The organism is Malonomonas rubra (assembly GCF_003247215.1).
In the GTDB taxonomy this organism is placed as follows: domain Bacteria; phylum Desulfobacterota; class Desulfuromonadia; order Desulfuromonadales; family Geopsychrobacteraceae; genus Malonomonas; species Malonomonas rubra_A.
In genome coordinates this window covers 1-111,033 of the sequence record NZ_QKAP01000073.1, presented here as the reverse complement: position 1 = coordinate 111,033, position 111,033 = coordinate 1, and the positions used below count along the sequence as shown (strand labels likewise).

Below are 111,033 nucleotides of genomic sequence, written 5' to 3'. Positions count from 1 at the left end.
ATCGACGCACGCCGGAAACCACAGCACGCACCACCACTGATCGATATACCGGAAATTGAAAAGCGGGTTGACCAATTGGGCGCCAAAGGCGGCCCGCTGCATGGCATCATTTAAGACAAGATGGAGAATGACCTGTGCTGAAGAAGAACGAAGAGACATTTCACGTCCCGTCGCTGGCCGAATCGGTCGGCAACACCCCGCTGGTTGACATTTCGGCGTTATGCGCCAAACAGGGCGTTCGTATCCTGGCGAAACTGGAAGGGAGCAATCCCGGCGGGTCGGTAAAGGATCGGCCGGCTCTGTATATGATAGAAAAAGCAGAACTGGGCGGCGAACTGACCCACGACAAGATCATTCTCGAGCCAACCTCGGGCAACACCGGGATAGCCATCGCCATGATCGGCGCCGCCAAAGGTTACCGGGTCAAATTGGTAATGCCAGCCTGCGTCAGCGCCGAACGGCGAGGAGTCCTCGAAGCGTATGGGGCGGAAGTGGTTCTCTCCCCCGGCTGCGAAGCGACCGACGGTGCGATCCGCCTGGCACATAAGATTCTCGCCGAAACCCCCGATATGTATTACATGCCGAACCAATATGCGAACCCGAACAACCCGTTAGCCCATTACGAGACCACCGGGCCGGAAATCCTCCAGCAATCAGGAGGCGAGATCGATTATTTAGTCGCCGGCATGGGAACCTCAGGCACTCTGATGGGGCTGAGCCGCTTTTTTGCCGATCACGTGCCACAGGTTAAAGTAGTTGGCATCGAACCAACTCTGGGGCACAAGGTTCAAGGGCTGAAAAACATGCAGGAAGCGATTGTCCCGGAAATTTACGATGAAACCAAGCTGCACCAGAAAATGGTCATCGAAGATGAAGAAGCATACGAAACCGCTCGGCAACTGGCGGTAAAGCTGGGAATCTTTGTCGGCATGTCGAGCGGGGCGGCAGCCGCTGGCGCCATTCGCGTCGCCAACCAAATCGCTTCTGGCACCATCGTCACCATCCTGCCTGATCGCGGCGACCGCTATTTGAGCACCAACCTGTTCCGTTCGCACTGCGGCAACTGCCCGCCCTGATGTCGCTGCCGGAACTGCTGCGCAAACGCGCCGAAAAATTGCTGTTCGATTTCTGCAATCAAGCCGCGGAAGACCCTTTTCGCCCGCGGCATTTGCGCTATCGGATCGAAGGCCAACAGATCAACCTGTTCGAAGTGCGGCGCTGTCAGAATAACCCCAAGGAACACCAGGCGCTACCGATGGCACAAATCCGCTATAATCCTGACCTGAATCAGTGGACCTTGCATCATCTGAACGATGAGCGTTGGCAGCTGTACCTGAATATCACGCCGAGCCTTGACCTCAGCAAGCTCCTGACAGCCATCAAACAGGACCCAATGGGCTACTTTTGGCCTGAATGAAAAAAGGCCTCTGTTTGAGGCCTTTTCCTTTTCTGCTATCTGAGAAATCAACGCCGACAGATCAAGGCGACCCCGGCTAACAGCAACACCACGCCCAGCAGGCGTTTGAAATCGACCGGGATGCCGCGCATTCCGAACAGGCCATAGTGATCCATCAACAAACCGGCAACCAACTGAGAAACGATGGTCAACGCCAAAACTGCCGTGGTTCCGATCCGCGGCACGCCGACAATGGTCATGGTGACGAAAAAGGCACCGAACAGGCCGCCAGTTAATTGCCACCAGTCTGCTTCGAAGGTTCTTTTAAAGCTCCCCTGCTGTACCGACAGGGAGATCAACAGCAGAATCATGGTTCCAACGGCAAAAGAGACCGTCGCCGCCTGCAGATAACCGATTTTTTCCGCCAGACGGGCATTGATCGATGGCTGCACCGCGACCGCTATACCTCCGGCAACCATCAGCAGGATCAAAACAAGATTCGACATCTAGCACTCTTCTTCTATCCGGCCCTGACACTCCAGGCAAAATGGGGTTTCCGGGCGGGCCTTCAGACGAGGGTAACCGATCGGTTCCTCACAACGCCGGCACTCACCATAACGCTCCTGTTTAACCGCAATTAGCGCCGATTCGATCAGCTTCAGGCGCCGCTCGATGCCGGCGCGGTTCGCCTTGGCCATCGCCTGCTGTTGCAGCGCGTCCATCCGCGACAAGCGGCCGATCGGTTGATCCAGCTCAACGGGTTTGCTGCTCTGTTGCGAATCGGTCAGCAACTGCCGAAGCTCCTGCCGCAAGGATAGCAGATCTTCCTGTAGCTCCTCTTGCTGATCTGCAGTCAGCTCATCCATCAAGCGGTCCGCCGACGAGCCAGCTTGGAGACCAGCTTGAAGTCATCGCCACCGGCAACCCCGACCAACTGGAACAGAGCCATCTCAGTGGTGGTCAACACCGCCCCCATCTGCAACGCCATGCTGATGGCGGTCTGGTAGTCCGACTTGAAGCGAGAGCAGATCGCGTCCCGCACCAGATGCACGGTATAGCCGCGGTCGAGCAGATCGATCATTGTCTGATAGACGCAAACATGCGCCTCCATGCCGACCAGCACCACCTGCTTGGCACCGGTCTTCTCCAAAGCAGAGACAAAGTTCGGCTCGCCAGCGCAACTGAAAGCGACCTTTTCGACACAGCTCTGCTCAGTCGCCGCCGACAGCTCACCGATGGTGTTGCCGAGTCCGCGTGGATACTGTTCAGTGGCAATGATCGGCAGATTCATCGCCTTAAACACCTCGACCAACATATTGATGTGGCCTACCAGCTGCCCACAGATCCGCTCATCCATCGCCGGCACCAGCTTCTCCTGTACATCAATCACCACCAATGCCGCCTTGCTTTTATCCAGCCAGAACTTATCCTTGATTTCAGCCATCGGTTTCTCCTTTTTCGGTTATTCAGACAGTATAGGGACTAGTCACCGATACTGCCAACGGAAATTCTGCAGAAAAAAACCGTCCCCCTATGGGAACGGTTTTTTTCTGCCACTCTATCGTTCATCGGATCAGTGCCCTTCATCCCGGCTTTCCATAAAGGCCGGGACGATCATATTGAGGAAATAGAAGATCACAAAGGGGGTTGCGGCGACCAGCAAGGCGCCTCCCAAGCCCTCTTTGAAGGTCTCCATATCGTAGGGGATAATAGGCAGATGATAGTGCATAAACCCTTTGAAGGTTAGCGAAAAAGCCTGCCCGCCGATGACGACATTCCAACGCATCATCAGCACGCCGAACAGGACCAGCACCGAGGCCAGCGCGGCGCGGCGCGCCGTAATCCGGGGGATCAGCAACAGCAGGAACGGCAGCGCATTGCCGATGCCATACTGCATGATAAAGATCTTGACGAAATCATGTTCGTAAATGACCTGCCGGAGCGCATCCCAAGACCTAACCGCTGTATAGCCGCGAAAGATCATGTCAAGCAACTCCAAAGTGATCGCCAGGAGCATGAAAATCAGCAGATACTTGGAGGTCATTTTGACTTCGTGGTTCTGGACACTGCGCAAATGCTCGTAGTCAACAGCGGCCCGCCCATGTACCACGGCATCGGGAAGGAAGAAGTTTTTGCCGCGCTTAGCGGCCCATTTGCGTAACTCCATAAAGACATAGTAGCTGACGAGACAGAGCGCGATCCCCGACACCACCGCCGAGCAGATAAAGATAACCGGCATCAGCGGGGTCATCCACAGGGCATTGGCCTTGACCGAGCCGAAAATAAAACCGGCATAGCCGTGCAAGAAGCAGGCGACCGGAATCCCCAGCCCGGCGAGGATTTTGACCGCCTTGTGGTCCGCTTCCAGCGCTTCGCCGCCAAGATCCCGTGCGCCGAGGGAGAGTAGCCGGTAAATCACCAGCAACAGTCCCTCTGCCGTCGAGCGATCGGGCTTGCCCTCCAGTCGCTGCAGCGACTCGACGAAGAACTTCCGGTAAACGAACCAGATTTCTGCCCCGACGATACAGGCATAGGTCATAAAGACGATACCGAAGGCCGAGATCGCCGAGGTGAAGTGCGGGGTCATCATTACGTTGATGCCGCGCAGCGGCTGCTGCAGGTGCAGCAGCAACGGCAGCATCGCCACCGGCAACAGAGCGAAAGAGAAAACCAGCGCAAAGCGCGCGATCTCCTTAAGCTTCTCCACGCCGAAAACATGATACAACGAGGAGAGCACGAAAGCCCCGGCCACCAGACCGGTCATATAGGGGTAGAGAACGATCTGGATCGACCAGTAGACATATTCGTTGGGCAACACGAAGAGGTCCTTGAGCGTCCAGGCCTCGCCATGAACCAGCATTTGGGCAACCTGTTCAATCATAGTTAGCGCACCTCCTTGCTCAGACCGATGTAATAGACATTCGGATTGGTCCCGAACTCCTCACGCAGAATACCGACCCGTTCAGTCAGAACCGCCTTGGTTACCGGGTCGTTCGGGTCCTTGAGGTTGCCGATCTGCCGGGCACCGAACGGGCAGGCTTGGGCGCAGGCGGTGTTGCCCCCGTTGGAGATACGGTGGTAGCAGAAGGTGCATTTGTCGGCGGTGTGCTCCACCGGGTGGAAAAAACGTACCCCGTAGGGGCAGCCCATGATGCAGTAACCGCAGCCGATACACCATTTGCGGTCGACCAACACCACCCCGTCGGCGGTAGAGTAGGTGGCGCCGACCGGGCAGACCTGCACACAGGCCGGATTCGAGCATTGGTTGCAGAGCTTGGGAACGAAGAAAGCCTCAGAGATATCTGCGTCGGCGATCTTCTTCATCCCCGATTCGTTCTGGTCGATCTGCTTGCTGGTGAATCCATTCAGCGCCCCCTTCGGGCAGTCACTGTAGGTTTCGCCTTGCTTGGTGATCACGTAACGCTCGACCCAGGTCCGGGTGACGTTGGCTTCGAGCGGGATATCGTTCTCAATTTTGCACGCCTTGACGCACATCCCGCAACCGACACAGTTGTAGGTATTGACCAGGAACCCCCAGCGCAGTTCAGGGTTCTGCGCCAGCACCTCGTGCGGGTCGAGCAGTTCAAGTGCCGAAAGGGACACTGCAGCCCCGGAGACGAAGACCGCGGCACTCTTTAAAAACTCACGTCTCTTCATCATCACATGTCCTCCAGGCTCGGGTTGTGTGGATTGTGACAGTCGGCACACTCGATCCCGGCGTTGTGACCGGTGGGATCAATACCGGGCAGATCATTCCGCTGACTGGACGGCATCAACAGCTGCGAATGGCAACGCAGGCAGAGGTCACGGCCCCGATCGATACTCAGCGTTTCCGGATCCTCTGGATGGTTGAATGCAGCACCATGGCAATCCTCGCAGGGAATGATGCCATGCCCCGATTCGGCAATGCTCGTCGCATTCTCGTCATGGCATTCCGCGCAGTAGGCCGAGCCCTTGAACTTGGCGGGATAGTCCTTCCACTCCTGTTCGTTCTGCAGGCGGTGGTAACCGAAGGTGTAGCCTCGCTCCTGCACACCGAAATCCGTTGGGACGTAGAAAAACCTAAAAACCAGGATAAACGCAACGAGCCCGATAACTACGTAGAGCGGTCGCCACACATGTCGCTTCACAGACACCTCCCCTAATTTTGCAAAACATTGTTTCCACAGTATTCTTTATCCCTACAATTATTGTCAATAATTTTTCAGATCGCAAACACCATTGTCACCATCAACAAGAAGTAATAAATGGAAAAAATTGAGTAAAAACAATTAAACTTTACTGTTGCACTAAACAATTTGTAGTTATAGAATAGTGTTTTATACCTTGTCTCCGGAGGCGTGGATATGACCAACATGCATTCCCCCCTTGAGCAACAGGTGCGCGAGTTAACCGCGCTTGTGAGGCAGCTTGACCAGCGGGTCAACGAGCTGGAGAAAACCGCCAGCCACAGCATAATCAGTAAACCTCCCTCACCAAAAGCACCAGAAGTCAAACCTCCAGACGAAGCACAACTGCTGAGCAGCAGCAGTTCAATGCTTCAGTTCCTCTCAATCCTCTGCTTTCTACTGGTAGCCGCCCTTGGGCTGCGGGCATTGACCGACAATGGATTGCTTAACCTACAGATCGGCACCCTCCTCGGCATCGGCTACGCCGCTGGACTTATTATCAGCAGCCATTTCTTTTACCGCCGCGACAGTGCTCTCGCCCCCCTGTTCAGCACTACGGGTGCACTGCTTATGTTCACCATCCTCGTCGAAACCTACACCCGATTTGAATCTATCCCAATGGTCGCGGTCTATACCATGTTGGCCGGAACCGGAATTGGCCTGGCATTAATCAGCTACGCCAACCGGGTTGCACTGCCGATCATTATTGGCACCCTCGGGATGTGTATCGCCGGTGTTTCTATTGATTATCCAAATCCTTTCTTCCCATTTCTCGGGCTACTTCTCTGGACAGCCAACATCCTCGGCTATTTCGCCACCCGCCTGAAGCGCTGTTCTTGGCTGCGCTGGTTTCTGCTCTTTACTACCCACTTCATGCTCCAGATCTGGGGCCTTAAGGTGAGTGGCAAGTTTTTCCAGCAGGCTGAGAATAAAGATTTTCTCGCTGCAGACTGGTTTATTCCCATCGTCACCCTGATCGGCCTTACCTTTATGATGATAGCGCTGTTTGGCATTATTCGCAGCGGTGAGGAGAAAATTTCTAAATTCGACTTTAGCCTGCCCGCCCTAAACGCCGGCTGGTGTTACGTTGCAGGAATTTACGCCATGAAAAATCCAGTCGCATTTGGAGCTCCGGCGGCGGCAGCGGCGATTGTCCACTTCGCCCTCGCCTACTGGCTTTCAACCAGACAAAAAAGGAACGCCCCCGGCACCAACACCTTTGTCGCCGGCGGAACAATCCTCGCGTGTCTGGCCTTACCAGCGCTCCTAGGTGGCATACTCGCACCGCTACCTCTTCTCGCCGGCTTGGCACTCCTAATCTGTACCTTATCGCGGCCTTGGATGAGCGGTGGCATGAGGGTCACCGCGACCCTGTTGCAAGTCTATACCGTCCTGATGCTCAGCATAGACGTGCTCAACAACGGCATCCCCGAGGCTCCTGCGACAACTATCCTGGCGGCTGGCCTCTGCAGCCTGTTTTCTCTAGCTCAATACCGCTTTTGCAGACAACACAAGCCCCCCCCCCAGTCTCACTTCTATTCACAGGTTGACAAGAATGATGTCACCAGCGTCTTTATTTTAATTAGCAGTCTGGGCATGGCCTACATAGTGGCCCTCTGTACTACATCTGTATTTGTGAGCCCGGAACAATCCCCCAGTGCCTTTATCGCTCTGCAGAGCTTAATTATAAACCTCACCGCAATCCTCATGATCCTGCACGCGGCACGCCATAACAATCAGGAATTGCGAAATATCACAATTCTCCTGCTATTTATTAGTTGCGGGAAAGTGATCCTGTTTGACCTGTTTCACAGCAAAGGAATCTGGCTGGTCGCCAGTATTTTCACTTTCGGCATTGCTGCGGCATTGGAATCATTCATCCTGTCTCGCTGGCAACCGGAAAAAAAACCTCCCAGAGTCCCACTATCGACGTAAATCCTTTTTGAAGAACATCAAATAAAAAAAGCCCCGTGCCAGATCGGCACGGGGCTCTGAATAAAAAACGATATGAAAGTGACTATTAGTGGCCGCCGAGTAGAGTTTCGAGGATTTCCGGATCATCCTCCTCTTCAGCGAGGATAGTATGACAGGTATCGCAATCCATCGAGATTACTTCACCATTTTCTGCCTCATGCTCTTCATTGTGGCAGCGGAAACAGCCCATTTCGTTTGCGTGTCCTAGATGGCTGATGTAGGTATTCCATTGAATACCCATTTCAGGGAAAACATTCTGCACATAGGCCTCCTGCACTCCGGCCACGGCACGATCAACTTTCTCCCGCTCACCCGCATAGATGTCGGGATAATTTTGCTTATAAAACTCGACCAGCCCACTCGCTATTGCGGTCCGTGCCTCATCTTGTGTCGCATATTCAGTCTCGGTAGCAACAGCCATCGCCTGCCGTTTGATATACGGCAGGTCCTTAGGGATCTCATTGATCAACAGCTTGGCATCAATCGCCTTGTCCGGCGGCAGATAAACATGACTCGGGCGGTTGTGACAGTCCATACAATCCATTTCCCGCACCTGCAGTTCTTCTGCCTCCGCCAACTGCTCATCTGCCTCTGCCGAGCGGTAAACCACTTCCTTGCCATCATCCACCGTCAAGGCCACTTCGGGGATTATGGTCCGCTCCCAATCTGCCGCCTTGTAGGTTATTCTGTTTTCCGGGGCGACATGCCAATGAATCCCGTGCGAGTTAGCCGCCCGATCACCGGCGCTACCTATTTTCATCAGCAGCACGGTTTTAACATGGGTACTGTTCTCATCATCCAGAAATTTGTCCTTGATCACCAGTTTGTCACCAAGGAACTTCTCGGGGCGGTGACACTCCTCACAGGTGTCCCGCGCCGGGCGCAGTCCACGAACCGGGGTTTCGATCGGCCGGGAGAAGGTATCTGCGAGCACCGCATAGAGCTGACGAGCACCCGAAATCTTCGACTTGACAAACCAGGAAGCACCGGAGCCAATGTGACACTCGACACAGTGCACACGTGAATGGGACGAGTTCTGATAAGCGGTAAACTCAGGGGTCATCGGCACATGGCAGACCTGGCCACAGAACGAATTGGACTCCATATAGTGATAGCCGCTGTAGGCCAGCACACCGACAACGAACAAGTTGATACAAGTCAGAAAGACACCAACAAAGACAAGCTTGCGGATCTTTTCATAACCGGTCTGATCGGCCAGTTTATCTCGGAAATAGGCCAAGGTAAAAAGCCGCACCTCCTCCTGCCCTTTGGCAAAAAACAAACCGACAAAGATCAACACCAACCCACCTATAAAACTGGGGCCAAGGATCATGTAGATAAACCCGGCAAAGTAGGGGTTGGGAATATGCAAAAACATGTCGTAAAGGATGGCGCCAATCAGGAACGGGAATGAAACAGTGACAACCATTGCCCCGAGCAGGGAAACTCTGCTGTGAGCAATGCCCTTGAGAAACGCCTTGGGGATATCGGACAGTGAAGTCGCCATGAATTTTTTACTCCTTGCTAGATTATTAATGTAACCACTGCGTCAAATAAAGCTAGAAATTGCCAATGAGGGTAATCAAAGTAAATTGGTCGGGAAAAACCGGAGGCGCAAACCTAGCACCACAGTAAATTACTGTCAACACTTAATCCTCCGCATAGTAAACCATTGTTCTATTTTTGGACAACAAAAAAAGAACACATCTGACACAAATAAAATAGCTTATATTACAAGAAGTTAAATAAAGGGTAAGGAAATTCTAAAGGGAGGATCGCAAGAAATCAAATTCTATTACGCAATATACGCATAATTAAAACACCGAGAATCGAAAAGATCAAGCCAACGCAGACAAGCAGATAACCGACGGTGTGCCCCTCTCCCAGCCCCCAAAGGTCCTGCCCCTTCATCAGCAGGATCAGGCCGATCCCCGCGAATGTGCCAATCCCGCCCAAGATGTAAACGACAATGGCAATAATCGATAACAGCAAGTCTTTGTCCTTCATGTCCAGATCCTAAAAAGAAAGGGGCTGCCGATCAAGCAGCCCCTTTCGGACAGTCAATCAAACGGAGACTAGTGGAATCCGCTGGTGACGAACGCATAGATCATCAGGAACAGCAGCGCACAACCGGTAAACACTGCCAGGAAGCCAAAGCCCTTGATAAAAAAGTCGTAAGGGATGCCGCTCGGCTTCTCTTTGACGTAGTCTTCAAGAACACCTGCTTCTTCGTAACGCTTCCACTGATCACCACGCTCCTCGATGAATTCCTCTTTCGGCAACTCACCGTTGAAGATGACAAAGTCCATCGGGAACTTCTCCGGCCGCCCGTGGGTGTTGAAGAAGTGGACGGTAAAGATGAAGCCGGTCGCCAGCAACGCCTCATCAGAGTGGATGATGGTCGCTACGTTGAAAACCCAGCCCGGCAGGAAGGAGCCGAAGAACTCCGGGAACCAGAGCATCAGGCCGGAACCACCGATGGCAAACATACCCCAGAAGACGGCGATAAAGTCGAATTTCTCCCAGTAGGTCCAGCGCTCGAAGGTCGGCTTCGGACCGAGGAACAGGAACCAACGAACCATGTTGGTGACGTCTTGAATGTCGCGCAGGTTCGGGCAGAGCGATTCCGGGCCGAACAGGCGCCGCACAAAATCAGCCGGTGACTGCAGGTCTTTGAACAGGAACTTGGCACTCATAAACAGCGCACAACCGAAGTAGACACCGGTGATCATTGCGCCGACGCGGTGCAATGCAGCAGCGACACTAGCGCCACCGTAGAAGTCCATCATCGCATGAGCCCATGGCTGCACAGCAAACTTGAGCGGGATACCGGTCAGCGACAGGAGCAGGAAGCTGGTGATCACCAGCAGATGCAGGAAGATATGCACCCTACTAAAGCGACGATAAATCTTGTGGGCATCCGGAATCACATGATGGTGACCAGCGATCAGCGCGCGCTTTTTCTCACGGTTTTCAACGAAACCACGGAACAGCCAGAGCAGCGTATGGATCCAGAACACGGCAAATGTGCCGAGCAGCAGACCAGTCATGGCAACGTAGGTGTAGTAGAGTATCGGGTATTTCTCATTATCGTGCATGTTGCCGTGAGAGTAAAACTTGACGAATTGGGCCGAGGAGTTTTCGTGACACTGTCCACAACGCGCAATCAGGTTCTCTGGATTCAGGCTCGATTTCGGATCATCATGCGGCAGAATCGAGTGTGAGGTATGACAGTCGGCACAACCGGCAACCAGTTCCGGATAGCCGAGTTCAAAGTTCTTGCCATGATAACTGTTGAGGTAAGTCTCAACAGCCATATGGGTAACGCCGCTCTTCTCCATCAACTCTTCGTCGGCATGACACTTCAGGCAGACGTCGGTATGGAAGGCACGGGTTTCACGATCATTGGGGTCACCGATTTCTTTAATGTCATGCAGATTATGGCAGTCAATGCAGGCGGCCGAGTCCATACTTCCAGCCTCGACTGCTTTACCGTGAACTGACCCTTGGTACTGCTCATAAGCATCATCATGACACTCGGAACATTTTGCGGATGCAATCCGCTTATCCCCTTTCCAAGGCTGCTGGCTGTGGATTTCAGAGTGACAGGAAGCACACTCGATTTCGTTCAGCTTGTGTACACTGGCATAATGTTCAGCGGTCTCTTTCTTATGGCAGCGAACACACTTGACCGGCGCAGGCATCAGTTCGCCTTCCATATGCAGGTCAAGAGCAGTCAGCTCGATGTGGCAGGCAACACAGCCGTTGGGACCATGAACGGATGCCGCAAACTCATCCGCAGAGATGACATCTTCATGGCACTCTAGACAAGTTTCTGGTGAAGCGATCAGGTTCTCAGCAAGCGCCTGAGAACCTAGCCCCAGAAACAACAGGGCTACAACAAATAGCAACCGGGTCGTTCTCATCAAAATTCTCCTTTTTAGAGTCCTTAAGAAAAACATTGCCCCCTAAACGGCATGGCAGGTAACCGTCGGCAAGGAGTGAGCAGCTCCTTACCAATGGGGCATATGTGCAATTATCTTCGCAATCGCAAAATAGGCGGAAATACCTTTCCGCCGCGAAACCAATATATTCTGAAATTTGGGATCTGAACCGGGAAAATCTTGCTAAGGTGGCGACAAATAGGGAACAGTAAAAGCCTTAACAAAAACCTCTTTCGTAACCCAGGTACCGATCACTACATTCCACGCCGACCGACGTCGACCGGCGACACAACATCTGTCCTTTTGTATATTGAATTATGTAAATTCAGCGCAAATTAGCGGACAAAACGTCGCCGCGAAGAATACACAGAATCGAGTTTTGTCGCAACAAAAAAAGACTGAATTCCTCTGTTTATTGGGGATTTAGGGCTAAGAGCCCGCTTCCTGTAGGGGGCAATTAACAAACATAAAAAAAGAGGCGAACCCGTCTAGGTTCGCCTCTTTCAAACAAACTGATGCGCCAAATTACTTAGCCAGCAGCTTGATAACTTCTTCGGTAAACGGGTTAGCGAAGAGGATAATCATGGCTACAACGAAAACGTAGATTGCCAGGGACTCGATCATCGCCAGGCCGATCATCATGGTGGTCAGGATTTTACCGGAAGCACCCGGGTTACGAGCAACGCCTTCACAAGCGGATTTGATAGCCAGACCCTGACCGATACCGGTACCGAAAGAACCGAGACCCATACCGAGACCAGCAGCCATCATACACCAAGCGAAAAATTCCATTTTCATTCTCCTTTTTTCTTTTGTTTGATTGTTCCTATTTTATATAGGACCTTATTTCGCACCTGCGAAAAATAATCTTAACAGCCTGTCAGCAGGCTGAATCTATTAGTGAGCTTCTTCCAGAGCCCCGGCGATGTAGATCATCGCTAGCAGGGTAAACACGAAGGTCTGGATGAAAGCGACCAGCACACCCATCAGCATCATCGGGATCGGCAGGAACAGCGGCACAAGCATCAGGAAGATCATCAGCACGATCTCATGCCCCCACATGTTACCGAAAAGACGCAGAGTGAGTGAAAGCGGGCGAGCCAAGTGACCAATGATCTCAATGACGAAGATCAGCGGCGCCAGCCACCAGATCGGTCCCATAAAATGCTTGAGATAGTGAGCACCATGCTTTTTAAAGCCAACCACGTGCGTCATCACAAAAACCGTCAGCGCCAGCGCGGCGTTGGTGTTCAGATTGGCAGTTGGCGGGTAGAAACCGGGGATCAGCGCAATCAGGTTGGAAACCAGAATAAACAGCGCGAAGGTGGCGATCAACGGGAAGTAATCCTTCCCCTCTTCACCCATGGTTTCTTCTAGCAGCCCCTCGATCCCGGTGACGACTGTCTCCATCAGGTTCTGCAGACCGGTCGGGACAATCGAAATCGCTCGAGTGGCCAGAAAGGCGACGACAATCAGAATAATCATCACCAGCCAAGAGTAGGTCACGTGCTCGCCGATGTGCAGATGCAGCTGCTGTTCGAGCCACTGCAGGAATAAAAACGGATGAGTCATGCTTTTGCTCTCCTATCTATTGTGAACTTAATAAAGCCGTTTAAGCGTTGTGATCATCAAGTTCAAAACCACCACCGACAGACCGACAATCAATGCCAGCGGATGCACGCCGCCTCTTACCAGCAGCAGATAAATGGCACATGCAATAAAGACCAAGCGGAAAAAATAGTTGCGCTTGAAGCCTTTTGCCGAATGCAGTTGCGGATCGTCGATCACCCTCAGCAGCGAGCGGCCGAGCCAGCGATAATTGATTATCACCAGCACACCGCCGGCCAGAACACCGTAGGTTATCGGGGGTGATTGCCAGAGCAGGCTGAGCAGAACCAAAACGATCAGTATTATCCAATTACGCCGGGCTATTACCGCCAGCAGCTGATCATCCTTCTGCGTCACGATCCTTTTCCAACTGCTGCTCTTCCCGTTTCTGGCGTCTCAACTCGCGGGCGGTCAGAATATAAACATTCCGAAACCCGGCAATGATGCCAAGAACAAGAAAAACCATCGTCAACCACGGCTTGGTATCGAGCCACCGGTCGAGATAATGCCCCATGCCGAAGCCGATAAAGGTGGCTGCGACCATGGAGATTCCGACGCCCGACAGAAAACCAATCGATTTAAATAATTCGCGTCTATTTTCTTTAGTTTCGGCCATCAGTCTTTTGTATACAGCATACAATGCTGCGGTGAAAAGCGGACCTTAAATACCACAGCAACCCCATGAAGTCAACCGCTTAATAACTGCATTTGATCGGGGTTACCCCCGTTTCACGCAAAAGAGTTTTACAGCGCAGCAAACGATTTTTCGGCAGCCGCAATGGTCTTGTCCAGGTCTTCTTTTGAGTGGGCAACACTCATAAACCCGGCCTCGAATTGCGAAGGAGCCAGATTGATACCGAAATCAAGCATGTTACGGAAAAACCTGCCAAAGGTTTCGGTATCGCTTTTGACCGCATCGGCGAAGGAATTAACCGGACCACCCTGGAAATAAGTGCAGAACATGCCTCCAACCCGCTGCCAGCAAGTAGCGATAGTGCTGTTACCGGTCACTTGCTGCAACCCTTTTTCCAGATAGGCGCTCTTCTCTTCGATCTGCTGATAGAAGCCCTCTTCCTTCAGAAGGCGCAACGTGGCAATCCCAGCACTCATCGCCAGAGGGTTTCCCGACAGGGTGCCAGCCTGGTAGACTCCACCTTCCGGCGACAGCGAATCCATGATCTCCTTTTTGCCGCCAAACGCGCCGACCGGCAAACCACCACCGATGATCTTACCGAGGCAAACCAGGTCGCCACGCACGTTGAAGCGCTCCTGTGCGCCACCGTAGGCAACACGAAAACCGGTCATGACTTCATCGATGATCAGCACGATCCCTTCGGCATCACAAAGTGCGCGCAGTCCTTCGAGGAAACCTGGTGCCGGCGGCACACAGCCCATGTTGCCGGCGATCGGCTCGAGGATGATACAGGCAATCTCTTTATTGTTGGCAGCCACCATCTGTTTCACTTCGTCCAGATCGTTGTAGGTCGCGGTCAGAGTGTACTTGGCAAAATCGGTCGGTACGCCCGGAGAGGTCGGCACTCCGAAGGTGGCCAAACCGCTGCCCGCCTTAACCAGCAGGGAGTCGGCATGGCCATGGTAGCAGCCGTCAAACTTGAGAATCTTGTCACGCCCGGTATACCCGCGCGCCAAGCGGATCGCGCTCATCGTCGCCTCGGTCCCGGAAGAGACCATACGAACCTTCTCGATATTCGGATAGGCTTCACAAACCATCTCCGCCAGCTGTGTCTCGCGAGCCGTCGGAGCACCAAAAGAGGCACCGCTAGCAGCGGTCTTCTGAATCGCCTCGACTACCTTCGGGTGACAGTGACCAAGAATCATCGGCCCCCAGGAACCGACATAATCGATATATTCGTTGCCATCTGCATCATAGATTTTGCTGCCGGCTGCCTTTTCAATAAAAATCGGGTTGCAACCGACCGATTTAAATGCCCGAACCGGGCTGTTGACACCACCGGGAATGAATGTTTTAGCGGCTGAGAACAAGGCTTCAGATTGCTGATGATTCATCATGTGACTCCCTAAAAAAGAGGAACGAATTTTTGTAAAGAAGATTGCGGGAAAAAGCTCTGTAAATAGACCGCTTTCGTTATCACAGGCACCCATTCCTGTCAAGCAAACAGCCGAAACGACGCTAGGAAAATACGCGCAAAATTTCATTTCGGGAGAAGAATAATACTGTTCTATTGCACCAAACAGCCCAATCCGCATATAGTGCTGCAAACCGTAAACCATACACTAAGATGGTCGTTTGGGCTGTTTTGTCATGAAAGGAGACCCTTATGTGGGAAAAAATTTCCACGATTCTCGCTGGCTTGACCCTGCTGCTGGCAGCCAGTTCAACCGTCTTCGCCTCGGGCTTTGCCCTGATTGAGCAATCGGTTTCCGGCCTTGGCAATGCCTTTGCCGGTGGTGCCGCAAACGCAGAAGATGCCTCAACGATCTTCTTCAACCCTGCTGGGATGATCCTGCTGGAAGGGAAGCAGGTCATCGCCGGTGCCCATGTCATAGTCCCCTCAACCAAGTTCACTGCGAAAATAGCAACCAACGTACTTGGTGGTTCTCTGGGGACAAACAACAGTGGCAACGCCGGTAAAGCCGGCGTCGTCCCCAACCTCTATTACAGTCAGAAAATGACTGAGAAGCTGGCTCTCGGCATCGGCATCAATGCTCCTTTCGGGTTATCGACTAAATACGATAAAGACTGGGTCGGTCGCTACCACGCGGTCGAATCGGATCTAAAGACCGTCAACATCAACCCGGCGTTCGCTTATCAGGCAACCGAAAAACTGACGGTAGGAGCAGGGATCAATATTCAATATATCGACGCTACCCTGTCGAGCATGGCCGATGGCGGGCTGGTCAACATGAACCTGCCTGCAGCACTGGGAGGTCCCGACGCCCTCGGCCTTGGCGCGGCCGGTATCAGTAACCCGGAATATGATGTTTTAGCGGAAAACTCTGCAGATGCCCTGAACTACGGCTACAATCTAGGCCTGCTCTACCAGTTTTCCGAAAGCACCCGGCTCGGACTGGCCTACCGCTCGCAGATCAAGCACAAGCTGGAAGGGGAAGTCAAGACAACAGTGCCAGCCGCACTGGCCCCTATAGGAGTCCTGTTCGCAGAGCAAAACATCAACGGCAGCATCACCCTCCCGGCCTCCGCCTCGCTCAGTCTGTTCCACCGGGTCAACGACAAACTGGCCCTAATGGGCGACATCTCCTGGACACAATGGAGCTCGTTCGACAAGCTGACTATCAACTTTGAAGGCTTTTTCGGCATCGCTGGGCAAAGCAACTCCACCACTACAGAGAACTGGGATGACACATGGCGTTACTCTGTCGGTGCCACCTACAAAATCAACGACAAACTTTTGCTGAGAACCGGCATTGCCTACGACGAAACCCCGATCTCCGATGGATATCGCACCCCGCGGATTCCTGGCAACGATCGCCTCTGGGTAGCGCTCGGCTGTGGCTACCAGGTTTTGGATAACCTGGGTCTGGATTTCGCCTATACTCATCTGTTCGTCGATGACGCCAAGATGGAAAAATCAGCCGTCCCCGGAACCGAGGACGAAAGCCGTGGCACAGTGGTCGGTGAATTTGAAAACTCGGTCGACATCGCCAGCATTCAGCTGACCTACAAGTTTTGAATTTTCGCTGGCTTGATTTCTCAGCCAAAAGGGGACAGAATCCTTTCTGTCCCCTTTTTACATAACGAGACAAATCATGCAGCCGCTACAGCACACCCTGCCAACACCATATCCGGTCGGTCCAGTCCACTGCTACAGCGCCGAAATCAACGGCGAATTGCTTCTTATCGACACCGGGCCGCCAATGGAGGAAGGGAAAAAATATCTGCAACAGCACTTCGACCTGCAACGCCTGCAGCATGTGCTGATTACGCATTGCCATATCGATCACTACGGCTTGGCCGCCTGGCTGGAACGGGAATACGACTGCACCATCTACCTGCCTTATCGTGACAGCCTGAAGATCGCCAATCACAGTAAACGGCTTGACGGCCTAACCGCAATCCGGCAAGAGATAGGCTTCAGCGCTGCATTTGCCGAAGCATTCCGCTGTGAGATGGACAGCGATTTGGTGTTCCCCGAGTTCCCACAGCAGTTCAAAATCGCCGAGCAGGAACTGCCCCCCGAACTCGGTATCGAAATACTTGCCTGCCCCGGCCACTCGCAGAGCGATCTGGTTTATGTCGGTTCCAACTGGGCGGCCACCGGCGACACCATGCTGCGGGAGATCTTCCAGTCGCCGATGCTCGACATCGATCTGAAAACCGGAAAGCGTTTCCATAACTACGCGGCCTATTGCGATACCATCTTAAAGCTGGCCACCCTGCGCGACAAACAGATCCTACCCGGGCATAACGGCTACATCATCGGCGTTGATTTCAACATCAGCTACTACACCGACAAACTGCTGAAACGTGCCAAGCAGAGCCGGAAATTCTCCGCCGAGCTAAATGCTCCGGAAGTGGTGGAGAAACTGTTCGGAGACAGCATCCAGGAACCGTTTCAAAATATTTGAAAGCCTCGGAAATCGTTTTTATCCGTGATTTTCTGGCCGAGCCGGAGAGACTGAAAACAGCGCTTGAGCAGATCGACCTCTACCCGCAGCTGGCAAAGCTTTTCGAGCAAGCGGTTGGAAGAGTCTAAAATCCTCTGGGAAAAGAAGAAAAACTACGACTTGTAATTGACCACTGAAAAAAGGAGAAAAAGATGCTCTACGTCATTCATTGTTTCGACAAGACCGATCACCTGCAGGTGCGAATGGACAACCGCCCGGCCCACGTTGACTACCTGAAGAGCTTCGGCGACAAGCTGTTCGCCGCCGGTCCGACCCTCGACTCCCAGGAAAACATGAACGGCTCGGTGGTAATCCTCGATTTGGAGACCCTCAGCGAAGCGGAAGCGTTCGCCGCTAATGACCCCTACGCCAAGGCGGGCCTGTTCGAGAAGGTCTCCATCCAACTGTGGAAGAAGGTTCTTCCCTGACCGGCAACCAGCAAATCGGAGAGGGCAGCCACATCAGCTGCCCTCTCCGTCAGCGTTTTTGCTTGCGACAATCACCTGTCATACTGGCATCCAGTTCCACCTCGCAGCGGCACTCATGATCAGCCGAGGGTGCATGCCCGCAACCGCTGCGCAAACCTTTCTTACGGACGATTAGACCGATCGCCAGACAGGCAAAAGCAAGCAGAAACAGAATCAGTACGAGCGCGAACAGTTTCATGGCCGTTCCTTGGCGAGAAAAGCATTAAGCGCCTGACTGCGGTATTCTTGCAGCGTATTCTGCTCGTGAATCAGAAAATAGGCGGCGATCCCTTCCTGCTCCACAAGCCGTCGCGCCCGCTCTTCTCCCAGCACCATCATCGCCGTGGCCAAGGCGTCTGCCCTCGCACAGTGGGGATCGAGCACGGTGGCCGAAGCCAGCTTGTGCCGGATCGGCTTGCCACTGATCGGGTCAATGGTGTGCACGTAGCGCTGACCATCTTCAACATAAAAGTTGCGGTAGTTGCCGGACGTGGCCAAGGCGGTGTTCGTCAACGGAAAAACCTGCTCGACCTCCCGCACCCCCTCTCGAGGTTTTTCGATGGCAATCCGCCAAGGGGTGCCGTCGTATCGCCTTCCGGCAACCTGCAGTTCACCACCAACCTCGACCAGAAAATTTTTCACCCCCCGCTGTTTTAACAGCTCGGCCAACAAGTCAACGGCAAACCCCTTGGCGACCGCCGACAGGTCGAGCTGCACCTGCGGGTGCTTTTTGCGGATAGCAGCAGGCTGGCGCCGTAATTCCAGTTTCCGATAACCGACGCCATCGAGAACTTTCAGAACCTGCTCATCTGTCGGCAACTGCTTGTCTCGCTCGCTGGCACCAAACCCCCAGAGTTCGACCAGCGGGCCGACGCTGATATCGAAGGCACCATCGGTCAACGCGCTGATCTCCAGCGATAGTGCGATCACCTCGGCGGTTTCCGTCGAGAGAGGGAACCAGTCGAGTGAAGTGGATCGGTTGAAGCGGGAGATTTCCGAAGCCGGGTCATAGGTCGACATCAGTTCGTTGACCCGGTCGAGGCGCTGCTGCACCTGCTGTTTCAATTCAGCAAACTTGATGCCATCCGGCAGGGAGTGCAGGCTGACCGACCAAGTGGTCCCCATGGTTGCACCGTGCAACTGGACGGTTTCCGGCTGCTGCGAACATGCGCACAGCAGCACAGCGGCAAACAACAAAAGTCTGAGCATATCTATAAATCAGCCAATCCTTGTGCATGGCGGATCATCCGCTTCATCGCCTTCTCCTCCTGCAGCTTGAGCTTGTCGAACAGATAGCTGGTCTGCTCGTCGCTGCAGTGCTCACAGGCGTGGGAAAAATACTCGATCAGGGGGCGCTTGAACCCGACCGCCGCCTTGATCAACAGATCGAGGTCGGTCGCCGCGCCCGCCTCAAGCAGTTCAGCCTGCACTACCGGAAAATTGGCCTCCAGTCCCTTGAGCCAGTGCTCAAGCACCTGATACGGGGTATCGTTACAGAACTCTCCAAGGGCCAAGGCGCGTTGCTGCTCATGATCGATCAGATAGTCGAGCATCAAGCGCACCCGCGGCGAAACCTCGCCGGCAGCAAGCTGCTGGTAATATTTACTGACCTGCCGATGATACTCGGGGGCCAGTCTCTGCAAAATGTTTCGCGTCTGTTCAAAGCGCATCGGTAACCCCTAGATCCCAAAATCATCGAACAGGATATTCTCCGGCTCAACCCCCAGGTTGTAGAGCATTTCGCCGGCCGCCTTGTTCATCATCGGCGGCCCGCACATGTAGAACTCGCAGTCTTCCGGGGCCGAGTGATCGGCCAAGTAGTTATCATGCAGGTATTGGTGAACGAAACCAATGGCGCCACTCCAGTTGTCTTCCGGCAGCGGCTCAGAGAGCACCAAGTGCCACTCAAAGTTGTCGTGCTTCTTGGCCAATTCGTCGAACTCCTCAACGTAGAATGCTTCTCGCAGACTGCGTGCGCCGTACCAGAAACTGATCTTCCGCTGCGAGTTCAGTCGTTTTAACTGATCGAAGATATGTGAGCGCATTGGCGCCATCCCGGCCCCACCTCCGATGAAGACCATCTCGGCATCGGTATCCTTGGCAAAAAACTCTCCATATGGGCCAGATACCTCGACTTCATCCCCCGGTTTCAGGTTGAATAGGAAGGAGGACATCTGCCCTGGCGGTGCGTCTGGCACCTGCGGCGGTGGCGGGCAGACCCGCACGTTGAGCATTACGATCCCCTTCTCTTCTGGGTAATTAGCCATCGAGTAAGCGCGCATGATCGGCTCCTTGACCTCGGAACAATATCGCCAGAGGTCGAACTTGTCCCAGTCATCACGGAACCGTTCGGCGATCTCCATAGTTTTGTACTCTGAGACATGCGGCGGCGCTTCGATCTGGATATAGCCGCCGGCGCGAAAATCGAGATCCGCCCCTTCTGGCAATTCCAGTACCAGCTCCTTGATAAAGGTGGCGCGGCTTTCATTGGAGCGGACCTTACAGGTCCACTTGCTGATCGAAAAGATCTCTGCCGGCAGTTCCAGTTCTAGATCATGCTTGACACTCACCTGGCAGGAAAGCCGGTAGCCTTCTTTCGCTTCCCGCTTGGTGATGTGCGCGGTTTCGGTCGGCAGGATATCCCCGCCGCCCGCCTTTACCTTGACCCGGCACTGGGCGCAGGTTCCTCCGCCACCGCAGGCCGAGGGAATAAAGATATTGTTACTGCCGAGCACACCGAGAAGCTTGTCCCCCGGCGGCACCTCCAGCCGTTTGTCCGGATCGTCGTTGATGCTGATGGTTACATTACCGGACGGGATCAACCGCGAACGAGCGACCAGAATCAACCCAACCAGCAACATCAGGACCAGAGTAAAGATCAAAACTCCAAGGGTGATTTCAGTCATCGGCCTCTCTCACAGCTGAATACCGGAAAAAGCCATGAACGCCATCGCCATCAGCCCTGCAATCATAAACGTCACCCCCAACCCACGCAGTCCGATCGGGACATTAGCATACTTCATCTTTTCGCGGATTCCGGCCAGCGCCATCAGCGCAAGCGCCCAGCCCGTCCCGCTGCCGAAGCCGAAAACGATGCTTTCCCCGAAAGCGTAATCCCGCTCGACCATGAACAACGAGCCACCAAGAATTGCGCAGTTGACCGTGATCAGCGGTAGAAAGATGCCAAGGGCATTGTACAGTTTCGGCACGTGCCGATCGAGGAACATTTCCAAAATCTGCACCATCGCGGCGATTACGCCGATGTAGCAGATCAGCCCGATGAAGGTCAGATCGACATTCCCCAATCCGACCCAAGCAAGCGCACCTTCCTTAAGCAGATGCTGATATATCAGGTTGTTGATCGGAACCGTAATTGTCTGCACCACGATCACGGCAACACCGAGACCAAGGGCGGTGTCGACCTTCTTCGACACCGCCAGAAAGGTGCACATGCCCAGGAAGAAGGCGAGCGCCATGTTCTCGATAAAGATCGCTTTAATCAGGAGACTCAAGTAATGTTCGAGCATCCGCTAGCTCTCCTTCTCGACCTGATCGGTCTTCCAAGTACGCAGCGCCCAGATCATCAGGCCAATGATGAAAAAAGCGCTCGGCGGCAGCAACATCAGGCCATTGGGTAAATACCATCCACCCTCGTTGAGGGTCGGCAAGATGCTGAAACCGAGTAACTTTCCGGAACCGAGCAACTCGCGGAAGAACGCCACGATAAACAGCACCACACTGTAACCAAGACCGTTGCCGATGCCGTCGAGAATGCTCATTCCCGGCGGATTCTTCATGGCAAACGCTTCAGCCCGGCCGAGCACAATACAGTTGGTGATAATCAGGCCGACGAACACCGACAGCTGTTTACTGATGCTGAATGCATAAGCCTTGAGAAACTGGTCAACGATAATCACCAGCGTGGCAATGATGGTGATCTGCACGATAATGCGGATACTGCTCGGAATCTGGCGGCGGATCAGGCTGACCGAAAAATTAGAGCCGGCGACAACAAACGTCACCGCCAGCGCCATGACCACAACCGTTTCCAGCTTGGATGTCACCGCCAACGCCGAGCAGATGCCTAGAATCTGCAGGCCGATCGGGTTCTTGTTGAAAATAGGATCGAGGAGAACATCTTTCGCATTGCTCACAGTTTTGCCTCTTCCCGTTTTAGGTTTTCGATAAACAGCCGGTAGCCATTTTCTCCCAGCCAGTAATGAAGCAGGTTCTCCACCCCACGCGAGGTCAGGGTGGCTCCTGCCAGCCCGTCCGCTTGATAGGCCGCATCGGGTGCTTTACGATCGACCGTCCCTTTGATGACCGCAATCAGCACCTTCCCCTGCTCATCGTAAATCTTCTTTCCCTGCCACTGCTTTTTCCAGTTCGGATTGTCGATCTCACCGCCTAGCCCAGGAGTTTCACCATGCTCGTAAAAGGCAAAACCTTGGACTGTGTTTAAGTCGGCCGCCAACGCAATAAAACCGTACATGGTTGACCAGAGCCCCTTGCCATAAACTGGCAAAATCAGCTGCTGCAACTTTCCATCCTGCAACACCAGATAAACATCCATATACTGCGAGCGGCGTTTAATCCCGGTCAGGTCCAAGGCCTCCGGAATCTGGTAACTGAACTGAGGGTCACGCGCAGCTATCCGGCTGTCAAAATTTGCCGGATCGAACCGATCGGTAAACCGGCCGCTCTGCAAATCAACAATGCGCGCTTCAATTTTGCTGAACTGCTCAGCGATCGGTTCCCCCTCCTGATAAATCCCTGCTGCCAAGAGGATATTCCGCTTCTTCTCTTCGGCCTTGTTCTTTTCCTGGCGGTCACTCAACCCGACAGCCGCCGCCGAAACCAGGATCGAGCAGACCAGGCAGAGCAGAAAAGCGACGCTGAGAACTTTTGTCGTACTATCCCTCGACATGCCTCAGCCTCCGCTTGATGTGGCGCTTGAGTACCAGCTGGTCGAGCAGCGGCGCAAAAACGTTGCCGAACAGGATGGCCAGCATCATCCCCTCCGGGAAGGCCGGATTGACCACCCGGATCAGGATGCACATCACGCCGATCAACAACCCGTAGAGCCATTGTCCCTCTTCGGTCATCGCCCCGGAGACCGGATCGGTGGCCATGAACACCAGACCAAAAGCGAAGCCGCCGAGCACCAAGTGCCAGTGCGGAGCGAGCCCGAACATCGGGTTAGTCTCGCTTCCGATCAGCATGAACAGGGTCGAGAGCACACCGGCGCCGAGCAGCACCGCCAGCATGATCCGCCAGGAACCGATGCCGGTAGCTATCAGAATCGCCGCCCCAATCAGGCAGCCCAAGGTCGAGGTCTCGCCCATCGAGCCAGGGATGCTGCCAAGGAAAGCATCAAACCAGCTGATCGTACTGGCGACCGACTGCATACCCCCCTCGTATGCGCGACTTAGGGCGGTGGCACCGCTGAACCCGTCAACGGCTGTCCAGACACTGTTGCCTGAGATCTGTGCCGGGTAGGCAAAGAACAGGAAGGCGCGCCCGGCCAGCGCCGGATTGAGAAAATTCTTTCCGGTGCCCCCGAAGATCTCCTTGCCGATCACCACGCCGAAGCTGATCCCCAGCGCCGCCTGCCAGAGCGGCAGGGTCGGTGGGCAGATCAGCGGAAACAGCGAACCAGTGACCAGGAAGCCTTCGTTAATTTCATGACCGCGAACGATACTAAACAACGCCTCCCACAAGCCACCGACGATGTTGGTGACCAGATAAATCGGCACGAACCAGACGGCTCCGTGCAGCAGGTTGTCGACAAAGTTGTTCGGATTCGCAGAGAATCCCAGCTGCTCCAGCAATAAACCCCGCCACCCCGCCACGCTACCACCAGTCGCCTGCAATACACTGTTTGCCTGATAGCCGGTGTTCCAGATGGCCATAAAAAAGCAGGGTAGCAACGCGATCACCACGGTTATCATGACCCGCTTCAGGTCGATGGCGTCACGAAGGTGCGGGGCCCCTTTGGTCACCTCACCAGGGGTATAGACAAAACTGTCCGCCGCCTCATAGAGGGGGTAAAAGAGTTCATACTTACCCCCCTTCTTGAAATGGGGATGAAGTTTATCGAGCAACTCGCGTAACGCTTTCATCAGCCCTCTTTCTCTATCCTCTGCAGGGTTTCACGCAAATGTTTACCATAATCGATTTTGCCCGGGCAGACGAAGCTGCACAGGGCCAAGTCCTCTTCATCTAGCTCCAGACAACCAAGCTTCTGTGCCAGATCGGTATCGAGCGTCAGCAGCGATCGCAGCAACCAAGTCGCCTTGACATTGAGCGGAAGAACCTTCTCATAAGCACCGATCGGCACCATCGCCCGTAAGCTACCGTTGATATTGGTGGTTAATGGCAAGGGCCGACGCGGCAAAATGGCGGAAGCAAAAACCCGCTTCAGCGAAAACTTGTCGCTGCCGGGCATGGCCCAGCCGAGCAGTTGGCGCTGCTTATCCTCGACCAACACGGAAATCTGGTTATGATAGCGACCGAGAAAATCCTCTGCCCCTGCGGCTTTGTAGCCGGCCAAAACCGACCCGGAGATCACCCGCACAGTTTTATCCTTCACTTCTCCGGCCGTCAGTTCCGAAAGGCAGGACCCCAGCCGTGTTCTGAGCAAACGCGGATTTTTCACCCCCGGCCCACATAGCGCTACAATCCTCTCGCTCAATAGGCGACCGGTCAAGAACAGATGGCCGATCGCGATCACATCCTGATAACCGATATGCCAGACACTACGTTGCTGATTGACCTTTTCCAGATAATGAATGTGGGTGCCGACCAAGCCCGCCGGATGGCGGCCGAAAAAATCCTGTACGCTGATTCCTGCAAGGCTTGGCAGTTTTGCCGTCGGCTCTTTACAGAGGTGTACTTTCCCGTCGGTTAGGTGGCGGATGACCTTGAGCCCGGTGGAAAATTCCTTAGCCCGTAAAGAAATCACAACCTGGGGATCGGCAGCCAATGGGTTGGTATCGATGGCGGTCACAAAGATTGCCGCTGGACGTGTCTCCGGAGCTGGGACTTTCGTGTACGGCCGTGTACGAAATGCGGGCCACAGGCCACTTTTCAATAGTAGCTCTTCGACCTGCTCGGACTTCAATTGTCCTAGATCGATAAACGGAAAGAACTCTTCGTCACTGCCGGAAAGCTCGATCACCAGCGATTCAAAGACACGCCGCTCACCTCGATTGATCGCCACTACCCGTCCAGCAGCGGGTGCAGTGTAAAGCACCCGGGGATTTTTTTTGTCCGAAAAAAGCGGCTTCCCCAAGGCAACCTGATCCCCCTCGGAAACCAGCAGGGTCGGCCTCATCTCGAGATAATCGCGCCCGAGCAGAGCCACATGGCGCACCAATGGTGCGTCTTCAACCTGCATCCGAGGAGAACCGCTTAAGGGAATGTCGAGACCGTTACGAATGTGAAGCATGGCTTGCCCTGTAAATTCGTGTGAAGAGCCATGTAATTACAAAACACTTTTAAAAATACTGTATGTTCGGGCTGAGAGCAAATGAGGAGGGGATAAAATGTTCGATTATGACTTACGATTGCATGCAGCTACAAAAAAAGGGCAGCCAACTAAGGGCCCTTTTTTACGAACAGGTTCGTTAGAAGCGATCAAAGTCCTTATCAGCGGTGAAAGGTCATCTAATCACCTCAGAAGCCTGACTTTAAAAATACACAATCAAAACCAGCCAATGTTTTTCTCATGTCAAATTTTTTTTGAATTTCCTTATAATGGCTGCCGAAAAACTCTGTTTGAGAGTCCGGCCACAACGTGTTGGGTTTGTTGTCTTACAGAAAGAAATTTTCAGATCCCAAAAAGTTTTTGCTCACCTTGCAATCTGGGGACGTATACTATTCCCCTTCTTTTTCCATATTTACCTCTATTTATGTTATGGTGCCGCTCTCTTCAACGTGGTCATCCCATATCTGGAGGCTCCATACCATTGAATGAGTCAGCTATCCCTCTGAAAAATAAAACATTTGACAAACTTGGCATCCTCCTCTAAAACAAGTGGTCTTACCATTTGTATACGTTCGAGGAGTACGTCTATTATGGTTGAACTGTTACTGATACTGGTCAGCGCGGTCTTTGTGAATAACTTTGTGCTGGCAAGGTTTCTCGGTATCTGTCCCTTCTTGGGGGTTTCAAAAAAAGTCGAAACGGCACTCGGCATGGGGATGGCGGTTATTTTCGTTATGACCGTCGCCTCGGTGGTAACCTGGTTCATTCAGTATCTGATATTGATTCCTTTCAGCATCGAGTACCTGCAGACCATCGCCTTTATCCTGGTGATCGCCTCACTGGTGCAGCTGGTCGAAATGGTGGTCCAAAAAACCAGCCCGGTACTATACCAGTCCCTAGGCATCTTTCTGCCGCTGATTACCACCAACTGTGCGGTGCTCGGTGTAGCGGTGCTCAACATCCAGAAGAACTACAGCTTTATCGAATCGGTGGTTTTTGCCCTCGGTGCCGGGCTCGGTTTCACCCTCGCAATGGTACTGTTCGCCGGCCTGCGCGAACGCATCGACCTCAGTCCAGTACCGAAAAGCTTCCGTGGCACCGCCATTGCGCTGGTAACGGCGGGTCTGCTTTCTTTGGCTTTTATGGGCTTTGCAGGCTTGGTAAAAGGATAAACGAAACATGTTTGCAGCAATATTAAGTCTCGGCGGCATAGGCCTGGTTGCCGCCACTGCCCTTGGTGTCGCAGCGAAAAAATTTGCTGTCGAAATCGATCCCCGGGAACTGGCCATTCTGGAGGTTTTACCCGGCGCCAACTGTGGTGCCTGCGGCTATCCCGGCTGCTCCGGCTACGCCAAAGGAGTCGCTGAAGGGAAAGCCTTACCGACCGCATGCTCTCCTGGCGGGGCCGAAGTCATCGAAGCCATCGCAAGCGTACTCGGCATCGAGGCGGTCACCTTCGAACCACAGGTCGCCGTGGTCGCCTGTCAGGGCGATAACCAAAAAGCCAAAGTGAAATACCGCTATCTCGGTCTGACCGACTGCAACGCGGCACAGAAACTCGCCGACGGTCCGAAGACCTGCCCATCAGGGTGCCTTGGCCTTGGCACCTGCGAACGGACCTGTCCGTTCGACGCCATCGAGATGACCAGCGAAAACCTGGCGGTGATTAACCGCGACAAGTGCACCGGCTGCGAAAAGTGCGTCGCTGTCTGCCCACGTCAAGTGATCAGGATGACCCCCCGCAAGGTAACCACCCACGTACTCTGCAACAGTCACGACAAAGGTGCGCTGATCCGCGGTTATTGCCAGATCGGCTGCATCGGCTGTCACATCTGCAACAAGACTGTTCCCGGCGCGTTCGTCATCGAAAATTTCCTCGCACACACCAACTACGAAAAGCTGGACGAACTGGAAGATATCGAGTTGGCTGTCACAAAATGTCCGACCAAATGTATCCGAGATTTCAGCAGCGGCTATCCGGCCGGGAGCAGTTTTGTCCCGACACGTAACGATGCCGCCTGAAAGGATTTGAGCAAGCATGAACCTGAAAACTTTTGCCGGCGGGCTACACCCGCCCGATAGCAAACATTATTCAGCTAACAAACCGATCGAACGATGTCCGCTGCCGGATGAACTGGTCATCCCACCCGCCCAGCATATTGGTGCCCCGGCCGAGATCTGCATCAACGTCGGCGATCAGGTGAAAAAAGGGCAGGTAATCGCCACCGCCAAGGGCTTCGTCTCGGTGCCGGTGCACGCCTCGACCTCCGGAATGGTGGTCGCTATCGAACCGCGTCTGCATCCGATGGGCAAGCCGCTGCCAGCCGTGGTGATCAAACCTGATGGTAAAGACCAGTGGGAAGATTCGCTTCAGCAGCACGACCCTGACCAGCTGAACGCCGATGAACTGAAAAAGCTGATCTGCGCCGCCGGGATCGTCGGCATGGGCGGAGCGACCTTCCCGGCCCACGTCAAGCTGTCTCCTCCGGAAGGGAAAAAGATCGACACCCTGATTCTCAACGGCGTCGAGTGCGAGCCATTTCTGACCGCTGACCACCGGATGATGCTCGAAGAATCGGAGCGGATTATCGACGGGATCAACATCCTGCGCAAGATTCTTGGCCTGGAAACGGCAATCATCGGCATCGAGGTCAACAAGCCGGACGCCATCGAAAAACTCACCCGGGACTGCGCACCACATGGCATTCAGGTGCAACCGCTGAAAGTCCAGTATCCGCAAGGGGCGGAAAAACAGCTGATCGACGCCTGCACAGGGCGACAGGTCCCGACCGGCGGACTGCCGATGGACTGCGGCGTCGTGGTGCAGAATGTTGGGACCTGCGCGGCGATTAGTGACACCATCCGTTTGGGCCGGCCGCTAGTCGAACGGGTCGCCACCGTCACCGGCCCTGGCATCCGGGAACCGAAAAATCTGCTAATTGCCATCGGCACCTCGCTGCAGCACATGCTCGACCAGTGCGGGGGTCTTGACGGCGAACCGGCCAAGATCATTATGGGTGGCCCGATGATGGGTCAGACCCAGTTGTCCCTGCAGGTTCCGGCGATCCGCGGCACTTCCGGGCTACTGATCTTCCGCGAACAGGATCTGCCGCGCAAAAACTTCGGCCCCTGTATCCGCTGCGGTCGCTGCGTCAGCGTATGCCCGATTCACCTGCAACCGACCACTATCGCAGCGTACGCACGGCTCGATATGATCGATGAAGCAGAAAATAACAACGCCCTCGACTGCATCGAGTGCGGCTGCTGTACCTATATCTGCCCGGCGACCCTGCCGCTGGTGCAGTCGATCCGCCACATCAAAGGCAGCATACTGGCCAAGAGAAGGAAAATCTGACGTGGACAATCAACTTTACCTGTCATCGTCTCCCCATATTCACAGCGGTGAAACCACCGAGCGGATCATGCGCCTAGTGATTTACGCACTGCTGCCGGCAGTTTTGGTTTCACTCTATTTTTTCGGTCTGCCGGCGCTTAAAGTGCTGCTCATCTGCACCCTCGGCTGCGTCGTCTGCGAGGCACTGGCCAACAAACTGCTGAAGCAGGAGTTGACCATCAAGGACGGCTCAGGCGCGTTGACCGGCATCCTGCTGGCACTCAACCTGCCAGCATCCAGCCCTTGGTGGCTGGCGCTGCTCGGCTCCGCTATCGCGATTTTCATCGGCAAGATGATCTATGGCGGCCTCGGCTACAACCCGTTCAACCCGGCTCTGGTCGCACGGGTAGTGCTTTTGATCTCTTTCCCGGTACAGATGACCAGGTGGACCGCTCCTGCACCACTGACCACTGGGATCGACGCAGTCACCGCTGCCACCCCGCTTGGTGAAATGAAGATGGCGGTTATGCTGACCGGCAAGCTGCCGGAAACAGCAAACAGCGGCCTACTCGACTACTTCACCGGCAACATGGGCGGCTGCCTCGGCGAAGTTTCCTCCATCGCTCTGCTGCTCGGCGGCCTGCTCTTGATCTACAAAAAAGTCATCACCTGGCACATTCCGGTCAGCTTCATCGGCACCACCCTGCTGGTCAGCACTATTTTCTGGCTAGCTGATCCGGGCAAATATGCCAATCCCCTGTTTCACCTGCTGACTGGCGGCCTGCTGCTCGGTGCCTTCTTCATGGCGACCGACATGGTCACTTCGCCGATAACCTACAAGGGGATGCTGATCTTCGGCTGCGGCTGCGGCCTGCTGACCATCCTGATTCGGCTGTTCGGCGGCTACCCAGAAGGCGTCTCCTTCGCCATCCTGCTGATGAACGCCGTTACCCCGCTGATCGACCGCAGCTGTCGCCCGAAGATTTACGGGCTGGCAGAGAAAGCTTAAGGCGGAGGATAATATGTTCAAAGATATGGCCCGCCTGCTGATAACCCTGACCATCATCGCTGCTAGCGCCGGCTTCCTGCTGTCGATGGTAGAGAGCGCCACCCGCGAACCGATCAAGGAGCAGCGCCGTCTGCAAATGATCAAGGCTTTGAGCGCGGTTCTGCCGGAATTTGATAATGCTCCCGATACAGACACCGTCTCCCTGCAGAACGGGGTGAACAAAAAAGGCGAACCGGTGCAGGTAACTGTTTACCGCGCCCGCAAAGGGGGAGAACTGGTCGGCACCGCCTTTAAGGTGATTGCCCCGGAGGGCTACAGCGGCAACATCGAGGTGATGGTTGGCCTGCGCACGGACGAACAGGTCAACGCCATCGAGATTCTGACCCACGCCGAGACACCGGGTCTCGGGAGTAAAATTGCCGAATCCTGGTTCAAAGATATGTTCAAGGGCAAAGGGCTGGATAACGCCGACTGGCGCGTAAAAAAGGACGGCGGAGAATTCGATCAGATCAGCGGTGCCACCATCTCACCACGGGCAGTGGTCGGAGCCGTGAAAAAAGGACTGGAGTTCTTCCGCAAACACAAAACGGAGATCCTCGCCGAGGGAGGGAAGTCATGAGCCTGGTAAAAATCTTCAGCAAGGGGCTCTGGAAAGAGAACGCGGTCTTCAAGCTGCTGCTCGGCATGTGCCCGACCCTGGCGGTCACCACCAGCGCCGAAAACGGCCTGGGAATGGGACTGGCGACCACCTTCGTGCTGCTCTGCTCAAATATAACCGTTGCCCTGCTGCGTAAGCTGATTCCGGCCAAAGTGCGAATTCCAGCATTTATCATCCTGATTGCCACCTTCGTTACCATCGTTCAGCTCTGTATGGAAGCCTGGGTCTACGGCCTCTACCAAGCGCTCGGGATCTTTATCCCGCTGATTGTCGTCAACTGTCTGATCCTCGGTCGGGCCGAGGCCTTCGCCTCAAAGCATCCGATAATCGATTCGGCGGTCGACGGTCTGGGGATGGGACTCGGCTTCACCCTCGCGCTGTTCATCCTCGGTGCAGTGAGGGAGATCTTAGGCGCCGGGCAACTGCTCGGGTTCAGCCTGTTCGGTACGGTATACCAGCCAATGCTATTGATGATCCTGCCGCCTGGGGCCTTCATCTCGCTGGGACTGTTACTGGCGATGATGAACAAATTCGAACATCGGTAAACAATCAATCCAATTACCAACAAGGCCGCCTGACAGGATACTTCAGGCGGCCTTTCTTTTTTCTGCCAAAGCCCAAAGACGAATCAGAATACCGGATGCAGGGTTTGCGCAGACGGGGATTGTGGTTCGCCCTCACTCCTTGGCGAATTTCTGCACCAACTCATTGTCGATCAGGTAAATACAGACCTCTTTCGCCCCAAGCTTCGAATACTCGAATTTTTCGCACAGGTTATCCATCAGGAAAGTCACATCGGTACGGATCCGGTTGTCGTAAGTCTTGAAATCTTCGCTGCCGAAGTCTTTGATCCCACGGCGGAAGTTTTCGTTCTTAAGGAAGGGTTCGAGAACCTTCTCCTTGAGATGATGGACATAGCGCTCGTGGAGATCCTGGTAAAGCTTGGTTTCGGTCATATCCTTACCCTCCAGGCGTAACTCCTGGGTCAGCGTTCGGCTGGCATATTCTTTCTGAATCCCCTTGCGGAAAATCATCAAACGCTCACGGTCGATATCGTTGTTGAATAACCGCGCTTCGATCGGGGCGTAGAAGTCCTCGCCAACTTTGATCCGATCACCAGTGTAGACACAGGTCACCTGGGTGTCCTTCTCGAAATTCACCGCAAAGATATAATTTTTCAGATCACGGGCAATTTGTTCTTCGTTGTAGTAGTAGAGCGACTCCTTGATCTCCTGCATGATGGTGTAATTGTACATGTGTAGCAGTGAATCGAGAAAGCCGTCCGGGATCAGCTTCATCCAGTCTTCATGCTTGCGAAAGAAACTGTAGAGGGTCGCCATGTCGATCATCGACCCTTCTTTCGCGTAGGTCGAATAAAGATCGCTGAAAATGCGGATCGAGTCGCGCCCGGAGAAGCCGGTTACCCCTTCGTGCTCCGATTCGGCAATGATCCGCCGCCGCCGCCGCGCAGTCAGTCCCTTGCGGTCGCTCTGCTGAAGCCATTCCGGGATGTTGCCGGTATAAATTTCCATCTTCAAAAGTTGCAGCTTGTCGTCGCAATAACGGCTGTAACGGGCCGGGTGACCGATCCACTCCATCATCGCCGGCGAGCTCTGATTCAAGCGGGTAGAGATGATGATCCGGGCGAAATTGTGCAACACCCTTGGCAAGAATCGATCGTCGATATGCCGGCCGAAGGTGTTGCGGTAAATTTCCACCTCGGTGCGTAGGTCAAGAATGTAGGGGATCTTGATATATTCGATCCGGTCGGATAGCGATGGTAGGTCCTTGATGCTCTCCTCGTCCTCCGGATTCATCAGCGCCAAAAACAGGGAATTGACATTCTCCTCGATATATTCAACCTTATGCACCCCCTCGCTGATGATATTGTGCAGCTCGAGCAAGCGCTCGACATTGTGTCCCTTGACGTCCATCAGCGAATAGATACCGTTGTTGGTCTTGGCGAAATTTGAAAACAGGTACTGGACCTGGTTACTGTCACGCAATAAGCCGTTGATCCGGCTCTGCAACATCTCGTTGCCGAGCACGTTCTGACGGATGATCCGGTCGCCCGGGTTGTAAACGCTGATCCCCTCTCCCAGCCTCCGGTTGAAGCGATAGTGCCGGGCGTAGAGCATCTGCAGCACCTTGAGCGGATCTTCCAACCGACTGATCAGCGCCTCGTAGATCTGCGTGCAAATGGTGCAGGGCGTGTCGCGGAAGACCCATTCGTACTGCTTCTCGGTAAACAGTTTCCACTTGGTTTCGTCATTCTTGAACAGATCGTCGAAGAAGGACCGTCGATATTCGCGCGGGATCATCAGGATCGGACTGTCGTGACTCGGGCAGGGAACCTCGATATACATATCCCCTTGGTAAGCGACCTTTTGCGCTTCGATCAGGTCGCTCTGGCGCAGTTCGTACTCATCGAGCAAATTCGACAGTTTGTTCAAAAACCGGTCGGTTTCCTTCTCGGTGAAGTTACCGAGCAACTCCCGGTCAAGTCGCCAGACCGCTTCAAAGGTATAGCCGGCCGGGCTGTTGGCATACTGCTCAAACTTGCTCAGAAGGTTATCGAGAAAGGTGCTCTTGCCACAACCATGCGGCCCCTTGAAAATATAGATCTTGTTCTGCTGAATACCATGCCGGAAGTTCTCAGCCAATTTCACCAGTCGATTGGAGAACAGTCGATCGGCAAAGAAGGGATTGTCGGAATCCTCCACAAACAGTCGGCTGGTATCGTAATAGGCGTAGTTGATCGATTCCGGGTCGTCCTGGTACTCGTCGACCCCTTCCTCAATATAGTCTTCGATCAGATCGTGAAATACCTGAAAGATATTGCGGATGGCGCTGGTCGGATTCTCTATCGCCCGTTCAAGGTACTGGTCGAAGCTGATCGAACCGCTGTTGCTGGCACCCTGCTGTACCTGCAGAAACCGCTGCTTCGCCTTATCGATATTTGAACTCTGCTCAATCGGTGGTTTTGCACTTTTAGTCATCAGCCTCAAGAGCCTCCTTGCTGAACTGACGATCTTTCATTTGATACAATACCCGCGTCCAGGAAACCTGTGGACCTCTGTCTGCTTCGGTTTCGCTACCACCCTTCACTTCTGCCTCGTTGGTTTCCAGCTTAACTGGGTTGCCCCAGAGGTATTCAATGCCGAGCATGGTATTGGCGATATACTCGTTGACCAGTGGTTTGCCTTCATGGCGATGGTTCAGATAAAGACAGCCGTCTGTCGATTTCTCCGGGACGATCTCAATCACCGGCGGATGGTACAAGGAAGCGAACAGCATCTGCCGATAATCTTCCGCCTTGCGGCTACGCACGTAATACTGCCAGGTCATCCGTTCCTTGTTCAAGCGCTGGCCAACCACGAACAGCCTATTTTTATCGACGAAGTCTTGGTCGACGAACTGATTGAGGAAAGTAAAATCGCAAAAATTCTCCCGGACCTTGAAGATAAAATCACGCCCGGTTCCGGTCTGCCGATTGAATTCCCGGCGATCTTCGGCATTTGTCAAGCGGCGAAAATCGTAGCTGTAGCAGCCGCGATCGGCCATCTCCTCCAAGAAGTAGAACATCCGCATCCCCAAGGCATAAGGATTCAACCCGACCCGTGGCATTGATGTCACCGCCGAATTGACCCGGGCATAGCTGACCTCGTTGCCGGTGATCCGATCATCCTGCAGGAACAAGGTTTCGTGCCAGTAGCTGGCCCATCCTTCGTTCATGATCTTGGTGCGAATCTGCGGCTGAAAATAAATCGAGGTGCTGCGGATGATATGCAGCACCGACTTCATCCACTTATTCTCGTCCTTGTTGAGGAAGGGGGAATAATCGATCAGAAACTGCAGCAGATCTGGACTCTCCGGCTCATGTTTTTGTTGGTACTTCTCGAAGGAGGCGTCGAACTCCGGGTACTTTTGCTGCACGTCGGCGAAGAAAGCCTTCTCACCCAGCTTCCCATGCTTGCGGGAGTACTCGTTGAACAGTTCTATCTGCTTGACATATTCGCTGGTGGAGACTTGTTTGATCGTTTGCAGAAAATAATCGAAGTAATAATCCAGCCGCGATGAGCAACCGTTTTCACTACGGTTGTACTTCGCCAATTCATTGTGATAACCGACCAGATTGTCGATCCCTCGGGCGAACTCGATGACATAATCGACCCAGCGCCCGTATTCGGAACGCAGCCGGGCGATCAGCCGTTTATCGGCCAACGCCTGCCCGGCCAGATCGTATTCCCAGGTGTGCCGGAAGTAGAGATTGTTCTGAAAAAAATCGATGTGCCCGATAACATGATAAAAGATCATCACGTTCAGCCAGTCGGGGTTGTTGTCGTTATAAAAGGAGATCGCCGGACGTGTGTTGATCACCGTCTCGTAGGGGTTGCCCGGATAGAGTTCGTATTTGCCCTTCTCCTTTAACACCTCTACATCATGCACCCAGTAATCGTACAGGGTCGGAATCATGTTCTTCGGCATCAGCTCGATCATGTCGCGGTTGCTGACCACATACTCGAGACTTTCCTCGTCAAAAGAGAGTCCAGCGGCCCAAGCCCGCTCCTTACAGCCTTCCATGATCTTCTTGGTTTTCTGATCGATCAGTTGCATATATTGTCGCCTTTTCCCCACTCCTCAGAAGCGGGGGTAAGCTCTAGACTTTCTCTTCCGAAACCAGTTTGCGAATTCCTTCGATCACCCGATCTTCAGAGGCATCCTCGCGCATGCTATCGAGCCGCAACAGCTCCGAAGCCTGAACCAGTAGTCCGGAACGCTTCAGGTACATCTGCACTTCGGTCCCTCCGGGGGTGGTATAGCGATGCTCAGCGATGGTGATGCCGATCCGGCTGGCGTAACTGAGCATCTTTTTCAGCTCGGGGATCGTCTCGCGCCCTTCCCGGTCCCAGTCGTCGCCATCGGTGCCATGGAAGATGTAAATATTGTAATCGGCCGCCAGACTCTCTTCCCGGACAATCTGATTGATCAGCCGGTAACCGGCCGCGACCTGGGTCCCACCAGCCACTCGAGAATTGTAGTAGGTGTAGAAATCTTCAACCTCGGTCGCTTCGGTGTCATGCAGCACAAATCGGGTTTCCACCTGCCCGCCATACTGGTAAAGCAGCCAGCTGTAAATCAGGATGTGTTGGGTCGCCACCAGCTCGGTCGCCTTGCCGGCCATCGACCCAGAGTAGTCGCGGATGAAGAAGACCACCGCCTGCGATTCGTAATCCTTTTCGCGCGAAAGGATGCGATAAACCTTGTCCTTCGGCGCGATCAGAAACTGGGTAGGATCGATCTCCCCCACTTTCGGCAGGTTCTTCAGACCGATATTGGTTTCCAGGATTTGCCTCAAGGTCGCCTTTTTGTCGAGCACTTGGCCGAAGCCGCGGTTCTTGTCGGTCAGATCGTAGGTGTAGCGGGTCAGCGAACGCTTCTTCCCTTTATCCTTCAAGTTCGGCAGTTTGAATTTTTCGGTCAGTATGCGGCCCAGATCGTAGGCGTTGGCATCCATATCGTGCGCACCGCCCTTCCCCTGTCCTGCTCCGGTTCCTTCGCCTTCCCCCCCCTTGCGGACCGGCTGTTCACCGATGACCTCACCCTCTTCACCATCACCGTGGCCACCGCCTCCACCGCCGCCCTGGTCCTGCTCCAAAAAACGGTTGTCATGGATGAACTTCTCTTCGACGGTCGTCGGCACGACGACGACTTTCTCTTCGGTACCGCGCCCCGGCTTGACCAGTTTGCCGAGCTTGATCTTGCGTGGGAATCCGTCTTCTTCGCGGACCTTGTCCCGCTCCAGCAGATCATCGATGCTGCGGATACTGCTGGTGAGCGGACCGATATTCTCTCCCATATTCTGCAGCATGACAAAATCGTTACTGCTGTACAGATCGGCCAGCGGCGGCAACTTGCAGTCTGAGCGAGGATCTTCAATCAGGTGCAGGCGCTCATCCTCCAGCTCGGAGCTGTTTTTCTCCTGCTGCACCGAAAGTCGTCCTTCCTGCTGAAGTTGCTGAAAATATCTTTCCCGTTGCTTTTTACTCATGGGCGCAATCAGCCTTCATCTTCCTGGGTGCAGAAATATTCGATGGTTTTCTGCGCGCAGGTTTTACAGTAGCCAAGCTGGTCGAGCATGGTATTGATCATCCGGTCGTAAAGCTTCTGGTTCTCTTCGTTGGTCCGGTTGGCCAAAGCGCCGACCAGTGAACCAGCACCGGCAATATCCGACTTCAGGCGCACGTCGGTGACCGCTTTGACCAGCTCGAGATTGTCCATAAAATCGTAGGACACATCGACCGAAATCTTCTGCCCATAGATCTTCCGGATCGAGGTGCGGAAGGTCTCGCGCTGTTCCTCGGTCTTCAGCCCGAGCCGCTCTTCGACGCTCTGGATAAAGCGCTGGTCGATCTTCAACGCTTTCAGTTCGTTGGTCTGCGGGTCACGATACTTCCACATCTTATCCGGCCCAAGGTTTTCGGCATCGATGCCAATGATCATGTTGACGTAGTTCATTACATCCTTGCGGATCGCCTGCGGCTCGTCCATGTAGGCGTTGAACATCTCAGTCATGATCCGCTCTCGGTACAAGCTTCTAGCCAGCTTCAGGTCATCGAGATATTTGGCGCGGTCGTTGTTGTCGGAAACGTAATCGAGGATGATCCGCTCCACGGCGTGGAAAATATCGTAGGCGAACATGCACTGCCCCTCGTTGGTTTCGGTAGACTCGACCAGCAGCTGAATCGCCCGCCCCAAGTTGCGGTGGCCGAGTCCCTTTTGCCCGAAGCGCTTGGTAATATCCGGTTCCTGATTGAGAATGTCGATCACCTCGGCCAGGGTTTTGATGCTCTTCTCGCCCGCCACCTCGCCAGCAGCCAGCTTCATCGTCTCGACCGGCGTCAGTTTTTCGCTGCGCGGCAACCGGCTCAGAATCACCGCAACGCTGGCAGCATAGTTGAGATTCGGATCCTGATGCAGATCCCTCCCGCTAAGAGTGGTCTTGGTTTCACTGCCTATGGCATAGGCGGTCAGGTCCTTCTGCATCAGATAGTTGGTGTTGTGGGAGAAGTAGCAGATCCGGCACCGATCGATGATCGGCGCCTCTTCCTTTTCGGCCAGGAACCGGTTGAATTCGGCGTTATTGCTGGTGGCGATAATCAGGGTGTCGATCGGCCACTTGTAGCCATCCATCTCAATCAGCCGGTTCTGAATCACCCCCAGATAAACCTGCACCAGATCTTTCTTGTTCTTGTAGATCTCGTCGGAGAAATGGATGCCGCCCCCGGCAACGCGAGCCAGCGCACCGCGGCGTAGATCGAAGCGATAGGGGTTGTTGGTATCGGTAATATGCAGCAGCCGCTGGATCGACTCCTCGCCGAGCAGATCGACAGCACTCGAGGTGATCTTGTCCTTGGCGGCGTACTTGCCGGTTACGGTCCCCAAAGACTCGGTCAACGGCACGGGGATGATCTCGATATGCTTTAGCAACTCCTCCAGTTTGCCTCCGGTATACCCGCGCAGCTCATCGAGCATATAGGCGCTACATGCACCGAGAGGGCGGTAGTTCTCGTAGAAACTTTCGATCTGAGCATCTTTGAAGCCATAGGTTTTCGCCAGCAGCTCCATGCTTTCAGCCTTGGTTTCGCCCAGATTCATCGCTAGAATCAGCGGATCTTCATAGGTCTGGGACTCAATAACCGAAATTTTGCCATAGCTGCCGAGCTGATCCATGCCGACATAGCGGAAAGTATATTTACGGTTCTCCTCTTTGGTCAGGAACTCACGATACTTGGAACAGAGATACTCGACAAAGAAAGTTTTGCCGTTGCCCGGTTCGCCGACCAGAACATAGGCCATCTCTTTCGAAGACCCCCCCTCGGCCGCGTCCTTGACAAAGGAAACGAAACTGTTGATTTCATCGTACATGCCGATGGCATGTTTGCCACCAGTGCGAAAGATCTCGAAATCGTAGGTTGAACGACCGTTGACCACCACCTTGTTGATCGGTTCGGCCAGTATCATCCGTGCCACCGCCTGAAAAGCGTTTTCGAAACGACGCTTCCCCTGCTTGACCGCAGCCAAGTGTGTTTTGAGTGAAAGGTCCGGTTTTCTGCTTCTCGTCGTTGCCATTGTCAACCCTCCCGTGGGTAATTTTCTGAATCTTTCGAGCTGTTTACAAAGTATAACCGGTATTTTCAACTTTTCCGTACATGCGCCAACTTTTGATAAATGAATTATAATTTCTACCCATTTCCCCCCCAAAATCGAAAGGCCGCCTACAGAATGCAGGCGGCCCAAACAACAGCAGATCGATGTCGGCAAAACCGCTGGAGACCCGTTAACAGCGGTACAGCAGAGCATCGAAATGCTGAATTTCTTTTACCAACCGATATGCAACATCAGGTTCGGAACCCCGATGAATACTGCTGGCTCGGAATAGTAGGAACGATGTTGCCGAGCATAAAACCGATGCTCACGGCGCTGCTCACGGACATGCTGCTTATAATGCCTTTTGGCGAGTTTCCGTTCCCACTTGGGCTGGGGTTTTTGCCAGCCATACTCGCCAGCATGGCGATCCTTCACCCAACTGTTATAGTGTCGGGGCCCATTGTCATAACGATCGCCATCATGTGCCGAAGCTAAAAGCGGTGTGCCGAGTAAAATCAATCCGCTAATCAATATCGCGAGTGTCCTTTTCATGTCTTCCTCCTTTGTAAGTGAGTTTCTTGCATCCCCCTCGCCGGTAACTTCAATTTAGACAATTCAAACGGCCGTTTCATTCGACATCGATGCAAATTCCCCCTGATGTCGAGTCGTATTCATTTGATTTCAGGTGGTTACAGTGGCAAAACGCGGGGTAAAAAGGAGCCTCTTAAGCGTCAATTTGCGCGGCAGACCAGCAAATCGAGTGGGCCGTAGAAAAGGAAAGGTCGTGGAGAAAAAATGTTTATGGGTTTTCCAGACGCAAGATATAATCCCACTCCACATTTCTGACCGGCATGATCGACAGCCGATTGCCTTTGCGCACCAGCGGCATATTTTCCAGCGGTTCCTGTTGTTTCAGTTCGGTCAGAGGGATCACCCGTCTGGTGTGACGGATATACTTGATATCGACCATAAACCAGCGCGGCTGCTCCGGCGTACTTTTAGGATCGAAATATTTTGACTGCGGATCAAAAGCAGTGTGGTCAGGATACCCTTCGCGCACCACCTCCATCAAGCCGACAATTCCAGGCATCTCACAATTAGAGTGGTAGAAAAATACCTTGTCACCAAGTTTCATCTGATCACGCATCATATTGCGTGCCTGGTAATTGCGCACCCCATCCCAATGCTCAGTCTGTTGCGGCATGTTTTGCAGATCATCAATGCTGAAGGCTTCCGGTTCCGATTTCATCAACCAGTAATTCATCAATTTCTACCTCAAAAACAGGAATAACTATTTTTCGGCCATCTTCCCAACAATGTATCCCGATATTTTGATAAAACAACCGGGAATTGGTTGGTTGTTTTTAATTTTACAGACTGATACTTTTCCTGAAAGTTTCTTAGCAAACTGCTCACATTATCAAGAGTACCTACTAATGGTCGAGTTTCTGCTCGCCATTCTTACTCTGTTCGCTTCCCAAGCACAGGCCCTTGACAGGCGGGTGCCGATCCATATCTGCCACGCGCAGCAACTGGTCCTGAAAATAAAAACTGTGGAAACCCTACAGAAAACAGATCAGTTCAATGCCGCAGGCCATTATGCCGGCACCATGAAAAACTTAACCAAGGCACTGAAGACCCAGCTCCGCTACTCTTTAAACAGCTAGTTGGAACTCGCCCTTGAACCGATCTATGTTCAGGATCGCGAACAGACAAAAACCAATGCAATGGGGGGCTCCAGTCAGCTTCTAGACCGTTCCGGTCTTGGGGACACTTGGTTACAATTGACGAGTTCGGTCGGGCACTGACCGTCTGGCATCCGCTGGTGCCGCCAAGCGCAACACCCCCCGCTCGATCAAGCGCTTTTTGAACCGGGTCCGCTACTTTGCAATGGTCAATCGCGATCAGAGTGACCAAAAGAACCGATTGTTCTCGCGGCAGCAGGAAACACAGGCAGAGGCTGCCGATCTGCAGTTGGAAGAAGTCTCCCTGGTCGCCCTCGGTGCATTGCATCATGTCGATCCGGAGATCGTAAAAAATACACAACTTTTCAGCAACTGAGCAGGCAAGCCCCCTTCCCGGTAGAGCACCTATAATGCGTGAAATCCGCCCAACGGCTTGCGGATGAAATTCAGAAGGCATTAAAGGAGCAAGAGAAGATTTTTGGCGGCTGGAATTGCAGCGAAGAGCAGCGAGCACTTTTCCTCGAAATCAGCCAGGGAATTCAGATTATTTCGCGCTTTGCGCGTTCCCCGTCACCCGCCCCATCGAGCAACCAATGCCGATCACGCAGAGGCTGCAGAAGATCACCAGCGCCCAGTGCATGCTGGCCAGAAAAGCCGGTTGTGTTTCCGCAGTGACCGGCTGGCCGTGCATCAGGTAGGAAAAGATCAGGGTAATGATCATCATGCTGGTCATCATCCCCAAGGTACGGACGCTGGAATTAAGCCCCGAAGCGACCCCGAGATAGCGCGACTCGACACTGCCCATGATAACGCTGACGTTCGGTGAAGAAAAGCAAGCGAAGCCGGCACCGAGGAAAACCAGCAGCAGCAACACCATCGACAAGCTTGAGTTCGCCGTCAGGTTGGCCGCAAACGCCAGCCCGAGGGCGCACAGGGTCATCCCGACGGTCGCCACCCAGCCAGCCGGCACCCGGTCGGACAGGCGGCCGCAAAAGGGGGACAGCAAGGTCTGCACGATCGGCTGGGTGATCAGCACGGTGCCGGCCTGGTGCGGCTCCATCCCCTTGACGTACTGCAGGTAAAGGCTGAGAAAGAAGGTCACCCCGAAGGTCGCGGCGTAATTGAACAGCGCCGCCAGGTTGCTCAGTGCAAACACCCGATTGTTGCGCAGCAGGTCGATATTCAGAATCGGATAGCGGCTGCGCCCTTCCCACCAGATGAACAGGCCAAACCCGATGTTCGCCAGCAACAACAGCAGCCAGGCCCACCAGCCTTTACTCAGGTTGGAAACCCCGACGATCAGCAACAGGATGGACGGGCCGTAGATCAGCAGCCCGGGCCAGTCGAAAGGTTCGCCGGCGGCATCGGCCCATTCCTCGCGCATTTTCAGTCGGGCAACCAGATAGGTAAGAATCCCGAGTGGAATCAGCAGATAAAAGATCGACCGCCAGCCGAGCCCGGCGATCAGCATCCCGCCAAAGAAAGGTCCACAGGAAATCCCGGCATAAACGCTGGCAATAGCAATGCCGAGCGCTTTCCCCCGCTCGTTGGGCGGGAAGGTGGAAACCACCATCGCCATCGTCGTGGCCATCACCATTGACCCTCCCATCCCCTGCAGAAAACGCAAGCCAATCACGGCCTCAACGGTCCAGGCTTGCGAAATCAGTCCCCCGGTCAGGCTGAAGACCAGAATGCCTAGCTGAAAGATTTTCCGCCGCCCGTGAATATCACCAAGCCGCCCCATCGCCAGGAGAAAGATCGACGCCGACAGCACGTAGGTGGTTTCAACCAGCCCAAGCTGCATGGCGCTGGCGTCGAATTCGCGCCCCATCACCGGCAGAGCGACCCCGACTGCCGACATCATAAACGGCATCAGAAAATGTGCCATACAGACGACAAACAAGATGGCGGTATGTGGGGTAGATTTCATCATCTTCTGGGGATCTCTTCGGCCGCAGGTTCAGCGGGTGTAGACTTCCTTGATGCCATTCTTGTCGATCAGGTACAGCTTGTCGCCGCTGAGTTTCACCTCGCGCGCCACCGGATAGGCAAAGTTGTCGAAGTCGCATTCCTGAGTTTTGCCATTCAACCGATAGCTGCCGCTGTAGCTTGAATATTTATGATCGTTCATCTCGACGCGGCCATCGGCATATAAAACCAGATCCTGCTTCTCCCCCTGCCAGAAGCCAAGAAGCTCCTGCGACAATCCTGACTGCAGGCGGTCAACAGCAGTATTGTGACAAGAATTGCTAGCTTCCGCATAATTCCCCCTACTTGCGCTTTTTCCCTTTGCGCTGTTTTTTCTCCTGGCTGGCCTTGAGCAGGTCGCCAAGGCTGCCGAAGCCGGCAGCGGAGGTCGAGGGGGTATCGCTGTAGCTGGTTTCGCCGACCTCATCTTCCTGGCTGAGCAGAGTCAGCGAAATCCGCCGCGCCTCGACATCGATCTTTTCGATGGTCACCTGCAGACTCTGCCCGACCTTAACCACATCCTGCGGATGCCGGATGCGCTGATCGCTCAACTTCGAAATGTGCACCAGCCCGTCGACCCCATCCTCGAGGGTGACAAAGGCACCGAACTGGGCCAGGCGGCTGACGGTGCCGGTATGGACGCCACCGACCTTGTAGATGCTGCCGACCTTGCTCCAAGGATCGGCCAAGGTATCGCGCAGGCTGAAAGAAAACTTGTTATTCTCCCAATCGATCTTCTTGATCGCCACCTCCAGTTCCTGGCCAGTGCTGAGAATCTCGCTGACATCTTCAACCCGGCCGTAGCTGATTTCGGAAATCGGCAACAGCCCTTCCAGACCGCCGATATCGACAAAAGCGCCGAAATCGCGGATGTTGGTCACCGTCCCTTTAACAACCATCCCCTCCTTAAGGGTGTCGCGCAACGAGGTGCGCTGCTCCTCCCGCTCTTCATCGAGGATCGCCCGGTGCGAGACGACTATATTGCGGCCCCGCTCACTGAACTGGGTGATGCGAAACGACAGGCTCTGCCCGATCAGCTCGGCCGGGTCCGCCTGCCGCAGGCCGGTCTGCGAATAGGGGCAGAAGGCACGGACGTTGCCGCTCAACTTGACCTCGAAGCCGCCCTTGATCTCCTTTTCGATCCGACCGTCCACCGGGATGCCGCTCTGAAAAGCCTCTTCCAGCTGCTCGGTGCCAGAACCAGTGCCGCCGACCTTGGTGGTAAAGCGCAGCTCTCCCCCCTCGCGGGAAAGGAAGTACGCGCCAATTTTGTCGCCGACCGCATACTGAGGGTTGCCATCAGCATCCATAAGTTCGGCGCTCGCCAACACCCCCTCGCCTTTCTGGCCGACATCGAGAAAGCTCCATTCAGCACCGATCTGCAGAATGGTTGCCTCGATCTTCTTGCCCCTCTCCAACGGCTGACCAACGTCGCTCAAACTTGCTTCGAACATTTCGGCAAAACTTTCTTCGTTCAATTCTTCCTCGAAATTTTCATCGTTCATAATGGCTATCCTTTATTGCTGCCCGGTTGTCGTTTCAAGAGATTAAGACTAGCCGGTTTTTCTGCCGGAGTAAACCGAACTTGTACATTTGTACTTTTGCCTGCGGATGCTATTTTTAAAAAAGATAACTGATTGAAATCTGGGGATGAAATGAAACCGACCCGCTGGATTGAAAGTCTTAACTGCGCTATCGAAGGGATTCTCTGGGCGGTCAGAAGCGAGCGCCACCTCCGCTACCATTTTATCGCCGCACTGGCTGTGCTGTTTCTCGCTCTATTTTACCGGGTCAGCGCGCTGGAATTTTTCCTGCTGGTCCTTGCGGCAGTGCTGGTGATCTTTGCCGAGCTGATCAATACTTCGATCGAAAAGTTGGTCGATCTGGTCACGGATGAATATCACGAGCTGGCCAAACTGGCCAAAGATATCGCCGCCGGAGCCGTACTGGTCACTAGCGTCGGGGCAGCGATTCTCGGCTACCTTGTGCTGTCCGGGCATATTTTCCCGCTCTTCGACAGTCAACCAAACCTGGTCCGCGAACCGCAGGGGACGCTACCGGTCGGAGCGCTGTTGATGGTGGTGATTGTGGTTGTCCTGCTGAAGGCGAGATTCAATCGTGGGTCGCCGTTGCATGGTGGGATGCCGAGCGGACATGCGGCAATTGCATTTTCGATCGCCGTTTCAGTGCTGCTCTCCAACAGCGGTCTGCTGATCGGTCTAATGGTATTGCTGTTGGCGGGGCTGGTAAGTCAAAGTCGACTGCTGATGAAAATCCACACGCCCAAGGAAGTCTGGCTCGGGGCGATCCTCGGTGCGAGCGTCACCTTGCTGGTTTTTTTCTGTTTCGGCTGACGGATCAGAGCGGCGACGCCTGCTCTTCCGTTTCCAGTTTGCTCAGCTGGCTCATTTCCCCCTTTTTGGCAGCGGTCTCAGCCAGCATCGGCTTCTCTTCCAGCGGCTTCGGATCTTCTACCAGATCGGCCAGCCGGAAGTGACTCGATGCATTCCACAACATCCAACCGTTGCTGCCGACCTCATTGCTGGCGCTGATCTGTGCCATAACCTCTTCAGCGCGGAACTGCCGCTTGTCAAAAGCGTAATCCTTAAACGCCTGCAGCCAGGGACGGAAACGAACCTCCGACAGGCCGCTCAGTTGCTGCGCTTTTAACAACGAAATAGCGATGATCTCGTACGGATTTTGCACCGGGTTGCTGTAACCGGGGATGCCGCGCGGGAAGCCGGAGGGGTAGAGCATCGGCGAAAGGTAGTCGACCCGTTCCCCTAGATCGACCAGCCGTTGGCCGATCTTGCCGTCCCGGTGTTTCCAGCAAATGTAGCCGAAAATATTTGCCGAGGTGAACACCGGGTAAGAAGCCAGCCGCTGTTTGGCCTGGCTGAGGAAACTGTTGATGGCGGCGACCCGACTTTGATCGTTGGCTACCTCGGAAAAAACTAGATCCGATTTGGATGGGAAACGGATGTAATCGAACTGCACTTCATCAAAGCCAAGCTGCGCGGCCTCTTCGGCGACCGCTAGATTATAATCCTGTACTTGCTGGTTAAACGGATCGCACCAGCTGAGCTGCTCGCGGTCCTGCCAAACTTGTCCATCCTTGGTGTGTACAGCCAGTTCCGGGCGATTCTTGGCAAGCAGATCATCTTTGAAAACCACCATCCGGCCGATGGTGTAAATGCCACGCGCCTTTAACTCGTTCAGAAACGCCTCAAGATCTTTCAACGGCCGCACCCGTTGCGCTCCGACCTCTCGCGCCAGAGGGATAGCACTTGGATAAGCGATATGACCGCGGGATGATTTGATGTCGATCACCAGGGCATTAAAGTCGGCGGCCTCCAGCAAATCAAGGATCTGCTGCCGTTTCCGCGGCAGATCGGCGGCCCAGAAAGACAGGTAAAGGGCTTTGGGGGTAAACGGTTGCAGGGCAATCTGCATCGACGGGTAGATTTCGACTTGTTGCGGACGGTATCCGGGCAAGCGTGCAATTAAGCGCTCCGCGCTGGTTGATAAGACAAATCGACCACCGCGGTCACTCAAACTCCTGTCATCGGCCGTATAGAACTCGACGCCGCTCAACAGACGACCGGTTTCGGCATCACTAACGGAGCCGAATACCTGTCGCGCATGGACTGTCGCCGACCAGAAAAACAGGATAATCAGAATAAGCGTTACTACCCATTGCCCGGTTCTCATAGCCCTCTCCTTCAGTGTGCAGGGAACGAACCGTTGCTGTCAAACCCAGAGCAATCTGGGGTTTGATCCGAACAAACAAGTTCTACACTTCTTATCGGCACGAGTGCAAGAAAACTTTAATTTTTTTTCATCTTTAATCTGAATGGCGTATCTTGCTGATAAACTCAGGGGTGCGGTTTTGCACAGTCGTTTTTTGTTGATTTCAGAAAAATTTTTTACGAAAGGGCACGTATATTTTCTTAGCCGGAGCGACTAAATTGGCAACCATCGAAAGGTTGTTGTGGCAGGCGACCCAAGATTGTTTGTTTAAAAAACCTCCTATGAAAAGCTTCGCAGTTTCCTCCAACTGTGGAGCTTTTTCTTTTTACCTCATAGGACAATAAAAAGCCCCGCAACAACGGGGCTAAGCAGAAAAAAGAAGCGTTTCACTCGATCAGTGAAGCTTACTCTTTAACGCTTGCAAAACAACTTTCCTCGCCTTGAGCATCTCGCGATAGTCGTAGGCATCGGTGTGGGAAATTTCATCCTGCAGCTGGTTCAAGCTCGTCTCCAAAATATCAACCAACATCCGTTCTTCCGTTTTGTTCAGCTCGAGCTTCATTGTGACCTCCTTTCACTGCAGCGCAGTCCTCACTTACATTTTACCCCGAAACCTCCAGTCTACAAGCTATCTCCTGTCGGCCAGCAATTGCTTGGCGCCACGGGTCAACTGAGAAGAGAACTCGGCCAGCGATTTCGACTGCAGATTCCAGCAGTGCCAGTAGAGTTCAACCGGGTAGGCGGCACCGGGCACCAGTTCCATCAGTTCTCCGCTGTTGCGCAAGTGAACGCTCTGCCAGTCGGGAACCATGCCGTAACTGTAGCCCTCGACGATCACCTGTAAGAACTGTTCCGGCGTGGGGATGTAATGACAGGGCAGGTTCGGCGAAACTTTTTTCAGGTGTTGCTCAAGAAACAGTTGGTGCAAACGATCCTTGCGGTTGAAAATCACCGCTGGCGCACATAGCACTGTCGCAAGCGATAACCCTTCTGGAAACCAGCGCTCAATAAATTCGGGCGTTGCCAAAAGCCTATAGTTCATCAGGCCGAGAAATTCGACCCGGCAGCCCTGCATCGGTTTCGGCTCGTTACTGATACAACCAACCACCTCTCCTTCACGCAGAAACAAATGGGTCTGTTCCTGATCTTCTACCCGCAAATCGATCAGCAACTTGAACTGCCGCAACAGCGGTTGAATCGAGGCAATAAACCAACTGGCCAGGCTGTCGGCGTTGATACCGATTGCCAGGGATATCGGCCCGTGCTCCTCGGCGTTAATCAATTCCGTCGTCAAACCATCCTCAAGCAGCTTGACCTGCTGATAATGTTTCAGCAACTCCTTGCCTGCTGCGGTGGGCTGCGGCGGCGACGTCCGGGTCAGGAGCAATTGTCCGCACTGCTCTTCCAACTGGCGAATCCGTTGCGAAACCGCCGACTGGGAAATAAACAGCACGCGGGCAGCGCGTTCAAAACCACCTTCTGCAACCACTTTGGCGAACGCTTCTATCAGTTTGTAATCAAGCATTTTTATACATTAGCAGAACTAATCTATTCACAAAAAGATTAATTTTACTTTTGATTTGGCGCAGCATATCTTTTTAGCAGAGATTGATTTTTCAGGAGGCAGAAATGGTTGCTTTTTTTCAAGGTATGGGTCTTGGCGGCGGGCTGATCATCGCCATTGGCGTGCAGAACGCGTTTGTGCTGACGCAGGGAGTGCGGCGCAATTACCCGCTACAAACCGCCGTGGTTTGCAGCCTGTGCGATGCCATCCTGATCCTCATCGGCATCAGCGGTTTCGGCGCGCTGGTCACTACTAATCCGCAGCTGGCACAGTTCGCCACCTGGGGAGGGGCCGCGTTTCTGCTGTGGTACGGCAGCCGCTCGCTCCTTTCGGCAGTCCAAGGGGGCCGTTTGGAAACAAGCGCCGAGCCGAGTCTGTCGCGACGCAAACTGCTTCTGACAACACTAGCACTGACACTGCTCAACCCGCATGCCTACCTCGACACCATCGTCCTAGTCGGCAGCATCGGCGGCCAGCTGGCCACCTCTGAACGCTACCTGTTCGGTGCCGGGGCAATCTGCGCCTCTATTCTCTGGTTTTTCAGCTTAAGCTTCGGTGCCGGCCTGCTTGCGCCACTATTCCGCAGGCCGGTTGCCTGGCGTTGCCTCGACGGGATGGTCTGCCTGACCATGTGGATCATCGCAGGCTCGCTGCTCTGGCCTCAATTACAAACTTTGCTGTAAAACTTGCTTCAGCCGGGCGGAAAAAGATAAGCATATCGCTGCAGGTCGATCCGTCCGGTGCGGTCAAATTCGATCCCTTCCGCCATCAGCAGCTCCCGTTGCAACAGGCTCCCTTCTCCGTCCCTGCGCGGGCTGACTTTCCCCTGATTGTTGATTACCCGCTGCCAGGGAACATCACTTCCCGCTGGCAAGGTAGCCATGGCGAACCCGACGGTGCGAGCGTTGCAACCGATCATATTCCCGATCTGTCCGTAGGTGGAAACGGCTCCAGCAGGAATTTGCCGCACCAGAGTATAAATCTGTTGATAAAGGGGGCTTGACATTCTTTACTTCTCTTCCTCCACGGGAGTAGACTCCTTGCCGAACTCATCTTTTGTGCGAGGAACCGATGCAGACAACCAGCCAACATCCATTCGACCGCTTGACCCCCAGCTTTATCATGGATGCGATCGAAACGCAGGGATTTTATTGTGACTGCCGGATATTAGCTCTCAACAGTTACGAAAACCGTGTCTATCAGGTCGGAATCGAGGATGGCGAACCGCTTATCGCCAAGTTTTATCGCCCGGACCGCTGGAGCGACCAACAAATTATAGAGGAACATCAATTTACCCAGGAACTGGCCAAACATGAGCTGCCGGTGGTTGCGCCTTTGTCAAACGATGCATCCGAAAGCTTATTTGATTATCAGGATTTCCGCTTTGCCCTTTACCCGCGCAAAGGTGGGCATGCGCCGGAATTGGACAATCTGGAACACCTAAAAGTCCTCGGTCGCTTGCTCGGCCGAATCCATTTGATCGGAGCCCAAGCCCCCTTTCGCCATCGTCCCAAGCTCGACAGCCAAACTTTCGGACATCAAAATGTGAAACTGATCGCGGAAAAGTTCATCCCGGCCGATTACCGGGAATCCTATCAGAGCCTGACCCGCGACCTGCTACAGATCATCGATGAGCGTTTGGCACTGTACTCAGACATTCGCAATATCCGCACCCACGGTGATTGCCACAGTGGCAACATGCTCTGGCGCGACGATGCCCCCAATTTTGTCGATTTCGACGATGCCCGAATGGCACCGGCCATTCAGGATTTGTGGATGCTGCTGTCGGGGGAGGAAGCCCAGCAGAAACGGCAGCTGGAAAAGATCCTTGAAGGTTACCACGAGTTCAATGACTTCGATTTTCGTGAACTGCAACTGATCGAATCGCTTCGCACATTGCGTATTATGAACTACTCCGCCTGGCTAGCGACGCGTTGGGATGATCCAGCCTTCCCGCGGACATTTCCCTGGTTTCATACCCTGCAGTATTGGGGGGAACATATTCTGGAATTGCGCGAGCAACTATCGGCGCTGTTAGAGCCTGCTCTCAGCCTTTGAGTTGTGAGCAAAAAGAAAAGCCGCTCAAAACAAGCGGCCATTCCAACAACCTATCTCAACTTCCAGCTCGTCCCCTCACGGGAATCTAGCAGCTCAATTCCCCGCTCAGCGAGCGCATCCCGTATTTCATCTGACTTGGCGAAATCCTTCTCCGCCCGCGCCTGCAAACGAGCTTCGATCTGCGCCTCGATTTCTTCACGGTTGATATCGAGCTTGGCCAATCCGGCCAATTTTACCTTCTCCAGCCACTGCGCTGGATCGGAGTTGTAGATGCCGAGCACGTCACCCAGTTTGAGTACAGTTGCCCGCAGATCGCGTACCTGGGCAACCAGATCAGTCTTCTTCTTGAACTTTTTGGTCGCGCAGAGCCGGTTCATGGTTCGCACGCCTTCAAAAAGATGTGCGATCGCCAGTGCACTGTTGAAGTCATCGTCCATCGCCTCACGGAACTTGACTTCCAGTTCAGTTCCCTGTGTGCTTTCGACATCCGACTCAGGAGCACCCTCAATCGCCTGATCAGCGGTCAGCAACGCTTCGTAAAAACGGCTGAGGCCCGCCTGCGCTTCGGCTAGGTTCTGATCGGAGAAGTCGATCGGTGAGCGATAGTGTGCGCTGAGAATAAAAAAGCGCACCACCTCTGGGTCGTACTGCTTGAGGATATCGCGGATGGTGAAGAAGTTGCCGAGCGATTTTGACATCTTCTCCTGGTTAACGTTGACGAAGCCGTTGTGAATCCAGTATTTGGCAAACGGCTTGCCGTTGGCTGCCTCGCTCTGGGCAATCTCGTTCTCATGGTGCGGGAAGATCAGGTCGCGGCCGCCGCCATGGATATCGAAGCTTTCCCCGAGCAGCGAGGAGCTCATCGCCGAGCACTCGATGTGCCAGCCCGGCCGGCCCGGTCCCCACGGGGATCCCCAGCTCGGTTCACCCGGTTTGGCCGCCTTCCAGAGGGCGAAGTCCATCGGGTTCTCCTTCTGCTCACCCGGCGCGATCCGCGCCCCGGCCTGCATCTCTTCCATGTTGCGTTTGGAGAGCCTGAGGTAGCCGTCGAACTTGTCGACCCGGTAATAGACGTCACCGGCCGATTCATATGCCATCCCCTTGTTGATCAGCACCTGGCAGATGTCGATAATCTTGTCGATGTACTCGGTCGCGCGCGGCTCATGGGTCGGCTTGGTCAGTCCAAGGGCATCCATATCCTCGTCGAAGGCCTTGATGAACTCCTCTGCCAGCTCCTTACTGCCGATCCCCCTTTCATTGGCGCGGTTGATGATCTTGTCGTCAACATCGGTGTAGTTGCGCACGTAGGTGGTTTCAAAACCGGCGAACTGCAGATAGCGGTAAATGATATCGAAGACGATATTGGCACGGGCGTGGCCGATATGGCAGTAATCGTAAACAGTGACACCGCAGACGTACATGCCAACCTTGCCAGGAGTCAGCGGCTGGAACTCTTCCTTCTTGCCACTCATGGTGTTGTAGACGCGCAAACTCATATATTCACTCCATTACTTCACTTTGGCCCAGGTATCGCGCAAAGTGACGGTTCTATTAAACACGGGCGCTCCATCCTTTGAATCCTTTGAATCGACGGTAAAATAACCGACCCGCTCGAACTGGAAGGTCTCACCCGGTTTTGCTTTGTGCAGGCTCGGCTCGGCCAGGGCAAAGGTTTCCTGCAGAGACTCCGGGTTAAGTGCCGACAAATAGTTCTCCGCCTTATCCGGGTTCTCCTGGTTGAACAGCCGGTCGTAAACACGCACCGGAACCTTGACTGCGTGCGGAGCGGAAACCCAGTGGATGATCCCTTTGACCTTGCGCCCTTCCGGGTTTTTGCCGAGGGTGTTGAGGTCTGCGGAGCATTTCAGCTCGACAACTTCGCCGTTGTCATCTTTTATATACTCGTCACACTTAATGATATAGGAGTTGCGCAGCCGCACCTCACGATCGGGCCCGAGGCGGAAGTACTTCTTCGGCGACGGCGGGTTCTCCATGAAGTCATCCCGGTCTATCCACAGGTCGTTGCTCATCGGCAATTCCCGCGATCCGGCATCCGGTTGTTGCGGATGATTCGGCGCGTCGAGTATTTCGATCTGGTCGTAGTTGGTGATGGTCACTTTAAGCGGATCAAGCACAGCCTGACGGCGGAAAGCGGTTTCGTTGAGATCTTCACGCACGCAATCCTCCAGCACCGATAAGTCGATCCAGTTGGCGCCACGGCCAACACCGATCCGGTCGCAGAAGCTGCGGATAGCTGCGGCCGGGTAACCACGCCGGCGCATCCCGGAGACGGTCGGCATCCGGGGATCGTCCCACCCCTCGACATACTTCTCGTTGACCAGTTGCAACAACTTGCGCTTGCTCATCACCGTATAGCTCAGGTTCAAGCGCGCGAACTCGATCTGCTGTGGCGCGAAGATCTCCAGCTCCTTGATGAACCAATCGTAGAGCGGTCGATGATCCTCAAATTCCAGAGTACAGATTGAATGGGTCACCCCCTCGATCGAATCTTCCTGGCCATGAGCGAAATCGTACATCGGATAGATACACCACTTGTCACCGGTGCGATGATGTCTGGCATGCAGAATGCGGTACATGGCAGGGTCGCGCAGGTTCATATTCGGCGATGCCATGTCGATTTTCGCTCTCAGGATGTGTGATCCATCTGGAAATTCGCCGTTCTTCATCTTTTCGAACAGCTCCAGGTTCTCCTCGACGTTCCGCTCACGATAGGGGCTGTTCTTGCCCGGTTCAGTCAAAGTGCCACGATTGAGGCGCATTTCCTCAGCCGACTGGCTGTCGACGTAGGCCTTGCCCTTTTTGATCAGCTTAATCGCCCACTCGTAGAGCTGGTCAAAGTAGCTGGAAGCGAACAACGACTCCTTTCCCCAGTCGAAACCGAGCCAGGCGACATCCTCTTGAATCGCCTCGACATACTCGTCCTCTTCCTTGACCGGGTTGGTGTCATCGAAACGTAGATTGCACTTGCCATTGTATTCCATCGCAAGGCCGAAGTTGAGACAGATGCTTTTGGCGTGGCCGATATGTAGGTAGCCGTTCGGTTCCGGCGGGAAACGGGTGACCACCTGATCACGTTTGCCGGTAGCCAGGTCCTCGTCGATGATAGTTTTGATAAAATTCGAGCTGCTTGCAGTTTCAGTTGTGCTCATCATTTGCCCTTTTATTTTGATATGACTTTTCAGTCGATCTTAACCAGCAGCACCACCGCATCAGCCGCTATTCCTTCACCTCGACCGGCGAAACCCAACTTTTCGGTGGTGGTCGCCTTGACGTTGATCCGCTCGATTTCAATTTGGCAATCCTCTGCAATCTGCGCCACCATCTGCGGGACGTATCCGGCCAGTTTCGGCCGCTGACAGATGATGGTGCTGTCAAGATTGCCGACCCGATAGCCAGCCATTTCCACTTTGCTGATCACCGAACGCAGCAACTTGCGGCTGTCAATTCCCTTGAAAGCCGGATCGGTATCGGGGAAATGCTTGCCGATATCGCCAAGCCCGAGCGCTCCAAGAATCGCATCGCAGATCGCGTGCAGCAGCACGTCGGCATCAGAGTGGCCGAGCAAACCGTAATGATAATCGATCTTCACCCCGCCGAGGATCAGATCCCGATCGCTGACAAGTTGGTGAACATCGTAGCCATGGCCGATGCGCATCATGCCGACTCCTCCTGCGTACTGTCAAGTAAAGCTGCAGCAATAACCAAATCTTCCGGGGTGGTTACTTTGATATTGCGATAATCGCCTGCCAAAACTGCCACCGGCCGGCCAAGGCGTTCTACGAGCGAAGCATCGTCGGTGCCGAGAAACCCGGCCGCGTCTGCGCTATAAAAAGCTTCGGCGAACAACTGATAGCTAAAGCCTTGTGGAGTCTGTGCTTGCCAGAGCCGCTTACGATCCGGTGTGCAGCTGATCAGCCCACCGTCCACCTCCTTGATGGTGTCTTTGACCGGAGTAGCGACAATGCAGGCCCCCTGCGTGGCAATGGTTGCAATCAGTTCAGGCAATAAATCAGTACTGAACAACGGCCGAGCACCGTCATGTACTAAGATGATCCGCTGCGGCTGGTCGAGGCCGTCTCGTTGCAATGCCAACAGGCCGTTACGCACCGAATCCTGCCGCTCTGCCCCACCCGCCACCAATGCGCGAACTTTCTGAAAAGCGTACTTCTCGATGATCTGTTCCCGGCAATAATCTATTTCATCAGCGGGCAGGATCGGATAGATATGTTCAATCTGCGGATGTTGCTCAAACCGTTCCAAGGTATGTGCCAGAATCGGCTTACCCGCCAGATAGAGATATTGCTTGTTGACACGAGCCTCCATTCGACGGCCCATTCCAGCAGCAGGAATCAATACTGTCGCTTTCATTTTGCCTTACGCAACCTCTCGTGGAGCAGCCCAAAAACAGAAAAGACCAGGCACCTGAAGTACCTGGTCTACTATTCTGACCTGTCAGAGACGCTCAGTGAAAGATTTTCTCCAAGCGCTTGACTACTTTGTCTTCTTTTTCCCCTTCAGCCAGGGCCACCTCGGTAACCAACAGCTTGCGGGCCTGCTCGAGAACCTTCTTCTCACCGTAAGAAAGTTCCTTTTCGGAACTGATCTGATACAGCTCACGCAATACCTCTGCGACTTCCAACAGGTCACCGGTTTTCAGCTTGTCATTATATTCACGCTGCCGACGACTCCATGAAGCAATTTTCCCACTGTCGTTCGGTTCAGCTAACGTATCAAAAACATTGGTTATATGCTTTTGATCGATCAGGCGCCGCATCCCCACGTTACTAACATTACCGGTCGGCACCATAATCCGCATGTCACTGTCAACAATCCGCAAAACATAAAAATTTTGCTTATGCCCGGAAAACTCACGTGACTCGATATCCTCAATAATACCGACTCCCTGAGTCGGATAGACTGCCATATCTCCAATTTTAAACCAAATATCGTTCCTTTACTCGAAGCTATAAAGATACCACAACCTCCCCCCAGACGTCAAACCATTAGGGAAGATAAGTTGCTGATCCAAAAAAAGAAAAAGCTTTTTAATGGAAGGAAAATTTTCCCTTATGTTAGTATCCGCGATTACCGAACTCCCATCAGACGATCGCCGAGGTTTATCGTTCTATGCCAGCTACCTTGTTTCTTCTACTGTTGCTTTTTTGGATTCCGCAACCTCTTTTTGCAGCCGAAACGGACCTGTTCAGTTTTGCCGAAAGCCTTGCGGCGGAAAAAGACCATTACCGGGCAATCACCGAATATAAGCGCTTTTTGCATTACTATCCAAAGGACAACCGTGTACCGAAAGCGCAGTTGGCCATTGCCAAATCATTGCTGGCCGGAGAGCGTTGGCTTAAAGCCGACGAAGCACTGGAAAAGGTCTGGCGGAATAATCCAGCCTCCCCAGAAGCGAAACTGGCAAGGGAGCTTTACGCCCGTGCAGCCTTCGAGCGCGGGGACTACCCCACAGCACGCAAGCGCTACCAATCTCTGAAAAAGCTTTTTCCCGCAACAGCCGCCGGCTGCAACTACAATATCGGCCGAAGCTATCTGGAAGAGAACCGGTTGCCGGAAGCCGAAAAGGCCTTTGCCGAGCTACCATCCCCGGAAGCAGAAAAACTGGAGGCCGTTATCGAAGATTTCCGCTCCCTGCCGCGTAAATCGCCACCCGTGGCGGGAACTCTGTCGGCCATACTGCCAGGAACCGGACAGCTTTATACCGAGCGCCCCAAACAGGCAGGGGTCGCTTTTGCGTTAAACGCGGCCTTCATCTATGGCTCTATCGAAGCTTGGAACAACGATAATTATGCGGTTGCCGGAATTCTTTCGTTGTTTGAAATCGGCTGGTACGGAGGCAATATTTATAACGCCATGAACAACGCCCACAAAATCAACCGCGCCCGGGAAGAGCAATTCAAACAGCTGCTGCAAAAACGTGGTGGACTCTCCCTCGGTTTTTCAGGGAATACCCCCTGGCTGCAAGCGAGGTTTCATTTCTGATGGTTGCAAAGATGAGGATAGGGATTATCGGCGCCGGTGCACTCGGCCTCTACTACGGCGCCATGCTACAGCGTAGCGGCCAACAGGTGCGCTATCTTCTGCGCCGCGATCTTGAAGCGATCCGACAGAACGGTCTGCAGGTCCATTCAGTCAACGGTGATTTTCATCTACCAAAAGTTGCCGGATTTGCCTCCCCGGAAGAAATCGGCCCTGTCGACTTGGTGATCGTTGGCCTTAAAACCTTTGCCAATCAACAGCTAATTAGGCTGGTTCGTCCGCTTATTGACAAACAAAGCTGCATCCTGACCCTGCAGAACGGCCTCGGCAATGAAGAACTGCTGGCCGCAGAGTTCGGAACCGAGCGGATTCTTGGAGGGGTCGCATTCCTTTGCAGCAACCGGGGTGAGCCGGGGCACGTCCACCATCTGGGCGAAGGGAAAATCCGCCTCGGAGAATTCGGCGGCGGTTTGAGCGAGCGCAGCAAGCAGCTAGAGGAGATCTTTAGTGAAGCCGGGGTGCCCTGTGAAGCGGTCGCCGACCTGCGCCGGGCTCGCTGGGAAAAGCTGATTTGGAATATCCCCTTCAACGGCCTCTGTGCTTTGCTTCAGCAGGACACCAGCGAGCTGCTCGCCCGCCCTGAAGGGCGCTGCCTTGCTGAACAATTGATGAAAGAAGTGGTCGCTGGAGGGAACGCCCAGCCGTTGAGGGAAAAAATCGATGGACCGGCCTTCATCGAACGGATGCTCTATCTAACCGACCAAATGGACCACTACAAGCCGAGCATGATGATCGACCGGGAAGAACGTCGGTCGTTGGAGCTGGAGGCGATTTATGGCATTCCGCTACAACAAGCCAAGGAGTTTGGAGCAGAAATGCCACTGGTTGAGATGCTCTACAGCTTGTTGCGCTTGGGGGAGGAAAAAGAATAAAAAATGGGAGGCGATCCACTATCGCCTCCCATTCGGTGTATGCTTTTAGCTGTGATTGGCAAGCAAGTTCAGCAACAGAACCTTGCCTTCATCCACATAGGGATCTTCAGCGATCTCTTCCTGCAAGGATGGTGGTTCCTTGTCTTTGTCATCGCTGGAAGTCATCGCTCCATGCGGTGCCATTATGTCGTTCGCACCTCTCAGCTGCTCACGGTCTTTCAGCATCTGGCTCAGCAACAGTGACTGTTTCGTCTGCTCTCGGCGCAGGCTGGCTTCTTTCGCCTCGGTAATAATCTCACTAAAATCCTTATCTTTGGCGACCCGTTCCTTGCTGAGCTGACGTAACTTTTCGATATTTTTCGGCGAATCCTTCCAACGCTGATACTCGGCCGAATCGATGTGATCCCAGGGCAACGCATAGTCGAGGTATTTTTCACCACTTTCCAGGCCATCGAGGCGCGACGGCAGGATGACATCAGGGGTAACCCCTTTTTCCTGGGTCGATTCACCGCTGATCCGGTAGAACTTCTGGATTGTCACCTTGACAGCGCCAAGCGGGATGTACTTTTCCATGCCACTCAAATTTACGTAGCGATCAAGATCGAGGAGCGCCTGAACGGTGCCTTTGCCGTGGGTATGCTCGTCACCGACTATCAAAGCACGCCCGTAATCCTGAAGGGCTCCGGCGAGAATTTCCGAAGCAGATGCGCTGAAGCGATTGACCAGCACAATCATCGGACCGTTGTATTCTAGTCCCCGATCGTCGTCCCGCATCACCCGAACCCTGCCATTCCCGCTACGCACCTGAACAACTGGGCCGGTATCGATAAAAAGCCCCGTTACGCTAACAGCATCGGCCAAAGAGCCGCCGCCATTGTTGCGCAGATCGAGAATCAGCCCAGAAACCTTTTTTTCCTTCAGGGTTTTCAACTCGTTGCGCAGGTCATCGGTGACATTGCGATTGGTCTTGCCGCTGTAATCGCGATAAAAGGAAGGGATCTTCACATACCCGAAGTTCTGACCGCTCTGCTTATCCTCAATGGCGGTTCCTTTGACGAAAGTCTCTTCAATCTCGACCACATCACGAATGATCGGGATCACCAAGCGTCGGCCATCCGGCTTCTTCACCGTCAGGCGAACCTCGGTTCCCTTTTTGCCACGAATCAAAGAAACCGCATCCCGAATCCGCGTATCGGTGATATCGACCGGCTCATCAGCACCTTCGGCAACCTTGAGGATAATGTCGTCAGCGGCCAGCTTCCCCTGCTTGTAAGCAGCACTTCCAGGAATAATTTTCACTACCTTGATGTAACCATCATCTTCCCGCAAGGTAGCGCCGATCCCCTCCAGAGAACCACTCATCTGAATATCGAAATCCTCCTTCGAAGTCGGTGGCATATAACTGGTATGTGGATCGAAAGCCCGCGCGATAGCATTCAGGTAGCGGTCGTAGTGATCCTGCTCAGACTCTTCCACCATCCGGGAGAGCAGATTGCGATGAGCTTTGCCGACTTTCTCCTGCGCCAAACCCAGCAGCTCCTCCTCTTTCTCTTTACTCACCGGCAACAGTGCGCCATCATCATCTACGCCGACCTCATCTTCCCGCAGGCTGATGTACCGGCTCAAAATTTGAAATTTAAGAATTTTCCGCCATCGCTCACGCAACTGCTTCGTGTCGGCCAGGAAGGTGAGCTTTTCCGGATCGGTTTCGAAGGTTTCTTCCCGCTGGTAATCGAATTTCCCCGCCAACAGCTCCTCGCTGATCTTCTGCACCTGCTCAATCCGCTGATTCAGCAGATTACGGCCGGTTTTCGGCAGGTCGAGGCGGCCGCGGCGGATCGAATCATCGATTTGATCCTGATAGGCCTTGAGCTGTGCAACGTCTTCAAGCAACAGGAAGCGCTTCTGAAAATCAAGCTGCTTCAGGTAGAGATCGAAGGCAGCATGCGACAAATTGTCGTCGGTCGGCTTCTGGCTGTAATGGTTTCGACTCAACTGTTGCTGAATCATATGCCCAAGCAGACGAGCCCGGTTCGTGTCGAAATCCGCATTGTCCATTGCCCCGCCGACAACCGGAAGCAACAAGATCAGCAGCAAAATCGTAATTAATATGTTTTTCGCTATACGCATAAAGCTCCCCAATATTTCGGGATGATGTTTAAACGACCAAAGGTCTTGTCGTCGTTTGACCTACAAGTTCACAGTTTAACGCATGTAGGGCTGCAAATGAAACTCCCCAATCTCCAGCAACTGTCCTTTTTCAACTTCTCGGCAGGCAGCCTCTTCCTCGCCCAGTTGCCCGTAAAGCTCCCCCTGACGCGGCTGACCACGGATTCCCTGCCGCGCGAGTAGACAATAGCGACCCGGCCCATCGACAAATAACAAAAAGCGCCCATCAGCGTCTGCCGCAGCTGAACTGAAATCGGGCATCCTGCGGAAATTACGATCCCGGTAGGCTAGAGCAAACGCACCTGCAGCCGGGAGACGGTCTGGACCTAGCACCCTGCCGGCAAAACCAGTTTCGCCCTGATTCATACTCCTCAACAACGGCCTCGGGGCGGTCTGCCGTAAATTGAAATCGATCCGTTTCGCCTGTTCGGACTGCAAAACCAGTGGATTATCGGGGAAGATCGCCCAAGCGTCGCCCGCCTGCGGCCGTCCGCTCAACGGACCCTGCTGCCTTGAACGGGCCAGCAAAAACCAACGGCCCGGCAACAGATCAAGAATATAATGTCCGTCGTTTTCGACTCGAACGGCAAAATCGGCAGGGCCACGAAACCCTCGCTCCTCGCTTTGATAGGCATAGACCCAGGAGCTTTCGGTGACCGCTCCAGTAACCTGCCCATAAACACCGGTTTCCGGTACTTCAAAATCGATTGCCGCCTGTCTTGGGGGTTTCAAACACCCCGATAAACTTGCACAAGCTATTGCAATAATTATAATTTTTCCCAGAAACATTGTTTTTCCAGAAGTAATATTTAAAATCCTTAAGGCAAATGTACTCCTGCGTGCTTCCTGCTGCAAGGGGGAATTCCGCACCCGGGTCTGTGCATTCCAGCAATTGGCAGAAATCCTGCTAAACTGTTACTAGCCATTTGGTAGCCTGAATTTTCCGTAAACAGCAATCATATAAAGAGCTTGGACTTCGCCGAACGACAGCCTAGAGCGCAACATGCAACCGCCTGTCGAAGGAGACAGATACCATGAATGAACAAAGAAATTATCGCCGCATCCCTTTCCATACGGAAGCGGAACTCAATATTGCCGACGCCCCCTATAAATGCGATCTTGTTGATCTGGCTCTCCAGGGCGCGCTCTTCAAAACCGAGCAAGACCTGCCACTGAAAATCAATGATCAGTGCCAACTGACCATTGTTCTACCCTCATCAGATCTGACGTTGGAGTTTGTCGGCGAACTGATTCATCAGCGTGGCCAGTTCTACGGGTTTATTTTCGTTTCCGAGGATGTCGTAACCATGGGTCATTTACGCCGTCTACTGGAACTGAACTTCGGAGACGGCGACCAAGTAGACCAAGAATTCTTTCACTGGTTGAAAAGAAGCGATTAAACAGGAATTCTTTTCTTTTTGCAGTAGTTTCTCAAAACTATCTCGGCCTGGTTCAGGCGTGACAACTTCATGTTCTTCGCTTTGAGTAAAACAACATCGTCAAGTGGAACTGGAAGCTGCCTCACTTCGCGCTGAACAATCCCCAGATTGGCCAAAATCACCTTTAGATCTGCTGGAGAATATTTGTGCAACATTGGTGGAGATAAACTCATGTAACCACGGGCGATATCCTGTGCCATCTTTTTCGGACTGCCACCTATCGCCATCGTTTCCCCATTTTTTGCATGATAAATCTATCTAGAAATGACCTTGCTTTTCCTGCCCCTGTGTGTCATCAATCGCCGCCATGGAGCGTTCGGAACATCTCAAAGGCTTGCTAATGATGTTCACTGCGGTGCTGATTCTCAGCCCCGATTCACTACTGGTACGCCTTATCAAATGCGATATCTGGGTTTTGCTGTTCTGGCGCTGCTTGCTGACCTCTGTAACCACCACGATTCTGCTCTTTCTACGCTACCGAAATCAGCTCTGGAAAAGTTTTCCCAAGATCGGCCGTGCCGGGCTCTATTCATCAGCAACCATCCTCTTCGGTTCAATCATGTTCGTAAACTCGCTCAAGCAGACCGCCGCCGCCAATACCTTGATCATCCTGGCAGCCACGCCGGTAATCAGCAGCCTGCTCAGCTATCTTTTCCTGCGGGAAAAAATTGCCCGCCACACCTGGGCAGCCATTAGTATCTGTTTCTGCGGAATACTCCTGATTTTTTCCGGCAGCTTGACAAGCGGCTTACTGCTGGGGGATCTCCTCGCCTTTGGAGCTACCTGCATGTGGGCGACCAATATCGTCATTCTGCGCTGCGGCAGAGGCATCAATATGATTCCGGCCAACGTCCTTGGAAATTTAGCGGTGGTCCCAATCGCCCTGTTCTTCAGCGACGGTAATCTGCTGCAACTCACTGCCACAGACACCGGCTACCTGCTGCTGCTCGGTGGCCTATTGCTGCCGGTTTCCTTCGCCATGATCACCCTAGGGCCGCGCTACCTGTCAGCTCCGGAAGTCAGCCTGATCCTGCTGGTTGAAACGGTCCTCGGCCCGATCTGGGTCTGGTTGGTTCTGCATGAGGTTCCGCATACACAAACCCTGATTGCCGGTCTGCTGATTCTGGGAGCCCTGATCTGTCATACCCTGCTGAGCATGCGCACAGAGCGGGTGTCGCTATCTAAGAGTTGAAAAACGCTGCCGGTAAACGGTCGGCGAAACCCCGACAATCTGTTTAAACAAGCGGCGGAACGAACTGACATCTTCATAGCCGACTGTTTTGGTGATCTCTTCCAGCAACCACTCGCTGCCGGCCAACAGACGCTTGGCCTGTTCAATCCGCATCCGCTGCACATATTCGAGTGGGGTCTCGCCGGTGGCTTTGCGGAATCGCCGCAGGAAGGTTCGCTCGTTCAATCCGGAATATCGGGCCAACTCCTTGACCACTACCTTGCCGCGGTAATTTTTATCGAGCCACTGCTGCACCTTAAGGACCGGCTCGTCACCATGATTTTTACGGCCGCGAAAGTTAATGAAGGGTGCCTGTTCACGGCGGCTATAGTCGATCAACATCATCCGAGCACAGGCCTTCGCCAGTTGTGCGGAACCGAACTTTTCAATCAAATAGAGGGCCAGATCCTGATGTGCGCTGGTTCCCCCGGCACAGAGGTAGTGCTCGCCATCGACCAGCAAACGATCGATTTGCAGATCGACCTTCGGGTAACGCTGCTTGAAGCGCTCTGCCAACTGCCAATGAGTGGTTGCCGGACAGCCATCCAGCAGCCCGGCTTCCGCCAGTAGAAAAGCCCCTGAGCAAGCGCTGGCAATGACCGCATCACGCCGCGATTGCTGTCGCAGCCAATCGAGCAACTCTTCCTGCTGCAGCAGTTGATCCGGCCGCCCCATCATCCCTGGCACCAAGATCAGGTCGGCATCCTGACACTCTTTTAACGCCCGTTTCGGCATCACCGGCATCCGGTTAAAGCTGGTTACCGGGAGGCCACCGGCTGTAACTATTTCGTGTCGACAGAACGGCTCTTTCAGTTGTGGCTGCTGGCGACGTTTTTCCCAGTTGGCAATCGTAAACAGATCGAGCTGACTGGCAATTCCGGAGAGCAAGCAATTATCGTAGGCAATCATGGCAATTTTGAGCAAAATCACACCCTTTTGGCTAAATTAGTGCGATTATAGACACAAATTTGGCATTGCTCAACCGGTAAATTAAAACCGGCAGAAGAAATTAGCTGCTCTAAAATTCGTCTTTTTCAGCATTAAAAATATCACTAGCGACAAGCTTCCCGCTCGCTATAACACCGCCAGAGCTACCTGGGCGGCGGCCTCCTCAGCCTGCTGTTTCAGCTCAACCACAACCTTTTCGCTATTCCCCCGCTCGGACAGAACCGCACAAACACAACCAGCAGCAAATCGGTACACCAGCCCCATCTTGAACAAGGTTCCCGACTCCATTTCATAATTGAGAATATTCAACCGTCGATACTCCTCGGTGATCCCTTGAAATTCACGCAGCAGGTGTGGGTTGGCGGAATCGCCCCGCTCCTGTCCTTCGTAAAAGGTATCGACGCTGGCGGTCAACCCGAGGTGATAATCGAACCCCAGACGACCTGCCGCTTCGGCGAGCGCAACCGTCAAAAAGGAATCAGCGGCAGCCGGATAATCGCGTGGCGCAATGTCGTTGGCCGCCCCCTGACGACAAAGAGCTGCCTGCGAAATCACCAAACTGCCGACCTTGACCCGCTCCGCGATGCCTCCACAGGTGCCGACCCGGATAATTTTGCGCAAACCAATCTGGACCAGCTCATTGACCACGATCGAGAGCGACGGTGCCCCCATTCCCGAAGTCGAAATGACCAAGCTCGAGCCATCTTCCTTCGCGCACAGGTAGCTGTTCAGGCCACGATTCTCCGACAAAACCCGCAAGCACTCCAACCCCTCGGTTTCCTGGGCGATCCTTCTGGCTCGCTGCGGATCTCCGCACAGCAGCGCTCCTTCAACACAACCGTCCAGATCTTCGGTCCCGAAACCGATATGATAAAGTCGCTCCTTATCCATAAACTCCTCCTACTTCCACATCGACAATGATTTTCAGTTATTCTATCAGTTAAACTGCTATTCTCCGACGAATCACTGATCATAAAAAGGATACCTTGATGAATACACTCTGCCGCTGCCCCTGGGTCGATTTGAAAAAACCGGACTACATCTGCTACCACGATGAAGAATGGGGAGTGCCGGTCTACGACGATCGGACCCAGTTTGAATTCCTGCTTCTCGAGTCGGCGCAGGCGGGCCTATCCTGGTACACGGTGCTGCGAAAACGGGAGAACTACCGGCGGGCATTCACCGGGTTCGATCCGCAGATTGTTGCCAAATTCGGGGAGAAAGAACTTGCACAAATGCTGAAAAATCAGGGCCTGATCCGCAACCGTTTGAAGCTGAACGCCGCAGTCAGCAACGCCCGTCAATTCTTGCAAGTTCAGGAAGAGTTCGGCAGTTTCTGTGCTTACATCTGGCGTTTTGTCGAGGGCAAACCGATCGTCAACGCGCCACGTAATGCAAAAGAGATCCCGGCCACCTCAAAGGAATCAGATGCCTTGAGTAAAGACCTGAAACAGCGCGGCTTTAAATTTGTCGGCTCCACAATCATCTACGCCCACATGCAGGCAACCGGGCTGGTCAACGACCACACTGTCGACTGTTTCCGCCAAGCAGAGCTGCTGTGATCGGCACATACCTCAAGCTTTACCTAGTCGCCTTTTTCTGGGGCGGCACCTTCGTCGCCGGACGCAGCCTGTCCGGCGAAGTCGACCCTGTTTCGGCGGCGTTCTACCGTTTTTTCATTGCGTCACTGTTCCTGCTGGCGATCACAATCAAGCGGGAATCTTTGCCACGCATTTCGTTCCAGCAACTGCTGGTGATCATCTCTCTCGGCGCCAGCGGAATCCTGTCTTACAACCTGTGCTTCTTCAACGGCCTGACACTGATTAAAGCCAGTCGGGCCTCATTGATCATCGCCCTCAACCCAGTCTTCATCACTCTCGCTGCAGCGCTGATCCACCGAGAACCGCTGCCGAAAAGTCGAATTCTCGGCATCCTGCTGTCGGTTTCCGGCGCAATCATCGTCATTACCCAGGGTTATCCGCTAAGCATGTTCGATTCCGGCATCGGCCGCGGAGAGCTGCTGATCTTTGGCTGCGTCATTTCCTGGACCATCTATACGGTGATTGGCAAAACCGCTATGCGAGGCCTCTCCCCACTGGTTTCCGTCTGTTATTCCTCGCTTGCCGGAACGATTTTGCTTTTCTTCTTAGCGTTGTCGCAGGGGAATCTGGCTGCAGTTGTCAGCTACCCGCTCACTGCCCACATCTCGCTGTTCTACCTTGGAATGTTCGGCACCGTGATCGGTTTTATCTGGTATTTTCAGGGGATTAAGGCAATCGGTCCGGCGCGGGCTGCAGTCTTTATCAACTTTGTCCCGGTCAACGCCGTCCTGCTTGCCACACTGATTCTGGGGGAGCCGCTCACTATGGCCCTGCTCACAGGTGGGTTTCTGGTAATCAGCGGTTCTTATTTGGCCAATGCCGAGGCGAAAAAGACTTAATTTCCAGGTTCACCGGCGACCCCACGCTTCCTTCCCACCTTCATAATTTTTTGCCGACGGGAGCCCCGCCAATTCATGCACGGTCCAGACATAAGCGGAACGGATGCCACCGGAACAGTAGTAGACAATTGGCTTTTGTGGATCGACGCCATGTTCCCGAAGCAAAGCAACCAGCTGTTGCCGATCGATCGGCCGCCGCTCTTCCCCCCGGTAAAAATCGCTCCAACTGATCCGAACAGCCCCTGGGATCGCTCCAGCCAGCCATTCGAAAAAAAACCGGGTATCTACCAGCTGAAGATCTTTTTGCTTCACCAGTTCGGCAGTTTCGATGTTGAATTCCGGGTGTTCGCGAACCGTATAGTCAACCGGCGGCCGACTCGTCGGCTCCTCGCCTGTCAGTTCCCCGTGCTGGCTGCGCCACGCCTGTATTCCTCCGTCGAGCAGATAGATCTCTCCAACATGTCCTATCGTCCGAAGCAACCAGCAGACCCAGCCTTCCCCGCCCCAGCTGCTGTCGGCATCCCCATAGATCAACACCGGGCTGTTCTCATGGATTCCCAGCCGACCGAGCAGCTGCGCGATCTCTCGATTGGGCAGTTTACGATAGGCGATACCCTGTTCGTCCGTTTTCGTGTATTGCTGCCAATCGAGCGACAAAGCCCCAAAGATATGCCCTTTTCGCTATGCTTCGATCGGTCGGGCATCAATGATGATCAGGTCACCGGACATCTGACTCAGCTGCTGGACAGAAAGCAGATCCACTAATGCGGCCATGCTGCCCTGTGGCAGCAAAAACAGCAGCAACAGAGCCGCTCCCGCCAACAAGCGACGACCGAACATAGTAACTGTTGCAGTCGGTTTACTTTGAAAATATTGAAAATAGGTACGGAAGAACTGTAACAATAGATCGCCCCTGGAAAACATAATTTACAGAGAATTTTTAGCGATTTTTGAGAGCCTGACAAATGGATTTTTTCAATAAAAGCATTCTCAGCAATCGGTTTTTTTCAGGGCGACAGTTTCCAGCGATAACCGCAAATCATACTATCGCTGCCATCGGGACGGGATTTATACCAGACGCTATGGAGAGCCCCATCAGCCAGTTCAACTGTCGCCGGATAGCCGAGATCGGGAATCTGATAGTAGATTTCACATACATCTTCAGCTTCCTTCTGATCCTGATAGCCAACCGTATCAAGCGTCAAAATAGTTTTCCAGCTCTGCCCGCTACCGTAGGTCAGCGCCACCCGCTGACCGAACGGCTCGCGTCAATGTCCGTAGCTGCTTAGCCACACTCCCGAAGAATGTTGCAACAGGTGCGGACCCCCCAGATGCCGGTCGAAACAACCGAACTCCAAGTGCGCCCGCCATCGGCGCTGATACTCTGCATCAACTGACGATTCTCTACGTCCCTCCCATTGACCCGCATCTGTCCCAACAGGCGACCATTTGGTAACTGCACCAGATGCGGTTCGCAAAGATAAATTCCCTTATGGGCATTTGCAACTGACAAAACCCCGCGCTCCTGACAGGTCTCCCCCTGATCCGTCGAGGCATAACAGGCGATGTTAATCCGTCCTTCCCCGCTGCAATTGCCGAGAAGCAGCAACTCCCCTTCTACCGATAACAGGTCCGTAGGGAGCAGTCCCCGGAGCAGGGCGCAAGCCACTCCATGTTTTGCCCCGATCCCGAGAAATCAGGGTGAAATTGACAAGATACTGACGGCGAATTTAAGTAGTTGTCTGCTCTAGATATGGCTTCCAGCGGGCACCCTCCGTTTCGCCATAATATTTTGTCGCCTCCTGCCAATCGGCGAATATACTGGAGGTGAACAAGCTGACAACCCAACTTCCATCAGGACAAATGATGGCCCCGCAACCCGATCATCATGTGGGGAATCATTGGTAACCTGAGGCTCCGCCCAACCCGCCCCAAATCCCTGCTGCACACCAGCAGGGTTTTCCCGAAAGGACCGACATGATATTTGCGGTCACCGGAAAAGAGCACCAGCAGCTCTCCCTTCGAAGTGCAGGCAACCGTCGGCCAGCCTCAAAACCGGCTGGGGACATCTTTGAGGATATGTTTTTCCAGAACGTTCACCGCCTCTGTTTGCATCAGTTTTTCCCTAATTCAAGAGTGATCCCAAGCCGATCGAGCAATTGCCGGAATTCGGGGGAAAGTGGGGCAACCAATGCAACCTGCCGCCCCGTTTGCGGATGTTCAAAGCCTTGTTTCCAGGCGTGCAGAAGCAACCGGTTGCAACTGAACTGTTGACGAAACATCCTGTTATGCTGACTGTCGCCATAGGTCGTGTCACCTATAAGCGGGTGGAAGATATGTTTGAAATGGCGCCGCAACTGATGCCGCCGTCCAGTTTTCGGTCGGGCTTCGAGCAGAGCATAACGGCTGCTCGTATAGCGCCCGGTGGCGATCGGCAATTCGACCTTTTGCAGAGTCGTGTAGCGAGTCACCGCCGGTCGCGGCTTGTTTGAATTCAATTGCTCGGCGTAGGCCGCTTTAATCGGCCCGTCTACCAAGGGGTAATCGATCTCTCCAATTTCATCGGTCCAACCGCGCACCACAGCCAGGTAACTCTTCTCGACTAGGCGATGCCGGAATTGATCGTTCATTTGCCGCGCGGTTTCCGGGGTTAATGCGAAGAGCAACACCCCGGAAGTCGGCTTATCCAGCCGGTGAACGGGGTAGATCTTCTGTTTCAGCTGGCGCCGCAAGATCTGCAACGCAAAGCGAGTTTCATGGCGATCGATGTTGGTCCGATGCACCAGCAACCCAGAGGGCTTATTGACCGCCACCAGCAGTTTATCCTGATAGAGAATCTCCAGCTGTTCCGACATCACCTTTTTCTCTCTGCAAAAACATTCAAACCCTCTTTTAATAACACCTGCTCTCTTGACCTGCAAGGGCCTCTGCCCTACCCTGTCAAAGTTTCATTTCGTCAAACGCAGGAGCCAATTTTGTTTAACCTGACCGACTTTCTTCAATTTAGCTTTGCCGGCTTAACCAGTGGCGCCATCTACGCCCTGATCGCCCTCGGCTTCTGCGTGGTCAACAACACCATGGGAATCGTCAACTTTGTTCAGGTCGATTTCGTCTCCTTAGGCGGCATGTTGATGTTCACGGCCCTGTTCACCCTCGGCCTGCCGATGATGCCGGGGCTGCTGCTCGCCGTCGCCGGAGTGGGGGTTGTCGCCATGCTAGTGGAACGGTTCGGCCTGCGCCCGGCCCGCTCCGACAATCACCTAGTGCTGATTTTTCTCACCGTGGGCCTGTCGATCATCCTGCGCGGCATCATCAAGCTGATCTGGGGAAAAAACCGGATGGCGCTGCCGCCGTTGACCCCGGATGAGCCAATCAGTCTGTTCGGAGCCACGGTTCTGCCGCAAGCCTTGTGGATTTTGCTGCTGACCATTGTCGCCATCGGCCTGCTTACCTGGTTCTTTTACCGCACCCCGCTTGGCCTATCGATGCGCGCCGTCGCCAGTAATCCGACCGCAGCGGCTGTAGTCGGCATCCCGGCCGGGCGGGTTCGATTGACCAGTTACGCCATTGCCGGAGCGCTAGGTGGTTTGGCCGGGGTGCTGGTCACCCCGATCACTACCCTCAATTACGACGTCGGCGTGCTGCTCGGCTTAAAAGGTTTTGCCGCAGCCATCCTCGGCGGCTTTGGCTCCTTCCCTGGCGCGATTCTTGGCGGCGTCGGGCTGGGCTTGCTCGAATCGCTTTCCGCCGGTTATCTCTCAAGCGCCTATAAGGACGTGGTCGCCTTTGTTGTTCTGTTGCTGGTGCTGTTTGTTCGCCCGAAGGGGTTGTTAGGAAAATAAGGGTTGGAGAATGAGTGAAAAAGTCAAACTATTGATGGGGAACGAAGCGGTCGGCCAAGGACTGATTGAAGCCGGCTGCCAGATCGCCGCGGCATACCCCGGCACCCCGTCGACCGAGATCCTGCAGACGGTTATCGATTCTCGGGACCGGGCCATCGAACCATTGCATGTCGAGTGGTCGATCAACGAGAAGATTGCCTTTGAAGTTGCGTTGGCTGGTAGTTACAGCGGTAAGCGTTCGGTCGCAGTAATGAAGCAGGTTGGCCTCAACGTCGCCGCCGACCCGTTCATGCGCACCGCTTATATCGGCGTTAAAGGCGGCATGCTGACCATCGTCGCTGACGATCCGGGACCGCACAGCTCCCAGAATGAGCAGGATACTCGCCTGTTCTGCCTGCAGGGGCGGGTACCGGTCATCGATCCGGCCAGCCCCGCGGAAGCAAAGGTCTTGATCCCGGCCGCTTTCGAATTGTCGGAAAAATATGAACTGAACATCGTGCTGCGCCCGACCACCCGAATCTGCCACTCGCGGCAGAACGTCACCTTGGGGGAGCCGCTCAAGCTGGGCCGTAGCGCTGATTTTCAGCGCGACCCAACCCGCTGGGCCGCAACCCCGGCGTTTCTGCCTGCGCTGCACCGCAAACTGAACGCAAACCTGGAAAAGATCGCTCAGGAACCGGACTGGCAACCGCGGCTGACCCCCAGCGATAACAGCCAGCCCCGCACCGCGCTGGTCGCTTCCGGCATCGTCTTCAGCAATCTGGTCGACCTGCTCGACGAATTGGGACTAACCGGAAAAATTGACCTTTACCAGGTGCTGATGCCCTACCCCTTGAATCCCTCCTTCAGCGAAACACTCAAACGCGATTACGACCGGGTGCTGGTGCTGGAAGAGACCTACCCGGTGATTGAGCTGCAGCTGGCTCATCCAGGCGCGGTCGGCAAGCAGACCGGCCATGTCCCGCGGGAAGGGGAATTGCTGCCTGATATCCTCCACCAGGTGCTGGCTGATTTTCTCAACCTTGACCAACCTGTGGCACTGCCAGATGAGCGGCGCGGGCAACGTCCTTCGCTCTGCCCCGGCTGTCCGCATCGTGCCGCTTTCTACAGCATCAAGAAGTGCTTCCCGCAAGGGATCTTCCCGTCCGATATCGGCTGCTACACTTTGGGGATGAACCTCGGCGCAGTCAACACCGTCCACTGCATGGGAGCCTGCATTAGCCAAGGGGCAGGCTTTTACCAAGCATACGCCCAAGATGGTGACTTCCCGACCGTTGTTGTCACCATCGGCGACTCGACCTTCTTCCACGCCGGCATTCCGGCGCTGGTGAACGCCGTGGTGCAGCAGGCCCGCATCATTGTGGTGATCCTCGACAACGCCACCACTGCCATGACCGGCGGTCAGCCGGTGCCGCACATGGGCATCGCTGCTGGCGGCAAACCGACCAAGTCGATCGCCATAGAACAGCTGGTCAAGGCGAGTGGGGTCGAGTTCCTCGAAACCTGCGATCCGTACGACAACGAGCAGTTCGAAAAGTTATTGCAGCAGGCAGACGACTATATCCGCAGCCCGGAAGGGGGCGTTGCAGTGTTGATTTCACGCCACGGCTGCATTATGGACCCAAGCGTGCGTAAATCCCAAGAGGCGACGCTGATCCAGATCAATGACAAGTGCATCGGCTGCCGCAAGTGCACCAATGCCTTCGAATGTCCAGCACTGATCTTCGACGAACAGAACAAGGTTGCGCTGATCGATCAGGACCGCTGTATCGGCTGCGGCACCTGCATCCCAGTCTGCCCGGTCGATGCCATAATCAAGGAGAAAAACGGATGAAACAGCAGATCATCGTCAGCGGAATAGGTGGTCAGGGCGTGCTGTTTCTCACCCGGGTCATTGCTCAGGTGGCAGTAAACCGCGGCATCCCCGTGCTGACCTCGGAGACCCACGGTATGGCCCAGCGGGGAGGAACAGTTCTCTCAACGATTAAAATAGGTAACTTCGCCAGCCCTTTGATCCGCGCCGGACAGGCTGATATCGGTCTGTTACTGTGGGATGCCAACCTGCCGGTGCACAAAGGGTTGCTGAAAGAGAATGGAAAACTATTTATCAGCGCTGAACAAACCGGCGAAGGTGAACGGATTGATGCCGCCGGCATTGCCCGCTTGATCGGAAATCCGGTTCTCTCCAATCTGGTGCTGCTCGGATTTGCGGTGAAGCGGCAAGCACTGTTCTGTACATCAGAGGAGTGTGAAAAGGCGATAAGACAGTTGGCACCACAGAAGTTCGTCGAACAGAACCTGGAAGCCTTTAAGCAGGGGCTGAACGGGTAAATAATAGATGACCAGAAAACAGAAAATATTCTACTTTATTACCCTGCACCGCACCGGCCTATGGGTTACTGCCCTGTCGCTGGCGCTGCTGCTGTTTCCACTGGTCGAGAACAACCCCTATACCCTCGGTATCACCAACCTGATCGCCATAAACGCTATCGTCGTGCTGGGACTCAACCTGTTTATCGGCTATGCTGGGCAGATATCCCTCGGTCACGCGGCCTTCTTCGGCCTTGGCGCGTATGGTTCTGCGATCGCCACAGTAAATTTCGAACTCAACCCCTGGCTAGCGATGATGCTGGTAGCCTTGATCGTCGCGCTGGTTGCACTGGTTATCGGCGTCCCTATCTTACGCCTCTCTGGCCACTATCTGGCGATGGCGACCTTGGGATTGAACTTTGTTTTTCACACCATCCTGTTGCAGTGGGATGATGTCACCGGCGGGCCGAGTGGCTTTTACGGTATACCATCGCTGGAAATAGGCGATTTAGTCTTTTTTGATGAAATACGCCTGCACTACCTGCTCTGGGCTTTTGCTCTGCTTTCGCTGTTGCTCTGCCTCAACTTGGTGCGCAGTGGAGTCGGCCGGGGACTGGCAGCGCTGGCCGGCGACGAAACGGCGGCAGCGGCGCTGGGCGTCAATACCCGCAACGCCAAAGTAAAGGTGTTCATCCTCTCGGCGATCCTCGCTTCGCTGGCCGGCAGCCTGTTCGCCCACACCTACAGCTTTATCAGCCCCGATTCGTTCAATATTTTCGTCGCAACCGATTTTGTCATCATGGTGGTAATCGGTGGCATGGGCTCGATCTGGGGCTCGCTGTTCGGTGCCGGTCTGATCACCCTGCTTCCGGAGTGGATGGACCTGTTCGAGACCTATAAAGACTTCGTTCACGGTGGGATTCTGGTGTTGGTGCTGATATTCCTGCCACAGGGGCTGGTCAGTGGCCTGCTCGATATTTTCAAAACCAGAATGACGCTTCGGAGGCAGAAAAATGCTCAGGCTTGATCAGGTCGGCAAAAATTTCGGCGGTCTTCCGGCCTTGAGCAACGTCAGTTTCGAAGTGCCGCAGGGGCTGGTCACAGCCCTAATCGGACCGAACGGTGCAGGAAAGAGCACCCTGATCAACTGTACCACCGGGGTGCTGCAACCGAGTAGCGGCGCGGTGCGTTTTCTGCAGCAGGAGATCACTGCTTTGCCCGCCCATCAGATCGCCCGGCTCGGCATCGCCCGCACCTTCCAGAACCTTAAGCTGTTTCCACGATTGACGGTTCTCGACAATGTCCTGACCGGACTGACCTGCGTAGGGGGCAGATCAATGCTGATGGCGATGCTGCGCCTGCCCTACCTGCGTCACCGCGAGCGGCAACTAAAACTACGCGCCATGGAAGCCCTCGACCGCTTCGGCCTCGCCGATAAAGCCGCCTGGCAGGCCGGGTCGCTGGCTTATGGCGACAAAAAACGGGTGGAACTGGCGCGCGCTACCGTCGGCAGATCGGAACTGCTGCTGCTCGACGAGCCGGTCGCCGGCCTTAACGCTGAGGAAACCGCCGAAGTTGGCGACCAGCTAAAGCTGCTGCGCAGCACTGGACACACCATGTTGCTGGTCGAGCACGATATGGATCTGGTGATGGAAATCGCTGACCAGGTGGTGGTGCTCGACAGCGGCAAGTGTATCGCCACTGGCACGCCGGATGAGGTGCGGAAAAATCCGTTGGTATTGGAAGCCTACCTGGGACGGATGGAGGCAATGGCCTGATGCTGAAAATCAGCAGCTTATCCGCCCACTACGGCCCAGCCCAGGCCCTGTTCGGCGTCGATCTCGAAGTTGCGGCCGGCGAAACGGTGGCGCTGGTCGGGGCCAACGGCGCGGGCAAAAGCACACTGCTCAAGTGCCTGATGGGACTGGTCAAACCAACCGGTGGCGAGATCCTGCTCGACGGCCAGCCGGTTACCGGCAGCAGTCCGGCCAAAATGGTGCGTCTGGGGCTGGCCCTCTCCCCGGAAGGGAGGGAAGTGTTCCCCGAACTGTCAGTACGGGAGAACCTGCAACTTGGCGCCATTCCGCTGAAACTTTCGAAAGCAGAGGAAGCCAGCCGGATCGAAGAGGTTTTTTCCCGCTTCCCGAAGCTCAAGGAGCGCCACCAGCAGCTGGCCGGCACCCTTTCCGGCGGCGAGCAGCAGATGATGGCAATCGGCCGCGCGCTGATGGCCAAACCTCATCTGCTGCTGCTCGACGAACCGAGTCTCGGCATCGCCCCCCTAATCACCGACGAAATATTTGCTATCATTCGGCAACTGAACCGCGCCGGCACCACCATCCTGCTGGTAGAGCAGAACGCTGCCCGCGCACTGTCCGGCTCTGACCGAGCCTATCTGCTAGCCAACGGCAAGATTGTCGAGCAGGGTAAAAGCGAAGAGTTGCTGAACGACCCGATTCTGCGCTCCGCCTTTCTCGGTGCCGCCAGCCAGGAAAACCCGGCTGCAAGTCGACTCGGAGCTGCCGGCCTGACCAATATCCGTTTGGAGAAACCTGATATGCGTCAACAGAAATTTATGCCCGACTTTACCTCTGAGGCAGAACTCAAAGCTCATCAGCTCAAAGGGTTGCAATGGACCGTCCGCCACGCCTACGAAGGTTCGAGCGAATACCGGGAACGGTTTGATGCGGCAGACATCACCCCCGAGATGATTCTGTCTCTCGATGACCTGCTGAAGCTGCCGTTCACCACCGCCGATGACCTGCGCCAAGGCTACCCGTTCCCGCTGCGCGCCGTGCCGTTTGAGCAGATCGTGCGGGTGCATGCGTCATCGGGTACCACCGGCAAGCGTAAAGTCCTCTGCTACACCCAGAAGGATCTGGACGACTGGACCGATTTCTTTGCCCGCTGCTACCAGATGGCTGGCGTAACCCCGCTCGACAGAATCCAGATTGCCGTCGGTTACGGGGTCTGGACAGCTGGCATGGGATTCCAGCTTGGCTGTGAGAAAATAGGTGCCATGGCTGTGCCGGTCGGTCCCGGCAACATCGACATGCAGATCCAGTTTTTGCTCGACTTCCAGTCGACCGTTTTCTGTTCCACCGCCTCGATGGCATTGTTGATGGCAGAGGAGATCCACAAGCGGGGGATCGTCGATAAGATCGCCGTCAACAAGATTATATACGGCTCGGAACGCTCCAGTCGTTCGATGCGGCAAAAAATCTCTGCGCTGTTCGGCGGCGCCGAACTGTTCGACATCACCGGGTTGACCGAACTATACGGCCCAGGCACCGGGATCGAATGTTCCGATCATGACTGCATCCACTACTGGGGGGATTACTACATCTTGGAAATCCTCGATCCGGAGACCTTGCAACCGGTACCGGAAGGGGAATGGGGTGAAATGGTCGTCACCAGTCTCTGCAAAGAAGGCGCACCGCTGATCCGCTACCGCACCCGCGACATTACCCGCATCATCCCCGGCACCTGCAGTTGCGGCAACCCCTTGCCCCGCCACTCCCGGATCAAGGGGCGCTCCGACGACACCATCAAGTTCCGCGGCGTCAATATCTACCCAAGCAGCATCGACACTATCCTGTCGGCGATACCGGGACTCGGTTCCGAGTACCAAATCCACTTGACTCGCGACGAATCGGAACGCGGCCAGATGCACCTACTGGTGGAGCGGGCCGATGGGGTCGATGCCAAGCGCAGCCCGGAACTGATCCACGAGGTGAAATATCAAATCAAGAAACAGCTGCTGGTGTCTGTAGAGGTCGAACTGGTCGATTACGCCAGCCTGCCTCGCTCCGAGAAAAAGAGTCAGCGGATTTTCGACAACCGGATTCAGGATGAAATTGTCTGATCGGGAAAGATAAAACTTTTAAAGTCTGTTGACTTCTCTTAGGTTTTCTGGATTCTTTTACTTTTCAAGGAGGATGTTATGCGGAGGATTCTGGTACTGTTGACCTGCCTGCTGTTGACCGCTAGCCCGCTGCTGGCTGCTGACACCATTAAGCTGGGTGCCTTCTTCGACCTTTCCGGCCGGGCCGCCTTCATCGGCACTCCGACCAAACTGGTCGCCGAGATGGTGGTGGAAAAGATCAATAGCGAGGGTGGTATTAACGGCAAAATGATTGAACTGATTGTCGGTGACACCGAGGCAAACCCAGCCAAAGCGGCCTCTATCGCCAAAAAGTTCATCTACAAAGACAAGGTTGCCGCCATCATCGGCCCCACCCTGACCGATACCGGCATGAACGTGAAAAAGGTTGCCGATCAGGGAAAAACACCAATCTTTATGACCGTCGGCGGCGACCCGGTAATCATGGGCGGCAAGTTCGGCGCTTTCGAATGGGTTTTCAAATCGCCGCAACGCTCCAGCATCGCCGTAGAGAGACTGTTCATGTACCTGAAAGAGAAAGGCCTGACCAAGGTAGCGCTGCTGACCGCTGCTGACGGCTTCGGTAAAGATGGTTCCCGCTGGATGAAGGAGTTCGCTCCGAAGTACGGGATCGAAATTCTCGGCGAAGAGTCGTTCGGCACCCGCGACACAGACATGACTGCTCAGCTAACCAAGGCGAAAAACCTAAAGCCGCAGGCGCTGATCACCTGGACGATCGGCCCGGCAGGCTCGATCGTCGCCAAGAACAAGGCCCAGCTCGGTCTCGAGTTGCCACTGTTCCAGTGCCACGGCCTGCCCGATCCGAAGTACATCGAACTGGCCGGCAAGGCGAGCGAAGGGGACCGGATGCCTTCGACCAAGTTGATGGTTGCCGACGCTCTGCCCGACAGCGACCCACAGAAACCGGTGATCAAGGAGTTTATCAAGCTGTACCAGGAGAAAGGTTACGACAAGCAGTTCCCGATCAACACCCACTCCGGCTACGCCTGGGATGCGATCATGATCGTCGCAGATGCAATTAAGAAGATCGGAACCGATTCTGAAGTGCTGCGCAAGGAGATCGAGAACACCAAAGACTATGTTGGCATCTCCGGAACCTACAACATCACCCCCGAAGACCACAATGGCCTCGGCGTAGATTCGATGGTTATCGTGCAGGTAAAAGACGGCAAGTTTGTAATGGCTGAGTAACTTGTCTTTACCCATAGACAAAATCAAAAAGCCTCCCCGTTAAGGGAGGCTTTTTTTGTTTTACAGGGTCAAACTTTCCCCTGGCTGGAGAATCACAGCCCGACAGTCTGTCTCACGCGCGACCCGTTCAGCCCAGCCTGTGGCATCCTGCTGCAGCAATGGAAACGTGTTGTAATGGATCGGCACCACTTGCTTTGCACGGAGCATTTTCACGGCCCGCAAAGCATCCTCCGGTCCCATGGTGTAATTATCACCAATCGGGATGACCGCCAGATCGAGCCCTTCATCGCCAATCAGCTTCATGTCTCCAAAAAGACCGGTGTCCTGAGCCAGATAAATCTTCTTGCCGTCATTGGTGGTTAAAAGGAAGCCACAGGGGTTGCCACCATAAGAGCCGTCCGGCAGCTGCGAGCCATGCAAGGCCAAGGTAAGCTTGAGGTAACCGAAAGGGTGCTTGAAGCCACCACCGAGATGCTGCCCATGCACTTTCTCCAAGCCCTGCTTAGCACACCAGGTAACAATTTCGTGATTGCTTATAACCTGGGCACCGGTACGTTTGGCAATCTCCAATGCGTCACCGACATGATCCCCGTGGCCATGACTAACCAGGATGAAATCCGCTTCGACCTGTTCCGCCGTGGCCGAGGCCGCAGGATTCCCCGAAAAAAAGGGATCTATCAGCAATTTGAAACCACCCGTTTCCAAGCCGAGAGTTGCATGCCCAAACCAAGTCAATTTGTTCATCAGCAGTCCTTTCTTTCATCTTTTGTACCGATATCAACAAGCCAACCGCTGGTTCATAGCATTCCGAACCGGCTGTTCAGAGAATAGCACAGAATCTTTTTTATTCTGTTATCTGTCACTCTTGGGTTACGCTTGGCAAATGGACAAACTGATCTGCTATTGCTTCAACCATACTGAATCAGACATCCGCAGAGATGTTGAGAAGAAAGGCCACTCCCTGCTGCTGGAAAGCATTATTGCCACTAAGCAGCTAGGAAGCTGCCGCTGCACGACGATGCATCCCGAAACCAGGTGATGCCTGCCGGATGTCCGCCGTGTTTCGGATAAAATTAAAGGGGATTGAAATGACTCAGGGACAAATCATACTAGTGATCATCATCTGCATCCTGCTCGGCGCCGTCATGGCGTTCACCCAGTACGATATGCTGATGGGACCCTAATCACCACTCGGTAAAAGGATTTTTCACCAGGTTGGAATTGAAAAAACGCGGGTTACCGGAGACTTCCTCCCCGACCCAGTCCGGCCGTTCAAACACCGCCTCTTCCGAATCAAGTTCGACCTCGGCCAGAATCAAGCCTTCGTTGGCACCGTAGAACTCGTCGACTTCCCAAACCAGACCGGCATACTTGATCCGATAGCGGGTCTTTTCGATCAACGGCAGCAGGCAAAGATGATCGAGCATCTCCATGGCGTCCTGCTGCGGAATTTCATATTCGTACTCGCTGCGACTGATCCCCTGCGATTTTCCCTTGATGGTCAACTTGCCGGCATCCCCTTCCAGCCGCACCCGCACGGTGCGTTCCGGCTCGGCCGATAGATAGCCCTGCCGGAAGAGAATTCCCGTAGTATTGTCCCGCCAGCTGTCATCTGCCACCAGAAATTTGCGTTCGATCTCAATGGCCATCAACGTCAACCCTATTCAACCACGCCATCATAATAATGCCATTTGCCCCGATAGCGCCGGAAGCGGGACAGCTCGTGCATCTGCTTCTCCTCACCAAACTGCCGGTAGTAGGCGATAAACTCTACTTTGCCGAACTTGTCGAGGAAGCGGCCCTGTTTCTTGCCCAGAATTTCCAGAGCGGTAAATTCGGCTCGATTGGCCCAGGCTTCCATTTCGTCATGGAACTGCGCATCCCGCTTGTCTGGATGGGTGGTCTCGTAGAGATAATTGATCAGTTTCAGCGCATAGGCAGAAAAGCGGGAGCGCATCAGCTGCTCCGCCGTTTTCGCTACCTGCTGACCGGTATGCAGCGGTCCGCAGCACTGCTGATAGATTTTCCCGCTACAGCATGGGCAGTCTTGGTTTGCTCTCAACATCGCGTTACCGCTGATTGCTCGGAAGAGAAATCTGCCCCGACTTTTCCACCCGAATTTTCGGCAGCAACTTGCCAACATCCAACTGGGCGGAAAAATTGAAGTTGAACTTTTCCCGTGGCTGATTCATCAGATCAGTGAACAAGCTGATGGTGCTGAACAGATCAGGCGTTGCCTGCAGCAGCACGTCCCCTTCGCCATAAGCGGCTATCAGCGGCAGTTCACTGGCCACCCCGCTCAACACCCGGTGCCCTTCCAGCTCCACCTCGTAGGTCATGCCGAACAGTTTCAAGGGGATACGGTTAGGGTTGAGAACGTGCAAGCCAATTTCGAATTTCGGCACAATGTTATTCGACGGCAACATCTGGAAACTGCTGACACTGACTCTTGGCTGTTCGAAAATAGGGCTTAAAGTCGCGCAGCCGGCGAGAAATAATAACAGCAGGAGTAGATAACGTAATTTCATTTATTGTACCCTTTTATAAAATCGCTTTCGGTTGACCGCAGTAGTTAAATCCAGCATATTTTCTGTTTTCGCTACAACAGCAGGAGAGGAAAAGATCCCCCTGGTTCCAAGTGGATATCTAAATGTTACGAAAAATTATCATCTTTTGCCTGTTGACCGCAATCCTTCTCCCGCTGATTCTGCTGAAGTTGGCACTCGCCCCCTCGCCACTGGTGACCCAAAGTCGAACACCTGACAGCGCCGCAGCCCAACAAACCAAACTGTTGCTGAAAGATTCCTGGAAGGTGTTGAAGCAGGACCGACAAGCTGAGCTGACGGTGAGGATCGAAGAACTGAATGCAGCAGCAGCGTTCGTCGGTCGAGGAGCTGCTTTTCTAGCCGGCCAGTTTGCCTTGGAAAACCAGACTCTGCACAGCAACGTGTCGCTGAAAATTCCGTCAACTCCCTTCGGCGAATATCTGAATCTTGGCGTCACGATCCTGCCGAGCGAACAGGGTCTGAAACTGGCCAGCTGCAGCATTGGCCAGCTGAAAATCCCCGGCTCCGTCGCCCTCTGGTCGGCGGAGACAGTTCTCAACCTACTCGGTGATGAGCAGCTCGGCAGCCGCCTGCTGGCCACCGTGGAAAACCTGACCTTCGGCGATGACCGACTGCATGTGACCTTCCGCTCCGGGGCCGAGTTCGGGCGTTTGAAAAATCGCCTGCTGGCGGTGCTGAAAGGTTTTTTACGCCAGCAAAGCAGCGATTACGAACTGCAAAGAACCGGCTACTACCTGCAGCTGCTCGACAAGCTGAACCGACAACCGACCAAACTGCAGCCTTCCCTCGGCCAGATTATTCCCCCCCTGTTCCGCAAGGTCGAAAAGGAGTCGCAGAACAGATCGCCACAGGAGGAAAACCGCGCCGCACTGACTGCCCTGTCCATCTACCTTGGGGGCTGGGAGTTTCACCGGCTGTCCAGATATCTGCTCAATCCGCCGACCCCTTTTCCCCGCAACAGCAAATCCAGATTTCTGTTGGCAGGCAGAAACGATTTACGCCAGCACTTCCTGGTTTCCGCCGGCATCAAACTCCTCTCCGATGTACGGATTGGCTTCGCCGTCGGCGAATTCAAGGAGCTGCTCGATGCCAATCCGGGCGGTAGCGGCTTCAGCTTTATCGATTTGGCCGCCGATCGGAGCGGCTTGTGGTTTGCGGAACGGGCAACCGCCTCGGAACAGGGCGCGCGAAAATTTCAGCGCCAGCTAGTTTCACTTACCGGAGAACGTGAATTTTTTCCCGATTTCCGGGACCTTGAGGAAGGCTTGAGCGAAAAGAACTTTATCGATCGCTACGGCAATATCGACAGCATCCGCTATCAGGAAGTTGTTGAACTAATCGACCAGCGCCTGAGCCAGCTCTCCCTCTATCAGTAAAGATAGCTGCGCCGCAGCCGCAATTCCAGCCGCCCCGCCAACCGGGAGCAGATGAAGGTCAGCATAAAATAAAGCAAGGTTACGCTGATCCATACCTCGAAGGTCAGATAGGTCGCCGCCATCAGCTCCATCCCCTGGAAGGTCAGTTCCTGGATCGAAATTACCGAGACGATGGCCGAATCCTTGATCGTCGAGATCGCCTGCCCGGCCAACGGTGGAATCATTTTCTGAAATGCCTGTGGCAGAACAACATGCCGCAGCAGCTGCCAGCGGCGCATCCCCAGCGCCCGCGCCGCATCCCATTGCCCGATCTCAACGGCGTTGATTCCGGCGCGCACGATCTCGCCGATATAAGCCCCCTCGAACAGGGCCAGAGTCATCACCGCGGCAATGAAAGCTTCGACCTGATCGGCCGGAGCCAGCAGCAGCGCAGAAGCGGTTTGCAACCACTGCGGCGCATCTGCCAGGCGCTCACCGACCCGCAACAGTGGCAGGATCTGGTCGCTGAGGAAGAAGTAGAAGATCAGTACCTGCACCAGCGGCGGCAGGTTGCGCAGCAGGGTAACAAAGGTGCCCCCGAGCAGGCGGTTGAATAGAAGCGTACTGGTGCGCAGCAGTCCGGCCAGCAGGCCGATCGACAGGGCCAGCAGCAGGCTCCAGAAGCTGAGGCGGATGGTGGTCAACAAGCCCTGCAGCAGCAGGTTGGCTGTCCAGCCGTTGGTCTCGTCGAAACGGAGCAAGTACTGGGGGATTACCGCCCAGTTCCAGCGATACTCAAGCCCCGCCTCGACCCGATAGCCGAACAGGACCAGCACGCCAAGCAGTAACAACAGCAGAAAGGTATCGAGGCGGCCCCAGCGGAGCCGCCGTTGCATCATCAAACCCTAGCTCCTACTCGACCCGACTCTTCCAGTCCTGGGTGGTGAACCAGTAGTCGTAGCGCTCCTGCAGCCAACCGTCGGCGTTCTTCACCAGAATCCAGTTGTTCAGGTAGTTGAGGAAATCGATATCCCCTTTGCGGATGGCAAAACCGATCGGCTCTTTGGTAAAGGTTTTCCCCACCAGCGGCAAAAACAGCTTGTCGGCATATTTGATGGTCTGGAATTCCGGGAACGGCTGCGAAGAGACCATTGCCGCAGCGCGGTTGTTGAGCACTTCCTGCAGCGCCTGTCCCTCGTCGTCAAACAGCCGCAGCTGTGCTTGTGGCAGATATTTCTTGGCAGCAGCAGCAGCGGTGGTGCCGATCCGCGCGACGATGGTCAGCTCCGGATCGTTATAGGTATCAAGCCCCATCTTGCCGGCAGCCAGTTTTCGGTTGGCGACGATCGACATGCCGCTGAATTCGTACGGGTTGCTGAAGTTCACCTTCAGGTTGCGTTGCGGCGTAATCCCCATACCGCCGATGATGATGTCGAACTTGCCGGTCAGCAACGCCGGGATGATCCCCGACCACTTGGTCGGCACGAACTGTACCTCCACTCCCATGTCGGCCGCCAGCCGCTCGGCGACCTCGATCTCGAAACCGGTATAGCCGCCCTGCTTATCCTTCATCGCCCAGGGAACAAAGGTGGAAAAACCGACCCGCAGCGTATTTTTGTCGATCACTTTTTCCAGGGTGCTCTGCTCAATCAGATCATGCCGCGCCTCTCCCGCCCAAAGTGGGGAAACCATCAGCGCGCCCAGCAACAGCAAAGCCATCGCATTTCTCAATTTCATACGCATTCCTCCGTGGGATAGCAGTTTAATAGACAGCTAAAATTCGTTCCAAATATCTTACCAAAAGAGACAGAAGAGAGGTGACCGCCAGGTAGATTGCCGCCACCGTGAACCAGATCTCGAAGGTCAGAAAGGTCTCGGCAACAATCTGCTGACCTTGCATGGTCAGGTCGTATATAGCGATGGTCGATACCAGCGCCGAGTCCTTGATCAGCGACACTCCCTGGCTGGTCAGGGGCGGAATCATCTGCCGGAGCGCTTGCGGCAGGATGATGAAACGGTAGGTTTGCGCGATCCGCAAGCCGAGCGACGCCGAAGACTCCCACTGCCCGAGCGGAATCGACAGAATCCCGGCGCGGATAATCTCCGAGGCGTAGGCCCCCTCGAACAGGCTGAGCGCCAGCACCGCCGAGCTGAAACGACCAAGATCAAGGATCGGCGCAAAAACGAAATAGATGATGAAAATCTGAATCAGTAGAGGGGTGTTGCGAATCGTCTCCAGATAACCCCAGGCGATCCCTTTCGCCATCGGACTGGTCGACAAGCGCATCAACGCCGCAAGCAAGCCGATCAGCAGGGAGAGCAGCAGGCTGCCAGCGGTGATTTTCAACGTCAGCCAAAGCCCCTGCAACAGAAGGCCAGCCTGCCAGCCGTCAGCGGTAGATTTGATCAGGTAACGGGGAACCCGGTTCCACTGCCAGTTGTAACCGAGATTTTCCGCCCCCTGCACAAGAACCCAGCAACACCCGCCCAACACCAGCAAAAAGGCGAAAATTTGCAGCAGTGTGTTCAGACACAGCGATTTTGGCAGGCTCGGGGGAAAAATCGCACAGCTCCTTAACCGCGTTGACAGCCCGGTTTGTTTTTCAGGACATACTGCTGATGATACTCTTCTGCACGCCAAAACGGCCCTGCAGAGGTGATTTCAGTCACAATCGGATCGGAATATTTGCCGGACGCTTCCAGTTCTGCCTTTGACTGTTCGGCGAGTTGCCGCTGCTGTTCACTGTGGCAGAAGATTGCCGAACGATATTGGCTGCCGATATCCCAGCCCTGGCGATTCAGGGTGGTTGGATTGTGTTTATCCCAGAATGTTTCCAGCAGCTGCTGATAACTGATCACTGTCGGATCGAAGTGCAGATCGACCACCTCGGCATGCCCGGTCTCACCGGTACAAACCAGCCGATAAGTCGGATTTTCGACGTTGCCGCCCATATAGCCGACCGCTGTCTCCGCCACGCCGTCGAGAGTGCGAAACGCTTCTTCTACTCCCCAGAAGCAGCCTGCGGCAAAGGTCGCCCGTTCCATATTCAACTCCGTTTCAGCAACTGCTGCCCGACCCAGTAACGGGAAAACTGCAAGGCCGTACGCCCACAGCGCTTGCTCTTGTCATGCGACCACTTCAGGGCCGCGTCGCGCAGCTCCTGATTCCATTCTACGCGAATGCCACTTTCGGCGGCCAGTCGGCTGGTGATTTGTTTGACCAGCTCAAAGTACTGATCCTGACTGAACAGGTGGAAGGGCACCCAGAGGCCGAAGCGGTCGGCCAGCGAGCTTTTCTCCTCGACCCCTTCGCCGGCATGCAGCTCGTTGTTGACCATTTTGAAACCGAGGTTGTCGGTCTCGTACTCCGGCAACAGGTAACGGCGATTGGAGGTGACATAAAAGCGGACATTCTGCGGCGCGGCATAGACTGAGCCATCGAGAGCGCTTTTCAGCATCTTGTAACTCGACTCTCCCGCCTCGAAGGAAAGGTCATCACAGAGGATGACAAATCGGAACTCCTCTCCCTTGATGGAGGAGAAAATATCGGGCAGATAGACCAGGTCATCCTTGTCAACCTGAATAACCCGCAGGCCCTGCTCGGCATATTTATTCAGCAGCGCCCGCACCAGCGTCGATTTGCCGGTGCCACGGGTTCCCCAGAGCAGTACATTGTTGGCAGGATAGCCGTTGACAAACTGGCGGGTGTTGTCGTCGAGGATCTGCTTCTGCTTGTCGATGCCGAGCAGGTCGTCCAGCTGCACCGGTTCGACCTCGTCGACCGGTTCCAGATAGCCGGCAAAGGAATGACGCCGCCAGTTGGCAGCAATTGTGGAACTCCAATCGACAGCGCCAACCGCTTTCGGTAGCAACTGTTCCACCGAAGCCAGAACCCGCCGCAGTTGCCCTTTTAGGTCCTCATCATTTTCGAACATCCGGTTCTCCTCTTGGGTAGATCAAATCACATAACTTGCATCGCCAGCAGGTTGATGAAACCGATCAGAAAACCGAGCAGCGCCCCGAACAGGTTGATGTACTTGAACTGCTCCTTCATGATTCCCATCAACAGCCCTTCGACCTGCAGGATATCGAGCCCATTGACCTTTTCCTCGACCATCTTGCGCACGTTGAGGGTTTCCACCAGTCGCGGCGCTTCCTTCTTCAGCATCTCTTCGACCAGCTGGCAGATCGCCGCTTCCAGCTCGCTACGTAGATCACCCGGCAGTTTCGCCGACAGCAAGCCGAGCGGCTTGCGGTAGAGCCACTCTTCGCTCTGCTCGCCGAGAATGGTCTCCAGCGCGCTACGCGCCTCTGCCGACCGGAGTACCGACAACAGTTTATCGGCCAACTGTGCGCGCGCCCGCTCAACACCGCCATCCGGCATGGCGTTGTGCAGCAGGTTATCGAAGGAGCGATCCTTGATCCGATCGATGGCGCTTTCAGTCAGGATCAACGCCGTATCGATGGTTTTACGCGACTGAACTGTCTCAACCACTTGGTTGCGAATAAAGTGACGAACCCCGACAACCTTCTCATACGGCAGCTTTTCCAGATAGCTGGGCAGCGAACGGTCGAGCAGGCCGTCAACCCGCTCGCGCAACAGCTTGGCCAGCTGCGCCTGGGTCTCCGCCTCGCGCAACCAGTTGGCGATTTCATCCCCAGCCTTATCAAGAAACTCCGGGATCTTGGCGTAAATCTTGTTCAGATCGATAAAACCGCTCAGCAAACCGGCCAGCCCGCCGAGGGAATCGAGAAACGAGTCGATCGCCTTTTTCCCCTTTTTCACCAAGCGGGCGCGGAACTGAGGATCGTAGAGCATGCCGCCGAACTTTTCCGCCAGCGGCGGCAACTCTTTTTCCAGCTGGGCTAAGAGCAGTTCGATCAAATCCTGCGGCAGGATTTCACGTAGCGGCTTTTCGCTGGCAAGCAGCTTTTCGGTTTTCTGGTCAATGTAACTGCCAACCGCTTGGGCAACCTTCGGCGATTGGAAGAATTCGGCGTACTTGCCGTCCAGATGCAGCTGCAGATCGCGATAGCGCTGCGGGGTCAAAAAACTGGCTAGATCGCGGGCCAGCAACTGATCTCCCTGCCGGTTAAGATAATCGCGCAACTTCGCCTCAAAGGGTTCACCCTGCAGGTAATCGAACACCAGCTTGACCACTTTGCCGCGCAGCAGATCAACCAATTCTCGGAAGCGGGCTCGGAAGCGGGTTGGAATCAGCGTCTCCAGCGGGCCCAGCTCTCGGTCAAGGAACAGGCCCAGCTTATCGGTCACCGCCAGTCGCAGTTCACGCTGAATCGATTCTTTGCTGAAGGCGCGGCCAACATCATCAACGGTGAGCAAGTGTTCACCGACCATCTCGCCCATTTTGCGCGCCAGTTCACCCCGCTTGCCCGGAATGATCCCCGGCGTAAGCGGCACCCGAAGACCAATCAGCCGCCACGGCTTAAGCGGCCGGAACAGCATACGGATGGCGATATAGTTGGTCACATAACCGATCAGCGCCCCGAGCAACGGAGGAATGAGATAAGGCAGGTACTGCTGGTATTCCATAAAGCGACTACTGGTCCATTTCGATTAAAGAGTGGTCGCCGATATTCATCCGTCTTGGCGAACCGACCAAGGTCACCGAATCGCCGAGCAGCGAGTGGTCGAGGATCAGGTTACTCACATGGTTTTCGGCATTGATAATCGAATTGCGGATCACGCTGTTTTCGATCCGGGTGCCGGCAGCGACCGATACATTCGGGCCGATTATCGAGTTCTTGATGATCGCGCCCCGCTCGATATGCACCGGCTCGATCATCACGCAATCGATCACTTCGCCGTGGATATGGTGGCGCCCTTTGAGCAAGAAGCGGTTCGTTTCGAGCAGGGTTTCCGGCTTGCCGCAATCGAGCCAGGCATCTATTTCCGGGGCCTTGAACTTAGCTCCCTCACCGATCATGCGCATAAACACCGACGGCAGATAATACTCGCCTTTGACTTTTTCTCCAGCTTCGATGGTCTGTTCAATGGAACGCAGGAAGCCGGCGCCATCTTTCAGATAATAGAGGCCGACCTGAGCCAGCCGGGAAATCGGCGTATCCGGCTTTTCGACCATATCGACGATATAACCGTCGCGCATCACGTTGACCCCGAAGCGCTGGTAGTCCTCCACCTCTTTCGAATAAATCAGCCCGTCGGCATCCTCACAGAGTTGTGGGATTTTGCCCAGATCGGTAACAAAAATGGTGTCGTTAAAGACCACCAGCAAGTTATCCCCCGCTTTCACCTGCGGTGCCGCTAAAGCCACCGCATGTGCCGGCCCGAGCCGCTCCTTCTGCACTAGGTACGAACACTTGAGGTCGGGGAATTTCCGTTGCATGAAATCCTCCACCTGCTGACCATTCTCATCGGTGATAAAGATAAACTCCTCAACATCGACAACCATCAACCGCTCGATGATATGCTCCAACACCGTCTTACCGGCGACATGGACCAACGACTTGGCCTTGGTGTGGGTGTGCGGACGCAAGCGCGTCCCTTTTCCAGCAACAGGCAGGACTATCTTCATCTACTCTCTCCCGTTATTCTCGCGCCGCCCCAAGCGACTCCGATAAGGTGAAAAACAACGGCTGCCCCTCGGCAGCGTGCGGATAGAAATCCAGTTTTCCCAGTGCCACCCCTTTGCTGAGCAGGTAGGTCGCCAGCAACTCACAGCTTTTCTCCGCCAATCAGCAGTAACAGCAGCGCGACCCAGCGGCGAACGAACATCGGCTATTCCTCGATGATTTCGCCGATCAGGTCGTACTCGGAGGAATCGGTAATTTTCAATTGTACCAGCTCACCGACGTCGGCTTGGCCGGCAGTGATCAGAAAATGCCCATCGATGTCGGGAGCCTGCCGGGCGCTGCGGCCTTTGAGCAACAGCTCGGTCTCTTCGCTGAAACCTTCCACCAGCACCGTCTCGGTCCGCCCGATCAGGCTGCGGTTCTTGTTGAAGGATACCCGGGCCTGGGCCTTCATCAAACGATTGAGCCTCCCTTTCTTGGTTTGTCCCGGCACCTGGTTCGGCAGGCTAGCCGCCGCCGTCCCCTCTTCCCGCGAATAACGAAACACGCCGACCCGTTCGAAATGCCCCTCTTTGACAAACGCCAGCAGCTTGTCAAACTGTTCCGGGGTTTCTCCGGGGAAGCCGACAATGAACGAGGTGCGCAACGTCAGATCGGGTATTTTATCACGCAGTTTATTTAGCAGTGCACGGATCTCTTTTTCTCCCACCCGCCGGTTCATCTCGGCGAGGATCTGGTCGTCAATGTGCTGCAACGGGATATCGAGGTAGTTGCAAATCTTCTCTTGGCTGGCGATCAGCTCAATCAACTCGTCAGAAACTCCGTCCGGATAAGCATAAAGCAGGCGGATCCAGTCAACCTCATCCACCTTGACCAGTTCTTTCAGCAGCGATTCGATTGTTGCCCCATCAGCGCGGTCCATGCCGTAAGCGGTAATATCCTGCGCAATCAGGTTGATCTCCTTAACCCCCTTGGTGGCCAGCGTGCGTGCTTCCTCAACCACCGACGCGATGCTACGGGAGCGCAGGGTGCCGCGCAGTTGTGGGATGATGCAATAGGAGCAATGATTGGCACAACCGTCGGCGATCTTGATGTAACTGCTATAAAAGGGAGATGAATTGACCCGCGGTGTTTCGTGGTCGTAGAGATAATCGGGGATGCCGATCTCCTGACTCGGCTCATCAAGCTGCAGCTGCCGTTCGATCAACTCGACAATCCGCGGCGCCTCAGCGGTTCCCATAAACAGGTCGACTTCCGGCAACTGCTTGGCCAGCTGTTCCTTGTAGCGCTGCGGCAGGCACCCGCTTACCACCAGCAGCTTGCAGTTCCCCACCTGCTTGTAGTCAGCCACTTCCAGTATGGTGTCGACCGACTCTTCTTTGGCGTCGTTAATGAAAGAGCAAGTGTTGACGACGATAATTTCGGCCTGACTTTCATCGGTGATGATCTCATAACGATCGGGCGGCAGATGACCAAGCATCACCTCGGCATCAACAAGATTTTTCGGGCAGCCAAGGCTGACCAATGCGACTTTGAACTTATCCACGGAACGTCCTGATTTTAATTTTAACGGTTTTCAACAACGGAAACGAGGAGTGAGCAATTTTTCCCAAGGTCAAGGTAAGCAAGAATCGGCAGCGGAGGCATCCATGGGATGCCGCACAATGCCGATTCGCCGCTTAACGCAGAGTTTGGGGAAAAGGGCCACTCCCTACGATCTCATATTTTCAAACTGTAATTCGATGCCAAGATCCTTCCCTTTGAGCATTTGCATCACTTCCTGCAGGTCATCGATCTTCTTGCCCGAAACCCGCACCTGCTCCTCCATGATCTGGGCCTGAACCTTCAGCTTGGTTTCCTTGATCAGCTTGACGATCTCCTTGCCCTTTTCCTTGCTGATCCCCTGAACGATCGCGGCTCGCACCCGCACCTGCCCGTGGGATGCGGACTCTTCCTTGCCATAGTCAAGGCACTTGGGAGAAACGTTGCGTCGGACGAACTTGGCAATCAGAATATCCTTGATTGCCTGCAGCTTGTAATCATCAGCGGCAACAATTTTTAAGCAGCTTTCATCTAATTCCAGCTCATTCTGGGTCCCCTTGAAATCGTAACGTTGCCCGATCTCTTTGATCGCCTGGTTGACAGCATTATCGACCTCTTGCAGGTCGACCTTGGAAACGATATCGAAACTCGGCATACTATAAACTCCTTATCGTACAAGCTGTTGAGCAATAATCCCCAAAGAATCAGAGCCTTATAACACAAAACCGCTCCGGCATGAAAGCTCCGGAGCGGTTAAATCTGCGTTTGCGCTAAAGCTCGTAAATCGTTTTACTGAAAACCGGGATAGGTTTCTTCGGGATGCACCACTTCTACCCCGGCGGGGCGGTGGAAAACGAAAAAGCTCTCGGAGAGGTCCCGATTGACCCGAATGTCTTGAAATTCGATGGTGGTGCGGTTGTCGTTCGGATCATTGACCATGGTGGCAAGGATCGGAAAATATTCTCCGGTCCGGTTGTTTTCGACATAATCATTAACGGCATTCCGGTCGACGACAATCCGTAGGGTGCGAATCAGCGGGGAATTCCGCCGTGGTTCCAGTTCGAGCACATAGTTCCCCTCGCGGTCAATGTTCGGTGCCCCCCAGCGAATGTTAAAATCACGCGACAAGTTGCCGAGACCGCTCAAAAAGCTCACTGGGTTATCGCTTTGCTGGCCTGCTGCCTGACTGATATCGCTTTCGATCACTTGGCGGTTATCAGGCTGATAAACCCACAGGGTGCGACCATCGGAAATGATCTCCTGGTCCGTCGGCTCCCGGTATTCCCAGCGAAACATGGCCAGCGGGGCATCAACAAGGTTCAACCGCTGGAATTTGAAGCTCACCTCGCCGCGCCCGCGCTGAACACGATCGATCGAATCGATCTGCGACTCTTGAAAAAAATCGGCCTGAAAATCGTAAATCCCGGACGTAGGCGTCCCGCGATCTTTGGTTGCCGTCGCCTTAAAAGGAATTTCCAACGCGTTGATGACATCGTTCAGCCCAAGTGCCGAGGCCATAGAAACGGTCGACAGAAGCGCAAAAAGTAACAGAAAAAGAGAGCGAGCCCACATAGGTAATCTCCACGTTGATCAAATATAAAAATGCAATTTTACCAAATTTACCCTGGAGGTAGTAGGGCCTTTTCAGCCATCGATCTGCTCACGCAGTTTTTCCAGCGCCACCGTCTGCGGTAAAAGATAGATCGCTCCCTGCAGGCGGCCGTCGGCACCCGCCTCCCCCAACAGTCGGGTCTGCACGATCAGGCAGTCTTCTCCACTGGCCAGCTGACAGCGCTGCAACAGTTCCTTGAGCGGAGCACAATGCAGCTGCGGCGGTGACGGTAAGGCTCGCAGTCCCAGCTGCTCATCAATGCTGGCCAAAAAAGAGGATGCCATAATGTTGCCTACTTCGCGCAATGTCGAGCTGGCCGGCTCGACAAGCAAATTGTCGCTCGTCGTCCCAAGCAGGCGCCCGCACAACCAAGCCGCACACTCTTTGCTGAAAGTCAGCAGCATGCCGCCATTAACCTCTCCCGTGACCTGCAGGTAAATCCCCAGCTGCTGCTCAGCTTCCGCATCGAGAACCTTCTTACAGTCGGATAGCAAAACGTTCGCGACCTCAACTTCGATGTTTTGCCGCAGCAAACGAGAGAGCATTTGCGCAGCTTGCCGCATCCCCTGTTGAGAAATTTGACAGAGTTTTTCTTGCTGCAAATTGTTTGTCATTCAGGCTCCCTTGGCCCGTCGCCCTTCCAGCTTCGACTGCAGGTCGAATAAAAACATGATGCGGCCATCTCCCAAGATCGCGCCACCACCGGTGCCGCGTAACTGGTCGAAGGGGCTCGGCAAACTCTGTACAAAGACTTCCTGTTGTCCTTGCAGGCGATCGACAACCAGCCCTACCTTGCGGCCGAAAACTTCGGTGATCACCAGAGACAGCATGGTTTTCCCTGGACCCTTCGGACGCTGCATGATTTTCCGCAGTGACAACAAGGGGATCAGTTCCCCATGCAACGAGATCGCCAGCTGCTTTCCGCTGGTCTGCACCTCCCCCGGCTCCACCTCAACCGTCTGCAAAATTCGCGTAATCGGAATCCCCAGCAGACTTCCGTCACATAGAACCAGCAGCACCCGGATAATCGCCACCGACAACGGCAGTTTCATGGTGACGCGTGTGCCCTTCCCCAAGTTAGAGTCGATCAGTAAGACCCCACCCAGCTTTTCGACGACGCTTTTCACGACATCCATGCCGACCCCGCGCCCGGAGGTTTCGGTCACTTGTTCCTTGGTTGTAAAACCGGGCAGGCAGAGTAATTGGTATGTTTCGAAATCGCGCATGGTTTGCGCCTGGCCCGGGCTGATCAAGTTGCTATCCAGTGCCCGTTGCCGGACCATTTCCGGATCAATCCCCCGACCATCATCGGCGACCTGGATTAGAATCTGGTCCCGCTCGCGCCAGGCCTTGATCTGCACAGTCCCTTGCTTGGCAATCCCGTGGTCGATGGCGTTACGGATCATGTGGGTCAACGGATCGGTCAATGCTTCGAGAATCGATCGATCGATCTCAAGCGATGCGCCCAAAACTTCCAGCCGGACCTCTTTGCCGCTGCTGCGGCACAGGTCACGGACCGTGCGCGGCAAGCGGCCGGTGACACTTTCCAGCGGCATCATCCGAACCTGCAGAACCTGATGGTGAAGGCTTTTCACCAACCGGGCCAGCTGGCCGAGACCTTCGTTCAGTTCTGTCCAGTCCTTCTCCCCGGCGGCGCTTTGCAGCTGGTAACGATTGGTGATCAATTCTCCGGTCAAGTTGATAAACCGATCCAGCAGGTCGGTATCAACCCGAACCGTGCTCGTCGCCGAAACTCTGCCTGGTTTATTGCGGGCGGTTTCCTCTTCAAGAACCGCCGCAGGGAACTCAATTTTGCTCAGTTCCCTGTAACACTCCAAGCGCTTGAGAATCTCCTGCTGGGGGATCTCGGTCTCGAGTTGAACCAGCAGAGTCCGGCTGATCTCCCCTTGCAGCAAGTTTTCTTCGCTCGGGGTCGTCTCGAGGACAGTGCCGAATTCGGCCACCCTATTCAACAACACCAGCAATCGTGGACCGGGCGCAACGACCGATTCATCCAGCAACAACCGGATCAGCATCCTATTGCTGGCCAAATCGCAACAGGCGTCATCCTCCTCAGCCGAATCCAGCGGCTCCAGTTCGATCAACGCCAGCTGTTCCCCGTGGATAAAGAGATCAACATCCCGCTCCTGTTCTCCTTGTGCGATATCCTCCAGCAGCCCCTCCAACAGATCAACTCCGGCCAGCAACCGATCGATCATCTCGCTCGAGATCTGTCCCTTCCCGCGGAACTCGGCCAATCGGTCTTCCAGATGATGGGCCAGGCGAGTCGTCGCATCGAACCCCATTGTCGCAGCCATCCCTTTGATCGAGTGAGCTTCACGGAACAGGGAGTTGATCCCTTCGCCATCCTCCGGGTCAGCTTCGACCGCCACCAGCTGCTTGGCCATGTTCTGCAGATGCTCGGCCGCTTCGCTTAAAAACATCTTGCGATATTTTTCAATATCCATCAGTGGTCCTGATTAATTGGCGAACTCAAGCGTTGCAAACCCGGGCGACAACATCCAGCACCTGCTGGTCCTGAAACGGTTTAACGATAAAATCCATGGCCCCGGCATTAATCGCTTCCATCACCATGCGCTCCTGCCCCAGAGCGCTGCACATGACAATCCTGGCTTCCGGAAAGTCCTGCAAAATTCTTCGCATCGCATCGATGCCCCCCATCCGCGGCATAACGATATCCATGGTCACCAGATCGGGCTGAAGTGCTTGAAACTGCTCGACCGCCTGAAACCCGTCTTCCGCCTCAGCCACCACCGTCCAACCGGCCCCTTCAAAAATATCGCGCAGCAAATTCCGCATGAAAAGCGCATCGTCGACGATCAGAACCTGTTTCATTTTCGATCTCCATTTCCGGTACAGATTTGTTGCAAAAGCAACCGTAGTTGTGCCAGATCAAGCATACTGATCATCTGCCCACTGCGATTCAACACGCCTCGGATGCAGTCTTTCTCCGAATCGCTCTGCGACAAGACGCTGTGCACCAAATCGAGGGTAATAATCCGCAGTAATTGGTCGACCACCAAAGCGACCGGACCATGTTCATCAGTCAGGACGATCATCCGCTCCGAACGGAGGCCAGCCGGAAAACCGAGCAGCAACGGTAGATCGATCGCCGGAACGATGCGACCGTGAAAACCGATTGCCCCCAGCACCGTCTCCGGCACTCCGGGTATTGGGTGCAGCTGACAATGCTCGACAATCTCTTGCACATCGATCAGTTCCAAGGCATAAACCTCTGCCCCCAACTTGAACGGCAATAACTGGCTCATGCCTGGCCGCTTTCCAGATCTGCGCCCAGATTGAAGCGACTGACCGAGGTCAGCAGCTCATCGGCCAACTTCGACAACCGCTGTGAAGCGAAGGTCATCTCCTCCATCGACGCTGACTGCTCTTCCGTCGCCGCAGAAACCTGCTCCGTAGAGGCCGCATTATCTTCGGTGACCCGGGCGATCTCTTCGATCGCTTCGACAATCGCGCTCGAACCAAGCTGTTGGTTGGCCGTCAACTCCATAATTTTTGCCGCTTTTTCCTGTGCGGTTTCCGCTTTATCGATAATCGCACTAAAGGTATTGCCGGCCACATCGACCGCCTCACGGCCGGAGTCGATCGACTTAACGCTCTCGGTCATCGACAGATGAACTTTCTGGCTCTGCTCGCGGGTCGCCTCGATCAATCGGGTTATTTCGGCGGCTGATTCGCCGGTGCTGTCGGCGAGCTTGCTGACCTCCTCGGCAACCACGGCAAAACCGTGACCATATTCCCCGGCACGGGCCGCCTCGATGGTGGCGTTTAACGCAAGGAGGTTGGTTTTCTGAGCAATGTTGGTGATGACATCGATAATGGTGCCGATCTTTTGCACCTGTTCGCTGAAAGCCACAATCAACTGGCTGTTCTCTTCGACCTGTTCCAGTACCTGTTTCATACTGGCAATGGCGGTCGTCGCCATATTCTCCCCCTGCCGGGCGGTCATGGTTGTCTCTTCAGCCGATTGAGAAAGTTTGGTCGCCGATGAAGCGATTAGTTCGATCTCGTTGGCCATCTCCTTGGTAACCTTGGAGACACGCTCCACCATTTCCGCCTGGGTCTCGGCGCCGCGGCTGATCTGTTCGATCGATCCGGCTACTTCATGCGAGGTGACAGTCATCTCTTCAGCGGTTGCCGCCAGGGAAATTGAGGCTTCGTTGACATTGACCGAACTGTTGCGAATCTGGCCGACCAGATTGCGCAAACTGTCAACCACCAGATTCAGGGAGTTGGACAGATCTTCTGTTTCATCACTGAACAGTCCCTGCCGTAGCCGCACCTTGCGGCTTAAATCGCCACTGCTCAGACGCTCTGCGCCTTCGGTAAGGATGCTGATGTTGGCCGTAAACGCCTTGGAAAAGAGCCAACCGAACACCAAGCCAACCAGCAGTGCACCGCCAATCGCCAACGGCTGATAAAGCCATTCCGGTATCGCCAGACTGGGTACCGTCAGATTTAGCAGCACCACTGACGCCACGACGAAAATAAACCCGATGACAAACTTGTAGGTGATTTCAACACGCATTTTTCATCTCCTTCAGGGCGTTCGCCTGATTCATTTAAAATGCTTAATTATTCAAATACTACTAAGTTTAGCTAAAATCCTGTGATTTTCCGACCACCACTGTCGGCAATAACTGTTCTCCCTCCTCCAGCCGCTGATAGATCCGTTCTGCCGGATCGATGCACTGAAAAAGTTCTCGGCAGGAAGCAACAAGGTTTTCCGCCCGTCCGAGAACCAGATACCCGCCGGCCGACAAGGCTGCTGTCAGAATCTGTAGCACGCGCTGCTGTTGTTCTCGGGAAAAATAGATCAGCACATTGCGACAGAGGATCAGGTCTGCCCGGTAAAACGGCTGATCACTCAAAATGTCATGCCGGAAAAATTGCACGCTGTTCCGAATGCTAGCAGTCAAGGAATAGCGATTGTCTATGTGTTCAAAATATTTCTGCAACAGACTCTCTGGAACCTCGTGCAAACGACTCTGCTCGTAACTGCCTCGCTTGGCCCGCGACAAGGCCTCCGAACTCAGGTCGGTTCCGATAATCTTCAGTAATCCTGCTTCGATCGAAAGCTTCTGTCCCAACAGAGCGATTGAATAGGGCTCTTCACCATCGGAGCAACCAACACTCCAGATCCTCAACTTGTTCCGTTGCCGGAGGGATTGCTCAAGCAACTCCGGCAGGATCTTTTTTTCCAGCACTTTGTAAGTACTGGGATTACGAAAAAAGTGCGATACATGAACACTTAACGCCTTCAGAAGTTGTTCCTGCTCGCTCACTTCTGCGGCCAAATGCGTTACGTAGGCAGCCGGGTTGCTCATCCCCAAAGTTCTGATTCGCGTGGCGATCCGCCTCTTGATGCAAAGATCTTTATAGCCGCTTAGACTAAAATTCTGTTGCTGGCGAAGAATTTCTCCGATCTGCCAATATTCGACCTCGGAGATATCACTGCCGACAAAAGGCACCTCATGCCCGAACAACAACTTTCCCCCCAAATTCTGCTCATCAGGAGAAATGGTCAAAACCACCTCGTGAACATCGATAGAGACTGCCATCCGCTTGCCTGATATTCAGCCCAGGCTGACGACAGATCGCGCCAACCTTCGTCAGTTTCCCGCCCTCAAAGGCCATTTCAGACAACCCTTGGTGGGGTGAAGTCAATAACAGCTCATAATCTTCACCACCGGTCAAAGCCAGATCGATCAATTCCGGGGCTTCCTGCAACCGTCTGCGAAACGGCTCCGACAACGGCAAAGAGGACAATTCCACTTCGGCACCGACTCCGCTCTCTTCGAGAATGTGCCCCAGATCGGAAAGCAGGCCATCAGAGACATCGAGCATCGCCGATGCCAACTTTCCGTTCGCCAACTGGCGGCCCAAAACCACTTTTGCCTCCGGTCTGTTGTGCCGTTGTAACAGAGCCTCTTCCGGGTTTCGCCCTGCCAGAAAATCGGTCAAAGCCACGGCACTGTCACCCAATGTCCCCGACACGTAGATGGCATCCCCCACCTTCGCACCGTCACGACAAATTGCACAGCCAGTTTCCACTTCTCCCTGCACGGTCACCGAAATCAGCAGCGGCCCCAAAGAACGGCAGGTATCCCCCCCGGCCAAAATAGCACCGTGTTCCTCGGCAACAGCAAGAAAACCGGTAATGAACTGCTCCAACTCCGTCACCGGAATCTCTATCGGGCAGGCCACAGCGAGGAACAGGCTTTTCGGCTGCCCCCCCATGGCGGCGATATCACTGATGTTGACCGCCGCCGATTTACGCCCCAATTCCTCCATGCTGATCCACTGGCGGTTGAAATGTACCCCCTCGACCAATAAATCAGTACTGGTGAGGAGTTCCCAGCCTTCGCGCTGAAACTGGATTGCACAATCGTCACCGATCCCTTTGACCAGATGTGCTGCAGTTCCTACCCGCTGCTGAATTTCGCGGATCAGGCCGAACTCCCCCAATTTTTTTAAGTCTTTTATTTTCATTTCAGTATCGTTTGCGTTTAATTTTTAGCTCTTAATTATTATTTTTCTTTCACGATCTGTCAAGCACACGACACAAAAAAAGGCGACCAGCTCTCGCTGGTCGCCTCGGGACTATAAACCGCCTTGATTACTGCGCTTGCGGCCCTGCCTGGGTGAAATCGAAATCATCGTTGTCGGTGATGTATTTCTTGAAGTTCTCGACAAACATCCCGGCCAGCTTGTTAGCGGTCTGATCAAAAACATCTTTGTCCGTCCAAGCATTGCGCGGGTTGAGCAGGTCGGTATCGACGCCCTGCAATTCCTTCGGAATGTTCAGGTTGAAGAAGCGGGTCTGCTCAAAATCGACATTGTTGATGCTACCGTCAAGAATTGCGTTGACGCAGGCTCGGGTCGCCTTGATGCTCATCCGCTTGCCGACGCCGTAACCGCCACCAGCCCAACCGGTGTTGACCAGGTAAGCGTTAACCCCATATTGCTCCATTTTCTCGCCGAGCAGTTTGGCATATGCGGTCGGGTGCAGCGGCAGAAAGGCCTCGCCGAAGCAAGCCGAGAAGGTGGCCTGAGGCTCGGTGACTCCACGCTCGGTCCCGGCAACCTTAGCGGTGTAACCGGAGAGGAAGTAGTACATTGCCTGCTCTTTGGTCAGCTTGGAGACCGGCGGCAACACACCGAACGCATCGCAGGTCAGGAAGATGATGTTCTGCGGATGCCCGGCCTTGAGGGTCGACTCATGGTTGTCGATATGCTCGATCGGGTAGGAAACCCGGGTATTCTCGGTTTTGGAGCCATCGGCGAAATCGATTTCGCCATTATCCTCGTTATAGACAACGTTCTCGAGCAGTGCGTTGCGCTTGATGGCGCCATAGATCTCAGGCTCGCTCTCGGCGGAGAGATCGATACACTTGGCGTAGCAACCGCCTTCAAAGTTGAAGATACCGTCTGCATCCCAGCCGTGCTCGTCGTCACCGATCAGCTTGCGGGCGGCGTCGGTCGACAGGGTGGTTTTGCCGGTTCCCGAGAGGCCGAAGAACAGGCAGACGTCTCCGTCTTTGCCGACGTTGGCGCTGCAGTGCATGGAGAGGATGTTCTCCAGCGGCAGCCAGTAGTTCATCATGGTGAAGATGCCCTTCTTCATCTCGCCGCCGTACCAAGTGCCACCGATGATGGCGACATTCTTTTCGATGTTGAAGATGACGAACACCTCGGAGTTTAGGCCGTGCTCTGCCCACTTGGGATTTGTCATGCCGGCAGCATTGTAAACCCGGAACCCTGGCTTGAAATTCGGCAGGTCGGCTTCATCCGGACGAATGAACATATTCTTGACAAAGTGGGACTGCCAGGCAATCTCGGTGATGAAACGAACACTGCGGCGAGTGCTTTCGTTTGATCCGCAGTAACCGTCAGTTACATAAACATCTTTTCCGGAGAGGTAATCGATGACGTCGGCGTAAAGCTCGTCAAAAATTTCAGCAGAAACCGGCTTATTGATGCTGCCCCAAGCGATGTTGTCCTGGGAAGGGGTCTGCTTGACAAAGTACTTGTCTTTCGGCGAACGGCCGGTAAATTTACCGGTATCGACCATCATGGTCCCGTTGGCAGAAACTCTACCTTCTTTGTTGTCAGTCTCATGGGTAAAGAGTTCTTCGTAGCTGAGGTTACGATAAACCTTTCCCACACTTTTGAGTCCCAGAACGTCTGCCGTCAGTTCGCTCATCAATTCCTCCATGGGTGATGCGTCTTCACTTGAGGGTTGAAAAATTTTAGTCAGCCGCTAATAAAACACTTAAGTTTTTATTTGTATAAACCGGCCGAGCAACCGGCCGGACTATAGCCCAAAGAAGCTTTCCTGACAAGACCACAAGCGCATTTTATGGCATCAAAAGCTGTTTTTTTGTCACAGTAGACAGTTTTTCAGCACAGAGAAAACTTCCTTAAACAGCGACCGGTGATTTTAGTTACGCTAAAATCACCGGTCGTTATTCGTATGTATTCTATTTTATTCGATTAAGCCGCCTGCTTTAAAACGACTCCCCAGCCTTGCAGCTCTCTGACAACAGAAAGCATAAGTTCAGCAACGCTGCCGGAAACAGCCGGACTCAACTCCATCCCGACCTCCACCGACTCCGCCTGGATTCCCCAGACAACCAACTGCTCTGGCAAATGCCCCTGCAGTTCAGCGACTGCCAGCAAGTCCTGCAACCCCATCTGGTGCACAGACAGTTTGTTGGCAAAGGCACGCGGTACCTCTTCTCCTTCCAGGCGGAACAGTTCCCCTGCTTGAGCCCCCATCCGCAGGGCGTCGATCACCAGCAGCTTGTCGACCCCTTCAAGATAGGGAAGCAGGTCAAGCCCCAGGGTGCCTCCATCCAACAATTGAACCTCCTGCGGAAACCGGTAGCTCTTTTCTAGTTCGGCGATCATACGACCACCGAGGGCATCGTCGGTCATCAGCAGGTTTCCTAACCCAAGCACCAAAACCGTCATCAGAGATCTTCTTTCTCGACAAACTTATAGCCGCTGAAGATACTGCTCATCACCCCGTTCATCTCTTTGACATCCATCAACCAGGCACTGTAGAGGTGATTGATAAAAAACCCGACCAGCAACCACATCACAGCATGATGCACCAGTCGCAAGGTCTGCAAATCGATCAGGGAGGTCAGCCAACCGAGCGAGGCAAACCAGAAGCCAGCCGGTTGTGACTGGGCATATAGCGTGAACCCGCTGACAATCTGAATGATAAAAAGTGAAAAAACAGCGGCATACGCCATGCAGGCCAACGGATTATGACCGACCTCGTAGGGTAGCTTCGGACCACTGAAGGTATAGTATCGAAAAAAGGTCAAGGCGCTCTTACGCCCTTTCTCGGTCGCCCAGGGGAAAAACATCCGCCAGGAGGAATGATGGTTCCCAACGATAAACCAGTAAATCCGAACCAGCATCGACACCAGAAAGAGGTAGCCAAACAGGAAATGGATGAACCGGTTCCAGCCCATAATATATTCCGCCGTACTGCTCGCGGTGTAAAAGGGGTGGCCGATATAAAAACCAGTCAGGGAGAGGACCAAGACGCAAATGGCATTGATCCAGTGGGTGAATCGGACCGGCAGTTCCCAGACATAACGTATCTGTAGCATGCTCCGCCTCCTCGCTTATAGTGCTCTCACCCGGATGATCTCGCTCCCCTGGCCATCGAGCAGATGGACCGCGCAGGCCAAACAAGGGTCGAAGGAATGGATGGTGCGCAAAATTTCCAACGGCTGCCTCTCATCAGCAATCGGGGTATCGATCAAAGCGGCTTCGTACGGCCCCAGCTGGCCGCGCGGGTCGCGCGGCCCTGCGTTCCAGGTTGAGGGAACCACCGCCTGATAGTTTTTGATCGCCCCGTTTTCAATTCGGATCCAGTGCCCCAGGCCACCGCGCGGAGCTTCGTGATATCCGAACCCTTGGGCCTCTTTCGGCCAGGTTGCCGGATCCCACTTTTCACTGTTGTGCACTTCGAGCACCCCGCGCCCCATATTGTCCGCCAGCTGCTGCAGCCAGAGTTCGCTCTTTTGCGCCAGCATCAAGCAATCGATCCCGCGCGCGGCGGTCCGTCCGAGGGTCGAAAAGAGTGCCGCCGGACCAATCCCCAACTGCTTGAGGACAAAATCTACCGCTCCCTTGGCGTCGGTATTGCCGCTGGCATAAGCGACCAGCACCCGCGCCAACGGGCCGACTTCCATCGGCTGATCCATGTAACGAGGCGCCTTGACCCAGCTGTATTTGTTGTCAGTATCCAGATACTCATACGGTGGCTGCGGCCCGGTATAGTTGTGGTTGGTTTCGCCAAGATAAGGATGTTTCCCTTTATCATCCCCATCGCTGTAGCTGTACCAGCTGTGGGTAACATATTCGCTGATTTTTGCTTCGTCCAGCGGCATCAAGTTGGCTAGATCCTTGCCCATAATGATGCCGCGCGGAAAATACAGATTGTCGGTTCCGCCGCCGTTATCCATCGGAAAATCACCGTAGCTCAGATAGTTGCCGACGCCAGCGCCGATCGCGGCCCAGTCTTTATAAAAAGAAGCGACCGCCAGCAGATCGGGGATATAGACCTGCTCGACAAAGGTTCGCGCCTTTTTCAGCAGCTTGCCAATCAGAGCTATCTTGTCCGCGTTGATGGCGTTCTGGCTGTCCGGATCGACCGGCATCGACATACCACCGACCAGGAACGTTTGCGGGTGCGGATTTTTCGAACCGAGGATCGCATGAATCCGGATAATATCCTTCTGCCACTCGAGCGCTTCTAGGTAATGGGCCACCCCCATCAGATTCGCCTCAGCTGGCAACTTATAGGCGCTATGCCCCCAGTAAGCATTGGCGAAAGGGCCGAGCCGCCCGGTGCCGACAAATGCCTTTACCCGCTGCTGTATTCCCTGGAAATAGTTCGCGCTCGACAGCGGCCAGTCAGAAATCGACTGTGCCAGGCTGGCGGTCTTCTTCGGATCGGCCGAGAGGGCGCTAACCACATCGACCCAGTCAAGAGCATGCAAGTGATAAAAGTGAATGACATGATCTTGGATATTCTGAACCGCCATGATCAGATTGCGGATCAAACGGGCATTGTCCGGGATCTGGATCTGCAGCGCATCTTCCACGGCACGGATACTGGCCAACGAATGCACGGTGGTACAGACCCCGCAGAATCGCTGCGTGAAATGATGGGCGTCGCGCGGGTCGCGCCCTTTGAGGATGGTTTCGATGCCGCGAAAAGCGGTTGAGGAACTCCAGGCATTGGTGATCTTCCCCCCTTCGACCTGCGCTTCAATCCGCAAGTGCCCTTCGATGCGTGTGATCGGATCGACAACGATTTTTTTTGCCATGGCTTAGTCCTCCTTGACCACTTGATCGGCTTCCAGCTTGTCACCCCTGCGCAAAGCACTGGCAACACCATGGGCCGCAAAGGCAACCCCTGTCGCCGCAACCAGACCAAGACCGATCTTGTCGACCGTCGATTCAATGCCGAAGCCAGCCACCTGCGGCAGTCGCTTGTAGAATGGAGTCATGCTGTCCCAGAAATATGGTTCGCTACAGCCGAGACAGCCGTGTCCGGACTGAATCGGCCAGCTGGTTCCCTCGTTGTAACGAACCGTCGGACAGTTATGGAAGGTTTCTGGCCCCTTACAGCCCAGTTTATACAGGCACCAGCCTTGGCGATGGCCGGGATCACCGAAGCTTTCCGCATACTGCCCGGCATCGAAATGTCCCCGACGCTCGCAGTTGTCATGAATCCGCTTGCCGTAGGCGAACTTCGGCCGCCCGAACTGATCGGTAGCCGGCAAGCGGTTGAAAGTCAGGAAATGGACGATGGCAGCGGTCAGGTTTTCCGCATTCAGCGGGCAACCGGGCATGTTCAGCACCGTCGCTCCCGGCACCGCTTCCGATACCGATACAGCGCCAGTCGGGTTCGGATTGGCCGCCGGGATGCCGCCGAAAGAAGAACAGGAGCCGACCGCAATGGTCGCGGCGGCGTTGCCGCAAACCTGACGCGCGATATTCACTGCCGAGTCACCGCCGATCGTGCAGTAAACGCCATTGTCAGCCATAGGGATCGAACCTTCGACCACGGCAATATATTTGCCTTTGTATTTTTCGAGGGTCTGATGCTTGGCCTCTTCCGCCTGATGCCCGGCTGCAGCCATGATGGTTTCATGGTAATCGATCGACAGATAGTCGAGGATTACATCGGCTGCAGTCGGCTGATTGGCCCGCAGGAAAGCTTCTGAATCGCCGGTGCAACCCTGGAACTCAACCCAAATAACTGGAGGCCTATTATCTGCCTCCATCGCCTCGGCAATCTGCCCCATCATGCTGGCTGGCAAGGCCAGACTGGCAGTCAAAACTGAACAGAACTTTAAAAAACTCCGCCGGCTAACGCCGCGCGATTCCCATTTCTCTAAAATCTTTTCGGAGACAATCTCCTCGTTAAAAACCGATTGCTGCTCCTGCATACACCATCCTCCTTTCGTAACCCCCCAGATAAAATCGCCACAACAACTGATATAATTAAAACAAAGGGAGTAGAGATTCACAATAACCAGCAGCTAAGAAATATAACAGCGTTACAAACATTTACCAAGGAGAAAAGTCGGGAACCTTTAGGCAGGTAGGAGCTTCTCATTGGGATTAAAAACTTTTTCTTGTCCGGTGACATGAGACAACTATTGCGGCAAAACACAACAGAAGTACTGTTTTTTTGCCTATTACAAGACAAACTACTCTTGCTTTAAGAGGCCGAGATGAAAATTTTGTTAACAGGTGCAACCGGCTTTGTCGGCCAAGAGGTGCTACGAACTTTGCTAAAAGTAAACCACGAGGTTCGAGCTTTGATTCATAATCAATCTAAGATCAAACAAGTTACTGGTGCCGAAGTCCACATTGGAGATACCACACGCCCTGAAAGCCTAACCGAGGCATTAGCAGGATGTGATGCGGTTATCCATCTGGTCGGAATCATCCGCGAATATCCTCACCGCGGGATCACCTTCCAGAAGTTGCACACCGAATCGACCCGCAACATGCTGGAGACTGCTAAAGATCAGGGGGTTACCCGCTTTCTCCACATGAGCGCAAATGGCACCCGGGCTGATGCGGTAACTAACTACCACAAAACCAAATGGGCGGCAGAACAACTGGTGCGCCAGTCCGGTCTCGACTGGACGATTTTCCGACCTTCGCTGATTTACGGCCCGAGCGACCAATTCATCAACATGCTAGCGGCCCTGATCCGCAAGCTACCGGTTGTCCCGGTAATCGGTGATGGCAAATACCGGCTACAACCGGTCAGCGTCAAAGACGTTGCCACCGGTTTTGTCAGGGCCCTCGATTGTCCGGAAAGTATCGGCCAGGCTTACCACTGCGGGGGACCTCAAGTTTACAGTTACGATGAACTGCTCGATCTGGTCGGGGTGGCAATGGGGAAAAAAAAGGTCTACAAACTGCATCAACCACTAGCGATGATGAAACCGGTTGTCGCCCTACTGCAGTCGATTCCCCAATTCCCGATGACCAGCGACCAACTGCAGATGCTGCTTGAAGAGAATATCTGTGAACAGGGTGATTGGGAAAAAACGTTTGCTATAAAGCTTCAGAAACTGCCCGAGGGGATTAGTGAATATGTGAATTAGGGTTAGGAGCAACAGCAAAGGCCCCTGAAAATCAGGGGCCTTCGTACATCTATCAAAAAGCGACCAGATCGCGAGTTTTCTAAATCGGGTTAAACATCTATGCGTTCTTCCAAAATCGATTTCTTTCCTTTACCTCCTTCGGCTTGAGTCAAGCTTTCGAGTAACACCTTGCCGCCGATTGCCGCGGTCTTTTTAACTAAGTTCTCGGCTGTTGCCCCATCATGTTTACGGAACGCTTCGAGCAACTTATCGTGTTCCGTCACCGAAATGTCCATCCTCCCATTGACTGAAAGCGAGGCCATCCGCAAGCGATTGAACTTCATGCCGAGCTGCTGAATTAATTCAACCAGCTTGCTGTTCCCACATGCTTTCAGGAACAGTTCATGAAATTCATTATGAACACGATAAAAAGTCTTAACGTCCCCTTCCTCTGCCAATTGCCTCAAGCGTTCGTTGATCGCTTCAAGCTTTTCCAGCTCCTTCTCCGACAGTTTGTCAGCAGCAAGTTCCGCCGCGTAACCTTCAAGGATGCTTTTAATCGCGTAATATTCCTGCACGTCCTGTTCGGATAGCGCCGCAACCACAGCTCCTTTGCGCGGAATGACTGTCAGGTAGCCTTCCGATTCCAACTGCCGGAATGCTTCCCGGATTGGCGTTCGACTGATCCCGAAACGTTCCGCCAACTCCGGCTCAGCGACTTTCTCCCCCGGTTTCAGGTTTCCCTTGAGGATCGCTTCGCGGATTGTTTCGAGGATCTTCTCCCGCAGCGTCTGATGTCTTTCAATCGGTTTGCTCTTCACGGTCGCTTCTCCCCATTTTAAATTTGCTAAATTGTATACAGTATACAGCGCAAGTCAATCCTTTTCTGTATACAGTAGACAATTGTTCCGCTTACTTCGATTTCTTGTTTTTTTCTCACCGGATAGCTATCATGTCTTCACTAAAACCTCTGGAGCACCAATGGATCCTCTACGCAAAGTTCTGCTATCGCTTTTAATTCTGGTTATCCTGATCGGCGGCGGGACAATCGGCTATGTCATAATCGAAGACTGGTCCACGTTCGAGGCTCTATACATGACGGTCATTACCTTGGCCACGGTCGGCTACAGGGAAGTACACGATCTTTCCCACGAAGGACAAGTCTTTACCATCGTGTTGATTATTTTCGGCGCAGGTAATATAGCCTATGCCATCGGTTCGATGATTCAGTTCATGGTGGAAGGCCAGTTACGCAAGCTGATGGGGAGGAAAAAATTGCAAAAACAGATCGGAAGTCTAAAAAACCACTATATCGTTTGCGGTTTCGGCAGGATCGGACGACTGGTCAGCCGGGAGTTCGCTTCCAAGCCGATTCCCTTCATCGTTGTGGAACAGGATGCGGAACGCTGCCAGAATCTTGAAGATGCGGGATATCTGTTCGTCCAGGGGGATGCAACAAATGACGCGGTGCTTGAACGAGCCGGCATCGACAGGGCCAACGGGCTGATCACCGTGGTCACCTCCGACTCCGCAAACGTTTTTATCACCCTGACCGCCCGCGGCATCAACCCGAACCTGTTTATCCTAGCCCGCGCCAGCGAGGATGGTGCGGACATCAAACTGATGCGTGCCGGAGCCAACAAGGTGGTCTCACCTTACACCATTGGCGCAACCCGGATAGCCCAGGCGATCCTGCGCCCGTCGGTGGTCGATTTTATCGATATCGCGACCGGCACCGAAAACATAGAGCTGCAGCTGGAAGAGATCCGCATCGCAGAGAAATCGACCCTAGCTGGAAAGACGTTGGTGAATTCGGGATTGCGCAAAGATCTGGGGCTGATAATTGTCGGTATCAAGCGGCATCAGAAGATGACCTTCAACCCTGATCCGACCACCGAAATTGAAGTGGGAGATATCCTGATTACCCTGGGCGAGCCCGGGGCGATTAAGAACATGGAACACATCGCTTACGGTGCCATATAAAAAAGACATGCAATCATTACTTTTTGCCCACACGCCGGCACAACTGCTGCCGGCCCGGATGCCTTTTTTGCTCAATCGCAAACTGCAACCGGAAGTTGCTTGCCAGGAAGTCAGAATTGAAAAACTTGACTTAGCAGCAATGGCCGACTGCGCGTCGCAACTTGCGGAAAAACAGTTAAAAACCACGGTTCATGCCCCGTTTAGCGACTTCAATCCGGGAAACCCGAAAAAACGCTTACGCATAACCGCTCACTCTATCTGCCAACAATCACTGCAACTGGCGGCTGCACTCGGTGCCGGCCTTATCGTCTTTCACCCGGGGATTCCGTATCAGGCCCCCCCTAAGACGCAGGAGAGTTGGCTGAAATATGCCCTGGAGTTCTGGCCTGAGTATATTGAGCAAGCCAAGCAACAAGGAACCATTATCACGGTGGAAAACATCTACGAACGACAGTCTGTGATTTTCGAGCAGCTTTTCGCTGATCTGGGTTGCAACCATTTCGGCCACTGTTTTGATATCGGCCATTGGAACATTTTTGCCGATCAACCTCTTGATAATTGGTTCCTGAAATTGGGCAAACACATGAAACACCTGCACCTGCATGACAACTTGGGGGAAACCGATCAACACTTGTCGATCGGCTCAGGCGATATAGATTTTACCGCTCTTTTCCAGCAGGTGCAGAAGTTGCCCGCGCCGCCAAGCATGACACTTGAAGCACATAACTTACCCGACCTGGAACTTTCCCTGCAACAGATTCAGCCATATCTGAAATAACCAAAAACAAAGGGCCTATCCAGTTTTCCCTTGGATATACCCTTGTCCCAAAAATTTCCAGAAGCCAGAAAACCTATTGTTCACCCCAAAGCTCCTTTTCGCGATGTTCCAGCCAACTACCATAAAACCAGACATGACCCTGCTCGACACCATAAAGAAAGATGACGAGATAAAACACCACCATAAAATGGTTGTCCAACCCCCCGGAAAAGGCATAAAAAAGGTAGAAGGAACTCCGATATCCGAGCTGACTCCATTTGACTACCGGCACAGCATAGTTAGTCATTTTGGCCAAAGTACTCAGCGTTACCCAAAAACCGTAGATAGCCAAAACAAACGTGATCTGATATATCGGTGGCACAAAATTACGCAGCTCCCGGAAGTCGGCCGGGACAAGATCAAGCAGATAAATTTCACGGAACTGCAACGCCCCGATGCTGATCAGAAAAAACAGGAGGACCTGCCATAGGCCACGCTGCGACAGCGACTGCCAATTTTTGGTATGCGCTGCGCAACCTGATTCGCCCAGTTGGCCTGTCAGCTCCTGTTTTTTCAAATCCGTCATCTTCTCCACTACTCTGCTTAAGGTAATAGGCTTCCCTGGTTTATTGTTACCAGCCTAATGAGCCACCGGGGAATGATGCTCTTCCAAATGCTCTTCCAAATGCTCTTCCAAATCCTCTTCCCAGCCGGTCCACATTGGCTTGAAATGGGCAAAGGGGGTGTGCCCCAGGGTTGCCAGATAAATATGGGTAAAGAGAAACGCGCAGAGAGAGCAGGCGAGCAAGAAGTGCAAGCCCATCAAGATTTTCAGCCCACCCATCATAATGATCAAACCACGCAGTGGATCGACGTTGGTCAGCAGAATTCCCGTCAAGCTAACCAGCGGAACCAGCACAAACATGATCGCCAGATAAGCTGATTTCTGCAGTGGGTTGAACTTGTCTTCTGGAGTCGGATGGTGCGGGTTGTCCCAGCCAAGGAAGTAGGTCAAGAAGTAAAATTTTGCCTGTCGGAAAATCCCCACCTTGATGTCGTCTGCTTTCGGCACATAAATCTTGCCCATACTCCGGGCAACAAAGGCATAGTAGAAGAACCAGATCGAAAAAGAGATCGCGACCACGAATCCTGCTGTGTTGTGCAGGATAATCGCTGACTTATACTCACTGAACAAGGTAACGTATTCGGGAAAACGGATCTGAGCGCCGGTTGCGCAGAGCGTTACGATTCCCAAAGCGTTCAGCCAATGCCAGATGCGAACCGGGGTCGGTTGCAGATAAATCATTTTCTTTTCAGCCATGACGATATCCCCCATTAGTGTTGTCTATTTTTACGGGTCAAGAAGCGCAGGGTACCGTGCCCGATCGGCATCAACAGGCCGCCGATGATAATCATCAGGCCGATGATGTTCAACGAAGCGCTGCGGGTGGTTCCCATCATATAGAAGTCGGGGGTGCCGTTCAGAGCCTTGAGAATCGCTCCCCGCTCGACTTCGATCCTGGAGAAAGTTCCTTCGGCGTTCGGTAGCGCGATAAAACTGGTCTGCATCTTTTCCGTTCCGGACGTGTGGCAGAAGCTGCAGTCCCAGCGATTATCGAGCGTTTGTACCGAGTGGCTGACGATTTTCGGCGTCAAGGTGGCTTCCAGCCGCATCTTTTCATAGCCCGGGTTTCGGTTGAAGGTGCGCAGTTCCGCCAGAGATACAAAATTGTCCTGGTTCAAATCGATCAGGCTTTGAATGTTTCTGTCGCCAGCCAGCGTCTGCAGGTCAGCATGATCGGACAGCTCGAAGTCGCCCTCCACAGCCTCACTCTCCTGCTGGATAATGTAGAGGATGATTACGTAATCTTCCGATGCCGTATGGCAAGAGATGCAGGGTAGCTTGGCAACGTGCAGATCGGCCTGCGGCAACCATTCGCTGTGACTTTCAACGACGCTGCTGTTTTGATGGCAGTTGGCGCACTGCTGATTCAAATCGTAGCCGGACACCTCGGTCAGTCCGTGAACCCGGTGCGGGTTATGGCAATCGCCACAGGTCGCATTTCCGCCATGCGCACTGGCCTGATGTTCTTCCTCTATCTCTGCGTGACAATCGAGGCAGTTGGCCTTGGAAACTTCTACGCCGTCGTCCGGATGCTCTTCCCCAACGGATTCATGGCAAGAGAGACAACCCATTTCCGCGTGCGCCGTATTATCATAAACGCCGACATTGATAAACAGCTCTTCGCCAACCGTATCCATATCACCGTGGCAGTCCTGGCACTCTTCGGAAACTATCGCAATTGCTCCGAGTGGGAACAGGAAGACCAGTAGTGTACAGAGCCACATCAACAGTGATCGAAGTACATTTTTCATTTTTCCTTCCTTTGCTTAAAGAGGCTCAGGTGGCTTCAGTTTCTGTTTCAAGGACAACCGAAGGTGCGGTGAAACGCTCTCTGTTCTTCCTAACTTGCCGCCACTCGCCAAGGAAATAAAGCAACCAATATTGTAACCAAATGGGATAGAACGATGATGCCGCAATATGTCAAAGAGAAAGAAACCAGTAGAAACACGAATCCGTCTAGGCTGTCCCTCAACATCCAAACAAAGTTCACCGTGCCCAGGTATGACAACAAAATCAGGGTCTTGAGCAAGAGCCGTTTCATGCTTTACTCCTCCGGCACAACCGGTTCTGTGCAGATTATTCAACGATACTTACTGGTTGCCGCTTCCAGTTCTTCCTTCTTGCCGAAGATCCCTTTGATCAGCCCGTAAGCCATGGAAAGAATCGGCACCATCTGCAGGAAGATAATCAGCCCGCAAATTCCTAGAAATGCCCAAACCAGCACGTTGCTGCTATCTTCCCGTGCGCCAGCTTCCGCCAGCACCGGCAAGCTCGATGCCAGTAAAATTGTTACAGCCATCATCAGTCTCTTTGCAGTTTTCATTTTCGTCTCCTTCGGTATTTAGTTTGTTTTGACTTCCGCCGTTAAATCAATGCAGCGCCCAGATCGTTCAGAGCGCACTCGACAACCGAACGCAACTCTTCTTCATCCTCACGGCACTGAGGTTTTAGAGCATGATAGAAAATCCCCTTCTCTCGGACCTTACGCAACATTTTTGGCGAGTTGGCATCGGAGATCAGAATGATGTGCAGATATTTGTTGCATTCCCGCAGCAGAGTAACAACTTCTGCCGGGCTGATCTTTTCCTCAAAGCTGCTACCCAATAAAACGATCGGCTGATTCTTCTTGATGATGTGAGCCACCAAAAAGGCTGCGGACCCAGTGGTGTCGACCTGATAATTCGATTTCTGGAAAAAATCAGCCAAACGCTGCCGGGCTTTGGGGTCTTTATCAACGATGAGTATTTTCCGTGCCTGCATAATTTGGAACCTCTTCTGTTTATGAGGATGCACTGGTTTTACTTTGGTTTTCCACCAGAGCTGTCTTTCTGGCACCAAAGGCAACTTCCTTCACGATACAGCCGAACAACAACAGGGCCGGGATGCACTGGAGAACAATAATGGCGCCAAAAAAGATTAGGAAGAATTTTGCCATCGGCGTCGTTTCCGGGCCGAGCTCCCACGCCATTATCGCTGTTGCCGTACCTGCTGCTATCAAACTCGCGACCAGGCTATAAACGACTTTCTTTTTCATATTGATCTCCTTTCCTTCCATGAAGTGTTGTCTGTGCTTCTTCCTAAGAGCAACCTGCGTACCAACCTTGACCATTATTTTTAACTCTATTTTTTATAAATAATTTCAGCTACTTAATTGACATTTGCGGCATTCTTTCGGGCCTTGACCCACCTCCTGCTTCGCAGGAATTTTCTTGCCAAGCAGGAAACTTCCCGCCGCGCAAGAATCGTCACTCAGGACAGAAACCGAGGATCGTCTTCTTCGCAGCATTGATTTCCAAACTGACCACATGACCGGCTCCTAAAGGGGGGTGTCAGCCACAGTCAGGCCTCCATACAAGGAACCTTTCCATTCCTCCACAGCTGATTTCTTTTGATCGATGGCAAGCTTCTTTACCTGAACCCGGATATGAGCGGGTAAATCCTTCGGGAACAGGGTTTTTTTGTTTTTAGCCGCCAGTAGTGCCTGGCTGAGGCTGTTTTCCAGTTCACGGACATTCCCAGGCCAAGGATACTTCTTCAACAATTCCTTGAATTCAGGGGAAAGGTCTTTCGGGATAAAGTTTCCGGATTGATAAAAACGCTTCAGAAAATATTCAGTTAACTGCTCGATGTCCCCGAACCTATCCCTGAGGGGAGGAACTTCAACTAGCAAAGGCTGTATCAAGGTATACAGCTCTGGATTGAATTTTCCTTGGGCAACCATCCGTCGCAAGTTGCGGTTTGTCGCGGATACCAGGCGAAATTCGACACGAACATGGGAGTTTTGGCCGACCGGCCTATACTTACCGTCTTGCAGCAGTTGACAGAATATCTTTTGCGTTGAAGAAGGGAGATCGGCAACTTCATCGAGAAACAAGGTCCCTCGGTTCGCTTGTGACAAAAGCCCACTATGCCCGAAACGATTCTCTCCTGTGTGGCCAAGGAGCAATTTTTCGGCAATAGATTCCGGAATCGAACGACAGTCAACTACAACGAAATTCTTTCCGTTCCTGCTGCTGTTCTGATGAATAGCTCGCGCGAAAAGTTCCTTGCCGGTTCCTGTTTCGCCACAGACCAACACACACGCTTCGCTTTGCGCAGC

Annotated in this window: 122 protein-coding genes (1 of these 122 only partly in view); 36 read left to right on the top strand and 86 right to left on the bottom strand. The window is 53.9% G+C overall.

Going from position 1 to position 111,033, the window contains the following annotated elements; translation table 11 throughout:
• The 3 genes in view from Q7J88_RS07525 to Q7J88_RS07515 are tightly spaced (at most 20 nt apart) and all read left to right on the top strand, a layout consistent with a single transcriptional unit that may run on beyond the window.
• Positions 1-114 carry the final stretch of a UbiD family decarboxylase gene (locus tag Q7J88_RS07525; RefSeq protein ID WP_303721558.1) on the top strand. Its footprint begins 1,728 nt before the window's first position, so 114 of the gene's 1,842 nt are visible here — the last part of the coding sequence; its start codon lies off the left edge, out of view; it ends in the stop codon at positions 112-114.
• A 20-nt stretch (positions 115-134) separates the two neighbouring features.
• The gene (locus Q7J88_RS07520) at positions 135-1,076 is read left to right on the top strand and encodes a PLP-dependent cysteine synthase family protein (RefSeq protein ID WP_303721557.1); all 942 of its coding nucleotides are present in this window, start codon (positions 135-137) and stop codon (positions 1,074-1,076) included.
• On the top strand, positions 1,076-1,417 hold the full coding sequence (locus tag Q7J88_RS07515) for a DUF3024 domain-containing protein (protein WP_303721556.1): 342 nt from the start codon (positions 1,076-1,078) through the stop codon (positions 1,415-1,417). Before Q7J88_RS07520 ends, Q7J88_RS07515 begins: the two co-directional genes overlap by 1 nt.
• A gap of 47 nt (positions 1,418-1,464) precedes the next feature.
• Here the strand turns inward: Q7J88_RS07515 and Q7J88_RS07510 are convergent, their stop codons facing one another.
• The 6 genes from Q7J88_RS07510 to Q7J88_RS07485 form a co-directional block, all read right to left on the bottom strand.
• Positions 1,465-1,902 (bottom strand): DMT family transporter, encoded by a 438-nt coding sequence (locus Q7J88_RS07510; RefSeq protein ID WP_303721555.1) that lies wholly within the window; start codon positions 1,900-1,902, stop codon positions 1,465-1,467.
• Positions 1,903-2,262, bottom strand: a complete 360-nt coding sequence (locus tag Q7J88_RS07505; protein ID WP_303721554.1) for a TraR/DksA C4-type zinc finger protein — start codon at positions 2,260-2,262, stop codon at positions 1,903-1,905. It lies immediately after the preceding gene.
• A complete protein-coding gene (locus tag Q7J88_RS07500) occupies positions 2,262-2,840 on the bottom strand; it encodes an isochorismatase family protein (RefSeq protein WP_303721553.1) in 579 nt (192 codons plus the stop codon). Before Q7J88_RS07500 ends, Q7J88_RS07505 begins: the two co-directional genes overlap by 1 nt.
• 129 nt (positions 2,841-2,969) lie before the next feature.
• Positions 2,970-4,277, bottom strand: a complete 1,308-nt coding sequence (gene nrfD, locus Q7J88_RS07495; protein WP_303721552.1) for an NrfD/PsrC family molybdoenzyme membrane anchor subunit — start codon at positions 4,275-4,277, stop codon at positions 2,970-2,972.
• A 2-nt stretch (positions 4,278-4,279) separates the two neighbouring features.
• Positions 4,280-5,053 carry a 4Fe-4S dicluster domain-containing protein gene (locus Q7J88_RS07490; protein WP_369681993.1) on the bottom strand — a complete coding sequence of 258 codons (774 nt, stop codon included), beginning with the start codon at positions 5,051-5,053 and terminating at the stop codon, positions 4,280-4,282.
• A gap of 2 nt (positions 5,054-5,055) precedes the next feature.
• Complete coding sequence (locus tag Q7J88_RS07485; protein WP_303721549.1) at positions 5,056-5,526, bottom strand: cytochrome c3 family protein; 471 nt, start codon at positions 5,524-5,526, stop codon at positions 5,056-5,058.
• Between the two features lie 216 nt (positions 5,527-5,742).
• Between Q7J88_RS07485 and Q7J88_RS07480 the strand changes: the two genes are divergently transcribed.
• Positions 5,743-7,500 carry a hypothetical protein gene (locus Q7J88_RS07480; RefSeq protein ID WP_303721548.1) on the top strand — a complete coding sequence of 586 codons (1,758 nt, stop codon included), beginning with the start codon at positions 5,743-5,745 and terminating at the stop codon, positions 7,498-7,500.
• A gap of 85 nt (positions 7,501-7,585) precedes the next feature.
• Here the strand turns inward: Q7J88_RS07480 and Q7J88_RS07475 are convergent, their stop codons facing one another.
• From Q7J88_RS07475 to hemL, 8 genes are all read right to left on the bottom strand, one after another.
• Positions 7,586-9,046 carry a NapC/NirT family cytochrome c gene (locus Q7J88_RS07475; protein ID WP_303721547.1) on the bottom strand — a complete coding sequence of 487 codons (1,461 nt, stop codon included), beginning with the start codon at positions 9,044-9,046 and terminating at the stop codon, positions 7,586-7,588.
• Between the two features lie 278 nt (positions 9,047-9,324).
• Complete coding sequence (locus Q7J88_RS07470) at positions 9,325-9,546, bottom strand: hypothetical protein (RefSeq protein ID WP_303721545.1); 222 nt, start codon at positions 9,544-9,546, stop codon at positions 9,325-9,327.
• Between the two features lie 68 nt (positions 9,547-9,614).
• Positions 9,615-11,465, bottom strand: a complete 1,851-nt coding sequence (locus tag Q7J88_RS07465) for a cytochrome c3 family protein (RefSeq protein ID WP_303721543.1) — start codon at positions 11,463-11,465, stop codon at positions 9,615-9,617.
• A gap of 543 nt (positions 11,466-12,008) precedes the next feature.
• Complete coding sequence (gene atpE / locus Q7J88_RS07460; protein ID WP_303721542.1) at positions 12,009-12,275, bottom strand: ATP synthase F0 subunit C; 267 nt, start codon at positions 12,273-12,275, stop codon at positions 12,009-12,011.
• Between the two features lie 105 nt (positions 12,276-12,380).
• The gene (gene atpB, locus Q7J88_RS07455) at positions 12,381-13,055 is read right to left on the bottom strand and encodes a F0F1 ATP synthase subunit A (protein WP_303721541.1); all 675 of its coding nucleotides are present in this window, start codon (positions 13,053-13,055) and stop codon (positions 12,381-12,383) included.
• 27 nt (positions 13,056-13,082) lie between these two features.
• Positions 13,083-13,448, bottom strand: coding sequence for an ATP synthase subunit I (locus Q7J88_RS07450; RefSeq protein ID WP_303721540.1), 366 nt, complete (start codon positions 13,446-13,448; stop codon positions 13,083-13,085).
• The gene (locus Q7J88_RS07445; protein ID WP_303721539.1) at positions 13,432-13,707 is read right to left on the bottom strand and encodes an AtpZ/AtpI family protein; all 276 of its coding nucleotides are present in this window, start codon (positions 13,705-13,707) and stop codon (positions 13,432-13,434) included. Before Q7J88_RS07445 ends, Q7J88_RS07450 begins: the two co-directional genes overlap by 17 nt.
• A gap of 128 nt (positions 13,708-13,835) precedes the next feature.
• Positions 13,836-15,119, bottom strand: coding sequence for a glutamate-1-semialdehyde 2,1-aminomutase (gene hemL, locus Q7J88_RS07440; protein ID WP_369681992.1), 1,284 nt, complete (start codon positions 15,117-15,119; stop codon positions 13,836-13,838).
• Positions 15,120-15,391: 272 nt separating this feature from the next.
• Between hemL and Q7J88_RS07435 the strand changes: the two genes are divergently transcribed.
• The 4 genes from Q7J88_RS07435 (at position 15,392) to Q7J88_RS07420 (ending at position 18,127) form a co-directional block, all read left to right on the top strand.
• Positions 15,392-16,765 (top strand): OmpP1/FadL family transporter, encoded by a 1,374-nt coding sequence (locus tag Q7J88_RS07435; protein ID WP_303721537.1) that lies wholly within the window; start codon positions 15,392-15,394, stop codon positions 16,763-16,765.
• A 76-nt stretch (positions 16,766-16,841) separates the two neighbouring features.
• Positions 16,842-17,660 carry an MBL fold metallo-hydrolase gene (locus tag Q7J88_RS07430; RefSeq protein WP_303721536.1) on the top strand — a complete coding sequence of 273 codons (819 nt, stop codon included), beginning with the start codon at positions 16,842-16,844 and terminating at the stop codon, positions 17,658-17,660.
• Positions 17,657-17,788 carry a hypothetical protein gene (locus tag Q7J88_RS07425; protein WP_303721535.1) on the top strand — a complete coding sequence of 44 codons (132 nt, stop codon included), beginning with the start codon at positions 17,657-17,659 and terminating at the stop codon, positions 17,786-17,788. The genes Q7J88_RS07430 and Q7J88_RS07425 overlap by 4 nt, the downstream gene beginning before the upstream one ends.
• A 63-nt stretch (positions 17,789-17,851) precedes the next feature.
• Positions 17,852-18,127 carry a YciI family protein gene (locus Q7J88_RS07420; protein WP_303721534.1) on the top strand — a complete coding sequence of 92 codons (276 nt, stop codon included), beginning with the start codon at positions 17,852-17,854 and terminating at the stop codon, positions 18,125-18,127.
• Between the two features lie 49 nt (positions 18,128-18,176).
• On the opposite strand, the gene Q7J88_RS07415 is transcribed toward Q7J88_RS07420, so the two are convergent.
• The 9 genes from Q7J88_RS07415 to Q7J88_RS07375 are packed head-to-tail and all read right to left on the bottom strand — an operon-like array spanning position 18,177 to position 25,616.
• Positions 18,177-18,365: a hypothetical protein gene (locus Q7J88_RS07415; protein ID WP_303721533.1), complete on the bottom strand. Its 189-nt coding sequence runs from the start codon at positions 18,363-18,365 to the stop codon at positions 18,177-18,179.
• Complete coding sequence (locus tag Q7J88_RS07410; RefSeq protein ID WP_303721532.1) at positions 18,362-19,375, bottom strand: FAD:protein FMN transferase; 1,014 nt, start codon at positions 19,373-19,375, stop codon at positions 18,362-18,364. The genes Q7J88_RS07415 and Q7J88_RS07410 overlap by 4 nt, the downstream gene beginning before the upstream one ends.
• A gap of 2 nt (positions 19,376-19,377) precedes the next feature.
• Positions 19,378-19,836, bottom strand: coding sequence for an aminoglycoside phosphotransferase (locus tag Q7J88_RS07405; protein WP_303721531.1), 459 nt, complete (start codon positions 19,834-19,836; stop codon positions 19,378-19,380).
• Positions 19,837-19,845: 9 nt separating this feature from the next.
• Positions 19,846-21,072 (bottom strand): NADH:ubiquinone reductase (Na(+)-transporting) subunit F, encoded by a 1,227-nt coding sequence (gene nqrF, locus Q7J88_RS07400; RefSeq protein ID WP_303721530.1) that lies wholly within the window; start codon positions 21,070-21,072, stop codon positions 19,846-19,848.
• A gap of 9 nt (positions 21,073-21,081) precedes the next feature.
• Positions 21,082-21,693 carry an NADH:ubiquinone reductase (Na(+)-transporting) subunit E gene (nqrE, locus tag Q7J88_RS07395; protein ID WP_303721529.1) on the bottom strand — a complete coding sequence of 204 codons (612 nt, stop codon included), beginning with the start codon at positions 21,691-21,693 and terminating at the stop codon, positions 21,082-21,084.
• A gap of 3 nt (positions 21,694-21,696) precedes the next feature.
• Positions 21,697-22,320: an NADH:ubiquinone reductase (Na(+)-transporting) subunit D gene (locus Q7J88_RS07390; protein WP_303721528.1), complete on the bottom strand. Its 624-nt coding sequence runs from the start codon at positions 22,318-22,320 to the stop codon at positions 21,697-21,699.
• Entirely contained in the window at positions 22,317-23,093 is a 777-nt protein-coding gene (locus tag Q7J88_RS07385; protein WP_303721527.1) for a Na(+)-translocating NADH-quinone reductase subunit C, read from the bottom strand. The genes Q7J88_RS07390 and Q7J88_RS07385 overlap by 4 nt, the downstream gene beginning before the upstream one ends.
• The gene (locus Q7J88_RS07380; protein WP_303721526.1) at positions 23,080-24,288 is read right to left on the bottom strand and encodes an NADH:ubiquinone reductase (Na(+)-transporting) subunit B; all 1,209 of its coding nucleotides are present in this window, start codon (positions 24,286-24,288) and stop codon (positions 23,080-23,082) included. The genes Q7J88_RS07385 and Q7J88_RS07380 overlap by 14 nt, the downstream gene beginning before the upstream one ends.
• Positions 24,288-25,616, bottom strand: coding sequence for a Na(+)-translocating NADH-quinone reductase subunit A (locus Q7J88_RS07375; RefSeq protein ID WP_303721525.1), 1,329 nt, complete (start codon positions 25,614-25,616; stop codon positions 24,288-24,290). The genes Q7J88_RS07380 and Q7J88_RS07375 overlap by 1 nt, the downstream gene beginning before the upstream one ends.
• 629 nt (positions 25,617-26,245) lie before the next feature.
• Between Q7J88_RS07375 and rsxA the strand changes: the two genes are divergently transcribed.
• From rsxA to rsxE, 6 genes are read left to right on the top strand one after another with little or no spacing between them, the layout of a single operon-like run.
• Positions 26,246-26,827 (top strand): electron transport complex subunit RsxA, encoded by a 582-nt coding sequence (rsxA, locus tag Q7J88_RS07370; RefSeq protein ID WP_303721524.1) that lies wholly within the window; start codon positions 26,246-26,248, stop codon positions 26,825-26,827.
• 7 nt (positions 26,828-26,834) lie between these two features.
• Complete coding sequence (locus tag Q7J88_RS07365; RefSeq protein WP_303721523.1) at positions 26,835-27,677, top strand: RnfABCDGE type electron transport complex subunit B; 843 nt, start codon at positions 26,835-26,837, stop codon at positions 27,675-27,677.
• A 16-nt stretch (positions 27,678-27,693) separates the two neighbouring features.
• Entirely contained in the window at positions 27,694-29,010 is a 1,317-nt protein-coding gene (gene rsxC / locus Q7J88_RS07360) for an electron transport complex subunit RsxC (RefSeq protein WP_303721522.1), read from the top strand.
• Between the two features lies 1 nt (position 29,011).
• Positions 29,012-29,998 carry an RnfABCDGE type electron transport complex subunit D gene (locus tag Q7J88_RS07355; protein WP_303721521.1) on the top strand — a complete coding sequence of 329 codons (987 nt, stop codon included), beginning with the start codon at positions 29,012-29,014 and terminating at the stop codon, positions 29,996-29,998.
• Positions 29,999-30,011: 13 nt separating this feature from the next.
• Positions 30,012-30,617 (top strand): RnfABCDGE type electron transport complex subunit G, encoded by a 606-nt coding sequence (locus Q7J88_RS07350; protein ID WP_303721520.1) that lies wholly within the window; start codon positions 30,012-30,014, stop codon positions 30,615-30,617.
• Positions 30,614-31,201, top strand: a complete 588-nt coding sequence (gene rsxE, locus Q7J88_RS07345; RefSeq protein ID WP_303721519.1) for an electron transport complex subunit RsxE — start codon at positions 30,614-30,616, stop codon at positions 31,199-31,201. Before Q7J88_RS07350 ends, rsxE begins: the two co-directional genes overlap by 4 nt.
• A 132-nt stretch (positions 31,202-31,333) precedes the next feature.
• Here the strand turns inward: rsxE and Q7J88_RS07340 are convergent, their stop codons facing one another.
• The 6 genes from Q7J88_RS07340 to Q7J88_RS07315 all read right to left on the bottom strand — a co-directional run bounded on the left by Q7J88_RS07340 (position 31,334) and on the right by Q7J88_RS07315 (position 40,071).
• A complete protein-coding gene (locus tag Q7J88_RS07340) occupies positions 31,334-33,655 on the bottom strand; it encodes a serine protein kinase PrkA (protein WP_303721518.1) in 2,322 nt (773 codons plus the stop codon).
• Positions 33,648-35,273, bottom strand: coding sequence for a SpoVR family protein (locus tag Q7J88_RS07335; RefSeq protein ID WP_303721517.1), 1,626 nt, complete (start codon positions 35,271-35,273; stop codon positions 33,648-33,650). Before Q7J88_RS07335 ends, Q7J88_RS07340 begins: the two co-directional genes overlap by 8 nt.
• 43 nt (positions 35,274-35,316) lie before the next feature.
• Complete coding sequence (locus Q7J88_RS07330; RefSeq protein WP_303721516.1) at positions 35,317-36,708, bottom strand: DUF444 family protein; 1,392 nt, start codon at positions 36,706-36,708, stop codon at positions 35,317-35,319.
• 8 nt (positions 36,709-36,716) lie between these two features.
• Positions 36,717-38,789: a serine protein kinase PrkA gene (locus Q7J88_RS07325; RefSeq protein ID WP_303721515.1), complete on the bottom strand. Its 2,073-nt coding sequence runs from the start codon at positions 38,787-38,789 to the stop codon at positions 36,717-36,719.
• A gap of 249 nt (positions 38,790-39,038) precedes the next feature.
• The gene (locus Q7J88_RS07320; RefSeq protein WP_303721514.1) at positions 39,039-39,359 is read right to left on the bottom strand and encodes a hypothetical protein; all 321 of its coding nucleotides are present in this window, start codon (positions 39,357-39,359) and stop codon (positions 39,039-39,041) included.
• 247 nt (positions 39,360-39,606) lie between these two features.
• Positions 39,607-40,071, bottom strand: a complete 465-nt coding sequence (locus Q7J88_RS07315) for an EVE domain-containing protein (protein ID WP_303721513.1) — start codon at positions 40,069-40,071, stop codon at positions 39,607-39,609.
• 172 nt (positions 40,072-40,243) lie between these two features.
• Between Q7J88_RS07315 and Q7J88_RS07310 the strand changes: the two genes are divergently transcribed.
• Positions 40,244-40,474, top strand: a complete 231-nt coding sequence (locus Q7J88_RS07310; RefSeq protein ID WP_303721512.1) for a hypothetical protein — start codon at positions 40,244-40,246, stop codon at positions 40,472-40,474.
• 223 nt (positions 40,475-40,697) lie between these two features.
• Positions 40,698-40,868 carry a hypothetical protein gene (locus tag Q7J88_RS07305; protein WP_303721511.1) on the top strand — a complete coding sequence of 57 codons (171 nt, stop codon included), beginning with the start codon at positions 40,698-40,700 and terminating at the stop codon, positions 40,866-40,868.
• Positions 40,869-41,036: 168 nt separating this feature from the next.
• Here Q7J88_RS07305 and Q7J88_RS07300 read toward each other — a convergent pair whose 3' ends face one another.
• The 3 genes from Q7J88_RS07300 to rpsA all read right to left on the bottom strand — a co-directional run bounded on the left by Q7J88_RS07300 (position 41,037) and on the right by rpsA (position 43,965).
• Complete coding sequence (locus tag Q7J88_RS07300) at positions 41,037-42,425, bottom strand: MFS transporter (protein ID WP_303721510.1); 1,389 nt, start codon at positions 42,423-42,425, stop codon at positions 41,037-41,039.
• Positions 42,426-42,452: 27 nt separating this feature from the next.
• Positions 42,453-42,698 (bottom strand): hypothetical protein, encoded by a 246-nt coding sequence (locus tag Q7J88_RS07295; RefSeq protein WP_303721509.1) that lies wholly within the window; start codon positions 42,696-42,698, stop codon positions 42,453-42,455.
• A gap of 64 nt (positions 42,699-42,762) precedes the next feature.
• A complete protein-coding gene (gene rpsA, locus Q7J88_RS07290) occupies positions 42,763-43,965 on the bottom strand; it encodes a 30S ribosomal protein S1 (protein ID WP_303721508.1) in 1,203 nt (400 codons plus the stop codon).
• Between the two features lie 150 nt (positions 43,966-44,115).
• Here rpsA and Q7J88_RS07285 point away from each other — a divergent pair, with 150 nt between their 5' ends.
• Positions 44,116-44,814 carry a diacylglycerol kinase gene (locus Q7J88_RS07285; protein WP_303721507.1) on the top strand — a complete coding sequence of 233 codons (699 nt, stop codon included), beginning with the start codon at positions 44,116-44,118 and terminating at the stop codon, positions 44,812-44,814.
• 4 nt (positions 44,815-44,818) lie between these two features.
• On the opposite strand, the gene Q7J88_RS07280 is transcribed toward Q7J88_RS07285, so the two are convergent.
• The 3 genes from Q7J88_RS07280 to Q7J88_RS07270 form a co-directional block, all read right to left on the bottom strand.
• Positions 44,819-46,171 (bottom strand): putative glycoside hydrolase, encoded by a 1,353-nt coding sequence (locus Q7J88_RS07280; RefSeq protein WP_303721506.1) that lies wholly within the window; start codon positions 46,169-46,171, stop codon positions 44,819-44,821.
• Between the two features lie 433 nt (positions 46,172-46,604).
• Entirely contained in the window at positions 46,605-46,772 is a 168-nt protein-coding gene (locus Q7J88_RS07275) for a hypothetical protein (RefSeq protein ID WP_303721505.1), read from the bottom strand.
• Positions 46,773-46,838: 66 nt separating this feature from the next.
• Positions 46,839-47,735 carry a LysR family transcriptional regulator ArgP gene (locus tag Q7J88_RS07270; RefSeq protein WP_303721504.1) on the bottom strand — a complete coding sequence of 299 codons (897 nt, stop codon included), beginning with the start codon at positions 47,733-47,735 and terminating at the stop codon, positions 46,839-46,841.
• A gap of 104 nt (positions 47,736-47,839) precedes the next feature.
• Here Q7J88_RS07270 and Q7J88_RS07265 point away from each other — a divergent pair, with 104 nt between their 5' ends.
• Positions 47,840-48,457, top strand: a complete 618-nt coding sequence (locus Q7J88_RS07265; protein ID WP_303721503.1) for a LysE/ArgO family amino acid transporter — start codon at positions 47,840-47,842, stop codon at positions 48,455-48,457.
• Positions 48,458-48,465: 8 nt separating this feature from the next.
• Here the strand turns inward: Q7J88_RS07265 and Q7J88_RS07260 are convergent, their stop codons facing one another.
• Positions 48,466-48,780, bottom strand: a complete 315-nt coding sequence (locus Q7J88_RS07260; RefSeq protein ID WP_303721502.1) for an MGMT family protein — start codon at positions 48,778-48,780, stop codon at positions 48,466-48,468.
• Positions 48,781-48,845: 65 nt separating this feature from the next.
• On the opposite strand from Q7J88_RS07260, the gene Q7J88_RS07255 reads away from it, so the two are divergent.
• Positions 48,846-49,832 (top strand): serine/threonine protein kinase, encoded by a 987-nt coding sequence (locus Q7J88_RS07255; protein WP_303721501.1) that lies wholly within the window; start codon positions 48,846-48,848, stop codon positions 49,830-49,832.
• A 50-nt stretch (positions 49,833-49,882) separates the two neighbouring features.
• On the opposite strand, the gene cysS is transcribed toward Q7J88_RS07255, so the two are convergent.
• The 5 genes from cysS to Q7J88_RS07230 all read right to left on the bottom strand — a co-directional run bounded on the left by cysS (position 49,883) and on the right by Q7J88_RS07230 (position 54,798).
• A complete protein-coding gene (cysS, locus tag Q7J88_RS07250; protein WP_303721500.1) occupies positions 49,883-51,328 on the bottom strand; it encodes a cysteine--tRNA ligase in 1,446 nt (481 codons plus the stop codon).
• A 12-nt stretch (positions 51,329-51,340) separates the two neighbouring features.
• Entirely contained in the window at positions 51,341-53,002 is a 1,662-nt protein-coding gene (locus tag Q7J88_RS07245) for a glutamine--tRNA ligase/YqeY domain fusion protein (protein WP_369681991.1), read from the bottom strand.
• Between the two features lie 29 nt (positions 53,003-53,031).
• Positions 53,032-53,508 carry a 2-C-methyl-D-erythritol 2,4-cyclodiphosphate synthase gene (ispF, locus tag Q7J88_RS07240; RefSeq protein ID WP_369681990.1) on the bottom strand — a complete coding sequence of 159 codons (477 nt, stop codon included), beginning with the start codon at positions 53,506-53,508 and terminating at the stop codon, positions 53,032-53,034.
• Positions 53,508-54,221, bottom strand: coding sequence for a 2-C-methyl-D-erythritol 4-phosphate cytidylyltransferase (gene ispD, locus Q7J88_RS07235; RefSeq protein WP_303721496.1), 714 nt, complete (start codon positions 54,219-54,221; stop codon positions 53,508-53,510). The genes ispF and ispD overlap by 1 nt, the downstream gene beginning before the upstream one ends.
• A gap of 94 nt (positions 54,222-54,315) precedes the next feature.
• Entirely contained in the window at positions 54,316-54,798 is a 483-nt protein-coding gene (locus Q7J88_RS07230; RefSeq protein ID WP_303721612.1) for a CarD family transcriptional regulator, read from the bottom strand.
• 182 nt (positions 54,799-54,980) lie between these two features.
• On the opposite strand from Q7J88_RS07230, the gene Q7J88_RS07225 reads away from it, so the two are divergent.
• Together Q7J88_RS07225 and Q7J88_RS07220 are read left to right on the top strand one after the other, a co-directional pair.
• Entirely contained in the window at positions 54,981-55,853 is an 873-nt protein-coding gene (locus Q7J88_RS07225) for a tol-pal system YbgF family protein (RefSeq protein ID WP_303721495.1), read from the top strand.
• Positions 55,853-56,782, top strand: coding sequence for a putative 2-dehydropantoate 2-reductase (locus Q7J88_RS07220; protein ID WP_303721494.1), 930 nt, complete (start codon positions 55,853-55,855; stop codon positions 56,780-56,782). The genes Q7J88_RS07225 and Q7J88_RS07220 overlap by 1 nt, the downstream gene beginning before the upstream one ends.
• A gap of 45 nt (positions 56,783-56,827) precedes the next feature.
• Here Q7J88_RS07220 and Q7J88_RS07215 read toward each other — a convergent pair whose 3' ends face one another.
• Complete coding sequence (locus Q7J88_RS07215; protein ID WP_303721493.1) at positions 56,828-58,912, bottom strand: carboxy terminal-processing peptidase; 2,085 nt, start codon at positions 58,910-58,912, stop codon at positions 56,828-56,830.
• 75 nt (positions 58,913-58,987) lie between these two features.
• Positions 58,988-59,683 carry a hypothetical protein gene (locus Q7J88_RS07210; protein ID WP_303721492.1) on the bottom strand — a complete coding sequence of 232 codons (696 nt, stop codon included), beginning with the start codon at positions 59,681-59,683 and terminating at the stop codon, positions 58,988-58,990.
• Positions 59,684-59,985: 302 nt separating this feature from the next.
• Between Q7J88_RS07210 and Q7J88_RS07205 the strand changes: the two genes are divergently transcribed.
• On the top strand, positions 59,986-60,351 hold the full coding sequence (locus Q7J88_RS07205; protein WP_303721491.1) for a PilZ domain-containing protein: 366 nt from the start codon (positions 59,986-59,988) through the stop codon (positions 60,349-60,351).
• On the opposite strand, the gene Q7J88_RS07200 is transcribed toward Q7J88_RS07205, so the two are convergent.
• Positions 60,348-60,590, bottom strand: a complete 243-nt coding sequence (locus Q7J88_RS07200; protein WP_303721490.1) for a hypothetical protein — start codon at positions 60,588-60,590, stop codon at positions 60,348-60,350. The two genes, Q7J88_RS07205 and Q7J88_RS07200, sit on opposite strands and share 4 nt — an antisense overlap.
• Positions 60,591-60,730: 140 nt before the next feature.
• On the opposite strand from Q7J88_RS07200, the gene Q7J88_RS07195 reads away from it, so the two are divergent.
• On the top strand, positions 60,731-61,582 hold the full coding sequence (locus Q7J88_RS07195) for a DMT family transporter (RefSeq protein ID WP_303721489.1): 852 nt from the start codon (positions 60,731-60,733) through the stop codon (positions 61,580-61,582).
• Here Q7J88_RS07195 and Q7J88_RS07190 read toward each other — a convergent pair.
• Both Q7J88_RS07190 and Q7J88_RS07185 read right to left on the bottom strand, forming a co-directional pair.
• Complete coding sequence (locus Q7J88_RS07190; protein ID WP_303721488.1) at positions 61,568-62,545, bottom strand: GlxA family transcriptional regulator; 978 nt, start codon at positions 62,543-62,545, stop codon at positions 61,568-61,570. The genes Q7J88_RS07195 and Q7J88_RS07190 overlap by 15 nt on opposite strands.
• Before the next feature lie 150 nt (positions 62,546-62,695).
• Entirely contained in the window at positions 62,696-63,460 is a 765-nt protein-coding gene (locus Q7J88_RS07185; protein WP_303721487.1) for a nucleoside phosphorylase, read from the bottom strand.
• 98 nt (positions 63,461-63,558) lie between these two features.
• Between Q7J88_RS07185 and Q7J88_RS07180 the strand changes: the two genes are divergently transcribed.
• Complete coding sequence (locus Q7J88_RS07180) at positions 63,559-64,131, top strand: DNA-3-methyladenine glycosylase I (protein ID WP_303721486.1); 573 nt, start codon at positions 63,559-63,561, stop codon at positions 64,129-64,131.
• The gene (locus Q7J88_RS07175) at positions 64,128-65,009 is read left to right on the top strand and encodes a DMT family transporter (RefSeq protein WP_303721485.1); all 882 of its coding nucleotides are present in this window, start codon (positions 64,128-64,130) and stop codon (positions 65,007-65,009) included. The genes Q7J88_RS07180 and Q7J88_RS07175 overlap by 4 nt, the downstream gene beginning before the upstream one ends.
• Positions 65,010-65,018: 9 nt before the next feature.
• On the opposite strand, the gene Q7J88_RS07170 is transcribed toward Q7J88_RS07175, so the two are convergent.
• The 5 genes from Q7J88_RS07170 to Q7J88_RS07150 all read right to left on the bottom strand — a co-directional run bounded on the left by Q7J88_RS07170 (position 65,019) and on the right by Q7J88_RS07150 (position 67,864).
• The gene (locus tag Q7J88_RS07170) at positions 65,019-65,678 is read right to left on the bottom strand and encodes a sulfurtransferase (protein WP_303721611.1); all 660 of its coding nucleotides are present in this window, start codon (positions 65,676-65,678) and stop codon (positions 65,019-65,021) included.
• A gap of 12 nt (positions 65,679-65,690) precedes the next feature.
• Entirely contained in the window at positions 65,691-65,912 is a 222-nt protein-coding gene (locus Q7J88_RS07165; protein ID WP_303721484.1) for a hypothetical protein, read from the bottom strand.
• Positions 65,913-66,016: 104 nt separating this feature from the next.
• Positions 66,017-66,256: a hypothetical protein gene (locus Q7J88_RS07160; protein ID WP_303721483.1), complete on the bottom strand. Its 240-nt coding sequence runs from the start codon at positions 66,254-66,256 to the stop codon at positions 66,017-66,019.
• A gap of 38 nt (positions 66,257-66,294) precedes the next feature.
• Positions 66,295-66,678: a sialidase family protein gene (locus Q7J88_RS07155; protein WP_303721482.1), complete on the bottom strand. Its 384-nt coding sequence runs from the start codon at positions 66,676-66,678 to the stop codon at positions 66,295-66,297.
• Between the two features lie 445 nt (positions 66,679-67,123).
• The gene (locus Q7J88_RS07150; RefSeq protein WP_303721481.1) at positions 67,124-67,864 is read right to left on the bottom strand and encodes a pseudouridine synthase; all 741 of its coding nucleotides are present in this window, start codon (positions 67,862-67,864) and stop codon (positions 67,124-67,126) included.
• A 120-nt stretch (positions 67,865-67,984) separates the two neighbouring features.
• On the opposite strand from Q7J88_RS07150, the gene Q7J88_RS07145 reads away from it, so the two are divergent.
• From Q7J88_RS07145 to Q7J88_RS07115, 7 genes are all read left to right on the top strand, one after another.
• Positions 67,985-68,851 carry a branched-chain amino acid ABC transporter permease gene (locus tag Q7J88_RS07145; protein WP_303721480.1) on the top strand — a complete coding sequence of 289 codons (867 nt, stop codon included), beginning with the start codon at positions 67,985-67,987 and terminating at the stop codon, positions 68,849-68,851.
• Positions 68,852-68,861: 10 nt separating this feature from the next.
• Complete coding sequence (locus Q7J88_RS07140) at positions 68,862-70,685, top strand: thiamine pyrophosphate-dependent enzyme (RefSeq protein ID WP_303721479.1); 1,824 nt, start codon at positions 68,862-68,864, stop codon at positions 70,683-70,685.
• Positions 70,682-71,182: a 2-oxoacid:acceptor oxidoreductase family protein gene (locus Q7J88_RS07135; RefSeq protein WP_303721478.1), complete on the top strand. Its 501-nt coding sequence runs from the start codon at positions 70,682-70,684 to the stop codon at positions 71,180-71,182. The genes Q7J88_RS07140 and Q7J88_RS07135 overlap by 4 nt, the downstream gene beginning before the upstream one ends.
• Before the next feature lie 7 nt (positions 71,183-71,189).
• On the top strand, positions 71,190-72,188 hold the full coding sequence (locus Q7J88_RS07130; protein WP_303721477.1) for a branched-chain amino acid ABC transporter permease: 999 nt from the start codon (positions 71,190-71,192) through the stop codon (positions 72,186-72,188).
• Positions 72,175-72,939 (top strand): ABC transporter ATP-binding protein, encoded by a 765-nt coding sequence (locus Q7J88_RS07125; RefSeq protein ID WP_303721476.1) that lies wholly within the window; start codon positions 72,175-72,177, stop codon positions 72,937-72,939. The genes Q7J88_RS07130 and Q7J88_RS07125 overlap by 14 nt, the downstream gene beginning before the upstream one ends.
• Positions 72,939-75,026 carry an ATP-binding cassette domain-containing protein gene (locus Q7J88_RS07120; RefSeq protein WP_303721475.1) on the top strand — a complete coding sequence of 696 codons (2,088 nt, stop codon included), beginning with the start codon at positions 72,939-72,941 and terminating at the stop codon, positions 75,024-75,026. The genes Q7J88_RS07125 and Q7J88_RS07120 overlap by 1 nt, the downstream gene beginning before the upstream one ends.
• Before the next feature lie 78 nt (positions 75,027-75,104).
• Positions 75,105-76,256 (top strand): ABC transporter substrate-binding protein, encoded by a 1,152-nt coding sequence (locus Q7J88_RS07115; RefSeq protein WP_303721474.1) that lies wholly within the window; start codon positions 75,105-75,107, stop codon positions 76,254-76,256.
• 60 nt (positions 76,257-76,316) lie between these two features.
• Here the strand turns inward: Q7J88_RS07115 and Q7J88_RS07110 are convergent, their stop codons facing one another.
• The 4 genes from Q7J88_RS07110 to Q7J88_RS07095 form a co-directional block, all read right to left on the bottom strand.
• Positions 76,317-77,000, bottom strand: coding sequence for a metal-dependent hydrolase (locus tag Q7J88_RS07110; RefSeq protein ID WP_303721473.1), 684 nt, complete (start codon positions 76,998-77,000; stop codon positions 76,317-76,319).
• Between the two features lie 440 nt (positions 77,001-77,440).
• Positions 77,441-77,905 (bottom strand): CYTH domain-containing protein, encoded by a 465-nt coding sequence (locus tag Q7J88_RS07105; protein ID WP_303721472.1) that lies wholly within the window; start codon positions 77,903-77,905, stop codon positions 77,441-77,443.
• Between the two features lie 11 nt (positions 77,906-77,916).
• Entirely contained in the window at positions 77,917-78,321 is a 405-nt protein-coding gene (locus tag Q7J88_RS07100) for a YchJ family protein (RefSeq protein WP_303721471.1), read from the bottom strand.
• 4 nt (positions 78,322-78,325) lie between these two features.
• Positions 78,326-78,784, bottom strand: a complete 459-nt coding sequence (locus Q7J88_RS07095; protein WP_303721470.1) for an LEA type 2 family protein — start codon at positions 78,782-78,784, stop codon at positions 78,326-78,328.
• Between the two features lie 122 nt (positions 78,785-78,906).
• Here Q7J88_RS07095 and Q7J88_RS07090 point away from each other — a divergent pair, with 122 nt between their 5' ends.
• Positions 78,907-80,199, top strand: coding sequence for a hypothetical protein (locus Q7J88_RS07090; RefSeq protein WP_303721469.1), 1,293 nt, complete (start codon positions 78,907-78,909; stop codon positions 80,197-80,199).
• Here Q7J88_RS07090 and Q7J88_RS07085 read toward each other — a convergent pair.
• The 23 genes from Q7J88_RS07085 to Q7J88_RS06975 form a co-directional block, all read right to left on the bottom strand.
• Positions 80,193-81,077, bottom strand: coding sequence for an amino acid ABC transporter permease (locus Q7J88_RS07085; protein ID WP_303721467.1), 885 nt, complete (start codon positions 81,075-81,077; stop codon positions 80,193-80,195). The two genes, Q7J88_RS07090 and Q7J88_RS07085, sit on opposite strands and share 7 nt — an antisense overlap.
• A gap of 13 nt (positions 81,078-81,090) precedes the next feature.
• Positions 81,091-81,915 (bottom strand): transporter substrate-binding domain-containing protein, encoded by an 825-nt coding sequence (locus tag Q7J88_RS07080; RefSeq protein ID WP_303721465.1) that lies wholly within the window; start codon positions 81,913-81,915, stop codon positions 81,091-81,093.
• Positions 81,916-81,940: 25 nt separating this feature from the next.
• Positions 81,941-82,645, bottom strand: a complete 705-nt coding sequence (locus tag Q7J88_RS07075) for an amino acid ABC transporter permease (RefSeq protein ID WP_303721464.1) — start codon at positions 82,643-82,645, stop codon at positions 81,941-81,943.
• Between the two features lie 107 nt (positions 82,646-82,752).
• Positions 82,753-83,223, bottom strand: a complete 471-nt coding sequence (msrA, locus tag Q7J88_RS07070) for a peptide-methionine (S)-S-oxide reductase MsrA (protein WP_303721463.1) — start codon at positions 83,221-83,223, stop codon at positions 82,753-82,755.
• A 2-nt stretch (positions 83,224-83,225) separates the two neighbouring features.
• Positions 83,226-84,113, bottom strand: coding sequence for an ATP-binding protein (locus tag Q7J88_RS07065; protein ID WP_303721462.1), 888 nt, complete (start codon positions 84,111-84,113; stop codon positions 83,226-83,228).
• Positions 84,114-84,139: 26 nt separating this feature from the next.
• Entirely contained in the window at positions 84,140-85,732 is a 1,593-nt protein-coding gene (locus tag Q7J88_RS07060) for a DUF445 family protein (protein ID WP_303721461.1), read from the bottom strand.
• A gap of 7 nt (positions 85,733-85,739) precedes the next feature.
• A complete protein-coding gene (locus Q7J88_RS07055) occupies positions 85,740-86,735 on the bottom strand; it encodes a sugar phosphate nucleotidyltransferase (protein ID WP_303721460.1) in 996 nt (331 codons plus the stop codon).
• 13 nt (positions 86,736-86,748) lie between these two features.
• A complete protein-coding gene (locus Q7J88_RS07050) occupies positions 86,749-86,874 on the bottom strand; it encodes a hypothetical protein (RefSeq protein WP_303721459.1) in 126 nt (41 codons plus the stop codon).
• A 64-nt stretch (positions 86,875-86,938) separates the two neighbouring features.
• Complete coding sequence (rimO, locus tag Q7J88_RS07045) at positions 86,939-88,279, bottom strand: 30S ribosomal protein S12 methylthiotransferase RimO (protein WP_303721458.1); 1,341 nt, start codon at positions 88,277-88,279, stop codon at positions 86,939-86,941.
• Positions 88,280-88,444: 165 nt separating this feature from the next.
• The gene (locus Q7J88_RS07040; protein ID WP_303721457.1) at positions 88,445-88,930 is read right to left on the bottom strand and encodes a YajQ family cyclic di-GMP-binding protein; all 486 of its coding nucleotides are present in this window, start codon (positions 88,928-88,930) and stop codon (positions 88,445-88,447) included.
• 134 nt (positions 88,931-89,064) lie between these two features.
• Positions 89,065-89,847 carry an outer membrane lipoprotein carrier protein LolA gene (locus tag Q7J88_RS07035; RefSeq protein ID WP_303721456.1) on the bottom strand — a complete coding sequence of 261 codons (783 nt, stop codon included), beginning with the start codon at positions 89,845-89,847 and terminating at the stop codon, positions 89,065-89,067.
• 72 nt (positions 89,848-89,919) lie between these two features.
• Entirely contained in the window at positions 89,920-90,501 is a 582-nt protein-coding gene (locus tag Q7J88_RS07030; protein ID WP_303721455.1) for a chemotaxis protein CheC, read from the bottom strand.
• Complete coding sequence (locus Q7J88_RS07025; RefSeq protein ID WP_303721454.1) at positions 90,502-92,355, bottom strand: chemotaxis protein CheA; 1,854 nt, start codon at positions 92,353-92,355, stop codon at positions 90,502-90,504.
• 25 nt (positions 92,356-92,380) lie between these two features.
• Entirely contained in the window at positions 92,381-92,743 is a 363-nt protein-coding gene (locus Q7J88_RS07020) for a response regulator (RefSeq protein WP_303721453.1), read from the bottom strand.
• Positions 92,740-93,177, bottom strand: a complete 438-nt coding sequence (locus Q7J88_RS07015; RefSeq protein WP_303721452.1) for a chemotaxis protein CheW — start codon at positions 93,175-93,177, stop codon at positions 92,740-92,742. The genes Q7J88_RS07020 and Q7J88_RS07015 overlap by 4 nt, the downstream gene beginning before the upstream one ends.
• On the bottom strand, positions 93,174-94,457 hold the full coding sequence (locus Q7J88_RS07010) for a methyl-accepting chemotaxis protein (protein WP_303721451.1): 1,284 nt from the start codon (positions 94,455-94,457) through the stop codon (positions 93,174-93,176). Before Q7J88_RS07010 ends, Q7J88_RS07015 begins: the two co-directional genes overlap by 4 nt.
• Positions 94,458-94,524: 67 nt before the next feature.
• Positions 94,525-95,490 (bottom strand): protein-glutamate O-methyltransferase CheR, encoded by a 966-nt coding sequence (locus Q7J88_RS07005; RefSeq protein WP_303721450.1) that lies wholly within the window; start codon positions 95,488-95,490, stop codon positions 94,525-94,527.
• Entirely contained in the window at positions 95,441-96,421 is a 981-nt protein-coding gene (gene thiL, locus Q7J88_RS07000) for a thiamine-phosphate kinase (RefSeq protein ID WP_303721449.1), read from the bottom strand. Before thiL ends, Q7J88_RS07005 begins: the two co-directional genes overlap by 50 nt.
• A 127-nt stretch (positions 96,422-96,548) precedes the next feature.
• Complete coding sequence (pckA, locus tag Q7J88_RS06995; protein WP_303721448.1) at positions 96,549-98,135, bottom strand: phosphoenolpyruvate carboxykinase (ATP); 1,587 nt, start codon at positions 98,133-98,135, stop codon at positions 96,549-96,551.
• A 290-nt stretch (positions 98,136-98,425) separates the two neighbouring features.
• The gene (locus tag Q7J88_RS06990) at positions 98,426-98,905 is read right to left on the bottom strand and encodes a HyaD/HybD family hydrogenase maturation endopeptidase (protein WP_303721447.1); all 480 of its coding nucleotides are present in this window, start codon (positions 98,903-98,905) and stop codon (positions 98,426-98,428) included.
• On the bottom strand, positions 98,905-99,558 hold the full coding sequence (gene cybH, locus Q7J88_RS06985) for a Ni/Fe-hydrogenase, b-type cytochrome subunit (protein ID WP_303721446.1): 654 nt from the start codon (positions 99,556-99,558) through the stop codon (positions 98,905-98,907). Before cybH ends, Q7J88_RS06990 begins: the two co-directional genes overlap by 1 nt.
• A gap of 15 nt (positions 99,559-99,573) precedes the next feature.
• On the bottom strand, positions 99,574-101,286 hold the full coding sequence (locus Q7J88_RS06980) for a nickel-dependent hydrogenase large subunit (protein WP_303721445.1): 1,713 nt from the start codon (positions 101,284-101,286) through the stop codon (positions 99,574-99,576).
• A 3-nt stretch (positions 101,287-101,289) separates the two neighbouring features.
• Entirely contained in the window at positions 101,290-102,414 is a 1,125-nt protein-coding gene (locus Q7J88_RS06975) for a hydrogenase small subunit (protein ID WP_303721444.1), read from the bottom strand.
• A 288-nt stretch (positions 102,415-102,702) separates the two neighbouring features.
• Between Q7J88_RS06975 and Q7J88_RS06970 the strand changes: the two genes are divergently transcribed.
• The gene (locus Q7J88_RS06970) at positions 102,703-103,590 is read left to right on the top strand and encodes a complex I NDUFA9 subunit family protein (protein ID WP_303721443.1); all 888 of its coding nucleotides are present in this window, start codon (positions 102,703-102,705) and stop codon (positions 103,588-103,590) included.
• Positions 103,591-103,679: 89 nt separating this feature from the next.
• On the opposite strand, the gene Q7J88_RS06965 is transcribed toward Q7J88_RS06970, so the two are convergent.
• Positions 103,680-104,390 carry a GntR family transcriptional regulator gene (locus Q7J88_RS06965; protein WP_303721442.1) on the bottom strand — a complete coding sequence of 237 codons (711 nt, stop codon included), beginning with the start codon at positions 104,388-104,390 and terminating at the stop codon, positions 103,680-103,682.
• Positions 104,391-104,550: 160 nt separating this feature from the next.
• Between Q7J88_RS06965 and Q7J88_RS06960 the strand changes: the two genes are divergently transcribed.
• Complete coding sequence (locus Q7J88_RS06960; protein ID WP_303721441.1) at positions 104,551-105,552, top strand: TrkA family potassium uptake protein; 1,002 nt, start codon at positions 104,551-104,553, stop codon at positions 105,550-105,552.
• A 7-nt stretch (positions 105,553-105,559) separates the two neighbouring features.
• Positions 105,560-106,330: a sugar phosphate isomerase/epimerase gene (locus tag Q7J88_RS06955; RefSeq protein WP_303721440.1), complete on the top strand. Its 771-nt coding sequence runs from the start codon at positions 105,560-105,562 to the stop codon at positions 106,328-106,330.
• Positions 106,331-106,403: 73 nt separating this feature from the next.
• Here Q7J88_RS06955 and Q7J88_RS06950 read toward each other — a convergent pair whose 3' ends face one another.
• The 7 genes from Q7J88_RS06950 to Q7J88_RS06920 all read right to left on the bottom strand — a co-directional run bounded on the left by Q7J88_RS06950 (position 106,404) and on the right by Q7J88_RS06920 (position 111,012).
• Positions 106,404-106,895: a hypothetical protein gene (locus Q7J88_RS06950; protein ID WP_303721439.1), complete on the bottom strand. Its 492-nt coding sequence runs from the start codon at positions 106,893-106,895 to the stop codon at positions 106,404-106,406.
• 54 nt (positions 106,896-106,949) lie between these two features.
• A complete protein-coding gene (locus Q7J88_RS06945) occupies positions 106,950-107,630 on the bottom strand; it encodes a cytochrome b/b6 domain-containing protein (protein WP_303721437.1) in 681 nt (226 codons plus the stop codon).
• Between the two features lie 14 nt (positions 107,631-107,644).
• Positions 107,645-108,685 (bottom strand): cytochrome C, encoded by a 1,041-nt coding sequence (locus tag Q7J88_RS06940; protein ID WP_303721436.1) that lies wholly within the window; start codon positions 108,683-108,685, stop codon positions 107,645-107,647.
• Between the two features lie 329 nt (positions 108,686-109,014).
• On the bottom strand, positions 109,015-109,257 hold the full coding sequence (locus Q7J88_RS06935) for a hypothetical protein (protein ID WP_303721435.1): 243 nt from the start codon (positions 109,255-109,257) through the stop codon (positions 109,015-109,017).
• A 41-nt stretch (positions 109,258-109,298) separates the two neighbouring features.
• Positions 109,299-109,694, bottom strand: coding sequence for a response regulator (locus tag Q7J88_RS06930; RefSeq protein ID WP_303721434.1), 396 nt, complete (start codon positions 109,692-109,694; stop codon positions 109,299-109,301).
• A 19-nt stretch (positions 109,695-109,713) separates the two neighbouring features.
• On the bottom strand, positions 109,714-109,968 hold the full coding sequence (locus Q7J88_RS06925; RefSeq protein WP_303721433.1) for a hypothetical protein: 255 nt from the start codon (positions 109,966-109,968) through the stop codon (positions 109,714-109,716).
• A gap of 282 nt (positions 109,969-110,250) precedes the next feature.
• Positions 110,251-111,012: a sigma 54-interacting transcriptional regulator gene (locus tag Q7J88_RS06920; protein WP_303721610.1), complete on the bottom strand. Its 762-nt coding sequence runs from the start codon at positions 111,010-111,012 to the stop codon at positions 110,251-110,253.
• Positions 111,013-111,033 lie beyond the last annotated feature (21 nt).

What these genes read in the sequence shown, in the direction of transcription:
- Q7J88_RS07515 (WP_303721556.1), top strand. Translation starts at nt 1,076, where the DNA reads ATGTCGCTGCCGGAACTGCTGCGCAAACGCGCCGAAAAATTGCTGTTC.
- Q7J88_RS07510 (WP_303721555.1), bottom strand. Translation starts at nt 1,902, where the DNA reads ATGTCGAATCTTGTTTTGATCCTGCTGATGGTTGCCGGAGGTATAGCG.
- Q7J88_RS07505 (WP_303721554.1), bottom strand. Translation starts at nt 2,262, where the DNA reads ATGGATGAGCTGACTGCAGATCAGCAAGAGGAGCTACAGGAAGATCTG.
- Q7J88_RS07500 (WP_303721553.1), bottom strand. Translation starts at nt 2,840, where the DNA reads ATGGCTGAAATCAAGGATAAGTTCTGGCTGGATAAAAGCAAGGCGGCA.
- nrfD (WP_303721552.1), bottom strand. Translation starts at nt 4,277, where the DNA reads ATGATTGAACAGGTTGCCCAAATGCTGGTTCATGGCGAGGCCTGGACG.
- Q7J88_RS07490 (WP_369681993.1), bottom strand. Translation starts at nt 5,053, where the DNA reads ATGAAGAGACGTGAGTTTTTAAAGAGTGCCGCGGTCTTCGTCTCCGGG.
- Q7J88_RS07480 (WP_303721548.1), top strand. Translation starts at nt 5,743, where the DNA reads ATGACCAACATGCATTCCCCCCTTGAGCAACAGGTGCGCGAGTTAACC.
- Q7J88_RS07475 (WP_303721547.1), bottom strand. Translation starts at nt 9,046, where the DNA reads ATGGCGACTTCACTGTCCGATATCCCCAAGGCGTTTCTCAAGGGCATT.
- Q7J88_RS07470 (WP_303721545.1), bottom strand. Translation starts at nt 9,546, where the DNA reads ATGAAGGACAAAGACTTGCTGTTATCGATTATTGCCATTGTCGTTTAC.
- Q7J88_RS07465 (WP_303721543.1), bottom strand. Translation starts at nt 11,465, where the DNA reads ATGAGAACGACCCGGTTGCTATTTGTTGTAGCCCTGTTGTTTCTGGGG.
- atpE (WP_303721542.1), bottom strand. Translation starts at nt 12,275, where the DNA reads ATGGAATTTTTCGCTTGGTGTATGATGGCTGCTGGTCTCGGTATGGGT.
- atpB (WP_303721541.1), bottom strand. Translation starts at nt 13,055, where the DNA reads ATGACTCATCCGTTTTTATTCCTGCAGTGGCTCGAACAGCAGCTGCAT.
- Q7J88_RS07445 (WP_303721539.1), bottom strand. Translation starts at nt 13,707, where the DNA reads ATGGCCGAAACTAAAGAAAATAGACGCGAATTATTTAAATCGATTGGT.
- hemL (WP_369681992.1), bottom strand. Translation starts at nt 15,119, where the DNA reads ATGAATCATCAGCAATCTGAAGCCTTGTTCTCAGCCGCTAAAACATTC.
- Q7J88_RS07435 (WP_303721537.1), top strand. Translation starts at nt 15,392, where the DNA reads ATGTGGGAAAAAATTTCCACGATTCTCGCTGGCTTGACCCTGCTGCTG.
- Q7J88_RS07430 (WP_303721536.1), top strand. Translation starts at nt 16,842, where the DNA reads ATGCAGCCGCTACAGCACACCCTGCCAACACCATATCCGGTCGGTCCA.
- Q7J88_RS07420 (WP_303721534.1), top strand. Translation starts at nt 17,852, where the DNA reads ATGCTCTACGTCATTCATTGTTTCGACAAGACCGATCACCTGCAGGTG.
- Q7J88_RS07415 (WP_303721533.1), bottom strand. Translation starts at nt 18,365, where the DNA reads ATGAAACTGTTCGCGCTCGTACTGATTCTGTTTCTGCTTGCTTTTGCC.
- Q7J88_RS07410 (WP_303721532.1), bottom strand. Translation starts at nt 19,375, where the DNA reads ATGCTCAGACTTTTGTTGTTTGCCGCTGTGCTGCTGTGCGCATGTTCG.
- Q7J88_RS07405 (WP_303721531.1), bottom strand. Translation starts at nt 19,836, where the DNA reads ATGCGCTTTGAACAGACGCGAAACATTTTGCAGAGACTGGCCCCCGAG.
- nqrF (WP_303721530.1), bottom strand. Translation starts at nt 21,072, where the DNA reads ATGACTGAAATCACCCTTGGAGTTTTGATCTTTACTCTGGTCCTGATG.
- nqrE (WP_303721529.1), bottom strand. Translation starts at nt 21,693, where the DNA reads ATGCTCGAACATTACTTGAGTCTCCTGATTAAAGCGATCTTTATCGAG.
- Q7J88_RS07385 (WP_303721527.1), bottom strand. Translation starts at nt 23,093, where the DNA reads ATGTCGAGGGATAGTACGACAAAAGTTCTCAGCGTCGCTTTTCTGCTC.
- Q7J88_RS07380 (WP_303721526.1), bottom strand. Translation starts at nt 24,288, where the DNA reads ATGAAAGCGTTACGCGAGTTGCTCGATAAACTTCATCCCCATTTCAAG.
- Q7J88_RS07375 (WP_303721525.1), bottom strand. Translation starts at nt 25,616, where the DNA reads ATGCTTCACATTCGTAACGGTCTCGACATTCCCTTAAGCGGTTCTCCT.
- rsxA (WP_303721524.1), top strand. Translation starts at nt 26,246, where the DNA reads ATGGTTGAACTGTTACTGATACTGGTCAGCGCGGTCTTTGTGAATAAC.
- Q7J88_RS07365 (WP_303721523.1), top strand. Translation starts at nt 26,835, where the DNA reads ATGTTTGCAGCAATATTAAGTCTCGGCGGCATAGGCCTGGTTGCCGCC.
- rsxC (WP_303721522.1), top strand. Translation starts at nt 27,694, where the DNA reads ATGAACCTGAAAACTTTTGCCGGCGGGCTACACCCGCCCGATAGCAAA.
- Q7J88_RS07350 (WP_303721520.1), top strand. Translation starts at nt 30,012, where the DNA reads ATGTTCAAAGATATGGCCCGCCTGCTGATAACCCTGACCATCATCGCT.
- rsxE (WP_303721519.1), top strand. Translation starts at nt 30,614, where the DNA reads ATGAGCCTGGTAAAAATCTTCAGCAAGGGGCTCTGGAAAGAGAACGCG.
- Q7J88_RS07340 (WP_303721518.1), bottom strand. Translation starts at nt 33,655, where the DNA reads ATGACTAAAAGTGCAAAACCACCGATTGAGCAGAGTTCAAATATCGAT.
- Q7J88_RS07335 (WP_303721517.1), bottom strand. Translation starts at nt 35,273, where the DNA reads ATGCAACTGATCGATCAGAAAACCAAGAAGATCATGGAAGGCTGTAAG.
- Q7J88_RS07330 (WP_303721516.1), bottom strand. Translation starts at nt 36,708, where the DNA reads ATGAGTAAAAAGCAACGGGAAAGATATTTTCAGCAACTTCAGCAGGAA.
- Q7J88_RS07325 (WP_303721515.1), bottom strand. Translation starts at nt 38,789, where the DNA reads ATGGCAACGACGAGAAGCAGAAAACCGGACCTTTCACTCAAAACACAC.
- Q7J88_RS07320 (WP_303721514.1), bottom strand. Translation starts at nt 39,359, where the DNA reads ATGAAAAGGACACTCGCGATATTGATTAGCGGATTGATTTTACTCGGC.
- Q7J88_RS07315 (WP_303721513.1), bottom strand. Translation starts at nt 40,071, where the DNA reads ATGAATTACTGGTTGATGAAATCGGAACCGGAAGCCTTCAGCATTGAT.
- Q7J88_RS07310 (WP_303721512.1), top strand. Translation starts at nt 40,244, where the DNA reads ATGGTCGAGTTTCTGCTCGCCATTCTTACTCTGTTCGCTTCCCAAGCA.
- Q7J88_RS07305 (WP_303721511.1), top strand. Translation starts at nt 40,698, where the DNA reads ATGGTCAATCGCGATCAGAGTGACCAAAAGAACCGATTGTTCTCGCGG.
- Q7J88_RS07300 (WP_303721510.1), bottom strand. Translation starts at nt 42,425, where the DNA reads ATGATGAAATCTACCCCACATACCGCCATCTTGTTTGTCGTCTGTATG.
- rpsA (WP_303721508.1), bottom strand. Translation starts at nt 43,965, where the DNA reads ATGAACGATGAAAATTTCGAGGAAGAATTGAACGAAGAAAGTTTTGCC.
- Q7J88_RS07285 (WP_303721507.1), top strand. Translation starts at nt 44,116, where the DNA reads ATGAAACCGACCCGCTGGATTGAAAGTCTTAACTGCGCTATCGAAGGG.
- Q7J88_RS07280 (WP_303721506.1), bottom strand. Translation starts at nt 46,171, where the DNA reads ATGAGAACCGGGCAATGGGTAGTAACGCTTATTCTGATTATCCTGTTT.
- Q7J88_RS07275 (WP_303721505.1), bottom strand. Translation starts at nt 46,772, where the DNA reads ATGAAGCTCGAGCTGAACAAAACGGAAGAACGGATGTTGGTTGATATT.
- Q7J88_RS07270 (WP_303721504.1), bottom strand. Translation starts at nt 47,735, where the DNA reads ATGCTTGATTACAAACTGATAGAAGCGTTCGCCAAAGTGGTTGCAGAA.
- Q7J88_RS07265 (WP_303721503.1), top strand. Translation starts at nt 47,840, where the DNA reads ATGGTTGCTTTTTTTCAAGGTATGGGTCTTGGCGGCGGGCTGATCATC.
- Q7J88_RS07260 (WP_303721502.1), bottom strand. Translation starts at nt 48,780, where the DNA reads ATGTCAAGCCCCCTTTATCAACAGATTTATACTCTGGTGCGGCAAATT.
- Q7J88_RS07255 (WP_303721501.1), top strand. Translation starts at nt 48,846, where the DNA reads ATGCAGACAACCAGCCAACATCCATTCGACCGCTTGACCCCCAGCTTT.
- cysS (WP_303721500.1), bottom strand. Translation starts at nt 51,328, where the DNA reads ATGAGTTTGCGCGTCTACAACACCATGAGTGGCAAGAAGGAAGAGTTC.
- Q7J88_RS07245 (WP_369681991.1), bottom strand. Translation starts at nt 53,002, where the DNA reads ATGAGCACAACTGAAACTGCAAGCAGCTCGAATTTTATCAAAACTATC.
- ispF (WP_369681990.1), bottom strand. Translation starts at nt 53,508, where the DNA reads ATGCGCATCGGCCATGGCTACGATGTTCACCAACTTGTCAGCGATCGG.
- ispD (WP_303721496.1), bottom strand. Translation starts at nt 54,221, where the DNA reads ATGAAAGCGACAGTATTGATTCCTGCTGCTGGAATGGGCCGTCGAATG.
- Q7J88_RS07225 (WP_303721495.1), top strand. Translation starts at nt 54,981, where the DNA reads ATGCCAGCTACCTTGTTTCTTCTACTGTTGCTTTTTTGGATTCCGCAA.
- Q7J88_RS07220 (WP_303721494.1), top strand. Translation starts at nt 55,853, where the DNA reads ATGGTTGCAAAGATGAGGATAGGGATTATCGGCGCCGGTGCACTCGGC.
- Q7J88_RS07215 (WP_303721493.1), bottom strand. Translation starts at nt 58,912, where the DNA reads ATGCGTATAGCGAAAAACATATTAATTACGATTTTGCTGCTGATCTTG.
- Q7J88_RS07205 (WP_303721491.1), top strand. Translation starts at nt 59,986, where the DNA reads ATGAATGAACAAAGAAATTATCGCCGCATCCCTTTCCATACGGAAGCG.
- Q7J88_RS07200 (WP_303721490.1), bottom strand. Translation starts at nt 60,590, where the DNA reads ATGGCACAGGATATCGCCCGTGGTTACATGAGTTTATCTCCACCAATG.
- Q7J88_RS07195 (WP_303721489.1), top strand. Translation starts at nt 60,731, where the DNA reads ATGATGTTCACTGCGGTGCTGATTCTCAGCCCCGATTCACTACTGGTA.
- Q7J88_RS07185 (WP_303721487.1), bottom strand. Translation starts at nt 63,460, where the DNA reads ATGGATAAGGAGCGACTTTATCATATCGGTTTCGGGACCGAAGATCTG.
- Q7J88_RS07180 (WP_303721486.1), top strand. Translation starts at nt 63,559, where the DNA reads ATGAATACACTCTGCCGCTGCCCCTGGGTCGATTTGAAAAAACCGGAC.
- Q7J88_RS07150 (WP_303721481.1), bottom strand. Translation starts at nt 67,864, where the DNA reads ATGTCGGAACAGCTGGAGATTCTCTATCAGGATAAACTGCTGGTGGCG.
- Q7J88_RS07140 (WP_303721479.1), top strand. Translation starts at nt 68,862, where the DNA reads ATGAGTGAAAAAGTCAAACTATTGATGGGGAACGAAGCGGTCGGCCAA.
- Q7J88_RS07135 (WP_303721478.1), top strand. Translation starts at nt 70,682, where the DNA reads ATGAAACAGCAGATCATCGTCAGCGGAATAGGTGGTCAGGGCGTGCTG.
- Q7J88_RS07130 (WP_303721477.1), top strand. Translation starts at nt 71,190, where the DNA reads ATGACCAGAAAACAGAAAATATTCTACTTTATTACCCTGCACCGCACC.
- Q7J88_RS07125 (WP_303721476.1), top strand. Translation starts at nt 72,175, where the DNA reads ATGCTCAGGCTTGATCAGGTCGGCAAAAATTTCGGCGGTCTTCCGGCC.
- Q7J88_RS07120 (WP_303721475.1), top strand. Translation starts at nt 72,939, where the DNA reads ATGCTGAAAATCAGCAGCTTATCCGCCCACTACGGCCCAGCCCAGGCC.
- Q7J88_RS07115 (WP_303721474.1), top strand. Translation starts at nt 75,105, where the DNA reads ATGCGGAGGATTCTGGTACTGTTGACCTGCCTGCTGTTGACCGCTAGC.
- Q7J88_RS07110 (WP_303721473.1), bottom strand. Translation starts at nt 77,000, where the DNA reads ATGAACAAATTGACTTGGTTTGGGCATGCAACTCTCGGCTTGGAAACG.
- Q7J88_RS07105 (WP_303721472.1), bottom strand. Translation starts at nt 77,905, where the DNA reads ATGGCCATTGAGATCGAACGCAAATTTCTGGTGGCAGATGACAGCTGG.
- Q7J88_RS07100 (WP_303721471.1), bottom strand. Translation starts at nt 78,321, where the DNA reads ATGTTGAGAGCAAACCAAGACTGCCCATGCTGTAGCGGGAAAATCTAT.
- Q7J88_RS07095 (WP_303721470.1), bottom strand. Translation starts at nt 78,784, where the DNA reads ATGAAATTACGTTATCTACTCCTGCTGTTATTATTTCTCGCCGGCTGC.
- Q7J88_RS07090 (WP_303721469.1), top strand. Translation starts at nt 78,907, where the DNA reads ATGTTACGAAAAATTATCATCTTTTGCCTGTTGACCGCAATCCTTCTC.
- Q7J88_RS07085 (WP_303721467.1), bottom strand. Translation starts at nt 81,077, where the DNA reads ATGATGCAACGGCGGCTCCGCTGGGGCCGCCTCGATACCTTTCTGCTG.
- Q7J88_RS07080 (WP_303721465.1), bottom strand. Translation starts at nt 81,915, where the DNA reads ATGAAATTGAGAAATGCGATGGCTTTGCTGTTGCTGGGCGCGCTGATG.
- msrA (WP_303721463.1), bottom strand. Translation starts at nt 83,223, where the DNA reads ATGGAACGGGCGACCTTTGCCGCAGGCTGCTTCTGGGGAGTAGAAGAA.
- Q7J88_RS07065 (WP_303721462.1), bottom strand. Translation starts at nt 84,113, where the DNA reads ATGTTCGAAAATGATGAGGACCTAAAAGGGCAACTGCGGCGGGTTCTG.
- Q7J88_RS07060 (WP_303721461.1), bottom strand. Translation starts at nt 85,732, where the DNA reads ATGGAATACCAGCAGTACCTGCCTTATCTCATTCCTCCGTTGCTCGGG.
- Q7J88_RS07055 (WP_303721460.1), bottom strand. Translation starts at nt 86,735, where the DNA reads ATGAAGATAGTCCTGCCTGTTGCTGGAAAAGGGACGCGCTTGCGTCCG.
- Q7J88_RS07040 (WP_303721457.1), bottom strand. Translation starts at nt 88,930, where the DNA reads ATGCCGAGTTTCGATATCGTTTCCAAGGTCGACCTGCAAGAGGTCGAT.
- Q7J88_RS07035 (WP_303721456.1), bottom strand. Translation starts at nt 89,847, where the DNA reads ATGTGGGCTCGCTCTCTTTTTCTGTTACTTTTTGCGCTTCTGTCGACC.
- Q7J88_RS07030 (WP_303721455.1), bottom strand. Translation starts at nt 90,501, where the DNA reads ATGACAAACAATTTGCAGCAAGAAAAACTCTGTCAAATTTCTCAACAG.
- Q7J88_RS07025 (WP_303721454.1), bottom strand. Translation starts at nt 92,355, where the DNA reads ATGGATATTGAAAAATATCGCAAGATGTTTTTAAGCGAAGCGGCCGAG.
- Q7J88_RS07020 (WP_303721453.1), bottom strand. Translation starts at nt 92,743, where the DNA reads ATGAAACAGGTTCTGATCGTCGACGATGCGCTTTTCATGCGGAATTTG.
- Q7J88_RS07015 (WP_303721452.1), bottom strand. Translation starts at nt 93,177, where the DNA reads ATGAGCCAGTTATTGCCGTTCAAGTTGGGGGCAGAGGTTTATGCCTTG.
- Q7J88_RS07010 (WP_303721451.1), bottom strand. Translation starts at nt 94,457, where the DNA reads ATGCGTGTTGAAATCACCTACAAGTTTGTCATCGGGTTTATTTTCGTC.
- Q7J88_RS07005 (WP_303721450.1), bottom strand. Translation starts at nt 95,490, where the DNA reads ATGGCAGTCTCTATCGATGTTCACGAGGTGGTTTTGACCATTTCTCCT.
- thiL (WP_303721449.1), bottom strand. Translation starts at nt 96,421, where the DNA reads ATGAAAATAAAAGACTTAAAAAAATTGGGGGAGTTCGGCCTGATCCGC.
- pckA (WP_303721448.1), bottom strand. Translation starts at nt 98,135, where the DNA reads ATGAGCGAACTGACGGCAGACGTTCTGGGACTCAAAAGTGTGGGAAAG.
- Q7J88_RS06990 (WP_303721447.1), bottom strand. Translation starts at nt 98,905, where the DNA reads ATGACGGTTTTGGTGCTTGGGTTAGGAAACCTGCTGATGACCGACGAT.
- cybH (WP_303721446.1), bottom strand. Translation starts at nt 99,558, where the DNA reads ATGCTACAGATACGTTATGTCTGGGAACTGCCGGTCCGATTCACCCAC.
- Q7J88_RS06980 (WP_303721445.1), bottom strand. Translation starts at nt 101,286, where the DNA reads ATGGCAAAAAAAATCGTTGTCGATCCGATCACACGCATCGAAGGGCAC.
- Q7J88_RS06975 (WP_303721444.1), bottom strand. Translation starts at nt 102,414, where the DNA reads ATGCAGGAGCAGCAATCGGTTTTTAACGAGGAGATTGTCTCCGAAAAG.
- Q7J88_RS06970 (WP_303721443.1), top strand. Translation starts at nt 102,703, where the DNA reads ATGAAAATTTTGTTAACAGGTGCAACCGGCTTTGTCGGCCAAGAGGTG.
- Q7J88_RS06960 (WP_303721441.1), top strand. Translation starts at nt 104,551, where the DNA reads ATGGATCCTCTACGCAAAGTTCTGCTATCGCTTTTAATTCTGGTTATC.
- Q7J88_RS06955 (WP_303721440.1), top strand. Translation starts at nt 105,560, where the DNA reads ATGCAATCATTACTTTTTGCCCACACGCCGGCACAACTGCTGCCGGCC.
- Q7J88_RS06950 (WP_303721439.1), bottom strand. Translation starts at nt 106,895, where the DNA reads ATGACGGATTTGAAAAAACAGGAGCTGACAGGCCAACTGGGCGAATCA.
- Q7J88_RS06945 (WP_303721437.1), bottom strand. Translation starts at nt 107,630, where the DNA reads ATGGCTGAAAAGAAAATGATTTATCTGCAACCGACCCCGGTTCGCATC.
- Q7J88_RS06940 (WP_303721436.1), bottom strand. Translation starts at nt 108,685, where the DNA reads ATGAAAAATGTACTTCGATCACTGTTGATGTGGCTCTGTACACTACTG.
- Q7J88_RS06935 (WP_303721435.1), bottom strand. Translation starts at nt 109,257, where the DNA reads ATGAAAACTGCAAAGAGACTGATGATGGCTGTAACAATTTTACTGGCA.
- Q7J88_RS06930 (WP_303721434.1), bottom strand. Translation starts at nt 109,694, where the DNA reads ATGCAGGCACGGAAAATACTCATCGTTGATAAAGACCCCAAAGCCCGG.
- Q7J88_RS06925 (WP_303721433.1), bottom strand. Translation starts at nt 109,968, where the DNA reads ATGAAAAAGAAAGTCGTTTATAGCCTGGTCGCGAGTTTGATAGCAGCA.